This is a genomic window from Allokutzneria oryzae (assembly GCF_042429765.1).
Lineage (GTDB): Bacteria > Actinomycetota > Actinomycetes > Mycobacteriales > Pseudonocardiaceae > Allokutzneria > Allokutzneria oryzae.
The window spans coordinates 114,414-226,518 of sequence record NZ_JBHLZU010000002.1 but is presented as its reverse complement, the minus strand read 5'-3'; the positions used below and the strand labels follow the sequence as shown (position 1 = coordinate 226,518).

Annotated in this window: 111 protein-coding genes (2 of these 111 only partly in view); 45 read left to right on the top strand and 66 right to left on the bottom strand. The window is 70.8% G+C overall.

Annotated elements, in window-relative coordinates; genetic code table 11:
• Both ACFFQA_RS01455 and ACFFQA_RS01450 read left to right on the top strand, forming a co-directional pair.
• Positions 1-407 carry the end of an aldehyde dehydrogenase (NADP(+)) gene (locus ACFFQA_RS01455; RefSeq protein ID WP_377849671.1) on the top strand. 1,087 nt of this gene lie to the left of the window's left edge, so only the last 407 of its 1,494 coding nucleotides appear in the window; the start codon falls outside the window, past its left edge; its stop codon occupies positions 405-407.
• A gap of 117 nt (positions 408-524) precedes the next feature.
• On the top strand, positions 525-1,718 hold the full coding sequence (locus ACFFQA_RS01450; RefSeq protein ID WP_377849670.1) for an RtcB family protein: 1,194 nt from the start codon (positions 525-527) through the stop codon (positions 1,716-1,718).
• 48 nt (positions 1,719-1,766) lie between these two features.
• Here the strand turns inward: ACFFQA_RS01450 and ACFFQA_RS01445 are convergent, their stop codons facing one another.
• From ACFFQA_RS01445 to ACFFQA_RS01425, 5 genes are all read right to left on the bottom strand, one after another.
• Positions 1,767-1,994 (bottom strand): hypothetical protein, encoded by a 228-nt coding sequence (locus ACFFQA_RS01445; protein ID WP_377849669.1) that lies wholly within the window; start codon positions 1,992-1,994, stop codon positions 1,767-1,769.
• Between the two features lie 317 nt (positions 1,995-2,311).
• A complete protein-coding gene (locus ACFFQA_RS01440) occupies positions 2,312-2,713 on the bottom strand; it encodes a hypothetical protein (RefSeq protein ID WP_377849668.1) in 402 nt (133 codons plus the stop codon).
• Positions 2,714-2,834: 121 nt separating this feature from the next.
• Positions 2,835-4,154, bottom strand: coding sequence for a hypothetical protein (locus ACFFQA_RS01435; protein WP_377849667.1), 1,320 nt, complete (start codon positions 4,152-4,154; stop codon positions 2,835-2,837).
• An 86-nt stretch (positions 4,155-4,240) separates the two neighbouring features.
• On the bottom strand, positions 4,241-4,564 hold the full coding sequence (locus ACFFQA_RS01430; protein WP_377849666.1) for a hypothetical protein: 324 nt from the start codon (positions 4,562-4,564) through the stop codon (positions 4,241-4,243).
• 115 nt (positions 4,565-4,679) lie between these two features.
• Entirely contained in the window at positions 4,680-5,237 is a 558-nt protein-coding gene (locus ACFFQA_RS01425; protein WP_377849665.1) for a YceI family protein, read from the bottom strand.
• Between the two features lie 87 nt (positions 5,238-5,324).
• Between ACFFQA_RS01425 and ACFFQA_RS01420 the strand changes: the two genes are divergently transcribed.
• Together ACFFQA_RS01420 and ACFFQA_RS01415 are read left to right on the top strand one after the other, a co-directional pair.
• Positions 5,325-5,807, top strand: coding sequence for a MarR family winged helix-turn-helix transcriptional regulator (locus ACFFQA_RS01420; protein ID WP_377849664.1), 483 nt, complete (start codon positions 5,325-5,327; stop codon positions 5,805-5,807).
• Positions 5,808-5,999: 192 nt separating this feature from the next.
• Positions 6,000-6,500 carry a DUF4232 domain-containing protein gene (locus ACFFQA_RS01415; RefSeq protein ID WP_377849663.1) on the top strand — a complete coding sequence of 167 codons (501 nt, stop codon included), beginning with the start codon at positions 6,000-6,002 and terminating at the stop codon, positions 6,498-6,500.
• 13 nt (positions 6,501-6,513) lie between these two features.
• Here the strand turns inward: ACFFQA_RS01415 and ACFFQA_RS01410 are convergent, their stop codons facing one another.
• From ACFFQA_RS01410 to ACFFQA_RS01355, 12 genes are all read right to left on the bottom strand, one after another.
• Complete coding sequence (locus tag ACFFQA_RS01410) at positions 6,514-9,180, bottom strand: bifunctional acetate--CoA ligase family protein/GNAT family N-acetyltransferase (RefSeq protein ID WP_377849662.1); 2,667 nt, start codon at positions 9,178-9,180, stop codon at positions 6,514-6,516.
• A gap of 17 nt (positions 9,181-9,197) precedes the next feature.
• Positions 9,198-10,373 (bottom strand): acetoin utilization protein AcuC, encoded by a 1,176-nt coding sequence (locus ACFFQA_RS01405; RefSeq protein ID WP_377849660.1) that lies wholly within the window; start codon positions 10,371-10,373, stop codon positions 9,198-9,200.
• Between the two features lie 9 nt (positions 10,374-10,382).
• A complete protein-coding gene (locus ACFFQA_RS01400; RefSeq protein WP_377849659.1) occupies positions 10,383-12,206 on the bottom strand; it encodes a glycoside hydrolase family 97 protein in 1,824 nt (607 codons plus the stop codon).
• An 85-nt stretch (positions 12,207-12,291) separates the two neighbouring features.
• Positions 12,292-12,864 carry a hypothetical protein gene (locus tag ACFFQA_RS01395; RefSeq protein ID WP_377849658.1) on the bottom strand — a complete coding sequence of 191 codons (573 nt, stop codon included), beginning with the start codon at positions 12,862-12,864 and terminating at the stop codon, positions 12,292-12,294.
• The gene (locus ACFFQA_RS01390; RefSeq protein ID WP_377849657.1) at positions 12,819-14,333 is read right to left on the bottom strand and encodes an amino acid ABC transporter ATP-binding/permease protein; all 1,515 of its coding nucleotides are present in this window, start codon (positions 14,331-14,333) and stop codon (positions 12,819-12,821) included. Before ACFFQA_RS01390 ends, ACFFQA_RS01395 begins: the two co-directional genes overlap by 46 nt.
• The gene (cydD, locus tag ACFFQA_RS01385) at positions 14,330-15,868 is read right to left on the bottom strand and encodes a thiol reductant ABC exporter subunit CydD (RefSeq protein WP_377849656.1); all 1,539 of its coding nucleotides are present in this window, start codon (positions 15,866-15,868) and stop codon (positions 14,330-14,332) included. The genes ACFFQA_RS01390 and cydD overlap by 4 nt, the downstream gene beginning before the upstream one ends.
• Positions 15,865-16,641 (bottom strand): cytochrome d ubiquinol oxidase subunit II, encoded by a 777-nt coding sequence (locus ACFFQA_RS01380; protein ID WP_377849655.1) that lies wholly within the window; start codon positions 16,639-16,641, stop codon positions 15,865-15,867. Before ACFFQA_RS01380 ends, cydD begins: the two co-directional genes overlap by 4 nt.
• Positions 16,642-16,654: 13 nt before the next feature.
• A complete protein-coding gene (locus tag ACFFQA_RS01375) occupies positions 16,655-17,923 on the bottom strand; it encodes a cytochrome ubiquinol oxidase subunit I (protein ID WP_377849654.1) in 1,269 nt (422 codons plus the stop codon).
• 110 nt (positions 17,924-18,033) lie between these two features.
• Entirely contained in the window at positions 18,034-18,699 is a 666-nt protein-coding gene (locus tag ACFFQA_RS01370) for a response regulator (protein WP_377849653.1), read from the bottom strand.
• Positions 18,696-19,874, bottom strand: coding sequence for a sensor histidine kinase (locus ACFFQA_RS01365; protein WP_377849652.1), 1,179 nt, complete (start codon positions 19,872-19,874; stop codon positions 18,696-18,698). The genes ACFFQA_RS01370 and ACFFQA_RS01365 overlap by 4 nt, the downstream gene beginning before the upstream one ends.
• A gap of 22 nt (positions 19,875-19,896) precedes the next feature.
• Entirely contained in the window at positions 19,897-21,192 is a 1,296-nt protein-coding gene (locus ACFFQA_RS01360) for an APC family permease (RefSeq protein WP_377849651.1), read from the bottom strand.
• A complete protein-coding gene (locus ACFFQA_RS01355; protein ID WP_377849650.1) occupies positions 21,189-22,037 on the bottom strand; it encodes a sulfurtransferase in 849 nt (282 codons plus the stop codon). Before ACFFQA_RS01355 ends, ACFFQA_RS01360 begins: the two co-directional genes overlap by 4 nt.
• Before the next feature lie 98 nt (positions 22,038-22,135).
• Here ACFFQA_RS01355 and ACFFQA_RS01350 point away from each other — a divergent pair, with 98 nt between their 5' ends.
• From ACFFQA_RS01350 to galE, 3 genes are read left to right on the top strand one after another with little or no spacing between them, the layout of a single operon-like run.
• Positions 22,136-22,828: an iron-dependent transcriptional repressor DtxR gene (locus ACFFQA_RS01350; protein ID WP_377849649.1), complete on the top strand. Its 693-nt coding sequence runs from the start codon at positions 22,136-22,138 to the stop codon at positions 22,826-22,828.
• Entirely contained in the window at positions 22,825-24,042 is a 1,218-nt protein-coding gene (galK, locus tag ACFFQA_RS01345; RefSeq protein WP_377849648.1) for a galactokinase, read from the top strand. Before ACFFQA_RS01350 ends, galK begins: the two co-directional genes overlap by 4 nt.
• Positions 24,043-24,066: 24 nt before the next feature.
• Positions 24,067-25,017, top strand: a complete 951-nt coding sequence (gene galE / locus ACFFQA_RS01340) for a UDP-glucose 4-epimerase GalE (RefSeq protein WP_377849647.1) — start codon at positions 24,067-24,069, stop codon at positions 25,015-25,017.
• Between the two features lie 62 nt (positions 25,018-25,079).
• Here galE and ACFFQA_RS01335 read toward each other — a convergent pair whose 3' ends face one another.
• The 3 genes from ACFFQA_RS01335 to ACFFQA_RS01325 all read right to left on the bottom strand — a co-directional run bounded on the left by ACFFQA_RS01335 (position 25,080) and on the right by ACFFQA_RS01325 (position 31,686).
• Entirely contained in the window at positions 25,080-26,156 is a 1,077-nt protein-coding gene (locus ACFFQA_RS01335) for a DUF4192 domain-containing protein (protein WP_377849646.1), read from the bottom strand.
• A 134-nt stretch (positions 26,157-26,290) separates the two neighbouring features.
• Positions 26,291-29,677, bottom strand: a complete 3,387-nt coding sequence (locus ACFFQA_RS01330; protein ID WP_377849645.1) for a phosphodiester glycosidase family protein — start codon at positions 29,675-29,677, stop codon at positions 26,291-26,293.
• Positions 29,678-29,826: 149 nt separating this feature from the next.
• Positions 29,827-31,686 (bottom strand): Xaa-Pro dipeptidyl-peptidase, encoded by a 1,860-nt coding sequence (locus tag ACFFQA_RS01325; RefSeq protein WP_377849644.1) that lies wholly within the window; start codon positions 31,684-31,686, stop codon positions 29,827-29,829.
• A gap of 248 nt (positions 31,687-31,934) precedes the next feature.
• On the opposite strand from ACFFQA_RS01325, the gene add reads away from it, so the two are divergent.
• Positions 31,935-32,945 carry an adenosine deaminase gene (add, locus tag ACFFQA_RS01320; protein ID WP_377849643.1) on the top strand — a complete coding sequence of 337 codons (1,011 nt, stop codon included), beginning with the start codon at positions 31,935-31,937 and terminating at the stop codon, positions 32,943-32,945.
• Positions 32,946-33,227: 282 nt separating this feature from the next.
• On the top strand, positions 33,228-33,743 hold the full coding sequence (locus tag ACFFQA_RS01315; protein WP_377849642.1) for an RICIN domain-containing protein: 516 nt from the start codon (positions 33,228-33,230) through the stop codon (positions 33,741-33,743).
• 122 nt (positions 33,744-33,865) lie between these two features.
• On the opposite strand, the gene ACFFQA_RS01310 is transcribed toward ACFFQA_RS01315, so the two are convergent.
• From ACFFQA_RS01310 to ACFFQA_RS01300, 3 genes are all read right to left on the bottom strand, one after another.
• Positions 33,866-34,435, bottom strand: coding sequence for a class I SAM-dependent methyltransferase (locus ACFFQA_RS01310; RefSeq protein WP_377849641.1), 570 nt, complete (start codon positions 34,433-34,435; stop codon positions 33,866-33,868).
• Positions 34,436-34,510: 75 nt separating this feature from the next.
• Positions 34,511-35,443, bottom strand: a complete 933-nt coding sequence (locus ACFFQA_RS01305; RefSeq protein WP_377849640.1) for a nucleoside hydrolase — start codon at positions 35,441-35,443, stop codon at positions 34,511-34,513.
• A 9-nt stretch (positions 35,444-35,452) separates the two neighbouring features.
• A complete protein-coding gene (locus tag ACFFQA_RS01300) occupies positions 35,453-36,124 on the bottom strand; it encodes an alpha/beta fold hydrolase (RefSeq protein WP_377849639.1) in 672 nt (223 codons plus the stop codon).
• 83 nt (positions 36,125-36,207) lie between these two features.
• On the opposite strand from ACFFQA_RS01300, the gene ACFFQA_RS01295 reads away from it, so the two are divergent.
• Positions 36,208-37,170: a helix-turn-helix transcriptional regulator gene (locus ACFFQA_RS01295; RefSeq protein ID WP_377849638.1), complete on the top strand. Its 963-nt coding sequence runs from the start codon at positions 36,208-36,210 to the stop codon at positions 37,168-37,170.
• Here the strand turns inward: ACFFQA_RS01295 and ACFFQA_RS01290 are convergent.
• Together ACFFQA_RS01290 and ACFFQA_RS01285 are read right to left on the bottom strand one after the other, a co-directional pair.
• Positions 37,167-38,357 carry a GNAT family N-acetyltransferase gene (locus tag ACFFQA_RS01290; RefSeq protein WP_377849637.1) on the bottom strand — a complete coding sequence of 397 codons (1,191 nt, stop codon included), beginning with the start codon at positions 38,355-38,357 and terminating at the stop codon, positions 37,167-37,169. The two genes, ACFFQA_RS01295 and ACFFQA_RS01290, sit on opposite strands and share 4 nt — an antisense overlap.
• A 24-nt stretch (positions 38,358-38,381) precedes the next feature.
• Complete coding sequence (locus ACFFQA_RS01285) at positions 38,382-39,116, bottom strand: methyltransferase domain-containing protein (RefSeq protein ID WP_377849636.1); 735 nt, start codon at positions 39,114-39,116, stop codon at positions 38,382-38,384.
• Between the two features lie 27 nt (positions 39,117-39,143).
• Between ACFFQA_RS01285 and ACFFQA_RS01280 the strand changes: the two genes are divergently transcribed.
• Positions 39,144-39,545: a MerR family transcriptional regulator gene (locus tag ACFFQA_RS01280; protein ID WP_377849635.1), complete on the top strand. Its 402-nt coding sequence runs from the start codon at positions 39,144-39,146 to the stop codon at positions 39,543-39,545.
• Here the strand turns inward: ACFFQA_RS01280 and ACFFQA_RS01275 are convergent.
• On the bottom strand, positions 39,487-40,767 hold the full coding sequence (locus ACFFQA_RS01275) for an MFS transporter (RefSeq protein WP_377850200.1): 1,281 nt from the start codon (positions 40,765-40,767) through the stop codon (positions 39,487-39,489). The two genes, ACFFQA_RS01280 and ACFFQA_RS01275, sit on opposite strands and share 59 nt — an antisense overlap.
• Positions 40,768-40,855: 88 nt before the next feature.
• Between ACFFQA_RS01275 and ACFFQA_RS01270 the strand changes: the two genes are divergently transcribed.
• A complete protein-coding gene (locus ACFFQA_RS01270; RefSeq protein WP_377849634.1) occupies positions 40,856-41,824 on the top strand; it encodes a GlxA family transcriptional regulator in 969 nt (322 codons plus the stop codon).
• A gap of 63 nt (positions 41,825-41,887) precedes the next feature.
• A complete protein-coding gene (locus ACFFQA_RS01265; protein ID WP_377849633.1) occupies positions 41,888-43,132 on the top strand; it encodes an alpha/beta fold hydrolase in 1,245 nt (414 codons plus the stop codon).
• A gap of 294 nt (positions 43,133-43,426) precedes the next feature.
• On the opposite strand, the gene ACFFQA_RS01260 is transcribed toward ACFFQA_RS01265, so the two are convergent.
• A complete protein-coding gene (locus ACFFQA_RS01260) occupies positions 43,427-43,951 on the bottom strand; it encodes a carboxymuconolactone decarboxylase family protein (protein WP_377850199.1) in 525 nt (174 codons plus the stop codon).
• A gap of 66 nt (positions 43,952-44,017) precedes the next feature.
• On the opposite strand from ACFFQA_RS01260, the gene ACFFQA_RS01255 reads away from it, so the two are divergent.
• The gene (locus ACFFQA_RS01255; RefSeq protein ID WP_377849632.1) at positions 44,018-44,482 is read left to right on the top strand and encodes a MarR family winged helix-turn-helix transcriptional regulator; all 465 of its coding nucleotides are present in this window, start codon (positions 44,018-44,020) and stop codon (positions 44,480-44,482) included.
• On the opposite strand, the gene ACFFQA_RS01250 is transcribed toward ACFFQA_RS01255, so the two are convergent.
• Complete coding sequence (locus tag ACFFQA_RS01250; protein WP_377849631.1) at positions 44,446-45,387, bottom strand: TIGR03619 family F420-dependent LLM class oxidoreductase; 942 nt, start codon at positions 45,385-45,387, stop codon at positions 44,446-44,448. The two genes, ACFFQA_RS01255 and ACFFQA_RS01250, sit on opposite strands and share 37 nt — an antisense overlap.
• 84 nt (positions 45,388-45,471) lie before the next feature.
• Between ACFFQA_RS01250 and ACFFQA_RS01245 the strand changes: the two genes are divergently transcribed.
• Complete coding sequence (locus tag ACFFQA_RS01245) at positions 45,472-46,365, top strand: serine hydrolase (RefSeq protein ID WP_377849630.1); 894 nt, start codon at positions 45,472-45,474, stop codon at positions 46,363-46,365.
• Positions 46,366-46,374: 9 nt separating this feature from the next.
• Here ACFFQA_RS01245 and ACFFQA_RS01240 read toward each other — a convergent pair whose 3' ends face one another.
• The 5 genes from ACFFQA_RS01240 to ACFFQA_RS01220 form a co-directional block, all read right to left on the bottom strand.
• A complete protein-coding gene (locus ACFFQA_RS01240) occupies positions 46,375-46,980 on the bottom strand; it encodes a hypothetical protein (RefSeq protein ID WP_377849629.1) in 606 nt (201 codons plus the stop codon).
• Entirely contained in the window at positions 46,943-47,374 is a 432-nt protein-coding gene (locus tag ACFFQA_RS01235; RefSeq protein WP_377849628.1) for a CBS domain-containing protein, read from the bottom strand. Before ACFFQA_RS01235 ends, ACFFQA_RS01240 begins: the two co-directional genes overlap by 38 nt.
• A 157-nt stretch (positions 47,375-47,531) precedes the next feature.
• Entirely contained in the window at positions 47,532-48,104 is a 573-nt protein-coding gene (locus tag ACFFQA_RS01230) for a hypothetical protein (RefSeq protein ID WP_377849627.1), read from the bottom strand.
• A 77-nt stretch (positions 48,105-48,181) separates the two neighbouring features.
• Positions 48,182-48,775: a maleylpyruvate isomerase family mycothiol-dependent enzyme gene (locus ACFFQA_RS01225; RefSeq protein ID WP_377849626.1), complete on the bottom strand. Its 594-nt coding sequence runs from the start codon at positions 48,773-48,775 to the stop codon at positions 48,182-48,184.
• Positions 48,766-49,407: a pyridoxine/pyridoxamine 5'-phosphate oxidase gene (locus tag ACFFQA_RS01220; RefSeq protein WP_377849625.1), complete on the bottom strand. Its 642-nt coding sequence runs from the start codon at positions 49,405-49,407 to the stop codon at positions 48,766-48,768. Before ACFFQA_RS01220 ends, ACFFQA_RS01225 begins: the two co-directional genes overlap by 10 nt.
• A gap of 82 nt (positions 49,408-49,489) precedes the next feature.
• Between ACFFQA_RS01220 and ACFFQA_RS01215 the strand changes: the two genes are divergently transcribed.
• A complete protein-coding gene (locus ACFFQA_RS01215) occupies positions 49,490-50,041 on the top strand; it encodes a CGNR zinc finger domain-containing protein (protein WP_377849624.1) in 552 nt (183 codons plus the stop codon).
• A gap of 12 nt (positions 50,042-50,053) precedes the next feature.
• On the opposite strand, the gene ACFFQA_RS01210 is transcribed toward ACFFQA_RS01215, so the two are convergent.
• Together ACFFQA_RS01210 and ACFFQA_RS01205 are read right to left on the bottom strand one after the other, a co-directional pair.
• Positions 50,054-50,557, bottom strand: coding sequence for a DUF2165 domain-containing protein (locus tag ACFFQA_RS01210; RefSeq protein WP_377849623.1), 504 nt, complete (start codon positions 50,555-50,557; stop codon positions 50,054-50,056).
• Between the two features lie 38 nt (positions 50,558-50,595).
• Positions 50,596-51,741, bottom strand: coding sequence for a DUF6923 family protein (locus tag ACFFQA_RS01205; protein ID WP_377849622.1), 1,146 nt, complete (start codon positions 51,739-51,741; stop codon positions 50,596-50,598).
• Positions 51,742-51,979: 238 nt separating this feature from the next.
• On the opposite strand from ACFFQA_RS01205, the gene ACFFQA_RS01200 reads away from it, so the two are divergent.
• Positions 51,980-52,687 (top strand): bestrophin-like domain, encoded by a 708-nt coding sequence (locus ACFFQA_RS01200; protein ID WP_377849621.1) that lies wholly within the window; start codon positions 51,980-51,982, stop codon positions 52,685-52,687.
• On the opposite strand, the gene ACFFQA_RS01195 is transcribed toward ACFFQA_RS01200, so the two are convergent.
• Together ACFFQA_RS01195 and ACFFQA_RS01190 are read right to left on the bottom strand one after the other, a co-directional pair.
• Positions 52,607-53,215 carry an ADP-ribosylglycohydrolase family protein gene (locus ACFFQA_RS01195; RefSeq protein WP_377849620.1) on the bottom strand — a complete coding sequence of 203 codons (609 nt, stop codon included), beginning with the start codon at positions 53,213-53,215 and terminating at the stop codon, positions 52,607-52,609. The genes ACFFQA_RS01200 and ACFFQA_RS01195 overlap by 81 nt on opposite strands.
• A gap of 87 nt (positions 53,216-53,302) precedes the next feature.
• Positions 53,303-53,932, bottom strand: a complete 630-nt coding sequence (locus ACFFQA_RS01190; RefSeq protein ID WP_377849619.1) for a TetR/AcrR family transcriptional regulator — start codon at positions 53,930-53,932, stop codon at positions 53,303-53,305.
• Positions 53,933-53,994: 62 nt separating this feature from the next.
• On the opposite strand from ACFFQA_RS01190, the gene ACFFQA_RS01185 reads away from it, so the two are divergent.
• Positions 53,995-54,816 (top strand): CPBP family glutamic-type intramembrane protease, encoded by an 822-nt coding sequence (locus ACFFQA_RS01185; RefSeq protein ID WP_377849618.1) that lies wholly within the window; start codon positions 53,995-53,997, stop codon positions 54,814-54,816.
• On the opposite strand, the gene ACFFQA_RS01180 is transcribed toward ACFFQA_RS01185, so the two are convergent.
• Positions 54,774-55,202: a MarR family winged helix-turn-helix transcriptional regulator gene (locus tag ACFFQA_RS01180; RefSeq protein ID WP_377849617.1), complete on the bottom strand. Its 429-nt coding sequence runs from the start codon at positions 55,200-55,202 to the stop codon at positions 54,774-54,776. The two genes, ACFFQA_RS01185 and ACFFQA_RS01180, sit on opposite strands and share 43 nt — an antisense overlap.
• Before the next feature lie 52 nt (positions 55,203-55,254).
• On the opposite strand from ACFFQA_RS01180, the gene ACFFQA_RS01175 reads away from it, so the two are divergent.
• Complete coding sequence (locus ACFFQA_RS01175) at positions 55,255-55,935, top strand: alpha/beta fold hydrolase (protein ID WP_377849616.1); 681 nt, start codon at positions 55,255-55,257, stop codon at positions 55,933-55,935.
• Between the two features lie 44 nt (positions 55,936-55,979).
• On the opposite strand, the gene ACFFQA_RS01170 is transcribed toward ACFFQA_RS01175, so the two are convergent.
• From ACFFQA_RS01170 to ACFFQA_RS01160, 3 genes are all read right to left on the bottom strand, one after another.
• Positions 55,980-58,802 (bottom strand): vitamin B12-dependent ribonucleotide reductase, encoded by a 2,823-nt coding sequence (locus ACFFQA_RS01170; protein WP_377850198.1) that lies wholly within the window; start codon positions 58,800-58,802, stop codon positions 55,980-55,982.
• 224 nt (positions 58,803-59,026) lie between these two features.
• On the bottom strand, positions 59,027-59,500 hold the full coding sequence (gene nrdR / locus ACFFQA_RS01165) for a transcriptional regulator NrdR (protein ID WP_377850197.1): 474 nt from the start codon (positions 59,498-59,500) through the stop codon (positions 59,027-59,029).
• A gap of 414 nt (positions 59,501-59,914) precedes the next feature.
• Positions 59,915-60,391, bottom strand: a complete 477-nt coding sequence (locus ACFFQA_RS01160; RefSeq protein WP_377849615.1) for a LysM peptidoglycan-binding domain-containing protein — start codon at positions 60,389-60,391, stop codon at positions 59,915-59,917.
• Positions 60,392-60,719: 328 nt separating this feature from the next.
• Between ACFFQA_RS01160 and lexA the strand changes: the two genes are divergently transcribed.
• From lexA to ACFFQA_RS01130, 6 genes are all read left to right on the top strand, one after another.
• Positions 60,720-61,394 carry a transcriptional repressor LexA gene (gene lexA / locus ACFFQA_RS01155; RefSeq protein WP_377850196.1) on the top strand — a complete coding sequence of 225 codons (675 nt, stop codon included), beginning with the start codon at positions 60,720-60,722 and terminating at the stop codon, positions 61,392-61,394.
• Between the two features lie 216 nt (positions 61,395-61,610).
• Positions 61,611-62,903: a KamA family radical SAM protein gene (locus ACFFQA_RS01150; RefSeq protein WP_377849614.1), complete on the top strand. Its 1,293-nt coding sequence runs from the start codon at positions 61,611-61,613 to the stop codon at positions 62,901-62,903.
• 167 nt (positions 62,904-63,070) lie between these two features.
• Complete coding sequence (locus tag ACFFQA_RS01145; protein WP_377849613.1) at positions 63,071-64,261, top strand: hypothetical protein; 1,191 nt, start codon at positions 63,071-63,073, stop codon at positions 64,259-64,261.
• An 11-nt stretch (positions 64,262-64,272) separates the two neighbouring features.
• A complete protein-coding gene (locus tag ACFFQA_RS01140; protein WP_377849612.1) occupies positions 64,273-64,689 on the top strand; it encodes a hypothetical protein in 417 nt (138 codons plus the stop codon).
• Positions 64,686-65,222 carry a DUF3558 family protein gene (locus ACFFQA_RS01135; protein ID WP_377849611.1) on the top strand — a complete coding sequence of 179 codons (537 nt, stop codon included), beginning with the start codon at positions 64,686-64,688 and terminating at the stop codon, positions 65,220-65,222. The genes ACFFQA_RS01140 and ACFFQA_RS01135 overlap by 4 nt, the downstream gene beginning before the upstream one ends.
• A complete protein-coding gene (locus tag ACFFQA_RS01130; RefSeq protein ID WP_377849610.1) occupies positions 65,219-65,974 on the top strand; it encodes an ESX secretion-associated protein EspG in 756 nt (251 codons plus the stop codon). Before ACFFQA_RS01135 ends, ACFFQA_RS01130 begins: the two co-directional genes overlap by 4 nt.
• Here ACFFQA_RS01130 and ACFFQA_RS01125 read toward each other — a convergent pair.
• From ACFFQA_RS01125 to ACFFQA_RS01115, 3 genes are all read right to left on the bottom strand, one after another.
• Entirely contained in the window at positions 65,971-66,984 is a 1,014-nt protein-coding gene (locus tag ACFFQA_RS01125) for a hypothetical protein (protein WP_377850195.1), read from the bottom strand. The genes ACFFQA_RS01130 and ACFFQA_RS01125 overlap by 4 nt on opposite strands.
• 80 nt (positions 66,985-67,064) lie before the next feature.
• Positions 67,065-68,483: a GTPase HflX gene (gene hflX / locus ACFFQA_RS01120; protein WP_377849609.1), complete on the bottom strand. Its 1,419-nt coding sequence runs from the start codon at positions 68,481-68,483 to the stop codon at positions 67,065-67,067.
• Positions 68,484-68,542: 59 nt separating this feature from the next.
• Positions 68,543-69,049: an ArsR/SmtB family transcription factor gene (locus ACFFQA_RS01115; RefSeq protein ID WP_377849608.1), complete on the bottom strand. Its 507-nt coding sequence runs from the start codon at positions 69,047-69,049 to the stop codon at positions 68,543-68,545.
• A 62-nt stretch (positions 69,050-69,111) separates the two neighbouring features.
• On the opposite strand from ACFFQA_RS01115, the gene ACFFQA_RS01110 reads away from it, so the two are divergent.
• Together ACFFQA_RS01110 and ACFFQA_RS01105 are read left to right on the top strand one after the other, a co-directional pair.
• On the top strand, positions 69,112-70,353 hold the full coding sequence (locus ACFFQA_RS01110) for an MFS transporter (protein WP_377849607.1): 1,242 nt from the start codon (positions 69,112-69,114) through the stop codon (positions 70,351-70,353).
• Positions 70,350-71,246, top strand: a complete 897-nt coding sequence (locus tag ACFFQA_RS01105) for an SMP-30/gluconolactonase/LRE family protein (RefSeq protein WP_377849606.1) — start codon at positions 70,350-70,352, stop codon at positions 71,244-71,246. The genes ACFFQA_RS01110 and ACFFQA_RS01105 overlap by 4 nt, the downstream gene beginning before the upstream one ends.
• An 8-nt stretch (positions 71,247-71,254) precedes the next feature.
• Here ACFFQA_RS01105 and dapF read toward each other — a convergent pair whose 3' ends face one another.
• From dapF to ACFFQA_RS01090, 3 genes are read right to left on the bottom strand one after another with little or no spacing between them, the layout of a single operon-like run.
• On the bottom strand, positions 71,255-72,148 hold the full coding sequence (dapF, locus tag ACFFQA_RS01100) for a diaminopimelate epimerase (RefSeq protein ID WP_377849605.1): 894 nt from the start codon (positions 72,146-72,148) through the stop codon (positions 71,255-71,257).
• 14 nt (positions 72,149-72,162) lie between these two features.
• The gene (miaA, locus tag ACFFQA_RS01095; protein ID WP_377849604.1) at positions 72,163-73,047 is read right to left on the bottom strand and encodes a tRNA (adenosine(37)-N6)-dimethylallyltransferase MiaA; all 885 of its coding nucleotides are present in this window, start codon (positions 73,045-73,047) and stop codon (positions 72,163-72,165) included.
• Positions 73,044-73,775 carry a class III extradiol ring-cleavage dioxygenase family protein gene (locus tag ACFFQA_RS01090; RefSeq protein ID WP_377849603.1) on the bottom strand — a complete coding sequence of 244 codons (732 nt, stop codon included), beginning with the start codon at positions 73,773-73,775 and terminating at the stop codon, positions 73,044-73,046. The genes miaA and ACFFQA_RS01090 overlap by 4 nt, the downstream gene beginning before the upstream one ends.
• 233 nt (positions 73,776-74,008) lie before the next feature.
• On the opposite strand from ACFFQA_RS01090, the gene ACFFQA_RS01085 reads away from it, so the two are divergent.
• The 3 genes from ACFFQA_RS01085 to ACFFQA_RS01075 all read left to right on the top strand — a co-directional run bounded on the left by ACFFQA_RS01085 (position 74,009) and on the right by ACFFQA_RS01075 (position 76,762).
• A complete protein-coding gene (locus tag ACFFQA_RS01085) occupies positions 74,009-75,382 on the top strand; it encodes a DUF349 domain-containing protein (RefSeq protein ID WP_377849602.1) in 1,374 nt (457 codons plus the stop codon).
• Between the two features lie 287 nt (positions 75,383-75,669).
• Entirely contained in the window at positions 75,670-75,744 is a 75-nt protein-coding gene (locus ACFFQA_RS01080; protein WP_377850194.1) for a putative leader peptide, read from the top strand.
• Between the two features lie 58 nt (positions 75,745-75,802).
• Complete coding sequence (locus tag ACFFQA_RS01075; protein WP_377849601.1) at positions 75,803-76,762, top strand: hypothetical protein; 960 nt, start codon at positions 75,803-75,805, stop codon at positions 76,760-76,762.
• Positions 76,763-76,792: 30 nt separating this feature from the next.
• Here ACFFQA_RS01075 and ACFFQA_RS01070 read toward each other — a convergent pair whose 3' ends face one another.
• Positions 76,793-77,290 carry an Rv2732c family membrane protein gene (locus ACFFQA_RS01070; RefSeq protein ID WP_377849600.1) on the bottom strand — a complete coding sequence of 166 codons (498 nt, stop codon included), beginning with the start codon at positions 77,288-77,290 and terminating at the stop codon, positions 76,793-76,795.
• Complete coding sequence (gene miaB / locus ACFFQA_RS01065) at positions 77,290-78,777, bottom strand: tRNA (N6-isopentenyl adenosine(37)-C2)-methylthiotransferase MiaB (protein ID WP_377850193.1); 1,488 nt, start codon at positions 78,775-78,777, stop codon at positions 77,290-77,292. The genes ACFFQA_RS01070 and miaB overlap by 1 nt, the downstream gene beginning before the upstream one ends.
• A 205-nt stretch (positions 78,778-78,982) precedes the next feature.
• Here miaB and ACFFQA_RS01060 point away from each other — a divergent pair, with 205 nt between their 5' ends.
• Positions 78,983-79,297, top strand: a complete 315-nt coding sequence (locus ACFFQA_RS01060) for an antibiotic biosynthesis monooxygenase (protein ID WP_377850192.1) — start codon at positions 78,983-78,985, stop codon at positions 79,295-79,297.
• Between the two features lie 103 nt (positions 79,298-79,400).
• Positions 79,401-80,339 (top strand): TAXI family TRAP transporter solute-binding subunit, encoded by a 939-nt coding sequence (locus tag ACFFQA_RS01055; protein WP_377849599.1) that lies wholly within the window; start codon positions 79,401-79,403, stop codon positions 80,337-80,339.
• A 108-nt stretch (positions 80,340-80,447) separates the two neighbouring features.
• On the opposite strand, the gene ACFFQA_RS01050 is transcribed toward ACFFQA_RS01055, so the two are convergent.
• Positions 80,448-81,839, bottom strand: a complete 1,392-nt coding sequence (locus tag ACFFQA_RS01050) for a sensor histidine kinase (protein WP_377849597.1) — start codon at positions 81,837-81,839, stop codon at positions 80,448-80,450.
• Positions 81,840-81,941: 102 nt separating this feature from the next.
• A complete protein-coding gene (locus ACFFQA_RS01045; protein WP_377849596.1) occupies positions 81,942-82,610 on the bottom strand; it encodes a response regulator transcription factor in 669 nt (222 codons plus the stop codon).
• Positions 82,611-82,778: 168 nt separating this feature from the next.
• Between ACFFQA_RS01045 and ACFFQA_RS01040 the strand changes: the two genes are divergently transcribed.
• The 5 genes from ACFFQA_RS01040 (at position 82,779) to ACFFQA_RS01020 (ending at position 87,077) form a co-directional block, all read left to right on the top strand.
• Positions 82,779-83,507 (top strand): amino acid ABC transporter ATP-binding protein, encoded by a 729-nt coding sequence (locus ACFFQA_RS01040; RefSeq protein WP_377850191.1) that lies wholly within the window; start codon positions 82,779-82,781, stop codon positions 83,505-83,507.
• A 67-nt stretch (positions 83,508-83,574) separates the two neighbouring features.
• Positions 83,575-84,420 carry a glutamate ABC transporter substrate-binding protein gene (locus tag ACFFQA_RS01035; RefSeq protein WP_377849595.1) on the top strand — a complete coding sequence of 282 codons (846 nt, stop codon included), beginning with the start codon at positions 83,575-83,577 and terminating at the stop codon, positions 84,418-84,420.
• Positions 84,421-84,503: 83 nt separating this feature from the next.
• The gene (locus tag ACFFQA_RS01030) at positions 84,504-85,187 is read left to right on the top strand and encodes an amino acid ABC transporter permease (protein ID WP_377849594.1); all 684 of its coding nucleotides are present in this window, start codon (positions 84,504-84,506) and stop codon (positions 85,185-85,187) included.
• Positions 85,184-86,098: an amino acid ABC transporter permease gene (locus tag ACFFQA_RS01025; RefSeq protein ID WP_377849593.1), complete on the top strand. Its 915-nt coding sequence runs from the start codon at positions 85,184-85,186 to the stop codon at positions 86,096-86,098. The genes ACFFQA_RS01030 and ACFFQA_RS01025 overlap by 4 nt, the downstream gene beginning before the upstream one ends.
• 79 nt (positions 86,099-86,177) lie before the next feature.
• Positions 86,178-87,077 (top strand): transporter substrate-binding domain-containing protein, encoded by a 900-nt coding sequence (locus tag ACFFQA_RS01020; protein ID WP_377849592.1) that lies wholly within the window; start codon positions 86,178-86,180, stop codon positions 87,075-87,077.
• Between the two features lie 466 nt (positions 87,078-87,543).
• Here ACFFQA_RS01020 and ACFFQA_RS01015 read toward each other — a convergent pair whose 3' ends face one another.
• The 4 genes from ACFFQA_RS01015 to ACFFQA_RS01000 form a co-directional block, all read right to left on the bottom strand.
• Positions 87,544-88,284 carry a succinate dehydrogenase/fumarate reductase iron-sulfur subunit gene (locus tag ACFFQA_RS01015; protein ID WP_377849591.1) on the bottom strand — a complete coding sequence of 247 codons (741 nt, stop codon included), beginning with the start codon at positions 88,282-88,284 and terminating at the stop codon, positions 87,544-87,546.
• Complete coding sequence (locus tag ACFFQA_RS01010; protein WP_377849590.1) at positions 88,281-90,176, bottom strand: fumarate reductase/succinate dehydrogenase flavoprotein subunit; 1,896 nt, start codon at positions 90,174-90,176, stop codon at positions 88,281-88,283. The genes ACFFQA_RS01015 and ACFFQA_RS01010 overlap by 4 nt, the downstream gene beginning before the upstream one ends.
• A 20-nt stretch (positions 90,177-90,196) precedes the next feature.
• Entirely contained in the window at positions 90,197-90,997 is an 801-nt protein-coding gene (gene sdhC, locus ACFFQA_RS01005) for a succinate dehydrogenase subunit SdhC (RefSeq protein ID WP_377849589.1), read from the bottom strand.
• A 68-nt stretch (positions 90,998-91,065) separates the two neighbouring features.
• Entirely contained in the window at positions 91,066-91,347 is a 282-nt protein-coding gene (locus ACFFQA_RS01000; protein WP_377849588.1) for an Rv0250c family protein, read from the bottom strand.
• A gap of 323 nt (positions 91,348-91,670) precedes the next feature.
• Here ACFFQA_RS01000 and edd point away from each other — a divergent pair, with 323 nt between their 5' ends.
• Both edd and eda read left to right on the top strand, forming a co-directional pair.
• Positions 91,671-93,533, top strand: a complete 1,863-nt coding sequence (gene edd, locus ACFFQA_RS00995; protein WP_377849587.1) for a phosphogluconate dehydratase — start codon at positions 91,671-91,673, stop codon at positions 93,531-93,533.
• Between the two features lie 2 nt (positions 93,534-93,535).
• A complete protein-coding gene (gene eda, locus ACFFQA_RS00990) occupies positions 93,536-94,168 on the top strand; it encodes a bifunctional 4-hydroxy-2-oxoglutarate aldolase/2-dehydro-3-deoxy-phosphogluconate aldolase (RefSeq protein ID WP_377850190.1) in 633 nt (210 codons plus the stop codon).
• 219 nt (positions 94,169-94,387) lie between these two features.
• Here eda and ACFFQA_RS00985 read toward each other — a convergent pair whose 3' ends face one another.
• The 4 genes from ACFFQA_RS00985 to ACFFQA_RS00970 form a co-directional block, all read right to left on the bottom strand.
• On the bottom strand, positions 94,388-95,059 hold the full coding sequence (locus ACFFQA_RS00985; protein ID WP_377849586.1) for an HAD family hydrolase: 672 nt from the start codon (positions 95,057-95,059) through the stop codon (positions 94,388-94,390).
• Between the two features lie 254 nt (positions 95,060-95,313).
• On the bottom strand, positions 95,314-95,910 hold the full coding sequence (locus tag ACFFQA_RS00980) for a regulatory protein RecX (protein WP_377849585.1): 597 nt from the start codon (positions 95,908-95,910) through the stop codon (positions 95,314-95,316).
• A 137-nt stretch (positions 95,911-96,047) separates the two neighbouring features.
• On the bottom strand, positions 96,048-97,094 hold the full coding sequence (gene recA / locus ACFFQA_RS00975; protein WP_377849583.1) for a recombinase RecA: 1,047 nt from the start codon (positions 97,092-97,094) through the stop codon (positions 96,048-96,050).
• 236 nt (positions 97,095-97,330) lie between these two features.
• The gene (locus ACFFQA_RS00970) at positions 97,331-97,525 is read right to left on the bottom strand and encodes a DUF3046 domain-containing protein (protein WP_377849582.1); all 195 of its coding nucleotides are present in this window, start codon (positions 97,523-97,525) and stop codon (positions 97,331-97,333) included.
• Positions 97,526-97,548: 23 nt separating this feature from the next.
• On the opposite strand from ACFFQA_RS00970, the gene ACFFQA_RS00965 reads away from it, so the two are divergent.
• Positions 97,549-97,671 (top strand): hypothetical protein, encoded by a 123-nt coding sequence (locus ACFFQA_RS00965; protein ID WP_377849581.1) that lies wholly within the window; start codon positions 97,549-97,551, stop codon positions 97,669-97,671.
• A 25-nt stretch (positions 97,672-97,696) separates the two neighbouring features.
• On the opposite strand, the gene ACFFQA_RS00960 is transcribed toward ACFFQA_RS00965, so the two are convergent.
• The 3 genes from ACFFQA_RS00960 to ACFFQA_RS00950 are packed head-to-tail and all read right to left on the bottom strand — an operon-like array spanning position 97,697 to position 101,977.
• Complete coding sequence (locus tag ACFFQA_RS00960) at positions 97,697-98,953, bottom strand: MFS transporter (protein ID WP_377849580.1); 1,257 nt, start codon at positions 98,951-98,953, stop codon at positions 97,697-97,699.
• A complete protein-coding gene (locus ACFFQA_RS00955) occupies positions 98,950-100,107 on the bottom strand; it encodes an acyl-CoA dehydrogenase family protein (RefSeq protein ID WP_377849579.1) in 1,158 nt (385 codons plus the stop codon). Before ACFFQA_RS00955 ends, ACFFQA_RS00960 begins: the two co-directional genes overlap by 4 nt.
• Before the next feature lie 43 nt (positions 100,108-100,150).
• The gene (locus ACFFQA_RS00950) at positions 100,151-101,977 is read right to left on the bottom strand and encodes an Hsp70 family protein (RefSeq protein ID WP_377849578.1); all 1,827 of its coding nucleotides are present in this window, start codon (positions 101,975-101,977) and stop codon (positions 100,151-100,153) included.
• Between the two features lie 153 nt (positions 101,978-102,130).
• On the opposite strand from ACFFQA_RS00950, the gene ACFFQA_RS00945 reads away from it, so the two are divergent.
• Genes ACFFQA_RS00945 through ACFFQA_RS00935 form a run of 3 tightly spaced genes read left to right on the top strand, consistent with a single transcriptional unit; the run spans position 102,131 to position 107,931 of the window.
• Positions 102,131-102,646 carry a GNAT family N-acetyltransferase gene (locus ACFFQA_RS00945; RefSeq protein WP_377849577.1) on the top strand — a complete coding sequence of 172 codons (516 nt, stop codon included), beginning with the start codon at positions 102,131-102,133 and terminating at the stop codon, positions 102,644-102,646.
• Entirely contained in the window at positions 102,646-103,230 is a 585-nt protein-coding gene (locus ACFFQA_RS00940; protein ID WP_377849576.1) for a class I SAM-dependent methyltransferase, read from the top strand. Before ACFFQA_RS00945 ends, ACFFQA_RS00940 begins: the two co-directional genes overlap by 1 nt.
• Before the next feature lie 39 nt (positions 103,231-103,269).
• The gene (locus ACFFQA_RS00935; RefSeq protein ID WP_377849575.1) at positions 103,270-107,931 is read left to right on the top strand and encodes an ATP-dependent helicase; all 4,662 of its coding nucleotides are present in this window, start codon (positions 103,270-103,272) and stop codon (positions 107,929-107,931) included.
• Between the two features lie 14 nt (positions 107,932-107,945).
• Here ACFFQA_RS00935 and ACFFQA_RS00930 read toward each other — a convergent pair whose 3' ends face one another.
• From ACFFQA_RS00930 to ACFFQA_RS00920, 3 genes are all read right to left on the bottom strand, one after another.
• Positions 107,946-108,992 (bottom strand): 1-aminocyclopropane-1-carboxylate deaminase, encoded by a 1,047-nt coding sequence (locus ACFFQA_RS00930; protein ID WP_377849574.1) that lies wholly within the window; start codon positions 108,990-108,992, stop codon positions 107,946-107,948.
• A gap of 230 nt (positions 108,993-109,222) precedes the next feature.
• Complete coding sequence (locus ACFFQA_RS00925; protein WP_377849573.1) at positions 109,223-109,999, bottom strand: maleylpyruvate isomerase N-terminal domain-containing protein; 777 nt, start codon at positions 109,997-109,999, stop codon at positions 109,223-109,225.
• Positions 109,996-110,562 (bottom strand): SAV_6107 family HEPN domain-containing protein, encoded by a 567-nt coding sequence (locus tag ACFFQA_RS00920; protein WP_377849572.1) that lies wholly within the window; start codon positions 110,560-110,562, stop codon positions 109,996-109,998. The genes ACFFQA_RS00925 and ACFFQA_RS00920 overlap by 4 nt, the downstream gene beginning before the upstream one ends.
• Positions 110,563-110,719: 157 nt before the next feature.
• Between ACFFQA_RS00920 and ACFFQA_RS00915 the strand changes: the two genes are divergently transcribed.
• The gene (locus tag ACFFQA_RS00915) at positions 110,720-111,208 is read left to right on the top strand and encodes a YbaK/EbsC family protein (protein WP_377849571.1); all 489 of its coding nucleotides are present in this window, start codon (positions 110,720-110,722) and stop codon (positions 111,206-111,208) included.
• Positions 111,205-111,804, top strand: coding sequence for a GNAT family N-acetyltransferase (locus tag ACFFQA_RS00910; RefSeq protein WP_377849570.1), 600 nt, complete (start codon positions 111,205-111,207; stop codon positions 111,802-111,804). Before ACFFQA_RS00915 ends, ACFFQA_RS00910 begins: the two co-directional genes overlap by 4 nt.
• Here ACFFQA_RS00910 and ACFFQA_RS00905 read toward each other — a convergent pair.
• On the bottom strand, positions 111,801-112,105 hold the final stretch of the coding sequence (locus tag ACFFQA_RS00905; RefSeq protein ID WP_377849569.1) for a PI-PLC domain-containing protein. The gene runs 586 nt beyond the window's last position; 305 of the gene's 891 nt are visible here — the last part of the coding sequence; the start codon falls outside the window, past its right edge — the gene reads right to left on this strand; the stop codon is at positions 111,801-111,803. The genes ACFFQA_RS00910 and ACFFQA_RS00905 overlap by 4 nt on opposite strands.

Below are 112,105 nucleotides of genomic sequence, written 5' to 3'. Positions count from 1 at the left end.
AGGAGTGCTTCGGCCCGTCCGGGATCGTCGTCACGTACACGGATCCGGCTCAGCTCCTCGAAGTCCTGCGGGAGCTCGAAGGCAGCCTCACCGCGACCGTGCACGCCGACCCCGACGAGCACGAGCTGGCGGGCGAGGTGCTCAACGAGATCCGCCGCTTCGCGGGACGCCTGGTCTTCAACGCCTGGCCGACCGGCGTCGCGGTGAGCTGGGCGATGCACCACGGCGGCCCCTGGCCCGCCACCACGGCGCCCTTGCACACCTCCGTCGGCGCGACCGGGATCCGCCGCTGGCTGGCCCCCGTCACCTACCAGTCCTGGCCGGACGCCCTCCTCCCCCCGGAGCTCCAGGACGCCAACCCGCTCGACATCCCCCGCCGCCACGACGGCACCCTCATCACCCCCTGACCCAACTCGGCCATTCGCGGGCTTATGGACCTCTCCGGAGCTCCGAACACGTCCATAAGCCCGCGAATGGCGCTAAATGCGGTGCGGGGTGGGGTGTGGGGAAGTACGTTGTGGCGCATGGCGATCACGACGATTCCCGGTCAGCAGGCGGACATCCGTCTCTGGACCCGCGCGGAGGACGTCGAACCCATCGCCATGTGCCAGCTGCACAACATCGCGGCTCTGCCCTGGGTGGTCAAGCACGTCGCGGTGATGCCGGACGTGCACTACGGCAAGGGCGCAACGGTGGGTTCGGTCATCGCGATGCGCGACGCGGTCTCGCCCGCGGCGGTCGGGGTGGACATCGGCTGCGGCATGTCCGCGGTCCGCACCTCGCTGCGCGCGGAAGACCTGCCCGACGACCTGCGACGGTTGCGCACCGGCATCGAGAAGGCCGTGCCGGTCGGCTTCGGCATGCACCGCGGCGACGTCGCGTTCCGCGCCGGCGACGCCGACAGCGACAAGGCGGGCTGGGACAGCTTCTGGGCGCGCTTCGCCGACCTCACCAAGGTGGTGCAGGACAAGGCGGAACGCGCGCGGATGCAGATGGGCAGCCTTGGCGGCGGCAACCACTTCATCGAGGTGTGCCTTGACGAAGAGGGCGCCGTGTGGCTGATGCTGCACTCCGGCTCGCGCGGTATCGGCAACGTGCTCGCGCAGCACCACATGGAAGTCGCACGTGGACTGACGCACAACCAGGACCTGCCCGACCCGGACCTGGCGGTGTTCCTCGCGCACACGCCGCAGATGCGGGCGTACCGGCACGACCTGTACTGGGCGCAGGAGTACGCGCGCCGCAACAGGGCGGTCATGATGCGGCTCGTCTACGACGTGGTGCGCAAGCAGTTCCCCCGGGTGAAGTTCGACGAGGCGATCAGCTGCCACCACAACTACGTCGCCGAGGAGACGCATTTCGGCGAGGAGGTCCTGCTGACCCGCAAGGGCGCCATCCGCGCGGGGCACGGCGACATGGGCATCATCCCGGGCTCGATGGGGACGGGGTCCTACATCGTGCGCGGGCGCGGCAACCCGGAGTCGTTCTGCTCGGCCTCGCACGGCGCGGGGCGCAGGATGTCGCGGAACGCGGCGCGCAAGCGCTTCACCGCCGACGACCTCGCGCGCCAGACCGCCGGCGTGGAGTGTCGAAAGGACTCCGGAGTGGTCGACGAGATTCCCGGCGCGTACAAGGACATCAACGAGGTGATCGCGAACCAGCAGGACCTCGTGGAGGTCGTCGCGAAGCTGCGTCAGGTGGTCTGCGTCAAGGGCTGACCCACACGGCAAGAGCGCCCCGAAGCGGCTTCGGGGCGCTCTTGGTGGTCACGCTTCGAGGTGCGGGCCGTTGACGACCTCGACCACCCGGTCCTGCTCGGCGCTGCGTGGCTGCCACCAGCCGGAGCAGCCGTTGATGCAGGGATGGCGCATCTCGCGGAGCTCGTAGCTGCCGGAGACCGGAACGGGCTGGGTCCAGACGATGTCACCGGTTCCCTCGCACAGACGGCAGGCGTCCGTGCTCTGGAGCTCACCCGGGGATCTCGCCAAGTCCACCGCATCTCCCACATGTCGCGTAGTCATCCTCGGGGATGACACCCGCGCCCAGACAAGCAGGGCACGTCCGCATCCTGGGACCGTCGTTCATGGTGTCACTCCCTTGTCACGGATGCCAGGCGGGCACGTCAACCGGCGTCACCCGGTCGGTGGCCGGCCCAGCTGGGCCGAAAAGACGTACCCCATGCACATAGCGCACCCGGCCGGGTGGCGCGCACAACGACGCGGGCTGAGACGGGCAATCACCTGATCACCGGGGCCACGCCAGGCGAAAGGCGGCACCCCGGCCGGGGCACCGCCTTCGCGGCGAGATCACCTCACCGGGTGATCCTGCGCAGTCCCACGATCTGGAGCGTCGCGAACACGTCGACCACGACGGCCTGGGCGATGATCCACAGGACCCCCCAGCCGGTCAGCGGGAACCAGCCCGCGAAGGCGACGGCCAGGCTGTCCACCACCCACACCAGGTTCACCAGCGCGACACCCCACGCGGCCTTCGTGCTGATCTCCTTGCGGGTTCCGGTGAACCACACCGCGATTCCGAACAGCAGCAAGAAAATCCCAACGGGAACCAGCAAGCCGGCCGGCAGTCCGAGCAGCGGGCCGACGATTCCGGCGCCGACCAGATAAGCGACTCCGTTCGCCCCCGTGACCACCGCGTCGAGCTTCAGGGCGAGCCGGAGGAAAGCGTCCTTGCGGGTGTTGGCGATCGTGGTCATGTATCCGTCCTCCTGGCTGTGCCGCTCGTCGGGAGCGGTTCGTTCGACTGAGGCCAAGTTAGGTCGGAAACCACTGCCAACAGCAGACACGACACTGCCATCCACTGCCAGTTTCAGCAGCTCAACTGCGGATTTCCTGGCGCAGCCCCGCGGCGACCAGCTTGGCGGCCGCGTTCTGCCAGTTGTAGAGCGTCCGCTCGGGAACCGTGCGCGAGAACCACTGCAGAGCGCGTTTCGAGGTCTCGTCGAGCTTGTCGTTGCGGTCGCGGCGGCTGTAGGGCCGCAATCCGAGGACATACGGGAAATAGAGCGCGTTGTAGTAGCGCCACTCGTCGCTGGTGCCGAACTCCCCGTCGCGTGGTTTGAGCTGAAGAATCCCGTTCAGCAACAGCTGCTTCAGCTCGTTGGCGCGTTCCAGCGGCTGATCGGGCAGATTCTTCTCGGCGAGGCTGTCGGTGATTCTCGGCAGCATCGTGAGCGGGCTGCTCACCAACCGCCCGAGGTCGCCGTAGTTGCCGAGCGCGCGGCGGGTGAGCTTCGCGAACTCGGCGTCGTCGAGCGCGGCGAGCTCGGGGTTCTCCGCGCGGCGCGGCAGGGCGTCGCCGATCTCGCGCAGTTCGGCCCTGGCGTGCCGCAGCTCGGGGGCGTCGGCGAAGGCCACCCGATCGAGCAACCCCTGAATGGGGTTGGCCAGCACCTGGACGCTGATCGCGGCGGCCACACTGCCCAGCAGCAGCGCGGTCAACGGCAGCGTCGGCCCGGTGGACAACGCCATCGCCAGCCCGACCTGCCCGCCGAAGACCAGCGCGACGAGCATCGCGGTGAGCACCGAACGGCCCATGTCGGCGCGCAGGGTCTGCCCCTCGTCGAAGGCGTCGAACACCGCGATCGCCAGGCCGAGCAGGACGAGGTCCCCTCCCATGGCCGTGACGACGAGCCAGGACGGCAGGAACGACAGCGGCAGGGTGACCAGCACGGCGGCGAGCCCCAGGAACAGGGTCACGACGATCAGCGTCGTCCGAACGGGGGCCGGCCGCAGCCGCGCGCGGTGCCCGGCGAGCAGCACCAGGCTGATCACCAGCGGCAGCAGCACGTCCACGGCGCGGAGCAGCCTCGCCCAGTCGCTGTCCACCACGACGGGCGCGAGCACCAGCAGCCCGAGCGGCACGAGTGCCGTCCGCCACCACTTCGCGTACTTCTCCGGCAGCAGCGCGACGACGGCTCCGCTCCACGCGATCGGTGGCACGCAGACGAGCACGCCCTGGACCTGGCGCAGCACGTCGTCGGAGGCGGCGACGGGGACGAGCGCCTCGACGGCGAGCGCCGCCGCGTAGGCCACCAGGCCGACACCCGCTCGCACCAACGCGGGCTTCCCCGGATCACGGGAGATCAAGTACAGCCCGAGCCACCAGGCCACTCCGAACGCGACAACGCTCACCACGCCCACAGCCTGCCATTCGCGGGCTTATGGACGTGTCCGGAACTCCGGAGCGGTCCATAAGCCCGCGAATGGCGGGAGAGCGCGGGTCAGCCGGGGTCTTGGAGGCCCAGCTCGATCGAGTCGACCTCGGCCGAGATCGTCGCGTCCACCAGGCTGTCCAGCAGCGCTTCGCAGTCGCGGTCCTCGCGGCCGAAGTTGGGCACCAGCTCGGACCAGATCTCTTCGCTGTTCCAGAACACCGAGGACACCTCGTCCACGGTGGTCAGGTAGCACAGCCTCCGGTCGGACTCCGGGAGGTGGGCGAAGTACTCGGCGAACTCCGCGACGGCTTCTGGCTCCGCCAGCTCGACGGGACCGGTGCCGAGGACGCATTCCTGAAGGCGGGCGAGGAAGTCGACTTTGAAGGCCATCGGTAATCACCCCAACCGGTTCGAAGCAAGGGCGAGTGGTCAACCGTGTACTCCAGAGTAGAACAGAGAACGCCCCGTGCTCCACGGCACGGGGCGTCAATGTGGGCAAACGTGATCAGCTGCCCTGCAGCACGGCCTGGATCTCCAGGAAGATCTGCACCTTGTCACCGACCACGACGCCGCCGCCGTCCATCGGCATGGCGATGTCGATGCCGAAGTCGTTGCGGCTGATGGTCGCGGTCGCGGAGAACCCGGCGCGGGTGCCGCCGTAGGCGTCCGGGCCGAACCCGTTGAGCTCCAGGGCGAGCGGGACCTCGCGGGTCACGCCGTGCAGCGTCAGCTCGCCGGAGAGCACGAAGCTCTCCCCGTCGGCGCGCAGGCCGGTGGAGCGGTAGGTCATCTCCGGGAAGGTCTCGACGTCGAAGAAGTCCTTCGAGCGGATGTGCGCGTCGCGCTGCTCGTTGTTGGTGTTGATCGACGTCAGGTCGATCGAGGCGGTGACGCGCGACTCCAGCGGGTTCTCCCCGGTGACCAGCTCGCCGGAGAAGGAGGTGAACCGGCCGCGCACCTTGCTCACCATCATGTGCCGAACGCTGAACTCGACGCTGGAGTGCACCGGGTCAATGGCCCAGGTGCCAGCGACGTAACCGGGGATCTGGATTGCGGTGCTCATGGCGTCGTCCTCACGTAGTTGAACTCTCAACCAGGAGAGTAGCCCACTTTGATTGAGAGTTCAACTAGAGAAGGTAGGATGGACCGCATGAGCGACACGCGGTGGCTGGAAGCCGACGAACAGGGCACGTGGCGAGCACTGGTCTCCGTGATGGGCAGGCTCAACGAGCAGCTCGACCGGCAGCTCCAGCGCGACGCCGGGATCCCGCTGACCTACTACGAGATCCTGGTCCGGCTCTCCGAGGCGCCGCGCCGCGAGCTGCGGATGAGCGAGCTCGCCGAACAGTCGGAGTACTCGCGCAGCAGGCTCTCGCACGCGGTGTCGAAGCTGGAGAAGCTCGGCTGGGTGCGGCGCAAGTCCTGCCCGACGGACAAGCGCGGTCAGCTCGCCGAGCTGACCGACGAGGGCATGGCGAGCCTGACCTCCGCCGCCCCTGGTCACGTCTCCGAGGTCCGCAAGCTCGTCTTCGACCCGCTCACCGCGGCCGAGGTGGCGCAGCTGGGGGCGCTCTGCGGCAAGCTCAGGGACTCCTGGGACAATTCGTCCTGCGCTGAAACGGCCACTCCGTAGAGAAAAGGTTAATAAACCCTGCGTGACCACCACGTGGCGCACAGGGGCGCTGCTCCATGCCGGTGAGCTAGCCCACTGGCAGCAACTTCTCCGCCGTTCCGGTCGTCTTGATCACGTGGGCCGCTTCGGCCCGCCCGATGCCCGAGTCCTCGGAAAACGGGCGTCGAACACCGGATTTGAGGAGTCTGCTCCATGAACGCGAGCCTTCGTCGCGGCTTCGCATCCGCCGCCGTGGTCGCCACCATGAGCACAGCGGCGCTGGCCATGGCCGGGGCGGCCCAGGCCAACCCGATCGTGGCGGCCCCCTGCGGCGCGAACGACGTCAACGTGACCGTGCGTTACAACGATTCCGGTATGGGCCATTCGTACTGGCGGGTTGTGTTCACCTCGGCCGGCGGCACCTGCGTGCTGCGCGGCGTCCCCACCGACCTGGTGTTCGCCGACGACAGCGGCCGGGCCCTGCCGATCCAGCAGATCACCGGCTCGCCGGTCAACGCCGAGGCCGTGACCGTGGCCCCCGGCCGGCCCGCCTCGTCGCTCATCCGCACCCGGCTGGAGGGCGAGCGCCAGCCCGTCGCGTGGCTGTCGTTCACCCTGCCGTCGGAGGCCAGGGGCGCCCGGGTGACCACCGAGTGGCCCGCCCCGATCGCCGGACCGATCAGCGTCACCGAGGTGCGCCCCGGCGTCGAGTGAGTCGCGCGTGCCCTCAGCGCAGGCGACGCGGACCCGTGTCGCCGCGCGAGGGCGGGGCGCCCAGGGTGGTCTTGGCGCTGCTGACGAACGCGCCCTCGGCCGAGGCCAGCACCGGCTCCAGCGCCAGCGAGCGCACCTCCGGCAGGTCCTCGGCCAGGGTGGCGACGCGCAACACCAAGTCCTGCAACGCTTTCAGGTCGGCGGGCTCCGCACCCCGGTAGCCGGTGAGCAGCGGAGCGGCCTTCGGCGCGAGCACGATGTCGGCCACGTCCACGTCGGTGAGCGGGACGGCGCGGTAGGCCCGGTCGCCGAGCAGGTCGCTGACCACTCCCGACACCCCGAAGGACACCAGGGTGCCGAAGGACGGGTCGTCCTGGAGCCCGATGACGCACGAAACCCCGCGCGGCGCCATGCGCTGCACGTACACCTCGTCCACTCCGGACAGTTCGTGCAGTGCGGAGTACCCGCCGCGGACCGAGGCCGGACCGTCGAGGTCGAGCCGGACGCCGACGAGGTCGGTGCGGTGCCGCATCCGCTCGCTGGTGGTCTTCAGCACCACCGGGTAGCCCAGCTCCTCGGCGGCGGTGACGGCCGAGTGCATGTCCGAGACAACCTTGTAGGGCACGACGGAAATGCCGTAGCAGTACAGCAACCGCAGTGTCTCCGCGTCGGTGAGCACCCGCTGCTGGGCGGCGCCGAGCCACTCCTCCACCAGCAGCCGAGCCTGGTCGGCGGCGATGCCCTCCGGGCGGACGACACTGCCCTGCGGCGCGTTGCGCCAGCGCTGGTAGCGGGCCGCGCGGGCGAGCGCGAGCGCGGCGCGCTCCGGGCTCGGGTAGGACGGGATCGACCCGCGCCCCGCGACACCGTCCGGGCCGGTCACCGCCAGCTCCGCCGGGACGCCCTCCACCGCGAGGAACGTTGACACGACCGGCTTGGCGACGCCTGCGACCGCCTCGCGCAGCGCCCTGGCGTACGCGGTTCCCGGGATGGCGACCGGCGGGACGAAGACCGCGACGAGAGCGTCCACATCGGAGCGTCGCACGGCTTCGCTGACCGCCTCGGCGAACGCCTCCGGTTCGGCGGCGGGGCCGACGTCCACCGGGTCGCACGCGAGGTGCAGTCCGTTGGCGAGCGCGGCATCGGCGGCGAGCATGCCCAGGGCCGAGGAGTTGCCGACCACCGCGACCCTCGGGCCGGGCGGAAGCGGCTGGTACTCCAGCAGGAGCGCGGTGTCGAACAGCTGCGCGAGGGACTCGACCCGGATCACGCCCGCCTGCTCGAACAGCGCCTGAACGCTGGTGTCGTCCACGCTGACCGAGGTCGCGGCGAGCCCCGGCCGGACGGCGTGCCTGCCGGACTTCACCGCGACGATCGGCTTGGTGCGGCCGAGCCTGCGCGCCAGGCGGGCGAACTTGCGGGGGTTGCCGAAGGACTCCAGGTAGAGCAGCACCACGTCGGTGGACGGGTCGGTCTCCCAGTACTGGAGCACGTCGTTGCCGGACAGGTCGGCGCGGTTGCCCGCCGAGACGAAGGTGGACAGGCCGAGGCCGCGCTCGGTCGCCGCGGCCAGGATCGCGATGCCGAGCGCGCCGGACTGGCAGAAGAACCCGGTGCGGCCCCTGCTGGGCGGGGCGGGCGCCAGGGTGGCGTTCATCCGGACCGCCGGATCGGTGTTGATCACGCCGAGCGCGTTCGGGCCGACCACCCGCATGCCGTGCGCGCGGGCCTCCGCCGAGAGCCGGCGCTGCAGCTCCGCGCCGTCCGGACCGGTCTCGGCGAAGCCGGAGCTGACGATCACCAGCGCCTTGACACCCTTGGCGAGGCAGTCGTCGAGCACGTCCTCGACCCCGGAGGAGGGCACCGCGACCACCGCGAGGTCCACCTCGTCGGGGATGTCGAGCACCGAGGCGTAGGCGCGGACGCCGCTGACCGAGCGGTGCTCGGCGTTGACCGGGTAGACCGGCCCGGCGAAGTCCGCGTAGAGCAGGTTGCGCAGCGCGGCGTGGCCGACCTTGGCGTGGTCGGTGGACGCGCCGATCACCGCGATCGAGCGCGGGTGCAGCAGGTTGTGCACGCTGCGCGCCTCGGCGGCCTGCTCGCGGGCGCGGGCGACCTCCACCGACCGCTCGGTCGGGTCGATGGCGAACTCCAGGTGCAGCACCCCGTCCTCCATCGCCCTGGAGATCGAGTACCCGGCGTCGCGGAACACCCGCACCATCTGCCCGTTCTCGGCGAGCACCTCGGCGACGAAGCCGTGCAGGCCGGTCTCCCTCGCCGCGGCGGCGAGGTGTTCGAGCAGGATCGAGCCGAGGCCGCGGCCCTGGTGGGCGTCCTCGACCACGAAAGCCACCTCGGCCACGTCCCGGGAGCCGAGCCGGTCGAAGCGGCCGACCGCGACGATGTCGTCCCCGAGCTGGGCGACGAGCGCGACCCGGTCGCGGTGGTCGACGGTGGTGAAGCGTTCGAGGTCGCGCGGTGGGATGCGCGGGTACGGGCCGAAGTAGCGCAGGTAGCGGGTGCGCTCGCTCATCCGGCCGTGGAAGGCCAGCAGTTTCTCGGCGTCGTCGGGCACGATCGGCCGCAGGTGCACGGTGCCGCCGTCGGAGAGCACGACGTCGGCTTCCCAGTGGCGGGGATAGTCGTAGGGGTCGGTCGGCGCGGTGACCACGTCGTCCATTGTGGACTTCCTCCGAGTCAGTCGCGCGGGTCGTCGGGATCGAGCCCGATCAGCGGGAAGACCGCGCGCCGGGTGGACAGGATCGCGTTGTCCAGCTGGGTCTCCGCGGTGCCGTCCCAGGGGTCGAACGCGGTGTCACCGCCGTCGGAGAGCGAGGTGGGCAGCGTGGTGTGCGGCGCGATGCGGGCGGTGTGCGCCATCCACCCCGCCGGAACGGTGGTGTCCGGGTCCAGGTCGCGGTCGAGCACCGTCGCGAGCAGGTGGGTCCACGACCTCGGCACCACCCGGAACAGCGAGTACCCGCCGCCGCCGAGCGCGAGCCACTTGCCCCCCGCGTAGGTCTCCGCCAGGTCCCGGAGCCGCTTGTAGATGGCCCGGTGCCCGTCGACGGTGAGCGAGAGGTCGGCGAGCGGGTCCTCGCGGTGGGTGTCCGCGCCGCACTGGGTGACCAGGATCTGCGGCCGGAACGCGGCCAGGGTCGCGGGCACCACGGCGGAGAAGGCGCGCAGCCAGCCCGCGTCCTTCGTCCCGGGCGGCAGGGCGAGGTTGACCGAGGTGCCTTCCGCCCCACCGGTGCCGAGCTCGCGGGGGTAGCCGGTGCCCGGCCACAGCGTCATGGGGTGCTGGTGCACGGAGATCGTGAGCACCCGGGGATCGCCGTAGAAGGACGCCTGCACGCCGTCGCCGTGGTGCACGTCCACGTCGAGGTAGGCGATCCGGTCGAAGCCGTTGGCCAGCAACCAGGCGATGGCGACGGAGCAGTCGTTGTAGACGCAGAACCCGGCGGCGTGCGAGGCCATGGCGTGGTGCAGGCCGCCGCCGATGTTGATCGCGCGGTCGGCTGCCCCGGAGGCGATGCGCTCGGCCGCCGCCAGCGAACCGCCCACGACCAGCGCGGACGCCTCGTGCATGCGGTCGAACACCGGGTTGTCGGCAGTGCCGAGGCCGTGGCCGACGTCCCACCCCGAGTACGGCGCGGCCTGCACCGCGGCGAGGTAGCTGGGGTCGTGGACCCGTTCGATGTCCTCGTCGGCGGCCTGCTGCGGGGTGACCGGCTCGACCCCGTCCAGCACGCCCAGCTCGGTGGCCAGGCGCATGGTGAGGTCGAGCCGGACCGGGTTCAGGGGATGGTCGCCGCCGAGGTCGTACCCGAGGAAGCTCTCGTCCCACACCACCGCAGCGCGCTCACCCATACGGGCAAACTACCCCCGGGTAAGGCGGACCGCGAAGCCTCCGCCGCGCCCCACCGGCTGGACCAGGGTGTCGCCCGCCGTGACTGACCGCGTCACCGAGGTGATCCGGCGGTCGGCGGTGTCGGAGTAGATCTCCGCCCGCCAGGTCCCCGGACCGAGGAAGCGCAACGGCACCTCCAGCGTCCGGGCCTGCTCGGCGGTGATCGCGCCGACGAACCACTCGTCACCGTTGCGCCGGGCCAGCACCGCGTGGTCGCCGGGGTCACCGGACACCAGCTCGGTGCGGTCCCACACCGTGGGCACGCTTCGCAGGAACCGTTGCGCCAGTGGGTGGTTCGCGTAGGTGGCGATCCGGTCGGCGAAGTGCTGGACCCCGGACTCGAAGACCACCGACAGCGCGAGCTCCGCGGCGTCGGTGTTCTCGCGCACCGCGCTGAAGGTGACCGGGGTGAAGTCCATCGATCCGGCCAGGTTCCTGGTGAACGGCAGGGTCGCGTAGTGCGCGAGCGGGAACGGCTTGCGGTCCGGCTTCGGCTTGATCCCCTCCGCTCCGCGCACCCCCTCCATGGTCATCACGTGCGGCCAGGTGCGCTCGATGCCGCGCGGGACGGTCGAGCCGTGGAAGTTGACCATCAGCTTGTTCCGCGCGGTCGCCGCCAGGATCGCGTCGTAGAACCGCATCCGCTCCTGGCCGTCGGAGTCCATGAAGTCGATCTTGAGGCCGACCGCGCCCCACTCGCGCCACTGCGGCAGCTTGGCCTCGCGCTCCTCCTCGGTGTCCACGTCGGTCCAGCGCACCCACAGCTGCACGCCGACCCCGCGCGCCTTGGCGTGGGCGATGAGCTCCTGGACCTGGCCCGGTTGCCAGGTGGCCCAGCCGGAGTCGACCAGGATGTACTCCCAGCCCTGGTCAGCCGCGTAGTCGGCGTACCGCTTCTGCACCGCGAGGTCTCCGGTGCCGTCGCCCCACCACGACCACGCCGACACCCCTGGCTTGATCCACGAGGTGTCGGCGATCCGGGACGGCTCGGCGAGGTCGGTACCGAGGTCGCTGGCCACCACGGTCGGCAGGTCACCGATGGTCAGGGTGCGCCAGGGACTGGCGAACGGAGCTGTCGTGACCGATCCGCCCGCGTCCGGCAGCGTGACCTTGAACTTCCGGTCGTCCCCGAGGCTCAGCCGAGTCGCGCCGTAGGCACCGCTCATGTTCGACTCGGAGACCAGCAGCCAGGTGTCCGCGACCTTGAACAGCGACGGGTAGCCGTACTCGCCGGTCTGCGCCGTGCCGACGGTCGAGTGCCGGTGGATGGACTCGTAGTCGCTGCGACTGTTGTAGGGCAACAGGATCGCCCGCGCGGCGGCGGGCACGGCGTACTCCGACGCCTCACCGGTGACGGTGATCGGTCCAGCCCCGGGCAGCACGTAGCGGTACCCCAGGCCGTCGGCGGAGACCCGGACAACCAGGTCGAGACGCTGACCGGACGCGGTGAAGCGAAGCGTCGTCTCGACGGCGTCGGACTCGTGCCTGCGCTGGCGACCGGTTACAGTCTCATAGCGCTCTTTGACCCGATGTCTTTCTTTTCCGACGAGGGACAGGCCACGGGTCAGGTCCGCGGTGGCGGTCCGGACCCCGAGCGCGGACGGCTGGAGAACGACGGTGCGCCCCCGGCTGACCGACAGCGAAAGACCGCCGTCGCCCAGGGTGATCGTCGCGGTCGGCCCGCGACCATCTGGCGAGGTGAGCCGCCATGTCGTCGGGGCGGCTACCGCCGGGGCCGCGAGCACTCCACCGGCTAGGGCCATGGTTGCCAACAGGGTCAGGACGCGCCTCATGAGCTCTCCAGGATGAGCGTGAGCGCGGCGGTCCACACGAGTCAACAGCAGTGACCCAGACCGGACAATCCTCCGATGTATGGAATCAGTTCGGCGCTGCGGCCGAGGAAAGCCGTCGTCCCTGCGCCGCCTTGCGCAGCTGACGCGTCCAGACGGGATATCCGACCGCGACCATGAGCGACAGCAACGGCTGCGGATGCCCGAACACACCGAATCCGACAGCGAAGTCGACCACTGGGACGATGAGCGAGACCACGAACATCCACCCCGGCCCGGTCGGCATCTTGCCGGGCGCGGTCCACGGTGTCCGTTTCCACGGCTTCGCCACCGACAACCACGCCTGGAACGCGATGGCGGCGCTCATCATCGCGGTGGCGAAGACGTTGATCCCCGCCACGGTGGGTACGAGCACGAACACGCCGAGCGCGAGCTGGATGACGGTGATCACGAACTTGACCAGGACCCACCAGTGCCGGAAGTAGCCCCACTGCGTCAGCGCGGACAACATGAAGCCGGTGAAAGCGGAGGCGTTGGCCAGGTGCGCCAGAACCTGCTTGTCCAGCACCACGCTCATCGCGTTCGCACTCGCCAGCAGCGCCGGGTCCCGCGTGTTCAGCCCGAAGACGAACAGGGCGAAGAGGGCGACCGCTTGTCCCATCCATCCGACTGACGTGATGACGTGCAGCCAGACCAGGAGATGCCGGGCTCGCTTCTGCACTGTGGTTCCCCCTCGTAGACGATGCGCCCGCCGTCCAGTTCGACAACGCGGTCAAACCGGTCGAGCCGGGTGTCGTGAGTGACGACGACCGTGGTCCGGCCGGTCCTCGCCGCGAACACGGCGTCGAGCACGGCGTCGGCGAGTTCTCCGTCGAGCCTCTCAGTCGGCTCGTCCAGCAACAGCACCGGCGGATCGGCGAGCAGCGCGCGGGCGAGCAGCAAGCGTTGCTCCTGCCCGCCGGAGAGACCGTGACCGCCTTCTCCCACAACGGTTTCAAGCCCATCGGGGAGTTCGCCGACCACATCGAGCAGCGCGGCTTGACGCAGTGCCTCGCGGATCTGCTCCTCTGTCGCGTCCGGCTTCGCCAGCACCAGGTTGGCGCGTACCGAGGCGCGGAAGAGGTGCGCGTCGTGGGTGAGCGCTCGCGCTTCCGGCTGCTGTTCGGCAAGCGCGGCAAGCAATGTGGTCTTGCCAGCTCCACTGGCGCCGATGACCGCAGTGGTCCCCGGCGTGAGCGTGAAGCCGACGTTCTGTCGCTTGTGGACAGTTGTGTCGAACAGCGCCGTGACACGTTGTGCCGCAGGGCGAAGTTCGACCCATCGTTGGGCCGCGTCCGCCAAGGGCATGAGGAGTTCGAATGCGGCGAGAGTGGCGAAAGCAAGCACAGCGGCGGTGATCTCGTTGGGTGCCAGAGACAATGCGACAGTGACGGTCAGCCCTTGTAGGAGCACGCCAGCCGCGAGCGCGAAGCTGCTGATTCGGGAAGAGCGTCGCTCCAGGCAGTGCACCGCGTCAGCGGAGAGGTCTGCGTGTTCGAGTGCGGCTTCGGTAGCTCCGGCCGCTGCTAGCTCACGTGCTCCGTCGACCAGGTCCAGCGTGTGTTCCGTCAGCGCAGCATGCGCCGCGAGTTTTCCCGTGCGGCGTGCGGCTAGTGCGGCCGCTGCGGGAACTACCGTTGCGGTGAGTACGATCCCGGTCGCGACGACAAATCCGGCATCAGGTTGCACGAGCACGCACGCCGTGATTGAGACGACGCTGGAGACGAGTGCGATCACCGTGGGGAACTGCACGCGCAACAGCATGTCCTGGACGCTGTCGACATCGGCGACCATCCGCTTGAGCGCGTCCGCGTCACGATATTTTGGTTGGTGCACAAGGGTTTCGTAGACACGAACCCGGAGGTCCGCGACGGCGCGGAGCGCGACGTTGTGGCCGGTCAACCGCTCGGCGTAACGGAACACACCACGGAAGATCGCGAAGCCTCGCACGGCGACGATGGCCAGCCCCAGCGCGGAGATCGGGGGCTGCTCGGCGGCGCGTGTGATCAACCACGCGGCGGCGACCACCAGTCCCACACCGCAGATCTCTCCGGCGACTCCGCTGGCGACAGCTCCGATGACGGCCTTCATGCGCGCCCCTGGTGGAGGTGGAGTGTGCGGTCGGCGAGGGCACGGAGTGCGGGGCGGTGGGCGACGATGAGGGAGGTGCGGCCGACGAGGAGGCTCTCGGCGGCCGTCACGATCGCCGACTCGCTTCGTGGGTCAAGCCTCGCCGTGGGCTCGTCCAGCAGCACAAGTGGCGCGTCGCGGAGGTAAGCCCTGGCGAGCGCCAACCGTTGCCGCTGTCCGGAGGACAGGCCCGTGCCGCGCTCACCCAGAACCGTGTCGTAGCCGTCTCGGAGCTCCGCGATGAACTCCTCGGCACCGGCGGCGTGCGCCGCCGCCCGGAGCGCGTCGTCCGAGGCGTCCGGCAGACCGAGGCGGAGGTTGTCGGCGATGCTCATGGCGAACAGGTGCGGGCTCTGCGGTACCCATGCGAGTTCGCGGCGCCAGTGGTGGAGATCCACATCGGCGAGATCGACGCCGTTCACCAGGATCCGGCCGCTGTCCGGGGTGACGAAGCCCAGCAGCAGGTGCAGCAACGTGGACTTCCCGGCTCCGCTCGGTCCGGTCACGGCGACCCGCTCACCGGGCTCGACTACCAGGGACACCCGGTGCAGCGCGGGACGGGAGCGGCCGGGGTAGGTCACCGTGACGTCGTCCAGGCGGATCTCGCCCAGAACCGTGGTTGTCTTCCCACGACGCGGTCGCGGCTCGGCCAGGACGCGTTCGGCCCGCGCGAGCACCGCCAGCCCCTCGGCTCCGGCGTGGAAGCGGGTTCCCAAGGCACGCAAGGGAAGGAATGCTTCGGGGGTCAACACCAGCACGACCAGCGCGGCCTCCAGGCTCATGCCGCCATCGAGCAGGCGGAGGCCGATCGGAACCGCGACGAGCGCGACGGCCAGAGAGCACACAAGCTCCAGGACGAGGCCAGAGAGGAATGCCACCCGCAGTGCGCCCATGGTCACCTGGCGGTGCGCGTCCGCCATTGTTCGGATGACGCCTGCCTGGTGCTCGGTGCGGTTGAACGCACGCAGCGTCGGCAACCCGACCACGACGTCACGGAAATGGCCGCCGAGGCGGTTCAGCATCTCCCACTGGCGTTCGGTGACATCACGCGTTCGCAGCCCGATGAGCGCGCCGAACACCGGGACGAGCGGCAGCGTGACCAGCACGATCACCATCGAGGTCAGGTCCGCGAAGCCCAGTCGCAGCAACACGATCGGCGGAATGACCACCGCAGCCGTGAGCTGTGGGACGTAGCCGCCGTAGTACGGGTCGAGCGCGTCCAAGCCCTTGGTGAGCAGCGTCGCGAACTCGCCACCGGAGGGACGGGACTCGGCGCGGCGGAGCAGCTCGACGCGCAGGTCGGCCTTCCGCTTCGCCGCTCCTCGCTGGTTGTGCAGTGAATATGCCCAGCTCACCACGGCGCGAGCGGCTACCGTCACGGCCAACCAGGGCAGCACCAGCGGGTCGAGGTGGGCGATCGCCCGCGCCAGCAGCTCAGCCTGGACGACAATCAGGATGCCTTGTGCGGCAACGAGGACGATCCGGGCGGGGTTCACAGGTACAGCGGCCTTTCGACCCGGTGGCGGAACAACCGCCACAACCAGACCTGCGCGAGCACCAGCAACGGTGTGATCACCAACAGCACCGGGACGAGGAGCTCCAGCGTGGCGGGGTCAGCCGCTGAGCGGACCAGGGGCAGGCGGAACCCGGCTGCCAGGCACAGCAACGCCATCACGGCTCCGGTCAACGCGAAGGTGCGGAGTTCACCGGACGGCCCGGACAGGCGTAGCGCGCGCTCCCGCAACGTCCCGGACAGCCGCAGTGCTGCGAAGGCCAGGCCGTGCACGCCGAAGAGCAGCGTGATGGCAAGCCCGATGAGCAGTGCGCCCGGCTCGGTGACGACGTGGTCGGTCGTGCCGGAGAGCAGGCAGCTGAGCGCCCAGCCCCACGCGAGGGCCACCGCCCAGCTGCCCAGGGCGATCGCGGTGTCGCAGAGCCCTTGCCACACGGGCCTTTCGATGTGGTGGCGCAGCCACAGCCCGGCGTCGCGGACCACCCACCCGAGCAGCAGTCCCACGATCGCGGGGAACAGGCCGGTGAGCAGCTCGCCCTCCAGGTCGGGGAAGGCGCCGACCAGCACTCCGGCGGTGGCGACGAGCCAGACCTCGTTGCCGAGGAACACCGGGGCGATCCCGGTGATCACGAGTCGGCGCTCCGCCCTGTCGCGGCCGAGGAAGGGCAACAGCATGCCGACGCCGATGTCCGCCCCGCCGAGCACGAAGTAGCCGATGGCGAAGAACGCGAGCAGGCCAACCGCAACGATCTCCATGGTGCTGCTCTCCTCAGTAGGTCGCGGCGGGCAGGGGCGCCTGCCGGTGCTCGTCGGCGGCCCGGCCGAGCGCGACCGCGTCCGGGCCGCGCTTCGCCTGACGCGCCAACAGGACCGAGTTGACGACGATCAACAGTCCGAAGAGGACGGTGAACGCGATGAGCGAGGCCCGCATCTCCCCCACCGAGACCGGCGACACCGCGTCGGAGGTGCGCAATAGCCCGTAGACCACCCACGGCTGACGTCCGACCTCGCGGTACACCCACCCGGCGATCATCGCGACGAAGGGCAACGGGATCGCGACCACCAATGCCATGTGCCACAACCGGAACCGCAGCACGACGCGCTTCGACAACGCCATCAGCGCGCTGAACCCGCCGAGGTTGAACAGCAGGACGAAGACGATCAGCATCACCAGTCCACCCGCCTGCGCCCAGCCCGCCGGTGGCAGGTAGTCGCCGGGCCCGAACCTTTCGACCAGCCCGGCTTCCACCTTCGCCAACTCCTCGGCGTTGGAGCCCAGCAGCTTCGGCTTCATCGGCTGGGTGGTGGCCAGCTCCGACAGCTGGATGCCGCCCGTGGCGGCGGAGGCCAGCAGCGCGGGTGCGGCGGTGAACACGCCGATCCGCAGCGAGCTGGCGAAGAGCTCGGTGTCGCCGGTGCGGCGCAGCAGGTGGTAGGCGCTGACCCCGGCGAGGAAGAAGCCCGCGGTCACCAGTGCTCCGGTCAGCACGTGCCAGAACGCCATGATCGTGTTCGGGTTGGTCAGCACCGCGGACACGTCGGTCAGCCGCAGCGAGTCGCCGACGACCTCGTAGCCGACCGGGTTCTGCAGGAACCCGTTGGACACCAGGATCCAGTAGGCCGAGGCGTAGGCGGTGAGCGTGACGACCCAGATCGCGGCCAGGTGCGCCCACCTGTTGAGCCGCCCCCAGCCAAAGATCCACAGGCCGAGGAACGTCGACTCGATGAAGAACGCCACCAGCGTCTCCATCGCCAGCGACGCCCCGAAGACGTTGCCTGCGAAATGGGTCAGGCCGCTCCAGCTCAAGCCGAACTGGAACTCCATCACCAACCCGGTGACGATGCCCATCGCGTAGTTGGTGACGTAGAGCTGCCCCCAGAACCGGGTCATCCGCGTGCTCGTCGGCGAGGGGCGCAGCGTCGCCCGGGTCTGCAGGACGGCCACCACGGTCGCGAGCCCGAGCGTCAACGCGACGAACAGGAAGTGCGCGCCCGCGGTCAGCGCGAACTGAAGGCGAGCCAGGTCCAGTGTCTCCACGCGGTAGAGCGTGCTCGGCGGAGGTGCCCGCGGTCGTCCCGCGCGAGCGGACACCCGTGCTACCCCACCGGTTGTCCCCTAGTGGTGTCCCCGTACTACCGGGGTTGTCCTCAGCCCAGCCAACCCGGAGTGATCATGCCCGACTCGTAGGCGAGCACCACCAGCTGCGCGCGGTCCCGCACGGCGAGCTTGGTCATGATCCGGCTGACGTGGGTCTTGGCGGTCGCCGGGCTCAGCACCAGGCGCGCGGCGATCTCGTCGTTGGACAGCCCCGCCGCGACCAGGGCCATGACCTCGCGCTCGCGGTCGGTGAGGGCCGCCAGCCTGGGGCTCGGGGCGGGCCGGGCGACCCGCGAGGCGAACTCGGCGATCAGCCTGCGGGTGACCGCGGGCGCGAGCAGCGCGTCGCCGCGCGCCACCACCCGGACGCCGTGGATCAGCTCCATCGGCTCGGTGTCCTTGACCAGGAACCCGCTCGCGCCGGAGCGCAGCGCGCCGTAGACGTAGTCGTCCATGTCGAAGGTGGTCAGGATGATCACCTTGGTACCGGCCAGCTTTCCGTCTCCCACGATGCGGCTGGTCGCCTCAAGTCCGTCGAGCTCCGGCATCCGGATGTCCATCAGCACCACGTCCGGCGCGAGCTCACGGGTCATCCGCACCGCGGCGGCCCCGTCGGGCGCCTCGCCGACCACGGTGATGTCGGGCTCGCCGTCGAGGATGGAGCGGAACCCGGCGCGCACGAGGGTCTGGTCGTCGGCCAGCAGCACCCGGATCACGTGCTCTCCCCCAGCACGGTGTCCGTGACAGGCAGGGTTGCGGTGACCAGGAACCCGCCGTCAGTCCCCTGCCGCGCGCCGAACTCGCCACCGAGCAGCCGGACCCGCTCTTCCATGCCGTGAATGCCGTTGCCCGGTGTCACCGGTCCCCCTGTGCCGTCGTCCTCGATCTCCACCCGCACCACGTCGTCGTCGTAGTGCACGCGCACTGTCGCCGTGCTCGCTTTCGCGTGCCGCGTCACGTTGGTCAGAGCCTCCTGCACGATTCGGTAGGCCGCGAGGTCCACCTGCTGCGGCACCGGTCGCTCGGCGCCGACGACCTCGGTGCGCACCTCAAGCCCTCCGCTGGCCTCGGCGCGTTCGACCAGGTCGCGCAGTCGCGCCAGGCTCGGCACCGGCGCGGTCGGCGCTTGCTCGTCCACCTGGCGCAGCACGCCGAGGGTCGTGCGCAGCTCGCGCAACGCCTCCTTGCTGGCCTGCTTGATCACCTTCAGGGCCTCCCGCGACTGCGCCGGGTCACCACCGTGCAGCGCGGCGCTGGCCTGGACGTGGATCATCGACAGGTTGTGGCCGAGCGCGTCGTGCAGCTCCCGCGCGATGCGCAGCCGCTCCTCACCCGCCCGCCGCCGCGCCTCTTCCTCCTTGCCCCGTTCCGCCTCGACCGCGCGCTGCTCGGTCGCCTCCAGGAACGCCTGGCGGTTGCGCTTCACCCCGCCGACCGCGATCACCGCGACCAGCCAGCCGACCATCATGAACAACGCGATGTCGTCGACGTGCCGGACCGAGGTCCTCAGCTCGCCGTAGCCGACCGCGATCACCGTGACCACGGCGACGATCACCGCGACGGCCAGGTGTCCCTCGGCCGCCGCCGTGTAGAGCGCGACGACGAAGGTGAGCAGGATCGGGCTGCCAGGCTCGGTGAACGGGTAGTACACCGCGCACGTCAGGAAGGTCACCAGCACGACCGCGACCGGATGACGGCGGCGGAACCACACCGCGGTGCACGCGATCACGATCATCACCCAGCCGAGGAACCCTGCACTCACGACGTCCTTGCTGAGGATGATGCCGAGCACCTTACCGCCCACGACGCACAGAGCGACGCCAGCGGTGACGGCGATGTCGGCGGCACGCCCCCGGAGCGGCCACGCGGAGCCGGAACGGGACTCGGCCATGACCGGCAGCATAGAGCCCGGTTCAGAGCCCCAGCAGGACGTCGAACTGGCTGATCGACAGGACCAGGATCGCGGCCAGCAGCAGCGTGCCCAGCACGGGCGCGACCCGCTGCGACCACCAACGCTCGCGCGGTCGCCCGGCGAAGAACACCGTGATCGCCAGCGAGGTGACCGTCAGCAGCAGGATCACCCCGAGCGAACCCACGTTGGTGAGCCAGGTGAACAGCGTGCTGACCGGGTCCATGCCGGTGAGCGCGAACCCGCCGACCACCACCAGCGCCAGCCCGCTCTGGGTCAGCGAACCGACGTGGGGCGAACCGTGCTCGGGGTGCGTCCTGCCCAGCGCGCGTGGCAGGGTTCCCTTGCGCCCCAAGGCGAGGAAGTACCGAGCGACCACGTTGTGGAAGGACAGCAACGCGGCGAACAGGCTCGTGACGTAGAAGACGCGGGTCAGATCGACGAACCAGCCACCGACACCGCGCTCGGCGAGCACGAAGAACAGCTCCGGCCCGTGTTCGGCGGAAGCGCCGAGCACACCGTCCACGCCGGCCCCGGCGGCGAAGGCCCACGCGGTGGCCGCGTAGCCGATGCCGATGAAGCCGACCGAGACGTAGGTGGCCCGCGCGACGGTGCGCCGGGGGTCGCGGCACTCCTCTCCGTAGATCGCCGCCGACTCGAAGCCGACGAAGCTGCCCATCATGAAGCACAGCGCCGCGCCCGCCGCCCCGGTCGCGACCGAAGCCGGGCTCCACACCTGCGCGGCGGGCTCGCCGCCACCGAGCTCGGCGACGTCGAAGACGATCACCGCGACCGTCTCCACGAGCAACAGCGCCGCGAGCACGCGAGCGTTGAGGTCCACCCGCAGGTAGCCGAGCACCGCGACCAGCGCCATCGCGCCCAGGGCGCACACCCACCACGGCACGCTCCAGCCGGAGCTGGTGGACAGCAGCCCGGACGCCGCGACTCCGAACAGGCCGTAGAGGCTGACCTGCATGGAGTTGTAGGCGATCAGCGCGACGGTCGCCGCCGCCGTTCCCGCCCGTTCACCGAAGCCCTCGGTGACGTAAGCGGAGAAGGCGCCCGCGTCGACGATGTGCCTGCTCATCGCCGCGTACCCGGCGGAGAACACCGCGAGCACGGCGGCGAGCACCAGGTAGAGCACCGGCAGGCCGAGCACGCCGGTGGCCGCGTACACCTGCGGTACCCCGCCCGCCGCCACGGTGAGCGGGGCGGACGCGGCTACCACGAAGAACACCAGGTCCGCGACGCCGAGGGGACGCCGGTTCTCCTTGTGGGACAAGGGAACCGGCGTGCTCACGGATTCGGACCGGTGGCGACCGGGCGGTCCGGGTCGGTGCACCAGTGCGACCAGGACCCCGCGTACAGCGCGGCCGGGCGCTCCTGGCTGGTGAGCCGGGCCACCTCCAGCGCGAGCACCACCGAAGAGGCGGTCACGCCGGAGCCGCAGTACGCGCCGATCGGCTCGCTCGGACGCACGCCGAGCTCGGCGAACCGCTGCGCCAGCTCGCTGGAGGACAACCACCGGCCGTCGTCGCCGAGGTGCCGGGAGAACGGCGCGTTGCGGGCGCCCGGCACGTGTCCGGCCGCGGGGTCGATCGGCTCGACCTCGCCCCGGTAGCGCTCCGGCGCGCGGGCGTCGAGCAGCGTGCCCGCCGAGGCGAGCTCGGCGGCCTGCTCGGCGTCGAGCACCGGCATGCCGCCCGGCCGCACCTCGAAGTCACCCGGCTCCGGGGCGGGCACCTCGGTGGTGACCGGGCGCCCCTCCTCCACCCATGCGGCGAACCCGCCGTCGAGCACGCTGACCCGCTCGTGTCCCGCCCAGCGCAGCAACCACCACGCGCGCGCCGCGACCGAGCCGTCGCCCGCGTCGTAGGCGACCACCTGCCGGTCGGCGGTGACCCCCGCCGCGCGCAGCACGGCCTGGAGTGCCTCGGGCTCCGGCAAGGGGTGCCGTCCCCCCGCTCCCGGTTCGGCGGCCAGCTCGCGGTCCAGGTCGACGAAGACAGCGCCGGGCAGGTGCCCCCGGTCGTAGTCTTCACGTCCTGGTGGGCCTGTCAGGCGCCAGCGGACATCGAGTACAACGGGACCTGGGCCGGCGGAGCACGCCTCGGCGAGCAGGGCCGGTGTGATCAAGGGCGACACGCGCCCATACTGCACGCCCGGCTCACTCGGGTGCAGCAACCGCCCACGTTCGATGTCAGCCACTAGGACTAACATCGGACGGGACGAAGGGGAGCGGTGTGAACGACCTCATCGACACGACGGAGATGTATCTCCGCACCATCTACGAACTCGAAGAGGAGGGCGTGGTCCCACTGCGCGCCCGAATCGCCGAACGGCTGGAGCAGAGCGGCCCGACCGTGAGCCAGACGGTCGCCAGGATGGAGCGCGACGGCCTGCTCGTGGTGGCCGGGGACCGGCACCTCGAACTGACCGAGTCCGGCCGGACTCGGGCGATCTCGGTGATGCGCAAGCACCGCCTCGCCGAGCGGCTGCTGGTCGACGTGATCGGCCTGGAGTGGGAGCACGTGCACGCCGAGGCGTGCCGCTGGGAGCACGTGATGAGCGAGGCGGTCGAGCGCAAGCTGGTCAAGCTGCTCGGCAACCCCACGACCTCGCCGTACGGCAACCCGATCCCCGGGCTGGACAAGCTCGGGGTCGGTGAGCCCGCGCCCCCGGTCGAGCGCGACCTGCGCAGGCTGACCGATGTGGCCAAGCAGGGCGGCGGCCGGGTGGAGATCTGCCGCATCGCCGAGCACGTGCAGCCCGACCCCGACCTGATGGCCGACCTCAAGGACGCGGGCGTGGTGCCGGGCAAGGACGTCGAGGTGGCCGCGGCCGGCGCCAACAAGCCGGTGACGGTCCGCGGCGAGCACGGTTCGGCCGAGCTGACCATGGACATCGCGCACGCGGTGCTGGTCCGCGTCCGGTGAGTCAGGCCCGCCGCGCCGCCGAGTCCTTCACCGCCGAGCTCGGCCGCGCGCCGCTGGGCGTGTGGTCGGCCCCCGGCCGGGTGAACCTGATCGGTGAGCACACCGACTACAACGACGGTTTCGTGCTGCCGTTCGCGCTGCCGCACCGGATCGCGGTCGCCGCGGCGCCGCGGCCGGACGGGCTGCTCGCGGTCACCACGATCTCCGACAACGGCAAGGCCCAGCGGGCGGAGCCGGTCGCGGTGGCGGACCTGGAGCCCGGGTCGGTGACCGGCTGGCCGGCCTACCCCAGTGGGGTGGCGTGGGCGCTGCGCCGCCAGGGCTTGGACATCGGCGGGGCGGACCTGGTCATCGCGGGCGACGTGCCGGCGGGTGCCGGACTGTCCTCCTCGCACGCGCTGGAGTGCGCGGTGGCGCTGGCGCTGCTCGGTCTCGCCGGGCACGAGCTGGACGCCGACGGCGCGCCCACCCGGGCGGAGATCGCCAAGTGGGTGCAGCACTCGGAGAACGACTTCGTCGGCGCGCCCACCGGGCTGCTCGACCAGACGGCCTCGCTGTGCTGCACCCGGGGCAACGTGCTGTTCCTCGACGTGCGCTCGGGCGAGTCGGAGCAGGTGCCCTTCGACGCGGCCGCCAAGGACCTGGCGGTCCTGGTGATCGACACCCGGGCGAACCACTCGCTGGCGGACTCCGCCTACGGCGACCGGCGGCGCGGCTGTGAGCGCGCGGCCGAGCTGCTGGGCGTGCCGGCGCTGCGCGACGTGACCGTGGACGACCTGCCCTCGGCGCTGCGGCGGCTGCCGGAGGAGCTGGGGCCGCTCGCGCGGCACGTGGTCACGGAGAACGCCAGGGTGCTGGAGACCGTCGCCCTGCTGCGCGCGGGCAAGATGGCCGAGATCGGCCCGCTGCTCACCGGCTCGCACGAGAGCCTGCGCGATGACTACCGGGTCTCCTGCGCGGAGCTGGACGTCGCGGTCGACGCGGCGCTGGCGGCCGGGGCGCTCGGCGCGCGCATGGTCGGCGGCGGGTTCGGTGGCTCGGCCATCGCGCTGGTGCCGACCGAGATCCTGCGGGACGTGCGGCAGGCCGTCACCGCGGCCTTCGCCGAGCGCTCGTTCACCCAGCCCCGGCTGTTCGTGGCGGTGCCCGCCGCCGGCGCGGGCCGGGACCACGCAGGCGAGCACGAGACAGACCAGAACGACAAGAACGCATGACCCCTTGAGGAAGGTAGGAACCAGGTGAAGCTGCTCGTCACGGGCGGGGCCGGATACGTCGGCAGCGTCAACGCTGCCCGGCTGCTGGAGGCCGGGCACGAGGTGGTCGTGCTCGACGACCTCTCGACCGGGCACGCCGACGCGGTTCCGCACGGCGCGCGCTTCGTGGAGGGTGACGCGGGCGACGCGGGCTCGCTGCTGGCCGAGGGCTTCGACGGGGTGCTGCACTTCGCGGCCAAGTCGCTGGTCGGGGAGTCCATGGAGAACCCGGCCAAGTACTGGCACGGCAACGTGGGCACCGCGCTGAACCTGCTCGACGCCATGCGCGACAACGGGACCCCGCGCCTGGTGTTCTCCTCCACCGCCGCCACCTACGGCGAGCCGGAGGAGGTGCCGATCAAGGAGTCGGCGCCGACCTGGCCGACCAACACCTACGGCGCCTCGAAGCTGGCGATCGACCTCGCGATCACCTCCTACGCCGCCGCGCACGGGCTGGCCGCGGTGAGCCTGCGGTACTTCAACGTCGCGGGCGCCTACATGAACTACGGCGAGCGGCACACGGTCGAGACGCACCTGATCCCGATCGTGCTCCAGGTCGCGCTCGGCCAGCGGGAGCAGGTCCAGATGTACGGCGACGACTGGCCGACCGAGGACGGCACCTGCATCCGCGACTACGTGCACGTCGTCGACCTCGCCGACGCCCACCAGCTGGCGTTGCAGCACGCCGAGCCGGGCACGCACCGGATCTACAACCTGGGCAGCGGCAGCGGTTTCTCGGTGAAGCAGGTCATCGACACCTGCCGCCAGGTGACCGGCCACGCCATCCCCGCCACTGTGGCACCTCGCCGCGCCGGTGACCCGGCCGTGCTGGTCGCCTCCAGCGAGCGGGCGCAGGAGGAGCTGGGCTGGAAGCCGCAGCGCACCGACCTGGCCAGCATCGTCAGCGACGCGTGGGAGTTCGCCCGCAAGCACTGAGGCTGTACCGGCGACAACTCCGTCGTGGTCCGCCGGTCGCGGCAACTGCCCGTGACCGGCGGTCATGACCGATCTTCCAGCCGGCGGGCCTCCGCCGCGCCGTCCAGGGCGAGCACCGTGAGCTCCTCGGGCGGCATGCCCGCGTCCAGGGCCACGCGCAGCATCCGGCTGAGGCGGTGCGCCCCGTCGGCGTCCTCCGCCACCTCCAGCGCCATGCTCGCCAGCGCACCGTCGCCGCGCTGGTAGGCGGTGAATGCCAGCAGGGTCGCGGGTTCCGCCCGCTCCGGGCCGGGCACGCCCTTGGTCAGCCGCAGCCACAGGTTCTCCGCGGCTTCGGCCTGCGTTCCGAGCACCATCGCCAGGCACGCGTCCCTGACCCTGTGGTCGGCGAGCGCCATAGCGAACCTGGCGATGTCCTCGTCGGCGAGGTCGAGCCTCCGCTCGGCGACGGCGGTAACCGCCTCGCGCAGCGCTCGCACCGCGTCAGCCGGGCTGTCGAAGCCCGGCGGGCTCACCCCGCCCGAACCGTCGAGCAGCGCGTCGATGAGGGCGGTGCGTGTCGCCAGCGCGTCCGGCGGGTCGGGGTCGAGCACGGCGCGCATCTGGTCCCGGCTCGCGAAGGTGACGTTGCCCAGGAGCGCGGCCGCCGCGGCGAAAGGGTTGTCCGCCGGATCCGGCAGTGTCCCGCCGCAGTCGGGTTCGTCGTAGCACCGCCACGCCGATCCGTCCTCAATGGACTCCGTCCAGACCGCGTGCCTGACCTGGACCCGCCCCGTCGCGAACACCTCGTCCAGGGCCGCGATCAGCCCGGAGTGCGGCGGTTCCGCGGGCCAGGGTGGCGGGCTGCCCTGGCACACCACCACCGTGATCACCTCTGTGGCGTCGTGCGCGATCACGGGCTGAAGTAGTTGGGCCGCAACGGTGTGCTGGTGCCGCACGGGCGGCAGGTCCACGCGCAGGGCCAGGCCGACGTGGATCCCGCCGTCGCGTTCGGCGAGACAGATCAGGACCAGGGAGTCGGTGGGGTGGAAGCCGAGCAGATGGGGGACCCCGGCGACGAGGTCCGCGACGTCACGGAGCCGGAGCGTTCCGCGGGTACCGGTCGGTTCCGTGCTCGAAGGCTGGGCGCTGGAAGGCATGCCCCCACCTTCACCGGGAGCCCGGCGGCGCGGGGTGGGCCGGGGCGGATCTGTGGACAACGGGGGCCGATGTGGAGAACTCGGCCCGCGAGGTACTGGTGCGGGCCGAGCTCGTCGGTGATGTGGTGTAGGGCCTAGCCGATCTGCACCGTGGCGGTGGCCTTCGTGCCGTTGACCGCGAGGCCGAGCTCGATCGTGCCTGCTCGAAGCGCTGTGAGCGTGCCGGTCGCCGGGTCGTACGCGGCGATGTGCGCCGCCGTGGCCCCCTGCGCGGGGCCGATGTGCAGGTTGGCTGAACCGAACCAGTCGGCGCTCACCGGGTAGCCGAGGGGAATCTTGCGCTGGCCTTGGAAGAGATTCCCCCCAGCGGTCGCGGTGGCACCGACCGTGAGCCGGGCCGGGGCGGCCAGCTCCAGCCGGTCCACGTGCGCCCTGATCTCCGCCCGCACGGGTTCCCGCTGGTCAGCGGGGTCGATGCGGACCAAGGTCCAGCCGGTGAAGCCACCGTCGGCCGGAGCGGCGGCCGGGGCCTTGCCGGAGTTGCCGTTGATCAGGAACGGCACGCCGTCGGTGCGGCCAGCGTGGAACAGCCCCGCGTGCGATGCGACGGACACGGCCGTTTTCCCGCTCCGCGCACGGAAGTCCGCGAGCCAGCTGGTCAGCAGCGGTCCCTCCAACGGGTCGGTCAGCTCCGAGGAGCCACCGGGCAGTGGATCGTCGACGGGGTGGTGCATCGCGACGAGCACGCCCCGCACCGCCGGATCGGTCGCGGCCGAGTCCAGGGCCTGGCGCAGCAGCTTGATCTGCTCGAACCCACCCGCGCGCAACGTGCCCAGCGAGGAGTCGAGCAGCACCATCCGCACGCCGCCCTGGTCGACGACGCGGAAGGTGTCGCCGAAGGCCTTGCGGAACTCCGCCGTGGTGCCGGGACCGTAGGTCTCGTGGTTGCCGGGCAGGTAGTACCAGGGCACCCCCTTGCCCACGAGCTCGTCGTCGATCACCTTGCGCGCCAGCGCGAAGTCGGCCGCGGTACCCCGGTCGACGAGGTCACCGTTGATCAGCACGACGTCGGGCTTGGCGGCGAGCGCCTCGCGGAAGGTCCGGCGTGCCTGGGCGACCAGCGGGCCTTCGGGGTTGTCCGCGGTGAACTGCGCGTCACTGACCACGGCGACCCGCAGCGCACCGGGCTTGGCGGGCAGGTCCCCGTCGGTCACCACGGCGCGGTCCTGACGCGGGGTGTCTGCGGGTACGGAGATCTGTGGCGCGACCGAGGCGGTGAGGTCGTCCAGCACGATCCGGCCCTCGTACTGCCTGCTGCCGTCGGTCTCCACCACGTAGAGCCGCTGGACGCGCAGTTCGCCCGTGAGCGCGGCGGGCACCTCGGTGTCCACGTAGCGCCAGCCGGTCCAGTCGATCTTCTTGGACAGGTCGAGCACGGTCGCGGTGCCGGTGGTGTCGAGCAGGCTCAACCGCAGCCACGTGCCCTTGCCGTCGCCGTTGACCCACGCGCCCACGCGCTGCGTTCCGGCGGGCAGGACGATCGGGGTACGGGCGTTGACGTAGGCGGCGCGGGTCACGGTCGCACCGGTGAGCCGGTAGTCCAGCGCCAGCGCGTTGCCCGCTCGCCCTTCCACAGTGGACAGTGATGCGCCGACCACGGCGGGGAAGACGCTCGCGGTCCACGGCTCAGCGGAGTCCATAGTGGACACGTTCGCGGTCTGGGTTCCGATGGTGACACCGAAGTGCGTCACCAGGTTGCCGACCTTCGCGGTGATCACGGTGCCACCGGTCACGGCCGCCGCGGACACGGCGAACCCGTCACCGTCCGGACTGACGTGCACGAGGCGCTGGTCGTAGCTGAGCTGCACATCGCGCGGTTCGATCCACGTGGTGAAGCCGTCCGCGTCCTGCCCCAGCACCCGGAAGTGCCCGTTCGCACCGATGCCGGACAGCGCGACCCGCTCGGTGTCGGTGTCCAGCCGCACTGGCGCACCGAGCACGGTCAGACCCAGCTCACCGCTGGCGCGGCCGGACGACGCGCTCAGCTTCGCCGCTCCCGGCTTCGCCGCGCGGAACACGCTCAGGCCCGAGGACGCGTCCAGCTTTCCCGCGTTGGACGGGCTGACCCGCCAGCGAGGCGTGGCGTTGACCGGACCGCCGTTCTCGTCGTGGCCCCACGCTCCGACCGTCCTGCTGAGCCCGGCGAGCACGCGGTTCGCCTGGTCGTCCCTGGTTCCCGGTTCCACGCGGAAGCCCGTGAGCCGTCCGCTGCCGCCGGAGCTGGTCAGGCCGAGGCCGTTGGGCACGGTGCGCTGGCCGCCGTCGGACGGCGAGTTCTGCACGGAAACCGCGCTCTGCCCAGGCAGGCGTGCGACAAGCGTCGAAGAACCGCCACCGTCGAGGTTGAGCGCGTCATCGGCGCCGAGGGACTTCATGTACTCGCCGAGCTCGCGATACGTCATGCCGCGACTGGAGATCTGCCTACCGTCGATGGTGACCAGCCACATCTTGCGGCCGTCCGCCGAAAAGCCGACAGCGGTGCGTGGATGGATCGCGGTGTCAGTCTGCGGCAGCACTACGCCGTCACGGAGCAGTGGAAGGTTGCCACCCACGGCCACCTTCAGTGGGTCGCCCTGGTGCTTGGGCTGATAGCGGACATCGACCTTGTCGCCGACACGCAACGCGTCCAGCGCTGTGGCTCCCGCGTCGATTCCCAGCAACACCACGGTGTTTCCCGCGATCGGCCCGGACCCGGTGCTCGAACGGAGCGCGCTGACAACGCCATCACGGACTTCGACCTCGCGGACCTGGTTCGCGCCAACCGTCGCCCAGGAACGCGGCTGTGTGCCCCACAGCGAGGTGTAGATGCCTACGCCGTTCTTGGCGACGTCCGGGGAGTTGAAGTTGGTGGCAGTGATCGACGAGCCGCCCGGCAACGTGACACTGGCCTGGAGGAAGACCTCCAGCATCCGACCGACACCGTTGCCGTCGATGCCGACGGCGTGGTTCCAGCCGCTGGCGGGCGCGTGACGCAGTGCGCCGTTGTCGATGCCTACTCCCCTGGGTGCTCCGGTCTCGTTGATGTCGAAGAAGTCGCCGTTGACGCCCGCGACGGCCCCGGCGCGGGCCGCCTGCTCGGTGAGGACCGTGCGTGCCGCGACCGGCCCCGGGCTGAGGTACTGCGTCTTCAACGTGGGCTGGGACAGGTCGGCGGTGAGGACGTCGCCCTGGATCCAGCCGGTGGGGCGGATGCTGCGGAACTCGCTCAGGGACAGACCCGGCGCGATCGGCCGGTCCGCCTTGCTGATCAACAGGTCCTGCTCGTCCGCGGCGGCAACGCGCGCGGCGGGCTGCGGGAGCAGTTGCACCGGCCCGTCCACGGACGACGAGGCGGGGCGGCCCTCCACCGGCTCGGGCCCGAGCGCGGCGGGCTGGGCGGCGACGCCCACCCCGGTACCGCCCAGCGTCAGGCCGAGCACGGCGAGGAACGCGGAGACAGCGGCCGTGCCGCGAGTGCGCACAACGTCCTCCAGCGACTAGGTGAATAACTCACCGGAAGCACACTGTATCCAGGTGAACTTTGACTATCCTCCAGAGGAAGGACTGATTGCCGCTGGACGGCCGAAGGGCCCCTTCCCGACGCGGGAAGGGGCCCTTCTGCGGGGATGGGTCAGCGGCCGAACGCCGCCACGAACGCCTGCTTGCCACCAAGGGTGGGCAGGACCATCCGGGTCTGGTTGAGGGTGACCGCGAGGCCCGCGCCGGGCTTGGGCCGCAGCGTGTAGTCGTAGTCGCTGGAGAGCAGGGTCAGGCCGAGCTTGTGCCCCGCGGGCAGCAGGTAGTCCATCGGCTGCATCTCCACGCCAACGGAGTACTGCTCACCCGGCTTGATCGGCTCGGTGCGGTCCGGCCGCGTCCGGTTCTGCGGGTCGGTCCAGCCACGGGTGATCACCTTGGCGGTGCCGTCCGGGGCGCGGTCGACCAGCACGGCGGTCACGTTCGCCGCCGGGCGGTCGAAGGCGACCTTGAGCTCCGCCTTGACCGTGCCACTGATGCGCAGCGGCTGCTTGGCGGCCGGGGTGGCGTAGGACAGCCGGTTGCCGGAGCTGGGCAACGCGAGCAACTGCTCGACCTTCTTGCTGGCGTCGTCGGCCAGCTTCTCCACGACAGCGCTGCCGGGGACCGGCGAGCCCGCTTCGAGGCCACCGGTGGACGAACCGCCCGGCCACGGGTAGACCGACACGTCCCTGCTGCCCGGAACGGGCCACTCCGCCTCGGTGACCCAGCTCTTGTCCTCGCGCTGGATGGTGGCGCGCGGCTCGGCCTCGACGTTGTTCTGCTGGCCGAACAGGTAGCGGGTGTACCAGCGGTTGAGCGTCTTCAGCCACTCGTCGCGACGCAGTCCCAACGGGTCGGTGTGACCCGACTGGTGCCACCAGATCTTGTGGGGCACCTTGTTCGCCTTCAAGGTGTCGTACCACTGCGCCGCGTGCTTGGTCTTGACGTTCCAGTCACGCAGACCGTGCACGACAAGGGTCGCGGCGCGCACCTTCTTGGCGTCGTTGAGGTAGTTGCGCTCGTCCCAGAACGGGCTGTAGTCACCGGTGATCCGGTCCTGCTGCCTGGCGATCTCTTCAATGATCGGCTTGCAGATCTCACGGTTGGAGCGGCTGTAGACGTACTCGGCGAGCACGTCAGCGTCCTCACCCTGGTAACCGCCGGGAGCGACAACAGCACCGTCAGCACGGTAGTAGTCGTACCAACTGGAAATCGCGGCGATGGGCACGATTGCTTCCAGCCCCTGAACGCCGGTCGATGCGACCGCGTTGGGCAGCGTGCCGTTGTAGGACACGCCCATCATCGCGGTCTTACCGGTAGCCCACGAAGCAACGGACGGCTTGTTGTTGGTATCGCGTGCCGTAGTGCGGCCGTTGAGCCAGTCCACCACCGAACGCGCGCCGATGGTCTCGTTGCGGCCACCAGTGGTCGGGCAGCCCGTCGACTCACCGGTGCCGAGGGACTCGGCGTAGACCACGGCGTAACCGCGCTCCAGCAGGAATCTCTCGTAGCTGGACGGTCCGATCGCGCCGGGGTTCGGACCTGCAGGACCGATCGCCGCGGTGATGCGCGCGTCCTGATTCGGGTCGGTTCCGGGCGAGTCACGACGCGCGTCCTGACGCTTCGAACCGTCCGGCACGTACAGCTCGACGTCCACGTTGTGGTTCGGCACGTTGTTGCCGCCCGCGTAGTACGGGCTCGGGAGGTAGACCACGGGCACCTTGAGGCCCTGCGTGGTCGCCTGCTGGCGAACCACGTCCGCGCGCACCTCGTCGTCCTTGCCGTCCCGGTCGCTGTCGATCGGAACCCGGATGAACACCTTCTCCCGCACGACGTCCGCGGCGTTGTAGACCGGTTGCGCCTCACCGTCGACGAAGACCGGCTGCTGCGGCGGTGCGGCGGCCAGCGCGTGCGCACTGGTCAGCGGCAGCACCACCATCGCGGCCAGCAGGACTGTCCGTGCACGCCTCATCGGCTTCTCCCCCTGGGGAAAGTTTGGGTACCTGCGCACCTTCGCCGGGGCGGGCTTCGAGGTCAATACTCCAAATGTCCTTCTGCATCCACACCGACCCGTGAAAGACTGCGGGCGTGAACGTGTTCCTGGCGGGCTTGGTGGCCCATCCGCTGTATGGAGCCGATCACGCGCGGACTGACCTCGCGTGGTGACACGGGCGTAGTGCGCCCGTACCCACATCCCCTTTCTGGAAGGTCTGTTTCCGCATGCCCAACGACATCGCGGCGTTCGTCGCCGCCCTGCCCAAGACCGAGCTGCACGTCCACCTCGTCGGTGCCGCGTCCGTACCGACGGTGCTGGAACTGGCCCGCCGCCACCCGGACGGCGGCGTGCCCACCGATGAGACGCTGCTCCAGGACTTCTACGTCTTCCGGGACTTCGCGCACTTCCTCGACGTGATCCTCGCGGTGAGCGCGTTGGTGCGCACGGGTGAGGACATCGTGACCCTGGTGACCGGCCTCGCCCGCGACCTCGCGCGCTGCACGGTCCGCTACGCCGAGGTCACCGTGACCCCGCACCTGCACCTGTTGGCCGGGATCGAGCCGGACGAGCTCGCCGAGGCGCTGGAGACCGGTCGCGCGCGGGCGCTCGCCGAACACGGTGTGCTGCTCGCGTGGATCTTCGACATCCCCGGCGAGAAGGGACGGCAGGCCGGGAGCACCACCGTGCGGTGGGCGCTGCGGCACCGTCCCGAAGGGACTGTCGCGTTCGGACTCGGCGGGCCGGAGATCGGTGTCGGGCGGGCGCAGTTCGCGCCGATGTTCACCCTCGCCAGGGAGGCCGGGCTGCACAGCGTGCCGCACGCCGGGGAGACGACGGGTCCGGCGACGGTCTGGTCCGCCGTGCACGACCTGGGCGCGGAGCGGATCGGCCACGGCATCTCCGCCGTGCACGACCCCCGGCTGATGGAGCACTTGGCGGAGCGCGGGATCGCGCTGGAGGTCTGCCCCACGTCGAACCTGCGCACCCGGGCGGTGACCACGATCGGCGAGCACCCGCTGCCGCGCTTGGTCCAGGCCGGGGTGCCCGTCACGCTCAACACCGACGACCCCGGGATGTTCGACACCGACCTGAACCGTGAGTACCTGTTGTGCCACAAGGAGTTCGGCTTCACGCGCGGAGAGCTCGCCGAGCTCGCCCGCAACGGGGTCCGCGCGTCGTTCTGCCCCGAGGACGTGCGGGCGCGGTTGCTCGCGGAGATCGACGCGACGCTCTGACGCTGTCGAGCGGCGCCACAATTGCGTTGACAACCACAATTCGGTTCACCAGGACATGCAACAAAAATACCCGATAAAGAGCACCCGTCCAGCGGGCGACTGAATGGTACGCGGAGCTGGGTAAAACCTTCACTCCGTTAGTCGATGCTGCCGTTCTTAAGCTCGGCTACGGTCTACAGCCTGCCGGGGATGTTTCCCCCGAAAACGTCTCCGGCAGGTGAACCAGCGACACGAATCACTGTGCCAAGAGGACCTGGGACTCCGGGTAGCGAAAGGGTTCAGATGCGCGCACGTGTGATCGCCCTGGCAACAGCAGCCGCGGCGACAGTGATCGGGCACGCCCCGCTCACCAGCGCGAACGCCGCACCGCGGCCGCCGGTAGTCATTCAGAACGTCCTGTACAACCAGGCCCTCTCCACCGAAGGCGAGGAAACGACCGCAGGCAGTCGAGTCGTGATCAGCGAAACCCACAGCCGGTCGAGCCAGCAGTGGGAGATCATTCTCCACACCGACGGGTTCATTTCCCTCAAGGGAGTCGCGAGCGGCCATTGCGTCGATGCCGAGGAGGGCGAGAAGAGCGAGTTCGGCGACGGCCTCGTCGTGCGCCCGTGCGACGAGACCATCGCGCAACGGTGGATCAGGCAAGGGGGAGCCGTCGGAGGCGCTTACATCTTCCGCAACGCCAAGTTCCAGGGAATGTGCCTGGCGGGCCCCCAGGCCGCGACCCGGGCCGCGCTGCAGTTCTGCATGCCCGGGAACCCGCTCCAGCAGTGGCGCGCCCCGATCACGAAGGGATGACGCGCCGAGGTGAGGCGCCCGAGACCGGGCGGCCCTCACCGCACATGAGCCGTGGGTGGGCTCCAGAGAACAAGACTCCGGCCAGGCGGAGCCCACCCACGCCCGTGCCCGCGGCCTCGCCGCTAGCGCGGACGACGGCAGACGTAGGTGATCGCGGGCGGCAGGTTCGCCCACACCACCCGGGTCAGCAGGACCTCGTCGAAGGTGGCTTCCAGCAGCCGCCGGAAGCGGCGGGCGTTGTCCATGCCCAGCGCGTGCACGTAGGCGAAGGTGGTGAACACGCCGTGCGGGTGCAGCGCCTCCGCGACGTGGCCGAGGATCTCGCGCTGGCCGTCAACGCCGATCAGCGCCCACGGCAGGCCGCTGACCACCGCGTCCACCGCGTCGATGCCCCGGTCGGCGAGCAGCTTGCCGAGCTCGGTGGCATTGGCGTTGAGGACCTCCATGCGCGGGTAGTTCTCGCGCAGGTGGCCGGCCAGCTCCTCGTCGAGCTCGACTCCGAGGTAGCGGCCACGCGCGCCGAGGCGGGCGGTGATGCCGTCGCTGACCGCGCCGCTGCCCGCGCCCAGCTCGACGACGACCGGGTCCCCGGAACCGGGGATCACCGAGGCCAGCCGGGCGGCCAGCGCGGGGGAACTGGGCCACACACCACCGATCAGGCTGGGGCGGCGCAGGACGGCCTGGAGGAACACGCGTGAAGCGTTGCGGGAGCTCGACACCCCTCCTAGCCTGCCCTGTCACCGCCCGCGTTTGCCAACCACCCTCCGCTAGGCGGCGCTGACCAGCATGTCTTCGATGATCCTCGCCATGTCCGGCGTGCCGGTCACCAACGTCAGGTACGCGTGGTCGCGGGTCGCCGGGGAGACCCACTCGTTCGCCCCGCCCGCGCCGATCCGGTTCGAGCCGCCACGCACCTCGGTGAAGTGCTCGCCGCCGTGCACGGCGTAGTACAGGGGCAGCACGTCCCACAGCTCACCGTCCACACCGGCACCGAAGCCGATGCGAAAGGTCTCCGTGACCGGCCCCGCTCCGGCGATCCGCTTGCCGAAGGACACCGACAGCTCGCCACCGCTGAACACCACCGGCGTCGGCCAGTCGTGCACCACGCGAGTGGTCGCGGCCGGGTCGAGCGCGAAGTTGAACTCCGGTTCCGTCGTGCTGCGCGGATACTGACCGCCCATCACAACCAGGCGGGAGACCTTTCTCCGAACGAGATTCGCGTCAGCGTCCAGCAGGTTGCGCAGGTTGGTCGTGGAGCCCAGTGACACGACCACGACGCTGCGGTCCGGCTGTGCGGCAAGCAGCTCGCGGTAGAGCGCGGTCGCGTCCGGAGCCGCGCTGCCACCTCGAAGGTCGTGCGGGAACTTCTTCCCCAGCTCCGGCGCGTAGTTGTGCGCGAACTGCTCACACGTGGAGCCGTCGGTCGGCTTGAGAGCGCCGATCGGGATGTCGGGGTGCTTGTAGTGGGTGTTGACCACGTCCACCGCGGCAGCACCCGCTTCACCCCTGGTGTCGACCATGACACCGAGCAGCTTCGCCTCTCCCCTGCTGTGCATGAGGTTGGCCATCGCGAGCGCGGGAACATCGTCCACCGCGGCGCAGATGTCGGTGTCGATGATCAGGGGCACCGGGGCGGGACGGGTGGCCGGGACAACCACGAGCGTCACGGCCACCGCTACCGCACTGAGAATGGAGAGCACGCGCAGAGACTAGAGCGCGGCCAGGACGTCAGCGAGCTGCTTGGTGGCGGTGTACATCGGCCAGTGCCCCGTGTCGATGTCAACGCGCTTCCACGCGGGAGCGACGAACTGCTGGAAGCGCGGCATGCCCGTCGCGACAAGGCCGCGGAAGTCATCACACGCGATCACGATCCGCTCGTAGGTGGGCTCCTGCCCGGTGAGCCGCAACGGCTGCGCGTACGTGCCGTAGGGGTGGGCGACTGCCTTGGCGCTCAACAGCTCCCACGTGTCCCTGTCGATGTTCGCGTCCTGGCGGAGCACTTCGTAGGACGGGAACGCGAAGCGGTTGTCGACCGCCTGGATCGGGCCGGAGAAGTCCAGCAGCGACTCGCCGTTCTCGAAGGGGGCGGAGTCGAGGTAGACCAGCTTCGCCAGGCGCTCGCCGACGCGGTCGGCGACGCCGGTGACCACCATGCCCGCGTAGCTGTGGCCGACCAGGATCACGTAGCGGTTCTCACCGATCACGTCGACCACGTCGGCGATGTGGGTGTCCAGGTTGATCGCGCTCGCGTCGCCTTCGCCGTCCAGGCCGGTGAGGGTGACCGCGTGCACCTCGTGCCCTTCGGCGCGCAGCAGGTCAGCGACGTCCTTGAAGGCCCATCCGCCGAGCCAGGCACCGGGAACCAGAACGTAGGTGGCCATGTCGTTGACTCCTTGCTCGATGTCGTTGGGACGACCGTAGGGTTGAATCCGGGCAGAACACGTCCGGATTAAGGTTGTGACCCGTGCCACACCCCACGACGCGGCTGCTGGCGATGCTGGAGCTCCTCCAGGCGAACCACCGCCTTCCCGGCAAGGACCTCGCGGAACGGTTGGGCGTGGACGAGCGCACCGTGCGCCGCTACGCCAGCAGACTCGCCGAGTTCGGCGTGCCGGTGGAGGCCGAGCGCGGTCGTTACGGCGGCTACCGGCTGCGGCCCGGCTACAAGCTCCCGCCATTGATGCTCACCGACGACGAGGCCGTCGCCGTGACTCTGGGACTGGTCGCGAGCAAGAGAATCGGTCTGGCCACGACGGAACCAGCAGTCAACAGCGCCCTCGCGAAGATTCAACGCGTCCTCCCGCCAGCACTGCGCGACCGCACACAAGCGGTGCAGGAAGCGTTGGGGTTCACGCTCCTCCCCCGCGAGAGCAAGGCGCCAGCCACGGACACCGTGCTGCTCCTTGGCGAGGCCGTACGCCGTAGGACACGCGTGCGCCTCCGCTATCGCTCGTGGCAAGACGAGGAGTCCGAACGCGAACTCGACCCCTACGGCCTGGTCTTCCACTCAGGGCGTTGGTACGTCACGGGACACGATTACCGGCGCGGCGACCTTCGCACGTTCCGGCTCGACCGTGTGCGGTCGGTTTCGTTGCAGGACAACACCTTTGAAGCACCTGCTGACTTCGACGCGGTCGCACACGTGACACGCTCACTGGCGCGTGTCCCGTACACGTGGGAGGTGGAAGTGGTCGTAGAAGGACCGCTCGACGCGGTACGCCGCCGCATCCCGCCTACGACAGGAACCGTGGCCGAAGTGGACGGTGTGGTGCTTCTCCGCACGCGTGCGGAGAAGCTGGACGGGATGGCGCGGATGCTCGCAGGATTCGAATGGCCGTTCGTGGTGCGCAAGCCCACCGAACTCCGCGCGGCCCTACTCGACTTCACACGCCACCTCGCCGCCCAGGCCACCCGGGACGAGAGCTAGAAAGGGTCGAGAAGGCCGGGACGGGGCCCGGCGAAGGCCGCGTCCAGCAACGCGTCCGTACGGGCGTCGCCGCCATAGAGCAGGTCCGCCCTGCGCAGCGCCGCCGTACTCGCTCCGCCCGCGTAGAGCACCGCCAAGCCCCTGCTGCCGATGACCACCTCACCGCTCCCGCCCGGCTCCAACGTCGCCTCGCCCGCAGCGACCACCAGGCGGTGGGGGCCCGCGTTCCACGGGCACACGTCGTCCACAACCTCCAGGTCCACCGTCGCACGCAGCTCCGGCCAGCCACGGGCCGCGATCGCCGCACGCGCGTCCACAAGGCGGAGCATCCACGCGTCCGTCGACGCGCGCTCCAAGTGCACGGGCAGTCCCCACACCAGCTCGTCAGGCACCGCGAGGCGCAGCTCCGTGGTCGGGGCGACCGTCCCCCAACTGCCGAACTGCGAGACCAGCGTCTTCAGTGCGCGCTCCGTCAGCGTGATCAGGTCGGTCACCACGAGCTTCGCGCCGACGCCGTAGTTGTCCGTGCGCTGCCAGCTCGCGTAGCCCTCCGCACCGTCCGGCCCCTCCACCAACGTCATGCGGTACTCGTCGAGCACTTCGGCCGCCGTCGCGGTGAACAGTGGCCCGCTGCGCTCCATCAGGCCGTTTCCCGCGCGAGCGTAGGCGCGGTAGAGGTCCATGACCGTCGGGAAGTCCTCGACCGTCACCGGCCGCACGGTCACTCCGGGTTCGGGGCGGACGGACTGCAACGCCGTGGTGGCGACGCGCTCGTCCACGATCGCGCCCACGTGCTCCCAGCCGAGCTTGCGGTAGAGACCCGGCACGCTGGGCATCAACGTGCTGATCACGGCACCGCGCTCACGGGCGGCGCCGAGCGTGTGTTTGAGCAGCTTCTGCGCGAGACCCCGGCCACGGTGCTCCGGGGCCACCGCGACGCCCGCGATGCCGCTGGTGGGGACGAGGCGGCCACCGAACCACTGGCCCTGCTCGCGGTCAGCCGCGTCGGCGAGGAGAACACCGCGCTCGTCGAACACGCCCCACCAGTTCATCCCGTGCTGGTCGCTGATCCTGGGCAAGGTCGCCTTGACCTGGGAAAACGGTTGGGTTCGACCGAACGCCACCCGGTTGAGCTCGTAGCGGGCGGACACGTCTTCGTCGGCAAGCGGCCGGATCCTCAGCTCCACCCGCTCATTCTTGCCGAGAGAAGCTCAGGAACGCCTGCCGATTACCAGGAACATCGGCACCACCGCGAGAAAGCGGCCCCGCGCTCCCCGGTCGGCCTGGTCGTCCAGCCAGTCCGCGGCCTGAGCCGATGTGACCGCGCCCGCGGCGACCCCGACCTCGGCGATCTTCGTGAGCAGCGGGGCCAGCGTGGCGTGGTCGGTGTGCACCGCTGTCTCCACCTCGACACAGACATCGGTGAATCCGTTGTCCAACAACAGGTTTCGGTAGGTGCGACCGCCCCAACGGGTCGAGTGCCGCTCGGTGTGGGCCCGCAGCAGCGCCGCGGTCACCGCATCGTTGGCCGAGTCCAGCGTCCACATGCCGTACTCCTGGCCGATGAGCAGGATCCGCCCGTGCGGCACGAGCACCCGTCGAGCTTCGGCCAGCGCCTCCTGCGGCTCCGCCAGCAGGTGGAACAGCCGCTGAGCGCGGTAACAGTCCACAGAGGACGATTCGACCGGGAGGTTCTCGGCAGGGCCCCGTCGGAACTCACATCCCGGGAACCACGTGCGGGCCAAGGACAACAGCTCCTCGCTGGCGTCGACGCCGACCACCTTCACGCCGTTCTCGGCGAGCTCGCCCACCGCGTGGCCGGTTCCGCAGCCAACGTCGAGCACCACCTCACCGGGCCGCGCGGCGAGCAACTCGTGCGAGCGGGCCCGCAGCGCCCTGGCCTGCGGCAAGCGCTCGGTCCGGTCCCAGAACGGTGGTTGCGTCATGCGGCCAGTCTGCAAGTTAATGTCAACGTGAAGTCAAGCCAGATGGAGATCGGCGAGCTGGCGGGGCGCTTCGGTCTCGGGACCCACGTGTTGCGGCACTGGGAGGCACAGGGCCTGCTCACCCCGGCCAGGCGCGTCAGCGGCAGGCGGCGCTACGGCGAGGAACACCTCGTGCGGGTCGCGATGATCCTGCGCGCCAAGGACGCCGGGTTCAGCCTGGAGCGCATCCGTTCGGTGCTGACCGAGGTGGACAGCACCGAACGGAGAACCCTGCTGGAGCACCATCAGGCCGAGCTGGTGGCGAAGATGGAGCGGCTGCGGGAGTCGTTGCGCATGGTCGAGCACGCGCTGGCGTGCGACCACGCGGACATCATCCAGTGCCCGCGGCTGCGGGCGATGGTGCTGGAGTCGATCCCGCCCGCACCTTGATGATCAGCATCGACAGCGCCGCCGCGACCACGCTCAGCCCCGCCGCGACGTACCAGGCCAGGGTGTACTCGCCGAGGGAGTCGCGGACCGCGCCCGCCGCCGTGGCCGCGATGGCCGCGCCGACCTGGTGCGAGGCGAAGACCCAGCCGAAGACCACCGCGCCGTCCGCGCCGAAGTGCTCCCGGCACAGCGCGACCGTCGGCGGCACGGTCGCCACCCAGTCCAGGCCGTAGAAGATGATGAACACCAGCATGCTCGGGTGCGCGGTCGCGTCGAACAGGCTCGGCAGGATCGCCAGCGACACCCCGCGCAGTCCGTAGTAGACGGCGAGCAGGACACGCGAGTCCACGCGGTCGGTCAGCCAGCCGGAGAACACCGTGCCCGCGATGTCGAAGATCCCGACCAGCGCGAGCAGTCCGGCCGCCGCCGTCTGCGGCATGCCGTGGTCGTGCGCGGCGGGAATGAAGTGCGTTCCCACCAAGCCGTTCGTGGTCATCCCGCAGATCGCGAAACCACCCGCCAGGTACCAGAACGTCTTGGTGCGCGCGGCGGAGAACAACGCGCTCACCGCGCGCCGGGCGGCTCCACCGGACGGCGCGGGCGGCAGCTCCGGCTCCCCGTCGGCGCCGTAGGCGGTCAGGCCGAGCTCAGCGGGGTGATCGCGCAGCAGCCACAGAACCAGCGGCACCACAGCGAGGGCGGCGAAGGCGACCGTCAGCGAGGCGACGCGCCAACTCCCGTCCTCCACGAGCAGCGCGAGAACCGGGAGGAACACCAACTGTCCGGCCGCGCCACCGGCGGTGAGCACACCGGTCACGATGCCGCGATGCCGGACGAACCAGCGGTTGGTCACGGTCGCCACGAACGCCAGCGCCATCGATCCCGTGCCGAGGCCGACGAAGACGCCCCAGAACAGGATGAGCTGCCAGCTCTGGGTCATGAACACCGTCAGCCCGCTGCCCGTGGCGACCAGCAGCAGCGCCCACGCCACCACTCGCCGGATGCCGAAGCGGTCCATCAGCGCGGCGGCGAAGGGCGAGGTCAGGCCGTAGAGCAGCAGGTTGATCGAGACGGCGAGCGAGATCGTTCCGAGCGGCCAGCCGAACTCCTGGTGCAGCGGGTTGAGCAGCACGCCGGGCGTCGCCCGGAACCCGGCCGCCCCGACGAGCGCGACGAAGGCGACTGCCGCGACGACCCACGCGCGGTGCGGGCGCCGGGTCATGAGGGGTTTCTGCGTCACGGACCCAGCTTTGACCAGCGGCTTCGCTCCGGCGAGTGGCCTGATGGCCATCGTGTGTCAGGATCGGGCCATGACCGAACCGCATCGCATCGCCGTTCTCGCGCTGGAGGGCTCCGTCGGCTTCGACCTCGGCGTTCCCGCGCAGGTCTTCGGCGCCGCCCGCGACGAGCGGGGCGAGCGGCTCTACGAGGTGCGGATCTGCACCCCCGACGGCGGGCCGATCCGCTGCGCCGCCGGGTTCCAGGTGCAGCCGGAGCACGGGCCCGAGGCGCTGGAGTGGGCGCAGACGGTGATCACCATCGGGATGCACGAGGGCAGCCCGGTCAAGGACGGCGTGCTCGACGAGCCGGTGGCCGAGGCGCTGCGCCGGGCGGCCGGGCACGCTCGGATGATGTCGATCTGCACAGGTGCGTTCGTGCTCGCCGCGGCCGGGCTGCTCGACGGCAGGCCCGCGACGACGCACTGGGGCTGGGCGCGGCGCTTCGGCAGGCTGTTCCCCGACGTGCTGCTCGACCCGGACGTGCTCTTCGTCGACGACGGCGACGTGCTGACCTCGGCGGGGGTCGGCGCGGGGCCGGACCTGTGCCTGCACGTGATCCGCAGGGACCACGGCAGCGCGGTGGCCAACCGCGCCGCGCGCCGGTGCGTGATCGCGCCGTGGCGCGACGGCGGCCAGTCGCAGTTCATCGAGCGCCCGCTGCCCGCGCTGACCGAGACCAGCACGGCGGCCACCCGGGAGTGGGCGCTGCGGCGGCTGGCAGAGCCGCTGACGCTGCGCGAGCTCGCCGGGCACGCGCGGATGAGCGTGCGCACCTTCACCCGGCGCTTCCGCGACGAGACCGGCCTGAGCCCCGGGCAGTGGCTGGTGCACCAGCGGGTCGAGCACGTGCGGCGGCTGCTGGAGGACACCGACCTGCCGGTGGACCAGATCGCGACCCAGGCGGGTTTCGGCACGGCGGCTTCGCTGCGGCAGCACCTTCGTGCCAGGCTCGGGGTCGCGCCCAGCGCGTACCGCAGGACCTTCCGTCCGGCGGGCTGAGAGTGACGGAACCCGGCGGCCGTCCCGCTCGTTCACCGGGAAGAGGGGTCGCGAGGGGGATGAATGTCCACTGTGGACAAAAACGGTGCGGACGATGACAAACGGGACCGGCGCAGCGAGAAGGTGATCGCCGAGTTCCGCCAGCGCCCGTCGGTGCGGCGGCTGAGCAGGCCGATGATCGAGGGCGGCTCGAAGCGCTTCGAGCTGACCTACGTGCGCGAGGGCAGCCGGGGCGCCACGCCGCTGGTGATCCTGCCCGGCGGCCCCGGTATCGCCTCCGTGCTGCCCTACCACCGGCACCGGATGCTGGCCGCGCGCCGCGAGTTCGACGTGGTCATGGTGGAGCACCGGGGAATCGGGCTGTCCCGGCAGGACGAGTACGGCCACGACCTGCCCTTCGGCGCGCTCACCGTGGACGCCGCCGCCGACGACATCGCGGCGGTGCTGGACGACTGCGGCATCAGCCGCGCGACAGTGCTGGGCAGCTCCTACGGCGCGTACCTGGCGCAGACCTTCGGCGCCAAGCACCCGGAGCGCGTGGCCGGGATGGTCCTGGATTCCACCTACTCCACCGTTTCGGACTTCACGGTCGCGCGCGACGAGGTCCGCCGGGTGCTGTGGGAGGGCCGCGACCCGGCGACGGCACGCATCGCCGCGAAGCTGCGCGACCTGGTGGACAACGGCGTCATCCCGGCCGAGCAGACCGGATCGGTGGTCCCGGTCTTCTACGAGCTGGGCGGGCCGGACATGGTCGACCGGCTGCTGGACGCGGTGGCGGCGGGCCGCTGGGGGCCGTGGCGGTGGATCCACCGCGTCGCCGACGAGGAGCTGGGCCGGACCAACCGGTACGTGCTGGAGACCGACCTGGTCTCGGCGATGACCTTCCGCGAGCTCTACGACCTCGAACCGGACGGCCTGCCGCTGGACCCGGCCGTGGCCTGCACCAGGCACGCCGAGGACTACCCGCCCTTCGAGGGCGAGCCGCGTTGCCTGCTGACCGCGCTGGAGTCCTTCGACTGGCCGACCGCCGTGCTCACCGCCGAACGCGACCTGCGGTGCGTGCGCCCCGTGGCGGAGCGGACGGTGCGCCTGCTGCCCGACGGTGTGCTGGTTCCGTTCCGGGACATGCCGCACAGCGTCCTCGACAACCATCCCGTCGCCGCGTTGAACGCCGCGCGCGGTGTGGCGACGGGGCAGCACCACCGGCTGCCCGCCATGGCGCCGAAGCTGGCGGCGCTGCCGAGCAAGTCCGCGCGCCCCTTGCTCGGCTGGGGCCTGCGGACGTGGCTGACGGTGGCACGTCCCTAGCTGGCGACAGTCGACCGTGCCGTTGCGCGCTGCCGGATAGCTGCGGTCAGCGCGAGGATGCGTTGAGCGATGCCTCTGGCATGACGTAGGTCATCGACAAGCCACACCCCAGCCGGAGGCTCCCCACGTCAACCTGCCCCCCATTTCGCGTTTTGTAGCCTTAATGCGAAATGGGAGCGCTCTTTTGCGCATCAAGGTGACAAAACGCGAACACCCTGACCACGCCAGCCAGCCCACGGGGGCACGGGGGCGGCGCGCCACCTCGGGGCATCGGGACGACTTGCGGGACTGGCGCTAGGCGAAGGCCGCGAGCTGCTCGTCCAAGGGCGCCCGCGTCAGCCGGTTGGCCAGCGTGGACATCGTGTAGGTACCGATGCCCAGCACGACCTCAAGCGCGTTCTGCCTGGTGTAGCCGTGCGCGAGGAACGCCGAAACCGTTGCGTTGTCAACGTTTCCCGATGTCGCGAGGACGTCGAGGGTGAACTGCCGGACCGCTTCGAGGCGCTCCCGCGGCAGCGGCCGCTGCTCGCGCAGCGCCGCGACGAGCTCCGGGTGCTCGACGAGCTTCGCCGAGTGCATGGCGACGCAGACGTGACAGCCGTTGCGCACCGCGACCGTCATGATCACCGTTTCGCGGGCCAGCGGGTCCAGGGTCGTGGTCTCGAACATCCCGCTCAGCCGGAGGAACCCGTCCAGCAGGTGCGGCGACTCGGCGAGGCGGGCCACCGGCGCGGGCAGGTAACCCAGGCGGGCGACGGTCGCCTCCATGGCGCGACGGGACCCGCTCGGCGCGGACTCGACGGTGTGGTCGGTGAACAGGCTCATCCGGCTTCCCCCGGTAAACTCGACAACGTGGTTGACGAAAAGGTAAACCAGGTTGTCGAGTTGCGCAAGCCCCCGGGCTTCGAGCTGCCGCTGCTGCTGTTCGCGGGCTTCCGCTCGATCATCGACCGGCTGCACGAGGAACTGGCCGCCCAGGGCCATCCCGACGTGCGCCCCGCCCACGGCTTCGCGATGCAGGCGATCGGCACGGGCGGCGCCACCGCGAGCGAGCTCGGCAGGCGGCTCAACGTCTCCAAGCAGGCCGCCGGCAAGACGGTGGACCGCCTGGTGGCACTGGGCTACGCCGAGCGCGCCGACGACTCCGCCGACGGCCGCCGCAAGCTCGTCCGGCTCACCCCGCGCGGTGTGGACGCGCTCGCCACGTCGGCCGCGATCTTCGACGAGCTGCGCGCCCGGTGGGCGGAGTCCCTTGGCGCGCAACGACTCGACGAGCTGGAGTCGGCGCTGCGCGCGATGGCGCCCGCCGAGGGCTACCGGCTGGACGCGGCGAGCTGGTTCGGCTCCTGAGACGGCGCGAGCTCGGTGAGCGCCAGCTCCGCACGGCGCATCGACTCCTCGGGATCGGCGTCGGGGGAACCGATCTCCGGGTCGAAGTTGAGGTCGACGAACACCTCGGTCACGCCCTGGTCAGCGAGCACCGCCAAGTCGCCCCGGATCTCGTCGAAGGAGCCGGTCAGCGGCCGCCGGTCCCGGGCTCCGGCGGCGCGCACGCGGACCGGCCCGCGGCAGACGAAGCGCAGCCGCACCGCGTCCCGCCCTGCCTCGGCCGCGGCGGCCCTGATGAGCGCGATCGAGTCGCCGATCGTGCTCAGGTCCGCGCTACTGCTGCTGATCCAGCCGTCCGCGATCCGCCCGGCACGCCGCAGCGCGGGCTCGGCCTTCGCGCCGAGCAGGATCGGCGGATGCGGCCGCTGCACCGGCTTCGGCTCCATCCGGGTGCGCGGGACGCGGTAGAACTCGCCTTCGTGCTCGACCTCGTCGTCTGTCCACAATGTACGGAGAGCGGCGACGAACTCCTCGGCCCTGCGCCCTCGGCCACGCGGGTCCACGCCCACCGCCGCGAACTCCTCGGCCGACCACCCGATGCCGAGCCCGACGTCGAGGCGGCCCTCCGAGACGATGTCCAGCGTCGCGAGCTGCTTGGCCAGCAGAACCGGCGAGAAGAACGGCAGGTTGAGCACGGCGACGCCGAGCCTGATCCGCCGCGTCACCCCGGCGAGGTAGGACAGCGTGACGACCGGGTCGTGCACCGACCGGTACGGCTCACCCCACGACGCGTCCAGCGGCGCGAGCAACCGCTGGAAGGTCCACAGCGAGTGGTAACCGAGCTCCTCCGCACGGCGAGCGACACGCACGAGGTTGGGGCGCGTCGCCCAGGAGCCGGACACCGGAGCCGCGAAACCGATCCTCATGCCGCCACGTTAACCCGGCTGAGGGATTGCTGAAGAACACGGCACGGAGGCCACCACCGGGTGAACGCAGCCGTTTGACCAGGCATGAAGCAGGTGTTGCGGGCCGCTGGGCTGCTGGGCGCCCTTGCCGTCGTCGCCGTGGTGACCACGGGTGTGCCCGCCGCACCCGTGCTGGCCCACGCCGTCATCGCGCCGCAGACAGCGCCCCGGACGGCGCCGGTTCCCACCACGGTCACCGAGCCGCCACCTCCGGCGCCTCGGCTCGCGACCGAGGTCGAGCAGGCGGTGCGCGAGGTCGTCGACGGCGCCGAGCTCGGCCTGGTCGTCTTCGACCGCGGCACCGGGGCCGTGCTCACCGAGCTCAACCCCGACCAGCGGTTCCACTCCGCGTCGGTGGTGAAGCTGCTGATCGCGCTGGACGTGCTGGACGACGCGGGCGAGGACCTGGACCAGCGCACCCACGACCGGCTGCACGACATGATCGCGGCCAGCGACGACGGCATCGCCAGCGCGTTCTGGGTCGCCCAGGGCGGCCCCGAGCTGGTGACCAGGGTCGCCGAGCGGCTGGGGCTGCGGGACACCCAGCCACCGGCCGACCCAGGCCAGTGGGGCGACACGCTGCTCACCGCCCAGGACGTCGTCGCCGTCTACCGGCACGTGCTGGACGACGCCGACGCCCGCGACCGCGAGCTGCTGCTGACCGCGCTCGCCGGGGCCGACCGCATCGCGGCCGACGGCTTCGACCAGTACTTCGGCATCCCGGACGCGTTGTCCGGCGCGCACTGGGCGGTCAAGCAGGGCTGGATGCGCTCGCGCTCCGAGGTCGCACTGCACACGACCGGCCTCGTCGGCGCCGACCAGCGCTACGTGATCGCGCTGCTGACGTCGCTGCCCGCCGCGACGAGCTGGACGAGGGCCGCCGACGCCGTCACGGCCGGGGTCGGCGCGCTGACGGCCGCGTTGCCCAAGGCGCTGTGACCCGAGGGATCAGCCGTGGAAGTCCTCCCACCGCCGCACCGCATCGGAGAACTCCCGCCCGGCCTCCGCGGAGTCCGCCGCGAAGAAGGCGGTCTCCAGGGCATCGCGCACCCACGGCGCGGACAACCGCTCGTCCGGCACCGCGGCGGCGAGCTTGGTCGCGTCGGGATTCTCCTTCCACACCACCAAGAACGGCTCGATGTCGTCGTAGATCACCGCCAGCTCGTCGAGCAGCGGCACGTCGAGGCGCTCCCGCCAGAGCTCGGACAGGAACCCGTCGACGGCCGCGCGCTCGTCGGCCGGCCACTGCGACCAGTTCGCGTGGCGCAGCTTCCCACCGAGGCCGTCGAGGTCGCCGAGCTCCAGCAGCCTCGGCAGGAAGTGCCGGAAGTCGTCCTCGTCGCCCCAGGTGGTCATTGCCTTGGCGGCAAAGCGTTTCAGCTGCGCGGAGGTGAGCACGCGCAGCGGGGCGGCCCGCAGCGTCGCGTGGTCCTCCGGCCCGACGCAGTGCGGACATCCCTCGACCACGGCGCGCAGCGGGTACCTGCCGAACACCTGGTACAGGCGTTCGACCGCCTCAGCCCTGGGCGATGTAGGCCTGGAGCCGTTCGCCATGTTCCTCCAACTGCGAGATCCGGCTCTTCACCACGTCACCGATGCTCACGATGCCGACCAGCGCGCCGTCCCGCAGCACGGGCACGTGTCTGATCCGGCGTTCGGTCATCTGCACCGTGAGGGTGTCGACCGAGTCTTCCGGCGCACAGGTGTACACGGTGCTCGTCATGATCGCCGAGACCGGTCCGGACAGCACGTCCGCCCCGTGCTCGTGCAGGCGGCGCACGACGTCACGCTCCGAGACGATCCCGGCGAGCCCGCCGTTGCCGTCGACGACGACCAGCGCGCCGACGTTGTGTTCCGCCAGAGCGCCGAGCAGCGCGCTCACCGTGCTGTGCTCTTCGATGGTCGCCACGGCCGAACCCTTGCCGCGCAACACGTCCGCGATCCTCATGGGTGTCTCCGTCCCTACCGGCCCGGTGCACTGACCTCCTGCACGCTAGCGACGGTCCGTGCGCCGCGATAGACCGATCAGCCGGGTTCACCCGCTTCGACCGGTTGCGCCACCTGGGCGGCCCCAGCCGCGGCGAGCACGTGGGAGCCACGCGCCGTCAGCGGGTTCCGCCCCTGGTCGGCCGGTCCGCGATCTCGTCGTTGAGCCTGCGGAACTTCCGGTAGTCGCTGGAGCTGACGAACATCGGCGGCACCCGCAGCAGGAACCACGCGAGCACCAGGTCGGCCTGCCCGTAGGTGGTCCACTCCCCGCCGAAGCGGGTGAACAGCAGCATCCGCCAGCGGACCCGCTCCCGGAACAGGTCGACCTCGGCCTCGGTGAAGCCCCAGTACCGCAGGTTGTCCTCGACCCGGTCCTTGACCTCGTCGTAGTCGCGGTCGAGGAACGGTTCGAGCAGGTGCCCCCACACGTCCGGCCGGTGCACCAGCGTCACGCCCGCCGCCCACAGCTCCCGCGCCAGCACCTCGCTCTGCTCGGCGGCGAGGAAGACGGTCCTGGCGTCCCGCAGCCGCAGCTCCGGCGGGGTCGCGAACGGGTCGGCGTCGCGGATGTCGGACCAGGCGACGAAGTCACCGACGTAGCTCGCCTCGGCGCTACCGGTCCGCCACCGCAGCCGAATGCCGTCCGGCTCGAAGAGCACCGGACCGGAGACGGGAAGATAGGCGAACACGAAGGCCAGTATTACCACTCGCGGCGAGCGCTAAGCGTGATTTCGGTCCGGCTCGGCCATCCCGGCACCCATCCGGCTCATGGCCACGGTGCCAGCTCCACCGGGCACGGAGCCCGTCCGGCCAGCCACACGGCGCGCTCGCGCGGGGACCCGCTCAGCACCGCCCCTTCGGGCAGTCTGCCCGCGAGGAACTCCAGCAGGTGCGCGCAGAGCTCCTGCGGCCAGTCCCGCGGGCGGTACCCCAGGTCCAGATCCGAGGTGTGGATCTCCAGCTCCCGCCAGTACGCGAGCACGGTCCCCGCGAGGTCGCCGTCCCGGTAGCGCACCGGCCGCCGCCAGTCGGCGGAGCCGACGGTGCTCCACACCCGCTCCAGTTCCCGCGTCGCCCCGGCCAGCCCGCGCACCACCTCGCCGGCGGGCCTGGCCGCACCCGCCTCGATCGCGGCGGCACGTCCGGGCGCACCGCCGTCGTAGACCTCGATGCTCCGACCGGCCAGGGCGTACTCCGCTTGGCGGGTGAACGCGGCGGCCAGGTTGGCGATGTGCACGAGCACGTGCAGGCGCGACCACGAGGGCAACACCGACGGCTGCGCGAGATCCGCTCCGTCCACAAGGGAAAGCAGCCGCTTGTGTCCACTGTGGATATTCGCGATGAGGTCGTTCACGGCCACAGCAGCTCCTTCTCCCACTCGCCACCTTCGAGCCGGTAGCGCAACCTGACGTGGCGCCGACCGGGGTCTCCCTGCCAGAACTCGACCTCGTCGGCGTGCAGCGTGTACAGCGTCCAGCCCTCGGCGACGAGGTCCGGCTCGGCGTCGATCCGCTCGCGCGCCGCGTCGACCGCGAGATCGACCTCGCGCGGATCGGCCAGCACCTGGCTCTGCCTGCCGACCAGGGCGACCGCTCGCGCGCCAGGGCTTCTCGCCAGGAAGTCACGAGCGCTGCGCTCCGGTCCCGCCGCGCTCACCGCGCCGCGCACGCGCACCTGACGGCCCAGCGCGGACCAGTAGAAGGTGAGGGCGCCCCAAGGGTTCGCGGCGAGCTCCCGCCCCTTGCGCCCGTTGCCGCCGGAGGCGAACTGCCAGCCGTCACCGGTGATGTCCTTGAGGATCAGCACCCGTCCGGACGGCCGCCCCGATTCATCCACAGTGGACAAAGTCGCCGCGTGCGGCTCACCGCCGCCGGCCTCGATCGCATCGGCGAGCCAGTCGGCGAACAGCGCGACCGGCTCAGAGGGCGCGGTCACAGGGTCGAAGGACGGCAGCGGTCCGGCGAGGGACGGCAACCCGCTGAGCAGACGCACACCAGCTCCCTAATGAGACTTAAGCCAACAACCATTAGGCAAGCTACACGGTTGCAGCACCGAAAGCCATTAGGATTCGCCCGTGGCACTCGCACTGGACTTCGTCAGCACCATCCGGCACGACGGGCACGGCGGCGTCGCCGACGACCTGTCCACCCCGGATGACCTGCGCGCATGGGCGGCGACCCACCTCGGCCTCGACCTCCGGCCGGACGCGGACGCACTGGACCAGGTCGTGGAGCTCCGCCGCGCGGTCCGCTCACTGTTCGCGCGGGCGGTCCACCCCGGACCACCGAGCAAGGCCGACGTCAGCCGGCTGCTCACCCCCCAGGAGGCGGTGGCGCGGGTGAACGCGGCGGCACGCCCCCGGCTGGCTCAGCTCTCCTGGCCCACGGACAGTGACCCCGTCCTCATCGAGCACCCCGACCCGGCCGACCCGGTCACGGACATGATGGCGAAGCTCGCGCAGGCGGCGATCGAGTTCCTGACCGGGCCGGAACGCGAGCGCCTGCAAGCGTGTCCGGCACCGCGGTGCGTGCGGTACTTCGTCAAGCAGCACCCGCGCCAGGCGTGGTGCAAACCCTCGTGCGGCAACCGCGCCCGCGTCAGCAGGTACTACCAGTCCCACCGCTGACGGAGCGCGGTCTCAGGTACGCGACGTACTCGGCTCCCGCAGCGCGAGCACCAGACCGAACGAGGCGATCACGACGTTGCGGAACGCGGCCTCCATGCCGTTCCACGTCGAGGACTGCCACATCTGGAACCACTCGCCACCGATGGCGATGAAGCCGCCGCCGAACAGCAGCACCGCCATCACCCACCCCAGCACTGACAACCGCCGCGCAGTCTCCGCCCGCCCCGGCCGCAGCCACGCCACGAACGCGGAGACCAGCACCACGGCCGTCACCGCCTCCCACGCGATGATCAGAACGTAGGCGATGGTGGCCAGCGTGGGATCGGTGATCGCTCGCCACAGGACGTCGGGGTCCTTGAACGTGGTGTCCATCGCGAGCACGTGCACCACGAACTGCTCGTTGGTGCCGTAGTCGGTCACGTTGCCGAAGACGATCAACACGAAGTACAGCGCGGTGACGCCGGTCAGCGCCGCCAGCGCGACCCGCGCGGTCCCCAGCCTGGCGAGAACGGTCATGCCCTTGTCCCCCTTGGCTTCCGGAGAGCAGCAGCTGCTCAAGCCTTGCGGTTACGGTACGCGGCGGCGGCCGCACCGGTGCCCATCATCACCAGAACGACGGTCGCCACCGCCCACTTCCGGGTGGGGGTGATGGACGTGGGCTCGGCTTCCTCCTTCTTCAGGTTGGACACCGCGAGCGGCTTGGACTTCGGCTTGGGCGTCGGGGACGGTGGCGTTGTCGGTGCGGGCGTGGTCGGAGTGGGCTCCACAGGCGGGCTCGTCGTCACCGTCGGCGGAACCGGAGTGGTCGTGCGGCTCGGCGCGGGCGGCGGCGGAGTCGGCCGAGGCGTCGGTCGCGGAGGCGGGGGCGGAGGTGGCGGCGGACTCTGCGGCGCGACCAGGCAACCCGCACCGTCGGTGGTCACCAGCGCTGGCCCCCGCGCGACCTCTTGCGTGGCACCGGATCCGTCGAGCGCGATGCGGAACACCTTGCTCTGCCCGTGCCAGTTGTTGTTGAGCGCGTACATGTTCCGCGCGGAGTCGATGACCACGGCGCCGTAGGTCGATGTGCCCGGCAGTGCCGGGCTCGTGGGGAGCTGGGTGACCGCACCGGTGGAAGGGTTGATGCGAACCAGGATTCCGTTCAGCGGCCCGCTGGAGGACACACCGTAGAGCTGCCCGTCCGCGTCGTCGACCGCGAAGTCGTCCACTCCTTCGACCGGCCAGCTCGGCCGCATCCGCACCGAGGCGAGCACACCCAGGAACGTCGGGCTGGACGGGTTGATGTCCACCGTGTACAGCGTGGAGTCATCACGCAGGTAGAGCCGGTTCCCGGTGGCCGCGCCCGCGTACGCGTCGAGGAAACCGCTGTACGGCAAGCGAACCGGCCCGGTGGTGCGCACGGGACCGAGGTCGGCGACCTGGCCTTGGTCGTCGATGGTCACCACGTGCGCGACGTGGCGGAAGGGCCCGCTCCGGCCACGGGAGGCGATGCCGTAGGTCAGCCCCCGCGCCCGCGAGAAGCCGATCGCGTTGACGGCGAAGTCCAGCTGCCGCTGGGAAACCGGCTCCCAGGACGGGGACTGGACGCGCAGCAGGGTGGAGAGGCCGCCGTGGCCGGTGGTGCGCACCTGGTACGCGGTGCAGGGTGCCGCCGCCTCGGCGACGCCGGAGTCCGGCAGCGGGACTGCCGCGACCAGCACCAGTGCGGCGCCGCAGACAACAACGATTCGACCTCGCCACCGTAATGGAGCAACGGAATACGACATTCGAGCACCACTTCCGGTATCGCACCGTGTTTTCACCCGGCGCTGACGCCTTCTTCCCCATCGACTCAGCGACTGTACGACCCCAGTCCGCCGTGATGTAATTCTGCACCAGAAAGGGGCCGAATTGAGTATCTACACCATTGGGTTACTTTGGGTCCTGGGGGCGTCGGCAGTGGCGGCCACCGTCGCGGTCGTCCTGCAGAAGAAGTTCGGCTGGGACGACGAGCGCAACAACTCCTCGGCGGGCAGCGTCTTCGGCGTGGTCGGCGGCCTGCACGCGGTGCTGGTGGCGTTCGTGCTGATCTCGCTGTTCGACGCCGCTGCCGCCGCCAGGACCACCTCCTACGAGGAGGCCAACAGCCTCGTCGCGGTGCACTGGGCAGGCAGCACGCTGCCGGAGCCGACGAAGGACCAGGTCAGGGAGCTGACCAGGGCCTACGCCGCCGCCGTGATCAACGAGGAGTGGCCCCGGATGCGCGAGGGCGAGCCGGTCGTCGGCACCGGCTGGCAGACCCTGGACCAGCTGCGCACGGTCATCGCGGAGGCCAAGGCGGACGGCGACTGGCAGGAGAGCCGCCAGGCCGAGGCCGCCAACCAGCTGTGGCAGGTCTACCAGTCCCGGCAGGCACGACTGGACGCCGCGGGCAAGGGAGTTAACTCGGTCGTGTGGTTCGCGCTGATCGTCGGCGGCATTATGTCGGTCTTGTTCCCTTATCTTTTCGGCGGCCCGAACCTCATACCACACGTGATTATCGTAGTGACCCTGACCGCCACCATCACCCTGTTGCTGTTCGCGATCTCACAGATGGAGAATCCGTACAGCGGCGGAGCCCAGATCAATCCGGACGCATTCCGATCCGCCGCCGAACGACTTCTCTAGGAAATAGCCCCGGTTGCCAGCGCGGAAGTGATTCCCTCCCGCCTCGACGCACGCGGTGATCGCGGCCGCATAGTCGTCGATGCGGGTCGCGGCCACCCACAGGGTGAAGGGAACAGTGTCCTGCGCGGTCACCCTGGCCCCGTTACCGAGTTGGTACGCCGCCTCCGCCGTAGCGCAACCGAGCAACCCGGCGGCTTTGGCAATTCCCTGTCCCACTTGGCTTTCAGCCATCTGGCCCAGGACAGCGCCGAGCAGGTCGCGCGCGGTGATCCCGGGACCGGCGGCGAGGGCGACCGCGACGGCTCCGGCGATCCCTTCCGGGTGCGGGTGGGCGATCTCGGCGGACAGCTCCGCCTCGCGCGCGACGCGCGCCGGGTCACCGACGAAGTACGCGCCGAGCGGAGCGACCCGCATGGCCGCCCCGTTCCCGCAGGACCCCTGGCCGTCGAAGGCCGACGCGGCGGCCGCGGTAGGGCTCGCAGCGCTCCGCGAACGCGATCGCCGGTCGATCCTGTTGTACAGAGCCATGTTCTCGAAGCTCGGCGCCGAGCACGTCGCCGGCGGAGAGCCCGTCAAGAGCGTCGGTAGTGCCTCTCCCGCTGTCGGAGGTCGAGGTCATCGCGGCGGATCATGCCACGTCCCGCGGTGTTCCGGCAGCAACAACGAGTCGATGTGGGCCACGACGACCGCGCGCACGCGTTCCGGCGTCATCCGCTCCGAGTCGGTCGCGACCTGCACTGACAGCCCGTCGAAGAGCGCGTGCAACCGGTCCGTCTCCACATCGAGATCGATCTGCGCGGGGGCCATCCCGGCGTCGCGCAGTCCCCCGACCAGCTCAGCGAACAGCTCCGAGGTCTCACGCGCTGTCGTGGCGTTGAAAGCCCGCGCCTCGGCGTCGACCAGCACGCGGGACAGAAACGCCACCCACAGCTCCGTGGCGATCCGCGCATCCGAGTACAACGGCAGCAACCGCTCCAGCATCGCGAACGCCCGCGCCCTCGGGTCTTTCGGCACCCCCGCTTCGTCCCGCAGCCGCTCGTCGGCCCCGTCCACGGTCATCCGCATGGCGAAGGTGAGCAGTTCGTCCTGGGTGGCGAAGTAGTACTGGACCGAACTGGGCGACCAGCCGGCCTCCTTGGCGACCGCGCGCACCGACGCGGCGCCCAGTCCGTCCCGGCGGACCACCCGCCAGACCGCTGTGGCCAGCTCCCGCCTGCGCTGGTCGTGGTCGACGATCTTCGGCACACCCCCACTCTAGCCATCCCGGATTTTTTCCGTACAGTCGTACGAAATCAAGGAGGGGCAGTATGCATCCGTACATCCGAGCACTCCTGGGCACCACGGTCTTCGCGATCGCCCTCGGCGTGGCGGGCGGCAGCGGCGCGAACAAGCTGGTCGCCGCCCTGCTGTGCGGCGGCATCGCGGTCCCGCTGATCATCGTGCTGTGCGGGCGGGTAGACCGCCGCCCGCTGTCCGATCTGGACCTCCGCTGGTCGGCGCGCGCCTTCAGCCTCGGCTTCCTCGTCACCGCGAGCTCGGCGACGGTCACGATCGGCAGCGCGACCGCGCTCGGCTGGCTGCGCTGGGGGCCGCTGGACCTGCCGGCGCTCCTGGGTTTCCTCGGCGCCAACGCCGTGATCGCCTTCGCACTGGAGGCCCTGCCCGAGGAGCTGGCGTTCCGCGGCTACGTCTTCCAGAACCTGCGCGAGCGCCACAAGCAGCGCTGGGCGATGGCCTTCACCACCGCGATGTTCATGGCGGCACCCGGTCTGTCCACAGTGGTCACAGCAGGTGTTGCCGCCTTACTGGGCAAGGAATCGCCCCCGCCGTCGATCGCCCCGGTCGGCGAGGAGCCCATCTCGTACCTGCTCCTGCTCGGACTCTTCGGCTACACCCTGCTCGTCGCGAGGACCACGACCGGTTCGCTGTGGACCAACATCGCCCTGCACCTGACGTTCTTGTCCGCGAACAGGATCGTCCTCGGCCGCGCGACCGGCGCACCCGTCGAGATCGTCGCTCCCGAGGCACTGCTCGCCGTCCCGGCCTACTTGCTGATCACCGTCGCGACCTTCAAGGTCATCGCGCGCTACCGCTCGTCGACCACCTCAGTCGCCAGCCTGCGCAAGTAGTCCGCGAACCGCTTGCGGTCGGCCGGTTCCCAGTGCGCGACCAGGCTGTCGAACCGTTCCTGCTGCCATCGGTGCGAGGCGTCCAGCAGCTCGGTCCCCGCGTCCGTGAGCCGCACCGTCACCCGCCGCGCGTCGACCGGCGACGCTTCACGCACCACGTACCCGGCAGCCACCGCCTCGGTGATCATCCGGCTCGCCACCGACCGGTCCACCCCGAGCTGATGCGCGATGCCCGCGGTGTCCCCGGAGAGGCTGACCGCCTCCACCACCTGCACGTGCTGGACGTGCGCCCTCTCGTCGGTGCGCCCGGCCACCTCCGCCGCCCACCTTCGCGACCAGAACCGCACCAGCCGGAACAGCTCCGGCCCGCCCCGTTTCGTTGCCACGTGCACATCCTGCCACTTGTCCCGTGCAAAGCACACAGATAACGTGTGCGATATGCACACATATGTTCTCGTCAACGCGCGCTGGCACGGCGCTTGGTGCTGGGACCGCGTCGCCGCCGCACTCCGCCACGCCGGGCACACCGTGCACACCCCCGACCGCGCCACCGTCGAAGAGATCCGCGACCTCGTCGTGGCCCAGCCCGAACCCGTGGTCCTGGTCGGCCACAGCTCTTCCGGCATGCAGATCTCCGCCGTCGCCGAGCTGGCCCCGCAACACGTGCGCACGCTCGTCTACATCGCCGCGTTCTTGCTTCCCAACGACGTTGTCCCACCCGACGTCATGCGCGATGACACCGAGTCCGTCCTGCGCGATCACCTCGTGCTGACCAACGGCGAACTCACCGTGTCCGAACCCGAGAAGGTGCTCTTCGAGGACTGCCCTCCCGCCGTCGCCGCGTGGGCATCAGCTCAGCTCGTCCCCGAACCCGCCATCCCCCTCGGCGGCCCGGAAGTCCTTCTCACCGACCAGAACTTCGGCCGCATCCCCCGCGTGTACGTCGAATGCCTCAACGACCGCGCGCTCGGCATCACCACCCAGCGCCGCATGCACACCGCCCTGCCCTGCGCACAGGTCCACACCCTGCCGAGCGGCCATTCCCCGTTCCTGTCCATGCCCGACCGCCTCGCCGCCTGCCTGCTGGACGTCGAGCGCCCGATCCTGCGGGCAGACTGACGGGGTGCCTGCCTCGTCGGCAGACACCCCGTCAGAGTCCTGAGTCAGCTGCAGCCGGACGTCGAGCCGCAGCCCTCGCAGACGTAGCAGGACCCGGCGGGCCGCATCTTGGTGCCGCAGGTGAAGCACAGCGGCGCGTCGGCGGCCTTGCCCTGGCGCAGCTCCAGCATCTCCATGGAGCTGCCGACCTTGGTCGCGGGCTCCGGCTTGGCGGCCTGCTCCACGGCGGGCGCGGGCTGCGGGGTCGAGTCGACCGTGGTCTGCAGGCTGGTCAGGTCCACGTCCGGGCCGTAGCCCTGCTCCACCTGGGCGGTGCGCTCGTCGGCGGAGAAGATGCCCAGCTCCGCGCGCTTGTCCAGCGGCAGGTGGTCCAGGGCGAGGCGGCGGAACAGGTAGTCCAGCACGCTGGTGGCGATCCGCACGTCCGGGTCGTCGGTCATGCCGGCGGGCTCGAAGCGCTGGTTCATGAACTTCGAGACGTAGAACTCCAGCGGGATGCCGTACTGCAGGCCCACCGAGATCGACATCGAGAACGCGTCCATCACACCGGCCAGGGTCGAGCCCTGCTTGCCGAGCTTGACGAAGATCTCGCCGAGGCCGTCGTCGGGGAAGGAGCCCGCGGTCAGGTAGCCCTCGGCGCCGCCGACGGTGAAGGACACCGTCTGGCTCGGGCGCTTCTTCGGCAGGCGCTTGCGGACCGGGCGGTACTCCACGACCGTCTCGACCTGGTTGTCCGAGGCGCCGCGGGCGGACTTGCCCGCCGACAGCGGCTGGCCGACCTTGCAGTTGTCGCGGTAGATCGCCAGCGCCTTGAGGCCGAGCTTCCAGCCCTCGAAGTAGATCCGCTCGACCTCCTCGACCGTCGCCGACTCCGGCATGTTGACGGTCTTGGAGATCGCGCCGGAGATGAACGGCTGCACCGCGGCCATCATCCGCACGTGGCCGATCGGGGCGATCGAGCGGTCGCCCATCGCGCAGTCGAAGACCTCGTAGTGCTCCTGCCTCAGGCTCGGCGCGTCCACCACGTGGCCGTGCTCGGCGATGTACTCCACGATCGCCTCGACCTGCTCGGCCTGGTAGCCGAGGGCCGTCAGCGCGCGCGGCACGGTCTGGTTGACGATCTGCATGGAGCCGCCGCCGACCAGCTTCTTGAACTTGACCAGCGCCAGGTCGGGCTCGATGCCGGTGGTGTCGCAGTCCATCATCAGGCCGATGGTGCCGGTGGGCGCGAGCACGCTGGCCTGCGCGTTGCGCCAGCCGTTGCGGGCGCCGAGCTCCAGGCAGTCCTGCCAGGCGATGGTGGCCAGCTTGTGGACCGCCGCGTCGTTCTTGTGCAGCGTGCGCACCAGGTCGTTGGCCGCGGCGTGCTGCCGCATGACCCGGCGGTGCGGCTCGGCGTTGCGGGCGTAGCCCTCGTACGGGCCGACCACACCGGCCAGCTCGGCGGAGCGCTTGTAGGCGGTGCCGGTCATCAGCGAGGTGATCGTCGCCGCGAGCGATCGGCCGCCGTCGGAGTCGTAGGCGTGGCCGGTGGCCATCAGCAGCGCGCCGAGGTTGGCGTAGCCGATGCCCAGCTGGCGGAACTTGCGCGTGGTGTCGGCGATCGGCTCGGTCGGGAAGTCCGCGAAGCAGATCGAGATGTCCATCGCGGTGATGACCAGCTCGACGGCCTTGGCGAAGGTCTCCCCGTCGAAGGTGCCGTCGGAGCGCAGGAACTTCATCAGGTTCAGCGACGCGAGGTTGCAGCTGGAGTTGTCCAGGTGCATGTACTCGCTGCACGGGTTCGACGCGGTGATCCGGCCCGACTCGGGGCAGGTGTGCCACGCGTTGATCGTGTCGTCGTACTGGATGCCCGGGTCGGCGCACTCCCACGCGGCCTTGGCCAGCTTGCGGAACAGGCCCTTGGCGTCGGTGGTGGAGACGACCTCGCCGTCGGTGCGCGAGCGCAGCCCGAAGGAGCCGCCGTCCTCCACCGCGCGCATGAACTCGTCGGAGACGCGGATGGAGTTGTTGGCGTTCTGGTACTGGACGCTGGTGATGTCCTTGCCACCGAGGTCCATGTCGAAGCCGCCGTCCCGGAGGATGCGGATCTTCTCCTCCTCGCGGGCCTTGGTCTCGATGAACTCCTCCACGTCGGGGTGGTCCACGTCGAGGATGACCATCTTGGCCGCGCGGCGGGTGGCGCCACCGGACTTGATGGTGCCAGCGGAGGCGTCGGCGCCGCGCATGAACGACACCGGGCCGGAGGCGCTGCCGCCGGAGGAGAGCAGCTCGTGGGAGGAGCGGATGCGGGAGAGGTTGACGCCGGCGCCGGAGCCGCCCTTGAAGATCAGACCCTCTTCCTTGTACCAGTTGAGGATCGACTCCATGGTGTCGTCGACGGCCAGGATGAAGCAGGCGGAGACCTGCTGCGGGGAGGGCGTGCCGACGTTGAACCAGACCGGGGAGTTGAAGCTGAAGACCTGGTGGAGCAGCATCCAGGTGAGCTCGTGCTCGAAGACCTCGGCGTCGGCGGCGCTGGCGAAGTAGCCGTGCTCGACACCCGCCTTGACGTAGGTCAGCACCACGCGGTCGATCAGCTGGCGCAGGCTGTGCTCGCGCTTGTCCGAGCCCACGGCGCCGCGGAAGTACTTGCTGGTCACGATGTTGACCGCGTTGACAGACCAGGTGTCGGGGAACTCGACACCCCGCTGCTCGAAGTTCACCGTGCCGTCGCGCCAGTTGGTCATCACCACGTCGCGGCGTTCCCAGCTGACCGAGTCGTAGGGGTGCACGCCCTCGGTGGTGTAGACGCGCTGCACGCGCAGCCCGCCACCGGTGCCCCCTGACGCCGCTGTTGCCTCGCCAGCGCCGACGGTCTCCGTCATGACCTTCCCTCTCTCCTGCTGCTCCACCTGTGCCCGCGCGACCTCGTCCGGGCTCCCCGTCCGGTCCGGTCCCGCGTGCTGCTTGCCGGACGCCTTCCTCGGCGTCGTGACGACACCGGCCCCGGTGTCGTCCTTCTGCTTGCCGCCGCGCCGCTTCCTTGCGGCGGGGGCAGCGGTAGCGGTGCCTCGGCGCCGCCGCGGGCCGTCGTTGTCTGACACCGCGCTCATCCGCTGGTCGCCTCCGCTTCGTCGGAGCCTGCCTGGCGCAGGTCCGCGATCTCCTTCTCGAAGTCCTCCACCGAGCTGAAGGACCGGTACACGCTGGCGAAGCGCAGGTAGGCGACCTCGTCCAGCTCACGGAGGGGGCCGAGGATCGCCAGCCCCACCTCATGACTCGGCACCTCGGCCGCACCGGTGGAGCGGATCGCCTCCTCCACCCGCTGGGCCAGCTGCTGGAACGCGTCCTCGTCGACCGGCCGCCCCTGGCAGGCCCTGCGCACGCCGCGCACGACCTTGTCCCTGCTGAACGGCTCGGTGACGCCGGAGCGCTTGACCACGGCGAGGATGGCCTCCTCGACCGTGGTGAACCTGCGGCTGCACTCCGTGCAGGACCTCCTGCGCCGGATGACCTGCCCCTCGTCGACCTCGCGAGAGTCGACGACCCGGGAGTCGGAGTGCCGGCAGAACGGGCAACGCACCCCGCTCACCCCTTCCCACATGCCGCTGGATCGGTGGCTCCCCGGGGACGGCGCGGGTTGGGGTCGTGCCGAACGGAGCGTGCGGGAATCGGCACGCTGTGAAACCCGTGTGAACCCAACCTGTGGACAACCAAAGCCGGAGCAACCACTAGATGTTGGGGTAGAACCTATGCATCGCGGGACGGAGATGCAACTCGCCTGGCCAGGGCGCGGGCGTGGAAGTCCCCCGAAATGAGTGTTCCTTACGCCCGGCAGGAGGAGGCTAGGGCGTGGCGGCGTGTGCCGACGACCAGGCCCTGTTCACCCGGGTCGCCCCGATGGCGCGGGTTCCCGTTTCGCACTCATGGCGCGGAAGACGAGCGCCGCCAAACCCCGCCAAGAGTACGTAACGGGGTTACCGGGACCGCGGTCAGCTCACGGCTGGGGCGGCTTCCTGCCGTCCGGCACGCGCAGCGGCTGACCGGCGTGCACGACGTGGTCCGGCAGCTCGTTGAGCTCGACGATGCGGTTCACCACCGCACCGGAGGGCGAGTCGGGCGCGACCCTGCGGGCGAGCTGCCACAGCGACTCGCCGGGATCGACCTCCACGATCGAGACCGCCTCGGGCAGCGCCGGGCCGTCGTCCACCCCGCGCAGCTGCGCGAGCAGGCCGAGCGCGACCACGGCGAGCGCGGTGAGCACCAGCGCGCCGAGCACGTCGAGCGCCCGCGCGGTCGCGCTCCGGCGGCGGACGCGGCAGGCTACGGCGGAGTGGGCCGGGGTCGGCACGATCACCGTGCCGCGCCCGGGATGCCTGCGGAGCGGACGCTTGTGGAGCTCGACGACCACCCGGCGAGCGCCCTGCTCGCGCCCGGTGCGGGCTTCCGTCTCGGTGCGCGCCAGCGTCGTCATGACGCCTCCTCGTCCTACCGTTCGGCTGAGGTCGTACAGTAAGATCGAACAGACGTTCGATCGAACTGCTGTGCGAATGTCTACCACCCCGGATCGGCGAAATCGAGCCGAACTCGCCGGGTGACCCGAAGGCGTGGCGTTCGAACACCTGTTTGATCTCCGGCGCGGCTACGACTAGCGTTCACGTGGTGACGCCACGGCGAGTGCACACCAGCGATCAGGGAGGGCGAGGACGGTGACACGCGAGGGATCCGGCACCCGCGCCGGCTCGGACGGCGCGACCGGCGAACTTGTCGGGACGGCCGGACAGCAGCAGGCCGAGGTCCGCGTGTTCCCCGACCGCGGTGACCAGCTCGCGGACGGTGAGCCCGCCGACGACACCGCGCTCACCCCGCGCCAGCGCCGGGTGCTGGAGGTGATCCGGGACTGGGTGGAGCGCTTCGGCTACCCGCCGAGCGTCCGCGAGATCGGCGAGGCCGTCGGCCTGACCTCCACCTCCTCCGTCGCCCACCAGCTGCGCGCCCTGGAGCGCAAGGGCCACCTGCGCCGCGACCCGAACCGCCCGAGGGCCTACGGCGTCCGCTCCCCCGAGCCGGACGACCGGGCCGAGCAGGCCGCCGACCGGCCGAGCCCCGCGTACGTGCCCGTGGTCGGCCGGATCGCCGCCGGTGGCCCGATCCTGGCCGAGCAGGCCGTCGAGGACGTCTTCCCGCTGCCCAAGGAGCTGGTCGGCGAGGGCTCGCTGTTCCTGCTGAAGGTCGTCGGCGACTCGATGGTCGACGCCGCGATCACCAACGGCGACTGGGTGGTCGTGCGCCAGCAGCCCACGGCGGAGAACGGCGACGTGGTCGCGGCCATGATCGACGGCGAGGCCACGGTGAAGACCTTCAAGCGCCGCGACGACCACGTCTGGCTGCTGCCGCACAACCCCGCCTACGAACCGATCCTCGGCGACGAGGCGGCGATCCTGGGCCGGGTGGTGGCTGTACTGCGCCGCCTGTAGCGCGGCCCCCGCACGCACCCGCCCCGGGGACTCCCTCCCAGCTCCGGGGCGGGTACAACCCTGTTCGGTGGTTTGCCGTCGCGTCAACCCATCGGGAGGGTGGCGGATCGTCACCGAGGGCGGCGGGCACCCCGGCGCCGGCCCCGTTCGGCCCTCGCGCGAGCCCTGCGAACGGCGGTAGTCCCTTCAACCCGGACGCACGTACATTCGGGGACGATGATCACCCAACCAGAGCAACGTATGACGTCCACTCCGGGGTCGAAGCTCGCCGACCTGCCCCAGGTGAGCCGGCTCGCGCCCGAGCTGCGCCGCGACATCGCGGTGGTCAGCGCGGTGTTGCCGTTCAAGGTGAACAACTACGTCCTGGACGAGCTGATCGACTGGTCGGCGGCACCGGACGACCCGATCTTCCGGCTCACCTTCCCGCACCGGGACATGCTGCCGGACTCGATGTACCAGCACGTCGCCGCGATGTTGGACGCCGGGGCGAACCGGGCGGAGCTGCGGGCGGCCGTCGCGCCGCTGCGCAAGGACCTCAACCCGCACCCCGGGGACCAGATGGAGAAGAACGTCCCCGGCGATGAGGAGGGCCAGCTCTCCGGGGTCCAGCACAAGTACCGGGAGACCGCGCTGGTCTTCCCCGCCAACGGCCAGACCTGCCACTCCTACTGCGGGTACTGCTTCCGCTGGGCGCAGTTCGTCGGGATCTCCGAGCTCAAGCAGCAGGTCGACCGGCCGGAGCGGGTGTTCGGCTACTTACGCGGCCACCACGAGATCTCCGACGTGCTGCTCACCGGCGGCGACCCGATGATCATGAAGACCGAGCTGCTGGCGCGCTACGTGGAACCGTTGCTGGAGCCGGGCTTCGAGCACGTGCGCAATGTCCGCTTCGGCACCAAAGCACTGTCCTACTGGCCGTACCGCTTCACCACCGACCCCGACGCCGACGACCTGCTGCGACTGTTCGAACGGCTTGTCGCGCAGGGGAAGCACGTCGCCGTCATGGCGCATTTCTCGCATCCGCAGGAGCTGCGGACCGACGCGGTGAAGCAGGCCGTCCGCCGCATCAAGGACACCGGGGCCGTGATCCGCGCGCAGGCGCCGATCGTCAAGCACGTCAACGACAACGCGGACGCGTGGGCGCGGATGTGGCGGGAGCTGGTGCGGCTCGGCGTCGTGCCGTACTACATGTTCGTCGAGCGCGACACCGGCGCGCGGGACTACTTCGCCCTTCCACTGCACCAGGTCGTGGACATCTACCGGGAGGCGATCAGCCAGGTCTCCGGCCTGGAACGGACCGCGCGCGGGCCGGTCATGTCGGCATCACCGGGCAAGGTGGTGCTCGACGGGGTCACCGAGGTCGGCGGTGAGAAGGTGTTCGTCTGCCGCTTCCTCCAGGCCCGCGACCCGAACAGGGTGAACCGGCCGTTCTTCGCCGCCTACGACGAACAGGCGCTGTGGTTCGACGACCTCAAGCCCGCGTTCGGCAGGCCGGACTTCTTGGAGTAGGCCCTACGGCGGGCAGGCACCGGACACCAGCGCGGTGTCCGGTGTCTGCCCAAGAGTTCCGCCGCACGCCGTTGCCACCACCGCAACAACCCCTCGATTCACCCACGACGTGGCGTTTTGCCCGGTTAACATCGCCGTGGTGCTTGCGGGGGCGGCAGGGGGAATCGATGGTGGGCGACCGGCACTTCTCAAGTGCGGACAACTACGCCGGGATGTCACTGGATCAGCTCCGAGACCTCCTGGGCAGTGTTCCGGACGGCGCTGGGGCGCATCTCGCGAGGGATTTCCAGGAGCGGGGCAAGGTCGCCGTCCAGTTGGCCGACCGCATGAACCAGCTCGCGGCCAGGCTCGCGGGCCGTTGGCAGGCGCCGTCGGTGGACAAGGCGAAGAAGGCGGGAGACGGCCTCCGCGGCTACGGCGACACCCAGCAGCAGGCGGCACAGCGAGTCAGCACTGTGCTGGAACCCGCGGCGACCAAGGCGAACAGCGTTTCGGAGATGGTCAAGTCGCTCACCGTCGCCGGCCGGGAGTTCCCCAAGAACACCACCACTTTCGGCCCGCAGGACCTGGTCCTGGTCAGCACCGACCACGCCCGTTACGAGCAGCAGAAGGAAGCGAAACGCCAGGAAGCCATCGAGCTGGGCACCCAGCTCGACAAGCAGGCGGCGGAGATGGACAGCGCGACGCCACCGTTTCCCACAGTCCCCACTGCGTTCTTCGACCCGGGTGGCGAGCCCGGGGGCCCTCCATCCCCGCCACCGCCCGATCCCGGTGGTGGGGGCGGAGGCGGCGGATGGAGCGGTGGGAGGGGTGGATCAAAGCCGCGGGACCTCGACCTGTCGACCGTCCCGGCGCCGCCTCCACACCCCACACCGGTGCCGCACACCCTTCCCGACCCCGATCCACATCCGAGGGGTGACCTCGAACTGGTGGGTTCGGACGACATCGGCACCGGACGCCCGCTCCAGCCACCCAACACCTCCCCGGACGGGGATGGTCGTCCCGGAGGGTTCAGCGGCGTCGGAGCCGGCGGTGCCGGGTTCGGTGGCATGGCCCTCGGACCGGGCAACTCCGCCTACGACTCGTCCTCCAGAAGCACGCCGTCACCCGGTGCCGGTGGCCGACAAGGGGGTTCGGGCCCGGTACCTGGCGGAACGGGGGCCGGGATTCCCCGCACCACCACGGCCGCCCCGCGCGGCGCGGGAGGCGGCTTCCTCCAACCCGCGCTCGGGGGCACGGGCCAGCGCGCGGAGGACGAGGAGCACCAGCGGAAGTACCCGGTCACCGACGACCTGGTCGGCGACCTCCCCCTGGTGGCTCCGCCGGTGATCGGCGAGTACTCCGACGACGACCGGTGAGAGGGGAACCGATGGCCACCTGGGACGACAAGCCCACTCCGGAGGACTCGCCCTACCGGGAGGTGCGGGACTCCCTGGACCGCATGAACGCCCAGCTGGGGCTGGGAATCACCTACGACAAGGTCACCGCCGACTGGGTCACCAAAGAACTCGACGACATGATCAACATCGCCGAAGAAGAAGTCACGAAGGCACGCATATTCTACGACGACACACATCAAATTAACCTAGGGAAATCGAAGGCGGGACAAGCGATCCGCGCGAAGATCATCGCGCGAGCGTCAGACCAGCAAGGCGGTGCCCTACGCTTCTGGATCGACTACCACAGGGCCCTTGTCGTCTACCGCGACAAAGTGGCCGCCATGGCGCGGGAATGGGAACGCGCCGACCGGAACAGCGCCGACAACCTCCCAGGAAGCCCCGGATGACCCACCGCCTTCACCTCACCGCCGCACTCATCGCGGTCACCCTCACCACCGCCTGCACCTCCGGCGTCACCGGAGAACCATCGCCCGTCGCGCAGACACCTCCGCCCGCGACCGCATCCACCGGCCCCATCACCGCCGCCGACGTCTGCAAGCTCATGACACCCGCGGATTTCCCTTACCAAGGTAACCAAACCAAGCCAGCCGAACTCGACGAAGAGCCCTTTCCCAACTGCGGATACCAAATCAAGCCGTCACCAGAAATCGGCTCAAGGCTCACCGCCGGACTCACCTTCCTACCCAACCGAAAGCTCGAATCCTTCGACTTCGAAAACCGCCGAGAAGTCACGGTAGCCGGAAAGCGAGCAGCCCTAGGTCAGGGAACCCTCGCAGGAAGGTCCGGCGAGTGCGAACTGTTCTTCGAGTCACCGCCTGGAAAGTGGAGGATCACCGTGGTGGACAGTTCGGCCCCGGGGCGGGACGGGTGCGCCACCGCGAAGCACATCGGTGAGCGCGTCGCCCCGCGAGTGCCATGAGGGTTCCAGCTGTCGTTTACGAGGTCTGCTGGGAGCGGCTCGGGCTCGGTGTGATGCCCTACCCGCTCGTGGTTCTGCAGCACGGCGTGGACGACCAGGAGCGCGCCCACGCGAAGGCTTGGGCGAGCGACTGGCTGGCGCAGCACGGACTCGGTGACGCCGTGCGGGTCGGTGAGGCACTGAGTTCGGCCCTGCACGCCATCGCGCACGCGGGCAGTGAGCTCGCCGTTCTCTACGCCGACCACTCCGGGCAGACCCGGATCGGGAGCTTCGCGCACGGGCACGCGTGCCTGCGGGTGGTGTGGCATGGCGACACGATCGACCTGACCTGGATGGACCGCGACGAGCACGTGCGCGGTGTGGTCGCGGCGCTTCCGTCGTGCCGGCCCGGCAAGGGGCAGTCAGGGCAGGTGCCCGCGGCAGCGCTGGAGCGGGCGGGAGCCGCGTGGGCGGACAGTGGGGCGATCAGCGCAGCCGAGGACCGGCTCGTGGCCTCGGGGGCTGAGCGGGCTCAAGCGCGGAGGTTCCTGACCACGTACTCCAGCACCACCGCACTGGGACAGGCGACGGCGTTGCGGCCGCACCCCCAGAAGGACGTCAGGGCCATCGCGCGATCACCGGTGACCTTCGTGGACACCCCGGACGGCCGGTACTCGATCACCGAGCGCTCGAACTGGCTGACGCTCTCACCCATCGATCAGCACCTGATGCTCACCCGACTCACCGAGCTGCTGTCAGGACCGTTCAGCTAGCTCTTCGCCTTGCGGCGGCTGAAGAAGAACACCACGCCGGCGGCGAGGAGACCGGCCACGGCCAGCGCGCCCAGTGAGGACGTCCCGTTCTCGGTGGGCGGCTGCGCCTGGCCGCTCCCCTCCGTGCTGGTCGGCGGCGGGGTGTCAGTGCGCTCACCGCCTCCCTGGGAGCGCGCCAGGTCCACCGCGCCCGCGATCGCGCGGATCGGGGAGTTCTTGCCCTCCGAGCCGGACAGCAGGGAGCCGTCGGTGTCGAAGGCGATGGCCTCGCCCTGCTCCTCGTTGGGCAGCGGCACGCGCACTGGCTGGCGGGCGAGCGCGGCGGCGATGTCGCCGTCCGGGGCCGAGAACAGGTACGCCTCGGTGTAGGTGCGCAACGCGACCACGGTGCCGTCCGCGTTCACAGCGCCGCCGGTGACGAGCACCGAGCCGATGCCGGCCCCGACCGGCCCGCCGGGCGTGCTGGTCGAGCGCAGCGACACCGAGCCGACCTTCTCCAACGGGGTCGGGCCGGGCGCGGAGAGCTTGCCGGACGGCCGGTAGACCTTGGCGTCGCCGAAGGGCTCCTTGGACACCAGGTAGGGCACGCCGGACCGGTCCAGCAGCAGCGCCTCGACGTCGTGCGGGCCGTCCGGGTAGGTCAACCGGTAGAGGGTGGACCTGCCGTTGGGGGTGAGCGCGTGCAGCGCGACGGTCTCCCGCTGCTTGCGGTTGTCCCCGGTGTCGGCGAGCCACAACGTGCCGTCCTTGCCGAGCGCGAGGTCCTCCACGTCGAAGGGGTCCGTGGCGTTGGTGATGGTGCGCTGGACCGCGCAGCTCTTGTTCAGCACGTAGATCGTCAGCCTGGTGCCGCCGTCGTTCATGGCGTACCAGTTCTTGGCGTCGGCGGCGAGGCCGGACAGCTCGGTGATCCGCTTGTCAGCGATGCGGCAGCGCTCCACCGGCTCGGGCGGAGCCGCCGCGGCGGGCACCACCGAGAGCGTCAGCAGCGCAGCCGTCACACCGAACAGAGCACGCAGCCGACCCACGCGGTTACCCACTTCCCCACCGTTGACCCACGTCTGAGTAGACGCATGGAACCGGATCGGGTTCAGTGCCGCACGACGAACTCGTCCAGCGCGCCGGCCAGCGGCGGCAGCACGCGGGCGCGCAGCTCGGTGCCGTCGTCGGTGTGCCGCTCGTCGAGCACGACGCCCTCCGCGTGCACCCTGGCGACCACCTCGCCGCGGGCGTACGGCACGAAGACTTCCAGCTCCACGTCGGTGCGGGGCAGCTCCTCCGCGATGACTTCGCGCAGCCGCTGGACGCCCTCGCCGCTGTGCGCGGAGACGAACACCGCGCCGGGGAACAGGTGCCGCAGGCGGGTGAGGGTGACCTCGTCCGCCGCGTCGATCTTGTTCACCACCAGCAGCTCCGGCGGCATCGGCGTCTCGCGCTCGGCGATGATCTCGTTGAACACCTCGCGCACCGCGGAGACCTGGCGCTCCGGCAGCGGGTCCGAGGCGTCCACCACGTGCACCAGCAGGTCGGAGTCGGCGACCTCCTCCAGCGTCGAGCGGAACGCCTCGACCAGCTGGTGCGGCAGGTGCCGGACGAAGCCGACGGTGTCGGTGAGCGTGAACGTGCGCCCGTCCGGCGTCTCACTGCGCCGGGTCGTCGGGTCGAGGGTGGCGAACAGCGCGTCCTCGACCAGCGCGCCCGCGCCGGTGATCGCGTTGAGCAGACTGGACTTGCCCGCGTTGGTGTACCCGGCGATGGCCACGCTCGGCACGGCGTTGGCCTTGCGCATGCCGCGCATGGTCTCGCGGACCGTGCCCATGGCGCGCAGCTCCTTGCGCAGCTTGGCCATCCGCTTGTTGATCCGCCGCCGATCGGTCTCCAGCTTGGTCTCACCGGGACCGCGGGTGCCGATGCCACCACCGGTGCGGCTCATCGCCTGACCCCAGCCGCGCAGCCGGGGCATCATGTAGGACAGCTGGGCGAGCTCGACCTGCGCCTTGCCCTCCCTGGACCGGGCGTGCTGGGCGAAGATGTCCAGGATCAGCGCGGTCCGGTCGATGACCTTGACCTTGAGCTTGTCCTCCAGCTGGCGCAGCTGGCCGGGCGAGAGCTCACCGTCGCAGATCACCGTGTCGCAGCCGGTGGACAGGACGACCTCGCGCAGCTCGGCCACCTTGCCGGAGCCGATGTAGGTGGCGGTGTCCGGCCGGTCGCGGCGCTGCACGAGGCCGTCGAGGACCTCCGAGCCCGCGGTCTCGGCCAGTCGGGCCAGCTCGGTCATGGAGGCCTCGGCCTCCTGCGCGTCGCTGCCGGTCCACACGCCGACCAGCACCACCCGCTCCAGCCGGAGCTGCCGGTACTCGACCTCGGTGATGTCCTCTAGTTCAGTGGACAGCCCGGCGATCCGGCGCAGCGCGGCGCGGTCGGCCAGTTCCATCTCGCCCGTGGAGACGAACGGGTCGTCGAAGTCCCGGTCATCGGCGTCGGGCAGGCTCATGTGCTCACTCATACGTGCTCCAGTGTCCCACGGTCCGCATCTGGTTTCCCCCGTCCCGGGCGACGAACCGCTCACGGAGCCGGGTAGCGGGCGAAGAACAGCCCGACGCCGCGGCCGTCGGGCTCCCTCGGGCGGGCGGCGAACTCGTCGATGAGGTCCTGCAGCCGGGACTCGAACTCCGCGTGTTGCGCGGGTCCCAGCCGCAGCGACAGCCGGGTGAAGCGCATGTGCTCGACGCCGGTCTCGGCGATCTCGGCGAGGAACGCCTCCAGCACCGGCTGGTTGACGGTGCCGCCGTACCGGTCCATCTCCAATGCCCAGGACAGCCCGGTGCCGCGGTAGGGGATCTCCCGCGCGCCCCTGGCACCGCGGCGGGCGGGCAGCGCTTCGAGGAAACCCGCGTCCACGAGCTTGCGCACGTGGTGCAGCGTCGTCGCGGGATCGCGGTCCAGCCGCTCGGCGATCTCCCGGTTGGTCAACGGCTCGGCGACGGTCAGCCGGATGATCCGGATGCGGACCGCCGAGGCCAGCGCGGCCGCCTCGCGCTCGGTCGCCGTTCGCCGCTTGGACGTGCTCACCGGAACAGCCTAGAGCCCGGAGTGATTGACCGTTTCCAATCACTTCTGCGACGCTGGCGGCCATGGCCAGTTCCCTGCGCGGGCACCGCGACTTCCGGCAGCTGTGGATCGGCGACACCGTGGCCCAGTTCGGCACCGCGGTCGGGGGCACCGCGCTGCCCCTGCTCGCGGTGACGGCACTGGCCGTCGGCCCGCTGGAGCTGGGGCTGCTCACCGCGGCGAAGTCCGTGGCGTTCCTGCTGATCGGCCTGCCAGCGGGCGTCTGGGTGGACCGGATGCGCCGCCGCCCGCTGATGCTCACCGCCGACCTCGGCCGGGCCGCGCTGCTGGCCACGGTGCCGATCGCGTGGTGGGCGGGCGCGCTCACGCTGACCCACCTGCTGGTGGTCGCGCTGCTGGTCGGGACGCTGACGGTGTTCTTCGACGTGGCCTACCAGGCGTACCTGCCCGGCTTGGTCGGGCGGGAGCACCTGGTCGAGGGCAACGCCAAGCTCCAGGCGAGCATGTCGGTCGCGGAGGTCAGCGGTCCCGCGCTCAGCGGCTGGCTGGTGCAGGCCGTCGGCGGCGCGAACACGATGCTCACCACGGCGGGCGGCTACCTGGCGTCGGCGGTCTTCCTGCGCCGCGTCGACGCGGAGGAGCCAACGCCGGTCACCACGGAGCGGCGGCTGCTCCCGGAGATCGCGGAGGGCCTGCGGTTCGTGCTCGGCAACCCGCTGCTGCGCGCGATCGTGAGCTGCACGTCCACCTGGAACCTGTTCAGCTCGGCCAGCATGGCGGTGCTGCTGCTGTTCCTCACCCGGGACCTCGGCCTCTCCCCCGGCCTCTCGGGCGTGGTGCTCGCGTGCTTCGGGATCGGCGGGGTCTGCGGCGCGGTGACCGCGCGGTGGTGGGGAACGCGGTTCGGCCAGGCGCGCACGATCTGGCTGGCGATGCTGGTGACCCAGCCGCTGGCGCTGCTCGCGCCGCTGGCCGCACCGGGATGGGGCGCGACCCTGGTCATGGTGGCGTGGTTCGCGCTGGGCTACGGCGGGATCGTCTACAACATCGCCCAGGTCAGCTTCCGCCAGGCGATCTGCCCGGACCGGTTGCTCGGCCGGATGAACGCGTCGGTGCGCTTCGTGGTGTTCGGCACGCAGCCGCTCGGGGCGCTGGCCGGCGGCGCGATCGGTGAGCTGATCGGAGTACGCGCGACGCTGTGGATCACCTCGGCCGGGATGGCACTGGCCGTTCTGTGGGTGCTCGCGTCACCGTTGCGGCGGCTGCGCGACCTACCCACAACGGCACTAGCGTCGAAGGCATGAGCGCGGAGTTGCTTGACGCACAAGTGTTTCTCGAAGAGCTCCACTTCGGTGAAGACCCCCGGCTCGGCCCGGACGGGGCGCTGTACCTCTCCGACTTCTACGACCACCGCGTGCTGCGCGTGGACATGCTGACCGGCGAACGCGAGGTGGTCTGCCACGTGCCACGGCAGCCTTCAGGGCTGGGCTGGCTTCCGGACGGGCGGATGCTCGTTGTGTCCATGGTGGACAGATCGGTGCTGCGCCTGGAGCCCGACGGCGAGCTCGTCCGGCACGCGGACCTCTCCGGCGTGGCGACCTTCCACGCCAACGACATGCTGGTCGACGCGGCCGGGCGCGCCTACGTCGGCAACTTCGGCTTCGACCTGCACGGTTTCATCGACTCCCACGGCGAGCACGCCCTGTTCGCCCCCGGCACGGAGATCCCGACCGCGGACGTGGCCCTGGTCGAGCCGGACGGCTCGGTGCGGGTGGTGGCGCCGGGGATGCGCTTCCCCAACGGCACGGCGCTGCTGCCGGACGGCCGGATGGTGATCGCGGAGACCCTGGGACTGCGCCTGGTGGTCTTCGACGTGGCCGAGGACGGCTCCCTGGCCAACCCCGAGGTCTTCGCCGACCTGAGCGGCGCGGGCGCGGCCCCGGACGGCATCTGCGCCGACGCGGCGGGCGGGGTGTGGGTGGCCGCGGGGGTCCAGGCGTGCGCGCTGCGGGTGACCGAAGGCGGCCGGATCACCCACCGGGTGGCGACGACGCAGAACACCTACGCGGTGGCCCTGGCCGGCCCGAACCGGGACACCCTGGTCTGCTGCACGGCCCCGACGTCACATCCCGCCGTGGTCGCCGCCGGCCGCCACGGCAGGCTGGAGACCGCCCCGGCGCCGCACCCCGCGCTCTGAGCAGCGGGTCAGGGAGACAGCCACCACGCGTCGGAGAGCGTGCCCTCGCCCACCAGGACCGCCGGTCCGGTGAGGGTGCTGGTCTGGTCCCCGACCGAGACGTGGACCTGACCGCCGGGGATGTTCACCACGAGCTCACCGCCGTCGAGACCGGCTCGGTGCAGCACCGCCGCCACCGCCGCCACCGTGCCCGTTCCGCAGGAGCGGGTCTCACCGACTCCGCGTTCGTGGACGCGCATGTGAATCGCGGAGGCGGACAGCGCTGTTCCGGTGCTCGACCCCGCAAGCGGGTCTTCGGTGACGCTGCTCGACCCCGCAAGCGGGTCTTCGGTGACGAACTCGACGTTCACCCCGTGCGGGAACATCACCGGATCGTGGCCGGGCGGCACCGTGAGGTCGAGCTCGGCGAGGTCCACGTCCGTCACGCACACCAGGTGCGGGTTGCCCACGTCCACCGCGATGCCCGCGAAGGCCCGGCCGCCGACCGTCGCGGTGGACTCGCCGAAGACCCGCGCCGGGCCCATCTCGACCGTCACCGAGCCGTCGTCGTTGACCACGACCGCGCGGTCCCCGGCTCGCGTGCCGACCAGGAAACCGCCCGGCTGAGCCAGGTTCGCGTGCACCAGGTAGTTGGCGAAGACCCGCACGCCGTTGCCGCACATCTCCGCGATCGAGCCGTCGGCGTTGCGGTAGTCCATGAACCACTCCGCCTCGATGCCCTCCGGCGCGTCCGCGACGTGCTCGCTGCGCACCACCCGCAGCACCCCGTCCGCGCCGAGGCCGCGGCTGCGGTCGCACAGCGCGCGCACCCGCTCGTCGGTCAGCTCCAGCTTGCCCTCTGCGTCGGCCAGCACGACGAAGTCGTTCTGCGTCCCGTGCCCCTTGGCGAACTCAACACCCACCCTGTCCAGGGTAGTTACCGCTTGAGCTCCGCGAGCACCGAGGCGGTCAAGTCCGGCCGTGCCGCGTCGAACCAGGTGATCCGCTTGTCCCGCCGGAACCACGAGCGCTGCCGCCGGACGAACCGCCTGGTCGCCTGCGCGGTCACGGCGGCGGCGTCGTCCACGTCCTCCAGGATCTGCTGGTAGCCCAAGGCGCGCGAGGCCGTGCGGCCCTCGCGCAGGCCGACCGCCTCCAGCCGCCGCACCTCCTCGACCAGGCCCGCGTCGAACATGCGGGTGACCCGCTGGTCGATGCGCCGGTCCAGCTCCCCGGTCTCCCGGTCCAGGCCCACCAGCGCGGCGTCGTAGCGCGGAGCCCCGGGGCGCGGCATGGTCGCCGAGAACGGGCGGCCGGTCAGCTCGATGACCTCCAGCGCGCGCACGATGCGGCGGCCGTTGGTGGGCAGGACCGCCGCGGCGGCGGCCGGGTCCAGCCGGGAAAGCCGCTGGTGGAGCACGTGCAGGCCGACCTCGGCCGCCTCGGCTTCCAAGCGGGCGCGCACCCGCGGGTCGGTGCCGGGGAACTCCAGGTCGTCCAGCACCGCCTGGACGTACAGGCCGGAACCGCCGACCAGGATCGGCACCCGGCCCGCAGCGAGCACCGCCTCCACATCCGCGCGGGCGTGCCGCTGGTAAGCGGCCACCGACGCGGTCTCGGTGACGTCGAGGACGTCGAGCTGGTGGTGCGGGACGCCGCCGCGCTCGTCCTCGGTGAGCTTGGCGGTGCCGATGTCCATGCCGCGGTAGAGCTGCATCGCGTCGGCGTTGACCACCTCCCCGCCCAGCCGGCGCGCCAGCTCAACGCCGAGGTCGGACTTGCCGGTCCCGGTGGGCCCGATCACGGCGACCAGCCGGTTCACGCGCCCGGCTCCCAGCGGGCCACGTGGTAGCCGACGCCGTAGGGGGCGCCGGAGTAGTCGACCTCGCCGCGCCAGGACACCCCGGAGCTCTGCGCGACGCTGGCGAGGACCTGCCACGCCGAGCGGCCGCGCGCGCCGAGCTCGGCGGCCAGCTCCGGGTCGATGTCCATCAGCGCGTCCGCGTCCGCGTCGGCCAGCGCCACCCGGACGGCCTCGTCGAAGTCCCCCGCGCGCGGGTCCGGCTTCCCCGGGGCGCGCTCACCGTGCCGGGGCGAGGAGTCGCCCAGCACCAGCAGCGCGACCGGCTCGGGCCCGGCGAGCGCGTCGACCAGCTCGTGGCCGACCAGCCAGCACTGGTCCGGGTCCAGTTCCGGGGTCACCAGTCGCACCCGCACCTCGTCCGCGCCCGCGTGCTCGCGCAGCCACCCGGCGATCAGCGCGGGCAGCGGCAGCAGCGGGTCGGTCCGGCCGACGCCGTCGGGCATCTCGGAGAGGCTGACCGGGACGTCCACCCCGTAGCCGGAGAAGCTGCCCCTGGTCGCGGGCTCGATCACCCGTGAGCCCACCTCGTCCACCGCGACCGCCGACCACCTCGGTGTCGCCTCGGCCAGCCAGCGGGCCGCCTCCAGACAGGCTCTGCGGACGGGCTCGGTCTCCTCGGTGGCCCCCGACACCAGTTGCGGCACGAGCAACGGCGGGTGGGGCAGCACGGCGGCTCGAACGATCACGTTCCGGCAGGCTAGTGCCACCTCACGCGTTCGGCCGAACGCACCCGGTTGGGCGGTGCAAGGTCATGGGTAGGTCACAACCCGGCCTCGAAGTTCCGAGGAGCGCCCTGACCTGTTTCAATCCCCCTTCAGGGATCGTGGCCGCAGCGGCCTCGATGCCCGATTGCCAGGCCCCGCCGCCACGCGGGGCGCCCGCACGAGGTGCGGGCGGTGAAGGCTAGGAGGAGCCGGCGATGACGGACCAGGAGACGACCCAGGCCGACGGGCAGCAGGGTCGGGCCACTCCGGACACCACGGCCCAGGGCACCACGACCCCGGAGGCGGCCGCCGCCACGGCGGCACCGGGGAGCACGGCAACGGGCGCCGCCGCACCGGTGGTGCCGACCGCTTCGGAGCACCCGGAGCGCTGGGGCAGGGTGGACGAGGACGGCACGGTCTACGTGCGCACCGCCGACGGCGAACGGTCGGTCGGGTCGTGGCAGGCGGGCGAGCCCGCCGAGGGTCTCGCGCACTTCGCGCGCAAGTTCGACGACATGCTCACCGAGCTCGGGCTGCTTGAAGCGCGGCTGAGCTCCGGGGCGGGTGACCCGAAGCAGGCACTTGGCAGCGCCAAGCACCTCAAGGACTCCCTGGCCGACGCGGCCGTCGTCGGTGACCTCACCGGGCTCGCCAAGCGGGTGGACCACGTGATCGGCCGCGCCGAGCTGGCCATGGAGGCGGGCAAGGCGGCCAAGGAGCAGGCCCGCGCCGAGGCCGTCGCGCGCAAGCAGGCGCTGGTCGACGAGGCGGAGGCGCTGGCCAACGACTCCACCCAGTGGAAGGCCGCCGGTGACCGGCTGCGCACCATGCTGGAGGAGTGGAAGGCGGTGCGCGGCGTCGACCGCAAGACCGACGAGCAGCTGTGGCGGCGCTTCGCCAAGGCGCGGGACGCGTTCAACCGCAGGCGCGGCTCGCACTTCGCCGAGCTGGACCGGCAGCGCTCCACCGCGAAGGCGCGCAAGCAGGAGATCGTCGAGCTCGCCGAGTCGCTGGCCGGCTCCACCGAGTGGGGCGAGACCGCCAACCGCTACAAGGAGCTGATGGCGGACTGGAAGGCGGCGGGCCGCGCGCCCAAGGACGCCGACGACGCGCTGTGGAAGCGGTTCCGGGCGGCGCAGGACCAGTTCTTCTCGCACCGCTCCGAGGCGTTCAGCGAGCGGGACGCGGAGTTCGCGGCCAACGCCAAGCTCAAGGAGGAGCTGCTGGCCGAGGCCGACGCGATCGACCCGTCGACCGGCCTGGAGGCGGCCCGCGGCCAGCTCTACAAGATCCAGGAGCGGTGGGACCAGATCGGCAAGGTCCCGCGCGAGCGGGTGCGCGAGCTGGAGGGCAAGCTGCGCGCGATCGAGGAGCGGGTGCGCTCGGCGGCCGACGCCCAGTGGCGGCGCACCGACCCGGAGGCCGAGGCCAGGGTCGCGCAGTTCCGCGAGCGCGTCGAGCAGTTCGAGGCACAGGCGGCCAAGGCCCGCGCCGCGGGCGACAAGCGCCGCGCCGAGCAGGCGGAGTCCCAGGCGGCCCAGTGGCGCGAGTGGCTGGCGGCCGCGGAGAGCTCGGTGGCCAACCGCTGACGCCGACGACGTGACCGAGACCCCCGGCAGTCCACATCGGACAGTCGGGGGTCTCGTCTTCTTCGCCGGTGCCCGTCAGATGCCGTGCCCGACTCCTCGACAGGGGGGCTCCCCGCGCGGGGAAGACGCGCCGGCCACTCCGGCAGCGTCCGCACGAGGCGCATTCGGCTCGGCGTCAACGATCGCCAACGCGCCTGTCACCCGAAAAAGTTGCCTTATATGTAACTCTTTGTCCACCTAGTGGGAGTTCTTGACACACGAAAACATCAGGTCCTAGCGTCGAAAGCATGGATCGAGGGGCATTTCTGACCACCAGGGGTCACATCGACCTCGTTCGCGTGGCGTCTTCCCTCTGTCGCTGATCCCGCACAGTCGCCCGTTCTCGCTTTCCGGCCTTCGACGACACGTGGGACCGAAACCATGACGCTGACCGCTGGTCATCCGCACACCAACCTCCCGGCCGAGACCGAACTCGCCGAGCTGCTGCGCACGGGGCCGTTCCCGGCGGCGCTGCGCGCGGCGATCCAGGCCAGCGGCCTGAGCCTGGACCGGGTGCAGTACCGGCTGCGGTCCAGGGGCGCCTCGGTCAGCGTGGCGACGCTGAGCAACTGGCAGTCCGGCCGCCGCCAGCCCGAGGGGGACGCGTCCTTCGCGGTGCTGGCCAACCTGGAGGGCGTGCTCGGCCTGCCCGCGTCGTCGCTGCGCGCGCTGGTCGGCCCGCCGCGCCCGCGGGGCCGCTACGCGCCGAGCACGATCAGCGCTCCCGCCATGGAGGCGATGTGGTCGGCCAAGGACCGCCTCACCAGCCTGCTGTCCACAGTGGACACCAGTTCGGACGCGCTGCTCACCAGGCTCAGCCAGCACGACCTGGTCGAGGTGGACGCGAACGGTGCCCAGCGTGGTGTCCGGGTGCGCCAGGTGCTGCGCGCCGACGCGGACGGGGTGGACCGGTGGGTGGTCGTCTACTCACCGGGGCACCCCAGGGGCGCGGCGGCCGAGCTGGTGCCGCTGCGGCACTGCGGTCTCGGTCGCGGCGCCGTTGACGACTCCGGCCTGATGGTGGCCGAGCTGCTCTTCGACGTCCCGCTCGCCCGCGGTGAGACGATCATGATGGAGTTCGAGCTGGTCAACCCGCCGGGCGTGGTGGCGCGCACCAGCGACGTGTTCAGCCGCAAGTTCCGCAGGCCGGTCCGCGACTACCTCTCGGAGGTCCAGTTCGACCCGGCCGCGCTCCCCCGCCGCTGCGCCCAGATCAGCGCGCCGCTGGAACAGCCGACGCAGTTCCGCCGCAAGGCCCTCACGGTCAGCCCGGCCGGAGCCGCGCACGCGGTCGCGCTCGACTTCGGGCCGGGCACCTTCGGCATCCACTGGGACATGTGACCCCCGGGTGCCCTGAGGGCACGGGGGGTGTCAGGGGCGGGTGCTGGCGACCCGCAGCCACATGATCGCCAGCGCGATCGCGGCGAACTCGGCGATGACCAGGCCGAAGCTCGGTCCCGGACCCGGCAGCCTCGGCTGGCCGGGCACCGGGACGCGGCCGGTCTGCTGCGTCCAGATCGAGAGCATGCCCAGCACCGCCGCGACGCAGCTGCCCAGCGCGCACACCCACGACAGCGCCCAGTTGCGCAGCGCCAGTGCGAGCGCGGAGCCCACCACGCCGACTCCCAGCAGCGCGCCCGCGAACAGCACCGGCAGCACTCCGACGCCGGCGCCGCCGAAGAGCACCTGCCAGCCCGCGGTGTCGCCGATCCACGGCAGGACCGCGGTCACCAGCAGCACCAGCACCGCGACCGCGATCCGGACCCCGCGCAGGCCGGGGTCGATGCGCCGGGAGACGCGGCGTTCGACCTGGCTCAGCTCCGCGCGGAACTCGTCGAACTCGTCCTTCTGCCTGTCCTCGTCGGTCATCACGCGCCACACCCGCCCTGGGTCACCGCGGCCAGCGGCGGCGGGGCGCCGAAGCCCGGCAGGCCGAGGCTGACACCGGAGGTCTTGGGCCGGATCCCGGCCTCCCAGTGGTCGCCAGCCCTGGTGCGGCGGTGCGAGAGCAGGTCGCCGTCGGCGTTGAGGTGGTGCGGGGCGCCGTAGGTCACCACGGTCTCCACCACGTCGCCCGGCCGGATCTCGCGGTCGACGGCGGGGCCGGTCGGGGTGAAGTGCACCAGGCGGCCGTCCCGCGCGCGCCCGCTCATCCGGCGGGTCTCGGTGTCCTTGCGCCCCTCGCCCTCGGAGACCAGGACCTCCAGCCTGCGACCGACGAGCTCCTTGTTGAGGTCCCACGAGACCTGCTCCTGGACCTCGATCAGGCGCATGTAGCGCTCCTGCACGACGTCCTTGGGCAGCTGCTCGTCCATCTCGGCCGCGGGCGTTCCCGGGCGCTTGGAGTACTGGAAGGTGAAGGCGCTGGAGAACCTGGCCGCGCGCACCACGTCCAGGGTGCCCTGGAAGTCCTCCTCGGTCTCGCCGGGGAAGCCCACGATGATGTCGGTGGTGATGGCCGCGTCCGGCATCGCGGCGCGCACCTTGTCGATGATCGAGAGGAAGCGCTCGCTGCGGTAGGACCGGCGCATCGCCTTGAGCACCCGGTCGGAACCGGACTGCAGCGGCATGTGCAGCTGGTGGCAGACGTTGGGCGTCTCGGCCATCGCCGCGATCACATCGTCGGTGAAGTCCTTGGGGTGCGGGGAGGTGAAGCGCACGCGCTCCAGGCCCTCGATACCGCCGCAGGCGCGCAGCAGCTTGCCGAAGGCGAAGCGGTCGCCGAACTCCACGCCGTAGGAGTTGACGTTCTGGCCGAGCAGCGTCACCTCCAGCACGCCCTCGGCGACCAGGGCCTCGACCTCGGCGAGGATCTCGCCGGGGCGGCGGTCCTTCTCCTTGCCGCGCAACGACGGCACGATGCAGAAGGTGCAGGTGTTGTTGCAGCCCACCGAGATCGACACCCAGCCGGAGTGCGCGGAGTCGCGGCGCGCGGGCAGCGCGGAGGGGAAGACCTCCAGCGACTCCAGGATCTCCACCTCGGCCGCGGCGTTGTGCCTGGCGCGGTCCAGCAGCGCGGGCAGCGAGCCGATGTTGTGGGTGCCGAAGACGACGTCGACCCAGGGCGCGCGCTTGACGATCTCGCCGCGGTCCTTCTGCGCGAGGCAGCCGCCGACGGCGATCTGCATGCCGGGGCGCTCCGCCTTGACCGGGCGCAGGTGGCCCAGGTTGCCGTAGAGGCGGTTGTCGGCGTTCTCCCGCACCGCGCAGGTGTTGAACACGACGACGTCCGCGACGTCCTGTTCGCCCGCGCGAACGTAGCCCGCGTCCTCCATCAGCCCCGACAGGCGCTCGGAGTCGTGGACGTTCATCTGACAACCGTAGGTGCGGACCTGGTAGGTCCTCGGACCCTGCAACGTGCTCACGTGGTCACCATATCCCCTGGTCAGTGGCCATCCTCACCACAGTCGCCACAAGACCATCGCCGCTGTCCACTGGCTGGATCACTCCGTGTTGCGAGGCTGTGCCCTCTGAGCATGGTAGGCATCGCCCCCGCGTCGGTTCACACGCACTACCGGCGCGTGGACGAGGGTGACGAGTTCTAGGGTCGGCGCCGTGGAGATGGCGATCGAGTTGGCCCGGTTCACGGTGAAGGACGGCGCAGAGCAGAAGCTCGTCACGGAACGACCTGCGATGGTCCAGGCGTTGCGGAGACGGTTTTCCGGGTGCCTCGCGGCGTATCTGACCAAGGAGGACGACGGGAGCTGGCTGGACATCGTTCTGTGGCGCAGCAGGGAGGAAGCCGAGCAGGCCGCCCGGGAGGTCGACTCAGTGCCTGAGTGCGCGGCCTGGTTCGGTCATATCGCCGCCAGCGGCGGTCTGCGGCACGTCGAGGTCGTGGACGCCTGGAACGAAGCGCACGACTCGTCACGCTAGCTCTCCGCGCAGATCTGGTGACCGCGTGTCACACCTTGGTTCCTTTCCCGGCTCTCCGGTTCACCCTCCCCCGAGCGGGGCGCCGTGCTGGCACCATGTGCGGGTGCTTCGGAGGACAACGCTCACGGCCCTCGTTCTGGTGGTGGCGAGCCTGCTCAGCGGCTGCCAGACGAGCTTCGGTGACCTGCGGCTCAAGGTGGCGGCGGGCGGACGCGGCGGCGTCTACTACGGGTTGAGCACAGTGCTCTCCGGCGTGTGGGGCCGCCAGATGGCGATCAGGCCGCCCGAGGTGCTCGCCACCGAGGGGTCGGTGGACAACATGCGGATGCTGCGCGACGGGCGGGCGCAGATCGCCTTCTCCGCCGCCGACGTCGCCATCGACGAGCAGGCGCGGGACCAGGGCGGCGCCGACCTGCGCGCGCTGACCCGGATGCACGACGACTACTTCCAGATCGCGGTGCGCGCCGACTCGCCCATACGCAAGCTCTCCGACCTGCGCGGCAAGCGGGTCTCGATCGGCGCGATGAACTCCGGCGTCCAGGTCATCGCGCAGCGCCTGCTCGGCACGGCGAACATGCGGGTGGAGAAGGACATCTCCGCCGTGCCGCTCGGCGTCACCGACTCGGCCAACGCGCTGCGGGAGGGCAAGATCGACGCGTTCTTCTGGTCCGGCGGCGTGCCGACGGACACCGTGAGCGCGTTGTCGAAGGCCGTCCGGCTGCGCATGATCGACCTGTCCGACCTGCTGCCGGAGCTGCGCAAGCGCTACCCGGGCTATGGCACGGCCACGCTGCCCGCGTCCACTTACGACCTCGCGTCGGGACCGGTGATCACGTTGGTGGTGCGCAACTACCTCGTGGTGACCGCCTCGATGCGCGATGACGTGGCCGAGGCGCTGGTGCGCGGGATCTACTCGTCGCTGCCGGACCTGGTCGGCTCGAACTCCGCGGCCCGCACCATCGACACCCGCGCGGCGGTGGAGACGGAGCCGCTGCCGCTGCATCCCGGCGCGGTCGCCTACTACCGCTCGGTGAAGCTCTGACAGTTCTGGCAGTGCGGAGGGACCCGACGGGCATCGGGCCCCTCCGCTGCGGGGCCTTCACGAGAGGCGCCGCGGCCACCACGGTAGGCGAGAAAGCTCAATACTCACTCAACGCCCGTCCGGCGCGACCGGCAACGTCACCACAACGCGCAAGCCGCCGCCCTTGGGCAGCTCCAGCCGGACGACGCCGTCGACCCGCGCGACGATGCGCACCACGATCGCCAGCCCCAGCCCGGAGCCGGGCACGTTCTGGTGGGCCGCGCTGCGCCAGAACCGGTCGGTCGCGCGCTCCAGCTCCTGCGGCCGCAGGCCGGGCCCGTGGTCGCGCACGCTCAGCTCGATCTTGTCGCCGAGCCGGTGCATGTCCACCTCGACGACGGTGCCGTCGCCGGTGAACTTCAAAGCGTTGTCCAGCAACGCGTCCAGCACGCCCTCAAGGCCGCGCGGGGTGAGCATCGCGACCAGGTCCGGCTCCCCCGCGTGCACCAGGTCGACGGAGCGGGAGTCGGCCACCGCGCGCCACGCCTCGATCCGTTCCGCGACGACGGGGTCGAGCTCGATCGGCACCGGGTCCAGCGAGCTGGCCTCGGCCCTGGCCATCGCCAGCAGCTCGTCGAGCATCCGGTTGAGCCGGTCGGTCTCCTCGATCGCGGCCTCCTGGTGCACCACGGCCTCGTCGTCGACGTGGCCCTCCAGGTTGCCCAGGCGAAGCCGCAGCGCGGTCAGCGGGTTGCGCAGCTGGTGCGAGGCGTCGGCGACGAAGGCCCGTTGCGCCGCGAGGACGTCGCCGACCGTGGTGGCCATCTGGTCGAAGGAGCGGGTCAGCCTGCGCAGCTCCGGCGGGCCGCTGTTGCCGCCGACCGGCTCCACCGGCCGCCCGCCGACGATCGCGGTGACCATCGCGCCGGTCGCCTGGTCCAGCCGCAGCACCGGCCGCAGGATCCAGCGCACCAGTGGCAACGCGAACAGGATGCCCGCGCCCAGCGCGAGGAGGCTGCCCAGCAGCAGCGCGCCCCACCAGACCACCACCCGCCCCCGCGCGGCAGCCGTCGGCGAGATGATCAGCGCCGCGCCGCGCACCTCGCCGTCGACGAGCACCGGCGAGGCGAGCACGAGCGGCTCGTCGTGCCACGGCAGCATCAGGTCCCCGGGCTCGGAGTGCCGTCCGGCGAGCGCGAGCCCGACGCGGTCGATCGCCACCCGGTCGGTCAGCTCCAGGCCGGGCCGCGACCGCGCGACCACGGTGCCGTCCCGGTCGGTGATGGCCACCGCGATCCGGTAGACCTCGTCGTAGCGGCGCAGCTCGCGCTCGATCACCGCGGGCTGGTCGTCGATCAGCGGCCGCTGCGCGAGCGAGGCGAACCGGGTGACGTCGGTCAGCCGGTCCAGGAACAGCCGCTGCTGCTCGGCACCGGCCACGGTGGTGGCCAGCGGCACCCCGAGACCGGCGAGCACCAGCACGAGCAGCAACAGCACCGTCGTCAGCAACCGGGAACGCACCCGACCACCCTTTCAGCGGCATCCGCTGCCGCGAAACCCTTACCCGAAACCCGAAGCGCCGTGCACAACCCGCCCGCGCCCCCGAAGATCCACTCGATCGGGTTAACCGGCGGGCGTGGCCGCGGCGAGCCGGTAGCCCACCCCGCGCACCGTCTCGATGAGGTCCGGTCTGCCGAGCTTGGTGCGCAGCGTGGCCACGTGCACGTCCAGTGTGCGGTTCACCCCGGACCAGGTGCGGCCCCACACCTCGGAGATGATCCGCTCCCTCGTGCACACCGAGCCGCGCGCGGCGACCAGCAGCGCCAGCATCTGGAACTCCTTGCGGGACAACGCGATCGCCTCCCCCGCGACCCGAACCTCGTGCCGGTTGAGGTGCACCTCGACGTCGCCGAGCTTGACCACGTCGTCGGTCCCGGCGTGCCCCCGGCGGCGGCGCACCGCCTGCACCCTGGCCATCAGCTCACCGACGTCGTAGGGCTTGACGAGGTAGTCGTCGGCCCCGGCGTGCAGGCCGAGGATCCGGTCGTCGACCTCCCCGCGCGCGGAGACCACGATGATCGCCACGTCGCTGGCCGCCCGGATCGCGCGGCACAGCGCCACGCCGTCCACATCGGGCAGTCCGAGGTCCAGTAAGACCACGTCCACTTCGGACAGGCTCTCCAGGACTCCCTTTCCTCCCGGCAATCGCGATACCGTCATCCCACGCCTGGTGAGCGCCGGTTCCAGCGCCTCCGCGACGCGGTCGTCGTCCTCGACGAGCAGTACCCGCACGGGTGGTACCTCCCTTGAGCCGGTGCGACTCATCCGTGACAGAGTTGAGACCCTAAGTCTTGCTCAACCAATCTGGACTGGTGTGGGCGACCACACCTAGGTTTCCGCCAACTGAACCACCCTTGTCTACGAGGAGCACCGATGACCGCAGCTGCCCACACTCCGCCGATGATCCGCATGGCGGGCGTGGACAAGTTCTTCGGTCCGCTGCACGTACTCAAGGACATCAACATCGAGGTGCCCAAGGGCCAGGTGGTGGTGGTACTCGGTCCGTCGGGCTCTGGCAAGTCCACGCTGTGCCGGACCATCAACCGCCTCGAACCGATCGACACCGGCGACATCGAGGTCGACGGCAAGCGGCTGCCCGACGAGGGCAAGGCGCTCGCCGCGCTGCGCGCCGACGTCGGCATGGTCTTCCAGCAGTTCAACCTCTTCGCGCACAAGAGCATCATCGAGAACGTGATGCTGGCGCCGATGAAGGTGCGCGGCGTGAAGGAGGCCGAGGCGCGCAAGCTCGCCCAGCAGCTGCTGGAGCGGGTCGGCATCGCCAACCAGGCCGACAAGTACCCGGCCCAGCTCTCCGGCGGCCAGCAGCAGCGGGTGGCCATCGCCCGCGCGCTGGCGATGAAGCCGAAGGTGATGCTCTTCGACGAGCCCACCTCGGCGCTGGACCCGGAGATGGTCAACGAGGTCCTCGACGTGATGACCACGCTGGCCAAGGAGGGCATGACCATGCTCGTGGTCACCCACGAGATGGGCTTCGCCCGCAAGGCCGCCGACCGCGTGGTGTTCATGGCCGACGGCGAGATCGTCGAGGACACCACCCCCGAGCAGTTCTTCACCGCCCCCAGCTCCGACCGAGCCAAGGACTTTCTCGGCAAGATCCTGCCGCACTGACCATCCTGTTACCACGCGGGACGCGGGCGGCGTCCGAGAAGTCAGCCAAGTCGAAAGAAGGAAGCACATGCGTTTCAGCAAGGGACTGCGGGTCGGCGCGGCGGTGGCCGCGCTCGCCGTGCTGGCGGCCTGTGGTGGCGGCAACGGCGGCAGCGGCAGCGGGGGCGGCAACGGCCTGGTGGACCGGGCCAAGAGCGGCAAGCTCGTCGTCGGCATCAAGTTCGACCAGCCCGGCATGGGCCTGAAGACGCCGACCGGCTACACGGGCTTCGACGTGGACGTCGCCAAGTACATCGCCAAGGAGCTCGGCGTCGAGGAGTCGGGCATCACCTGGAAGGAAGCGCCCTCCGCGCAGCGGGAGAACCTGCTGGAGAAGGGGGACGTCGACATGATCACGGCCACCTACTCCATCACCGAGGACCGCAAGAAGAAGGTGAACTTCGCCGGGCCGTACCTGACCCCGGGCCAGGACCTGCTGGTGCGCGCCAACGACACCAGCATCACCGGGCCGGAGTCCCTCAACGGCAAGAAGCTGTGCTCGGTCAAGGGCTCCACCTCGGCCAAGGCGGTCAAGGACAAGTTCGCCCAGCAGGCGCAGCTGCAGGAGTACGGCGGCTACTCGGAGTGCCTGAGCGGCCTGGAGAGCGGCGCCATCGACGCCGTCTCCACCGACGACTCCATCCTCGCCGGCTACGCCGCGGCCAACCCCGGCAAGTTCAAGCTGGTCGGCAAGCCCTTCACCAAGGAGCTGATCGGCGTCGGCCTGGCCAAGAGCGACACCGCGGGCCGGGACGCGGTGAACAAGGCGCTGGAGAAGATGATGACCTCCGGTGCCTGGAAGACCGCGCTGGAGAAGAACCTCGACAAGTCGGGCTACAAGATCCCCGAGCCGCCGCAGATCACCGAGAAGTGACGCGGTAGAGGATCGAGTCGCGGCGCGCCGGACGACCTTGTCCGGCGCGCCGCCCCGGTTGCGGACCTAGGAGAACTCACACCGTGGACCTGTTGAGCGAGTACGACGTGCTCGGCGCGTTCTGGGTCACCGTGCAACTCACCTTCTACTCGGCGGTGGGCGCACTGATCTGGGGCACCATCCTTGCGGGCATGCGGGTCAGCCCCGTGCCGCTGATGCGCGGCATCGGCACCGTGTACGTGAACGTGGTGCGCAACACCCCGCTCACCCTGATCATCATGGGCACCTCGCTCGGCCTGTACTCGACGTTGGGCGTCGTGCTCACCACGAAGTCCGACAAGGACCTGACGTTCCTGGCCACCAACAACTTCTGGCTGGCCGTGCTCGGGTTCGTCGCCTACACCGGCACCTTCGTCTGCGAGTCGCTGCGCTCGGGCATCAACACGGTCCCGGTCGGCCAGGCCGAGGCGGCGCGGGCGCTGGGCCTGAAGTTCACCCAGACCCTGGGCATCGTGGTGCTGCCGCAGGCCTTCCGCGCGGTGATCGCCCCGCTGGCCAGCGTGCTGATCGCGCTGACCAAGAACACCACGGTGGCCAGCGCCATCGGGGTGGCCGAGGCGGCGGCCCTGATGGCGAGCATGATCGAGTTCAACTCGCAGTACCTGTTCGTGATCTTCGGGATCATCGCGCTCGGCTTCGTGATCCTGACCCTGCCCACCGGCCTGTTGCTCGGCATGGTGGCCAAGAAGGTGGCGGTGAAGCGGTGAGCGCGCCCTCGGTCCTCTACGACGCCCCCGGCCCGAAGGCCAAGGCGCGCAACGTCGTCTACACGGTGGTGTTCGGCATCGCGCTGGCCGCCGTGGTGTGGCTGGTCGTCTCAGCGCTGGCGGACAAGGGCCAGTTCGACGGCGCGAAGTGGTCGCCGTTCCTCCTGGGCAGCACCTGGACGCAGTACCTGGTCCCCGGCCTGGGCAACACGCTGCTCGCCGCCGGGCTCGCGATCGTGATCGCGCTGCCGATCGGCTTCGTCTTCGGCATCGCCCGGCTCTCCGAGCACGCCTGGATCCGGGTCCCGGCCGGTGCGCTGGTGGAGTTCTTCCGCGCACTGCCGGTGCTGATCCTGATGATCTTCGCCAACGAGTTCTTCTCCCGGTTCATGGACGTGGACCGGGACGTGCGCCCGCTGGCCGCGGTGGTCACCGGCCTGGTGCTCTACAACGCCTCGGTGCTCGCCGAGGTGGTGCGGGCGGGCATCCTGTCGCTGCCGAAGGGCCAGACCGAGGCCTCGCTCGCGCTGGGCATGCGCAAGGGCCAGACGATGCGGATCATCCTGCTGCCGCAGGCGATCACCGCGATGCTCCCGGCGATCGTCAGCCAGCTCGTGGTGATCCTCAAGGACAGCGCGCTCGGCGGCGCACTCGTCGGGTTCGCGGAGCTGTTCGCCCAGTACCGCTACATCTCCAACAACTACAACAACCTCATCCCGACGCTGATCGTCATCGGGACCATCTACATCGTGATCAACACGCTGCTCACCACCTTCGCCTCCTGGCTGGAGAAGCGCCTGTCGCGCAGGGGCCGTCCGACGGTCGGCGGGGGCATGGTCGAGGAGCAGGCGCCGGGTATGGAGGTCACCGGTATGCGCACCGGCGGAAACACGGGAGGTGGCACCCTCTAGGGTGCTCTGGACCCGGTACGACCCGCGAGGGGGAGAAATGCCCATGCATCGTCGGTCCGCAGTGGCTGCGGCGGTCGTGATGGGGGTTCTCCCCCTCGCGGCGTGTGGTGGTGGTTCGGCCGAGACGCCACCACCCACCGAGGCTCCGAGGACCTCGGTCACCGACGACGGCTCCGGCTCGCCGACGATCGACAAGATCAGACAGAACGGCCGCCTGCTGATGGGCACCACCGACAGCCTGCCCGGGGTGTCGCTGCAGGACCAGGGCACCGGCAAGTACTCCGGCTTCGACACCCAGATCTCGGTGGCCATCGCCAAGGCGTTCGGCCTCAAGGACGCCGACCCGGTGCGCTACCGCTCGGCGAGCCCGGAGACCCGGCTGAACTCGCTGCGCAGCGGCGACGTCGACCTGGTGGTCGGCGCGATCAAGACCAACCAGCCGCAGCCGCAGATCGCCTTCGTCGGCCCCTACCTGAAGGTCGCCCAGGACCTGCTGGTCCGCTCGGACAGCGGCATCACCACCTCAGCGCAGCTGGCCGACAAGCCGGTCTGCGTGGTGGCCGAGACCGGCGCCGCGCAGAAGCTGAAGGCGGCGCGGGTCACCCAGAACGTGGTCGAGGAGAACCTGGGCACCCGCTGCGTCGAGGCGCTCCAGGCGGGCAAGGTCTCGGCGTTCTCCGCCGACGACGCGGTGCTGCGCGGCTACGCGGGCACCTCCAACGGCGCGCTGAAGGTCCTGGGCGTCAAGCTGACCGACGAGGGCTACTACATCGGTGTCCCGTCGCGGGACAAGGAGCTGCGCCGCCAGCTGGAAGCGATGCTGAAGAAGGCCTTCGAGGACGGCTCCTGGGCGAAGATGTACGGCGCGGTCTACGGCACCTCGGAACCCGCCCCGACCCCGCCGGTCCTGAGCCCGGCACCGGTGACCACCACGCCGTCAACGCCCGCCCAGACGACCACCACCGCGCCCCCGCGCTAGGTTCTCCACGTTTTGTAGGCTTAACGCGATTTGGGAGCGCTCTCTTTCCCGTTATGCGTACAAAACGCTGGTTTTCCACCTCGTCACTACACCGCCGCGGTCGGGTCACTGAGCACACCGGCACCACGAACTTCGCCGCCGCCACCCCATGCTCCGGCCAGGAGCCAGCGCGGTGTGACTTCGCGTTTTGTCACCTTGTTGTCCGATGAGAGCGCTCTTTTTCGCAACAAGGTGACAAAACGCGAGAAACAGCGGGCGAGGGTGGCTTTCGCACGCGCCGGGGTCCCCCCCACTTCAAGCGTGGTGGAGAAGGGCGCGGGAGGACAAGTGCTGGGCGGGCGTGGGTGGATGTCGTGTCACGCCCGCGTCGGCGCGACCGCGAGACGGTGTGGTCACGAGAAGGCAACGGGCGTGAGTGGCCACTGCGGCATTCGGCGTGGTCGGCGCGAATGCCGCAGTGGGTTCGTCACTTCTTGCGGCGGAACAGGCGTTGGAGCGGGTCGTAGCGGCGGTCGGCCACCCGTTCCTTCAGCGGGATCAGGGCGTTGTCGGTGATCTGGATGTTCTCCGGGCAGACGTCCGTGCAGCACTTGGTGATGTTGCAGAAACCGAGGCCGTGGTCCGCTTGTGCCGTCTCCACGCGGTCCTCGGTGTCCAGGGGGTGCATCTCCAGCTCCGAGATGCGCATGAGGAACCTGGGGCCGGAGTAGGCCTGCTTGTTCTCCTCGTGGTCACGGACCACGTGGCAGACGTTCTGGCACAGGAAGCACTCGATGCACTTGCGGAACTCCTGCGAGCGCTCCACGTCCACCTGCTGCATGCGGTACTCACCCGGTTTGAGGTCCTCCGGCGGTTTGAAGGACGGGACCTCCCGCGCCTTGATGTAGTTGTAGGACACGTCCGTCACCAGGTCGCGGATCACCGGGAACGTCCTCAGCGGCGTCACCGTGATCGTCTCGTCCTCGGCGAAGGTGGACATGCGGGTCATGCACAGCAGGCGCGGGCGGCCGTTGATCTCCGCCGAGCACGAGCCGCACTTGCCCGCCTTGCAGTTCCACCGCACCGCGAGGTCCGGCGCCTGGGTCGCCTGGAGCCGGTGGATGATGTCGAGCACGACCTCGCCCTCGTTGACCTCCACGACGAAGTCGCCGAGGTCCCCGCCTTCGGCGTCGCCGCGCCAGATGCGGAAGTTCGCCTTGTAGCTCATGGAAGCTCCCGGTGTCCGGACAGTTCCTCGTCGGTGTAGTACTTCTGCAGCTCGCCGCGCTCGAAGAGGTCGAGCAGGTCCGGCCGCATCGGCGGCTGCGGCAGGCTGGTCACGCTGACGCCGTCGCCGTCCGCCTCGCACCGCAGCAACTGCTTGCGCCACAACGGCTCCATGCCCGGGTAGTCGTCGCGGGTGTGGCCGCCGCGGCTCTCGGTGCGCAGCAGCGCGGCCTTCGCGACGCACTCGCTGACCAGGATCATGTTGCGCAGGTCGATCGCCAGGTGCCAGCCGGGGTTGAACTGGCGGTGCCCCTCGACAGCGGCGTTGCGGGCGCGGACCTTCAGCTGCGCCAGCTTCTCCAGCGCCTGCTCGATCTCGCCGCCCTTGCGGATGATGCCGACGAGGTCGTTCATCGACTGCTGGAGCTCGGTGTGCACCGTGTACGGGTTCTCGACCTCGCCGCCGTCGGCCGCGTTGAACGGAGCCTGCGCCCACTGCGCCGCACTGTCCACATCGGACTTCCGGATCTCCGGCCGCCTGCCGAGCCCGTCCACATAGGACGCGGCGCCGAGGCCCGCCCTGCGCCCGAACACCAGCAGGTCCGACAGCGAGTTGCCACCGAGCCGGTTCGAGCCGTGCATGCCGCCAGCGACCTCACCGGCGGCGAACAGCCCTGGCACGCTCGACTGCGCCGTGTCCGGGTCCACCTCGACGCCACCCATGACGTAGTGGCAGGTGGGGCCGACCTCCATCGGCTCCGCCGTGATGTCGACGTCGGCCAGCTCCTTGAACTGGTGGTGCATCGACGGCAGCCTGCGGCGGATCTCCTCGGCGGGCAGCCGGGTCGAGACGTCGAGGAAGACACCGCCGTGCGGGGTGCCACGCCCCGCCTTGACCTCGGAGTTGATCGCGCGGGCGACCTCGTCGCGGGGCAGCAGCTCCGGCGGGCGCCGGTTGTTGTCCGGGTCGGTGTACCAGCGGTCGGCCTCGGCCTCGTTGTCGGCGTACTTGTCCTTGAACACCTCGGGGATGTAGTCGAACATGAACCGGCGGCCCTCGGAGTTGCGCAGCACGCCACCGTCACCGCGAACCGACTCGGTGACCAGGATGCCCTTCACGCTGGGCGGCCAGACCATGCCGGTCGGGTGGAACTGGACGAACTCCATGTTGATCAGGCTGGCCCCCGCGCGCAGGGCGAGCGCGTGGCCGTCGCCGGTGTACTCCCAGGAGTTCGAGGTCACCTTGAAGGACTTGCCGATCCCGCCCGTTGACAGCACCACGGCGGGCGCCTCGAAGAGCACGAACCTGCCCGTCTCGCGCCAGTAGCCGAACGCGCCCGCGATCGCGTCGCCGTCCTTGAGCAGCTCGGTGACGGTGCACTCGGCGAAGACCCGCAGGCGCGCCTCGTGGTCGCCGGTGTCGCGGAAGTCCTGCTGCTGCAAGGAGACGATCTGCTGCTGGAGGCTGCGGATCAGTTCGAGCCCGGTGCGGTCGCCGACGTGCGCGAGCCTGGGGTACTCGTGCCCGCCGAAGTTGCGCTGGCTGATCCTGCCGTCCTTGGTGCGGTCGAACAGCGCGCCGTAGGTCTCCAGCTCCCACACGCGGTCCGGGGCCTCACGCGCGTGCAGCTCGGCCATGCGCCAGTTGTTGAGGAACTTCCCGCCGCGCATCGTGTCGCGGAAGTGGACCTGCCAGGTGTCCCGGGAGTTCACGTTGCCCATCGCCGCGGCGATGCCGCCCTCGGCCATCACGGTGTGCGCCTTGCCGAACAGCGACTTGCACACGACCGCGACGCGCTTGCCCTGTTCCCGCGCCTCGATCGCCGCCCGCAGCCCGGCTCCACCGGCACCGATCACCACGACGTCGTAGGCGTGGCGCTCGATCTCAGTCATAGAAGCAAAACCCTCGCTCTTCAGTTGAACAACCGCAGGTCCGTGAGCACACCGCTGGCCACGAGCGCCACGTAGAGGTCGGCGAGCCCGACGGAGATCAACGAGGCCCAGGCGAGCTGCATGTGCTTGCCGTTGAGCTTGGAGACCAGCGTCCAGAGCCGGTACCGGACCGGGTGGCGGGAGAAGTGGGTCAGCTTGCCGCCGACGATGTGCCTGCACGAGTGGCAGGACAGGGTGTACGACCAGATCAGCGCGACGTTGATCACCAGGATCACCGTGCCGAGCCCGATGCCGAAGCCCCCGTCGGTGCCCTTGAAGGCGATCACCGCGTCGTAGGTGAGCACGCTCGCGACCGGGATCGCCGCGTAGAAGAAGTACCGGTGCAGGTTCTGCATCACCAGCGGGAACCGTCGCTCACCGGTGTACTTCGCGTGCGGTTCTGCCACCGCGCACGCGGGCGGGGACAGCCAGAACGAGCGGTAGTAGGCCTTGCGGTAGTAGTAGCAGGTGAACCGGAACCCGAGCACGAACGGCAGCACGAACAGCGGTGGCGTGATCAGGAAACCCAGGTCCGGGAACCACCTGCCGAAGTGCGCGGCTCCCTCGACGCAGACCTCGGACAGGCACGGCGAGTAGAACGGCGCGAGGTAGTTGTACTGCGGTACCCAGTAGTTCGCGTTGGAGAAGGTGCGGACCAGACCGTAGACGACGAACGCCGTCAGGCCCATGAAGGTCAACAACGGCGACAGCCACCACCGGTCGGTGCGAAGCGTGCGCGCCTCGATGCGCGCCCGGCCGGTGGGGCCGGTTGAAGCGGTCATAGTGTCCTCGGTTTGGCGCGGTCGGAACCAGCCCTACGGACGGCCGGTTCCGACCGCGGACCGAACACTCACCGGCCGTGCGGGCGATAACCTCCGACGCCTTCGTCGTCCGCGCCGTCCCACAGCTGTGGGTCGTACGGCGTGTCCGGCACGACGACCATCTCGGCCTGTCGTGGCATGGGGGCGAGCCGCCCGCCGGCGAGCTCGGCGGCGTCGATCTCAAGCCGCTCGATGTCGTTCGCGATGCGTCGCACGGCGGGGGTGTCGCCGTACCGCCCACGGAGAGCGGACAGCGTCTGGCGCAGCTCGTCGATGGTGCGTTGAAGGGCGGTCAGTTCCGTGTTCGGCATGCCGAACACCTCCGTCGGCGCATCGTGGTGGTGGCCAGACTCTGCACCCGCCCACCCCCGTGTGACAAGGGACACACGCCGTGAACCCCCATTGATCGCAACGGTGATGAGGATCACGCTCAAGGGGGCTCGTCGTCGCGTCAAGAGAGTGACCTGCGGCACAGCGTTTTCGCAACCGGGATGTCAACCTTCTGGATCGTTTTTGTAGTTACGTCCGTGTGACCGATAGAGTGTGAGGTCTGTCGCACCCGAGTGGCGCCATCGTCGTCGTCAACCGGCCGAAGTCCCGTTTTCGAGTCCGTGACAACGACGAGGAGAGCACCGTGACGGCACCCCTGAACCGGGTGATCGCCGAAGTGACCGAACGCATCGTCGCTCGCAGCGAGCCCACCCGCTCCGCGTACCTGCGCAAGATCGCCGCCGCGGCCTCCGAGGGCCCCGCCCGCGGCGCGCTGGGCTGTAGCAACTTCGCCCACGGCTACGCGGGCTGCGTCGGCGAGGACAAGCAGGCCCTGCGTGAGCTGCGCGGCGCCAACGTCGCGATCGTCTCGTCGTACAACGACATGCTCTCCGCGCACCAGCCGCTGGCCGAGTACCCGGACTGGCTGAAGGACTCGATCCGCGCCGCGGGCGGGGTCGCCCAGTTCGCCGGTGGCGTGCCCGCGATGTGCGACGGCATCACCCAGGGCCGGGCCGGCATGGAGATGTCGCTGTTCAGCCGCGAGGTGGTCGCGATGGCCACCGGCGTCGCGCTGGCGCACGACATGTTCGACGCCGCGCTGCTGCTCGGCGTCTGCGACAAGATCGTGCCCGGCCTGATGATCGCCGCGCTGTCCTTCGGGCACCTGCCGACGATGCTGGTCCCGGCAGGGCCGATGGCATCGGGCCTGCCCAACAACGAGAAGAGCCGCATCCGCCAGCTCTTCGCCGAGGGCCGCGCTGACCGCAAGAACCTGCTGGACGCCGAGTCCGCCTCCTACCACTCCCCAGGAACCTGCACGTTCTACGGGACGGCGAACTCCAACCAGCTGGTCATGGAGGTCATGGGCATGCACCTGCCCGGCTCCAGCTTCGTCGCGCCGAACACCGACCTGCGCCGCGCGCTGACCGAGCACGCCGGGCGCAGGGTGCTGGAGATGACCCGCGACGGCGGCGAGTTCACACCGGTCGGTGAGCTCGTCGACGAGCGGGTCGTGGTCAACGGCGTGGTCGCGCTGCTGGCGACGGGCGGCTCCACCAACCACACCATGCACCTGGTCGCGATCGCCGCGGCCGCCGGGATCAAGCTCACCTGGGACGACTTCTCCGACCTCTCGTCGGTGGTCCCGCTGCTGACCCGCGTCTACCCCAACGGCTCGGCCGACATCAACCACTTCCACGCGGCGGGCGGCGTGCCGTTCCTGGTCGGCCAGCTTCTCGACGCCGGGCTGGTGCACCGCGACGTCAGGACCGTCGCCGGGTTCGGCCTGGACCGCTACCGCCAGCAGCCGGAGCTGACCGACGGTGAGCTGCGCTGGGTCGACGCGCCGGCGGCCAGCGGCGACGAGTCCGTGCTCCGCCCGCACACCAAGCCCTTCGCGGCCGACGGCGGCCTGCGCGTGCTGCACGGCAACCTGGGCAACGCGGTGATCAAGGTGTCGGCGGTGAAGCCCGAGCACCGCGTCGTGCTCGCGCCCGCCCGCGTGTTCACCGACCAGGCGCAGTTCAGCGCCGCGTTCCGAGCCGGGGAGTTCACCGGCGACATGGTCGTGGTGCTGCGCAACCAGGGCCCGCGCGCCAACGGCATGCCGGAGCTGCACGGGCTGACCCCGTCGCTGGGTGTGTTGCAGGACAAGGGGTTCAAGGTCGCCCTGGTGACCGACGGCCGGATGTCGGGCGCCTCCGGCAAGATCCCCGCGGCCATCCAGGTGACGCCGGAGGCGGCGGCGGGCGGCCTGCTCGCCAAGGTGCGCGACGGCGACATGGTCCGGCTGGACGCCGAGAACGGCGTGCTGGAGGTGCTCGTCGGCGACGCAGAGCTGGCCTCCAGGGAGGTCGTGGACGGACCGCCGAGCGACGACGAGTGGGTCGGCACCGGGCGTGAGCTGTTCACCGCGCTGCGGCGCGCCGTCGGCCCGGCCGACCAGGGCGCGGTCGCCTTCGGCACGATGGACCAGGACGAGAAGCGAGTGGAGGTTCCCCGGTGACGGTGTCGAAGGTACTGGGAGCGCACGACCTGCTTGAGATCTCCCCCGTGGTACCGGTGGTGGTCGTCGACGACGAGGCGCACGCGGTACCGCTGGCGAAGGCGTTGCTGCGCGGCGGGATCGGCATCATCGAGGTCACCCTGCGCACCCCGGCGGCGCTGCCCGCGATCGAGCGGATCGCCGAGGAGGTCCCGGAGATCGTGCTCGGCGCGGGCACGGTGACGGCCCCGGAGCACGCGGCGAAGTCCGCGGCGGCGGGTGCGCGCTTCCTGGTCACCCCGGGCACCACGGACACGCTGCTGGCCGCGGCCAGGGACACCGGCCTGCCGCTGCTGCCAGGCGCGGCCACCGTCTCGGAGGCGATGCGCCTTGCCGAGCAGGGCGTTGAGGCGCTGAAGTTCTTCCCCGCCGAGCCCAGTGGCGGCGCGGGCTTCCTGAAGGCCCTCGGCGGGCCGCTGCCGCACCTGCGGTTCTGCCCGACCGGCGGCATCACCCCGGAGAGCGCGCCGAAGTACCTGGCGCTGCCGAACGTGGGCTGTGTCGGCGGCTCCTGGCTGACGCCGAAGGAGGCGGTGCTCGCGGGTGACTGGGGCGCGATCGAGGCTCTGGCCCGCGAAGCCGCCGGGCTGCGCTGACGGACCGCATCGCCCCGCGCGCGGTGACCTTCAAGCCGGAGCCACCCGCGCGGGGCGCGGGGAGCCACCGTCCGGTAGCGGCCTCGAAAACCGGGGCCGTGGCGGGGCCGCGGTAGCAGCCGCCAGGGCTCCGGGAAGACGTTGCGGTGGCAGGGGCTGAGGCTGATGTGTCCAGCCTCAGCCGTCCCACCCAAGTCCCGTGATGAAGGCCGCCGGCTGTCAGGCGGGGCGAACCAGGTGCAGCGCCTCGGGAATCGAGTCCGCGACGGGCACTCCGGTGGCCTCAAGGGAGGCGCGGTTCATCACGCCGGTGGTGACGAGCACGCACCGCGTGCCGACCTGTGCGGCGGCGAACGCGTCGTCGACCACGTCCCCGATGAGCACGACGTCGGCGGGGTCGAGCCGCTGCGCCTCGACGTGGTGCGCCAGGTGGTCGGCCTTGGAGTCGCCGCCGACCTCGGTGCGCAGGCCGTCGACGCGCTGGAAGAGGTCGACGAGCCCGAACTCGGTGATCAGCGGGACGAGCTGGGCGTGGAACCACATGGACAGCAGAGACTGGGTGCGCCCGGCGTCCCGCCACTCGTGCAGCAGGTCGGGAACACCGTCGGCGAGCCCGCACGTGTGCAGCAGCTGGTCATAGCGCTCGTGGTACAGCCGGTCGATGCGAGCCCAGTCGTCTAGGCTGAGCGGCCGTTCGAGCACGCGCTCGTAGCACTGGAGCAGCGGGCGGCTGAACAGGCCGCGCCACTCGTCCAGGGTGAGCGCTTGGCGGCCGAACCCAGCGCAGACATCGTTCACGGCGGCGAGCACCGCGTCGTTGTCGTTGAGCAGCGTGCCGTTCCAGTCCCACACGATGTGCTTGGCGCCCAGCGCCGTCCCAAGGCTCGTCACTGGTCAAACCCTAGGCAACCCGGCTGGCACCCCCAACGCGATTTCCCCCACGCCCTGAGGTCGTGGTGACCGCCGTGCGACCTCGCCTGCGCGGTTCGCTGTTCCCCGAGTTCCTCGACGCCAACAAGCCTCGCATCGTCGACATGGAGGAGACGCGGCGCTGCGAACGGACCGGGATCCACGACGCGGGACCCTCGGGAAAGCCGTCACCGGGGCACTGCGACGCTGGCGAGGTGGGACTGCTCGCCCCGCCCCTACTCGTCGAGCAGGGTGGTCTCCTCGCCCGCCGCGCGGAGCTCCTCGCGCACCACGCGGTAGGCCATGCCCTCGGAGTAGCCCTTGCGCGCCAGCATGCCGACCAGGCGGCGGACGCGGGCCAGCTCGTCTACGCGCATCACCGAGGGGATCTTGCGGCGGACCAGGGCGCGGGCGCGCTCCTCCTCCGCCTCGCTGTCCACAGTAGACGCCGCATCGGCCGCCGTCTCGGAGTCGACGCCCTTGCGGCGCAGCTCCGCGACCAGGGCGCGCTTGGCCATGCCCTGGTGGGTGTGCCGCGAACGCACCCACAGCTCGGCGAAGGCGGCGTCGTCGACCAGCTTGAGGTCGCTGTAGCGGTCGAGCACCGCCGCGATCACGTCCTCCGGGATCTCCTTGCGCCGCAACGCCTGTTCGAGCTCGACGCGGGTGCGGGGGCGCACCGTGAGCAGCCGCAGGCAGATCTCGCGGGCCTGCTCGACCGGATCGCGCGGGGCCTGCTCGCGGGGCGCCCGCTCACGCGCCTCGGTGTCGCCGCGACGGCGGGAGCGGCCGGAACCGCCCGCGCGGGAGGACCGACCTTCTGGCCGAGTCATGGGGGATCACCCTGTTCTCGACGGGACCTGACGGGATCCGGCAGGACCTGCCGGGTCGCGGTGGGAGCGGGGACCGCCCCTCCGGCCGGGATGCCTGCGCGCCCCGGCCGGGAGAGGACGTGGTCACCGCCCGCGGCTCAGAACTCGACCGGCGCGGGCGCCGCTTCCTCGCCCTCCGCGACGGCCGGGCCGATGTTGAGCTTCTCCTTGATGCGCTTCTCGATCTCGTTGGCGACGTCGGGGTTCTCCCGCATGAACTTGCGGGCGTTCTCCTTGCCCTGCCCGAGCTGGTCGCCCTCGTAGGTGTACCAGGCGCCGGACTTGCGGATGATCCCCTGGTCGACACCCATGTCGATCAGGGAGCCCTCGCGGCTGATGCCCTGGCCGTAGAGGATGTCGAACTCCGCCTGCTTGAACGGCGGGGCCATCTTGTTCTTCACGATCTTGACCCTGGTGCGGTTGCCGACGGCGTCGGTGCCCTCCTTCAGGGTCTCGATGCGGCGCACGTCCAGGCGCACCGAGGCGTAGAACTTCAGCGCCTTGCCACCCGTGGTGGTCTCGGGGCTGCCGAACATCACGCCGATCTTCTCGCGGAGCTGGTTGATGAAGATCGCCGTGGTGCCGGAGTTGTTCAGCGCGCTGGTCATCTTCCGCAGCGCCTGGCTCATCAGCCGGGCCTGCAGGCCGACGTGGCTGTCACCCATCTCGCCCTCGATCTCCGCGCGCGGCACCAGGGCCGCGACGGAGTCGATGACCAGGATGTCCAGCGCGCCGGAGCGCACCAGCATGTCGGCGATCTCCAGCGCCTGCTCACCGGTGTCCGGCTGGGACACCAGCAGGGCGTCGGTGTCCACGCCGAGCGCCTTGGCGTACTCGGGGTCCAGCGCGTGCTCCGCGTCGATGAACGCGGCGATGCCGCCCGCGCGCTGGGCGTTGGCCACCGCGTGCAGGGCGACGGTGGTCTTACCGGAGGACTCCGGACCGTAGACCTCGATGACGCGGCCCTTGGGCAGGCCGCCGATGCCCAACGCCACGTCCAGTGCGATGGAGCCGGTGGGGATCACCGCGACCGGTGGCCGGGTGTCCTCACCCAGGCGCATCACCGATCCCTTGCCGAACTGCTTGTCGATCTGGGCCAGGGCAAGCTCGAGAGCCTTGTCCCGGTCGGGTGCTACCGCTGCCATGGGCTTCCTGCCTTGCTTCACTGCCTCGCCTTTAGCCGTCAGATGGGGCCCTGAGCCGGGTCGGGGACGACGCTACGGCGTAGGTCTGACAGTCCGGGCGACGAGGTCGGGATCTGTGGATAGCTGGTGCCGATGTGGACAACACCATAGCCGAACAGGTGTTCGAGTCCAGCGGTGACACACCAGCGGGTTACGCTGGCGCGCCCCACGGGCGGAAGCGAGGAGAAAACCGCAGTTCAGCGGCGTTCCGGTGGCACGTCGAAGGCCTCGCAGACGGCGCGCCAGATCGCCTTGGGGTCCATTCCGGCCTCCATGGCCTGGTCCACGGTGCGCCCGCCGAGGGCGGAGAACACGTGCGTGCTGGCCATCAGCTCGGCGCGGACCTCGCCGAACTCGTCGCTCATCCGGCTGCGGAAAACGGTGATACGCATCGCGGCCAGGCTACGCTCGGGGTGTGTTCTCCGACGGCGACCCCACCGGTCTCTCCTCCCCCATCGGCCAGCTGATCATCGCGTGCGGCCTGGTCGGCGTGATCGTTGCCGGGCTGATCTGGTTCCGGCAGAACCGCAACCGCTGACCGGCCACCCGGTCAGCGCCGCTGGTCAGCGCCGCAGCGACCGCAGCAGGCAGAGGACGAGGAACGGCAGCGCGACGAAGCCGACGACCAGGCCGAGCACGCGGTAGGACCACACCGTCACCACCACCCCCGCGGTGATCCCGCCGAGCGCGCCGCCGAGGTTCATCGCCAGGTCGGACACGCCCTGCAGGGCGGGCCGGTCGGCCAGCGGCACCGACTCGGTGAGCAGCGCCGAACCCGACACCATCCCGGCTGACCAGCCGAAACCGAGCAGCACCAGCCCCACGGCCAACTGCGGCGCGTCGTGCGAGGCCGCCGTGCCCGCCACCCCGGCCGCCGCGACCACCAGGGCCGCCGCCGTCGCCAGGACCGGCACCCTGCCCCAGCGGTCGGCCATCCAGCCGAACACCGGGCTTGCCGCGTACATGCCCGCGATGTGCAGGCTGATCACCACCCCGACCAGGGTGAGCGAGGCCCCGCCGTGGTCCATGTGCACCGGGGTCATGGTCATCAGGCCGACCATCGCGGTGTGGCACAGCACGATGCCGCCGAGCGCCAACCAGCCCATCGGGTGAAGGTTGGCCAGCCTGCCGGGCCAGCGCAGCCGGACCGCGCCGCCGTGTGCGGGACAGGACGGCCCCGGCTCGGGCTCCAGCCCGGAGCGCGCCAGCACCAGCGGGTCGGGGCGCAGGCCGAACCACACCCAGGCCGCCGCCGCGCCGAAGCCCAGCACCGACAACAGGAACGGGCCGGACCGCTCGGCCAGCCCGACCGCCCCGGCCAGCCGCTGCGCGGGTTCTGCGAGGTTGGGCCCGGCCACCGCGCCGACCGTGGTCGCCCACACCACCAGCGACAGCGAGCGGGCCCTGCGGTCCGGGGCGGCGAGGTCAGTGGCGGCGTAGCGGGCCGCGAGGTTGGCGGTGCTGCCCCCGCCCACCAGCACGAGCGCGGCCAGCAGCAGCGGCCACGTGCCGAGCGCGATGGCGGTCGCGGCCACCGCCGCGCCGACCGCGGCCAGGCCGTAGCCCATGATCAACGCGGGTCTGCGGCCCCTGCGCTCGGCGAGCCGGGCGGCGGGCAACGACAGCAGCGCGGCGCCCACCACCACGCTGGTCTGCGCCATCCCGCCGACCACATCGGAGCCGGACAGCGCGGAGGCGGCGAGCGAGCTGACCGTGACACCGGTGGCCACGCCGATCCCACCGAGCACCTGGCTGGCGGTGAGCGTGCCGAGCACCCGGCGCTGCACCGCGGCCAGCGGCCGGTCCAGCACTCCCGTCACTGCGTGTCTTCCAGGCGCAACGACCGTCCGATGATCTCCTTCATGATCTCGTTGGTGCCCGCGTAGATGGCCTGCACCCGACCGTCGAGGAAGAGCTTGGAGATCGGGTACTCGCTCATGTAGCCGTAGCCGCCGTGCAGCTGCAGGCAGCGGTCGGCGACCTTCCTGGCCAGCTCGGAGGTCCACAGCTTGGCCATGGCCGCGTCGGTCGCGGACAGCCCGCCCGCGTTGAGGTCGCGGATGCAGCGGTCGGTGAAGACCTGGGTGACCCAGTACTCGGTCTCCATCTCGGCGAGCTCGAAGCGGGTGTTCTGGAACGAGCCGACGCTGCGCCCGAACGCCTTGCGCCCGCGCACGTACTCCTTGGTCAGGTCCAGTGCGGCGCTGACCGTGGCGATCGAGCCGACGGCGACGGAGAGCCGCTCCTGCGGCAGCATCGCCATCAGGTGGTAGAAGCCGCGGTTCTCCTCACCGACGAGGTTCTCGGCGGGCACCCGCACGTCCTCGAAGAACAGCTCAGCGGTGTCCTGGGCCTTCAGGCCGATCTTGTCCAGGTTGCGGCCGCGGGAGAACCCGGCCATCCCGCGCTCCACGGCGAGCAGGCTCAGCCCCTTGCTGCCCGGCGCCTCCGGGTCGGTCTTGACCACCACCAGCACCAGGTCGGCGTTGATGCCGTTGGTGATGAAGATCTTCGAGCCGTTGAGCACGTAGTCCGAGCCGTCGCGGCGCGCGTAGGTGCGGATGCCCTGCAGGTCCGAGCCCGCGCCCGGCTCGCTCATGGCGACGGCGGTGATCAGCTCGCCGGAGCAGAACCCGGGCAGCCACCTGCGCTTCTGCTCGTCGTCGGCCAGGTCTCGCAGGTACGGGCCGACGACGTCGGTGTGCAGGCCGAACCCGAGGCCGGTCGCGCCCGCGCGGACGATCTCCTCGTTGACCACGGTGTTGAACCGGAAGTCGGGTTGGCCACCGCCGCCGTGCTCCTCCGGCATGTCGAAGCCGAGCATGCCGAGCTCACCGGCCGCCGCCCAGATCTCCCTGGGGACGATGCCGTCGGACTCCCACCGCTCGTGCCGGGGCAGCACCTCGTCGGCGAGGAAACGGCGCACCATCTCCCGGAACGCGTCATGGTCGGCTTCGAAGAGATCACGCTGCATCAGCCGATCGTGACACGCGGGAATCTCCTCGGGATAGCTCCGGTCAGGTCCCCGGCTGGACTCGCTTCTCGAAGTAGTCGGCGAGGTCGTTGGCCTTGAGCGTGGTGCCGGAGCCGCCGATCACCGTCATCATCCCGAACACCGGGCGGTCCTTGACGGTGAAGACGAGGTAGCCGACGCCGTCGATGGTGGTCGCCTGGTAGTGGCCGTTGAGCCCGTTGCCGCCCCAGTCCGCCTCGACCTGCTCGGACTTGGACTGGCCGATCAGGGTGCTGGCGATGTCCTGGCCGACCGTGCTCGCCGGGGGGTGGGCGTAGGAGACGGAGAGGTCGGGCGAGCCGGGCAGCTGGCAGGTCACCTTCGCGCCCTGGACCTTGCCGAGCGTGTCCTGCGCGAGGCTGCCCACCCCCTGCTCGCACTTGACGGTGTCGGCGAGGGAGCCTGCGAGCTGGCGGGTGCACTCGGTGAAGCCCTTGGGGTCGGCCTCGCCCTGCTCCTGGCAGTCACTGGCGCTGGGCAGGCCGGAGCCGTTGAGCAGGACCACGCCGAGCACCACCGCGAGCGCGACCACCACGGCCGCGGCCACGCCGATGAGCAGCGGCTTGGAGCTCTTCGGCTTCGGCTTCGGCTGCCCCTGGGCCGGGAAGCCGCCGTACTGCGGCGCGGGCTGGTGCTGCACCTGCTGCGGGCCGGTGGTCGGGTAGGCCGGGCCGGTGGTGACGGTGGTGGGGTACGGCGCGGTGACCCCGCCCTGGTAGAGCTCCTGCGGCGGCGGGAGCTGTCCGGTGCGGGCGCTGGTGCCGTCCTGGGGCACGTGGTGCGCGCCGAGCGCGACCGCGGTCTCCGGCTGGTCCAGGCTGGTCGGGACCACGCGCAGCCGCTCGGAGATCAGCTTGGCCACCAGCGGGATGCGGCTGGAGCCGCCGACGAGGTAGATGCCCGCGAGCGACTCCGGGCTCAGCCCCGCCGAGGCGATGGTGTCGGCGAGCAGCTCGGTGCTGCGCAGCAGGCTGGGGCGGATCAGCGCCTCCAGCTCGGCACGGGTGACCAGCACGTCGTCGAAGGGCTCCGGCATCGGCACCTCGGTCTGCGGGTGCCGGGAGAGCGCCTCCTTGGCGGACTTCACGTCCTCCAGCAGGGTGCGGCGGGCGCGCCGGTCGCCGGTGGACTCCGGGCGCAGCACGCGCTGCCACTTCTCCGGGTCGCGGTAGGAGACCTCGCGGCCGACGTGCACCAGCAGCGCGTGGTCGACGTCGAGGCCGCCGAGGTCGGGCAGGCCGTTCTCGGCGAGCACAACGAAGCCGTTCGGGGTGGCCCCGACCACGGCGACGTCGAAGGTGCCCGCGCCGAGGTCGTAGACGGCGAGCGCCTGGCCTGGGGCGAGCGAGCGGTCCGGGAAGGAGGCGAAGTGGGCGGCGGCGGCGACCGGCTCGGGAACCAGGGTCAGCTGCGGGCCGAACCCGGCGAGCCGGGCGGCGGAGAGCAGCACGTTGCGCCGGATCGCGCCCCACTGCGCGGGATGGGTCAGCCGGACCTCGTCCGGCATCGAGCCGCCGAGCTGGCGCTTGGTCTCGTCGGCGACGCGCTGGAGCACCGCGGCCATCGCGTCGGTCACCGTGATCACGGTGTTGCCCAGCAGCAGCGTGGTGTCGTCCACCCGGCGCTTGGGGTTCGGCTCGAAGCGAGCCGGGTCGAGGCGGGCGCGCCGCTCGGCGTCCCTTCCGACGACCAGTCCGCCGTCCTCGCTGGCGAAGACCGCCGAGGGCATCGTCGCCGAGCCGTCGACCTCGACCACGCGTGGTGGCCTGCCGTGTGCTGACAACACGGCAACGGTGTTGGACGTACCCAGGTCCACCGACAGGACGCGCACTGCTCTCCCCTTGTCGTCACGGGACGCGGAGCGTCCGGAATGGACGCCGGGGTGTGATGCTGCCATGTCGGCGTTCGGCCACGTGGCGGGGTTGCCCAGATTGGGCGGTAATCCGTTCGGCGGAGGGCGTGATCATGGCTACGGTCGGCCGTCATGCGCCCCTTGAGCACCGAACGTCTCGATCTGGTTCCACTTCGTGTGGAGCACGCGGAGGAGATGACGGGCGTGCTGGCCGACCCCGCGCTGCACGAGTTCACCGGCGGTGAACCCGCGACGGCCGAACAGCTGCGCCTGCGGTACGAGCGGCAGGTGGCCGGTTCTCCCGATCCGGCCGTGACCTGGCTGAACCTCGTGATCAGGTTGCGCGGGGAAGACCGGCTGACCGGCTACGTGCAGGCCACCGTCGCCGAAGGCCGCGCGGAGATCGCGTGGGTTGTCGGCACACCGTGGCAGGGACGTGGGATCGCTTCGGAGTCCGCGCGCGCGTTGGCGGACTGGCTGCGCTCAACAGGCGTCAGGGAGATCGTCGCGCACGTTCACCCCGCGCATGCCGCGTCCGCTTCTGTGGCCGAGGCGGCCGGCCTGACGCGGACCGACACCGTGGTCGACGGCGAACTGCGTTGGCGGTGGGTGACAACCGCAGAGGGAACAGACGCGTCCTATAGGTGATGCCTTTCAACCACAATGACTTCTACCACCGGACCCTGTTGCGGCACGTGCCTTCGCACTGCGCGGACGCACTCGATGTCGGCTGCGGCGGCGGCAGCTTCGCCAGACGACTCGCGCGACACGCGGGATGGGTCGACGCGGTGGACACCTCCGCCGAAATGATCGACCTGGCCCGCACGCGGTCGATGGGCGCCGGGAACATCGAGTTCCGCGTCTGCGACCTGATGGGCATCGACGCGGCGCGCTACGACTTCGTCTCCTGCATCGCGACCGTGCACCACCTGCCGTCGTTCCCCGATGCGTTGGAGCGGCTGCGGGACTCGCTGCGCCCCGGCGGAGTGCTGGCGGTCCTGGGGCTCTACCGCGAGCAGACCGTGTCGGACTGGGCGATCAGCCTCTCGGCGGCTCCGGTGAACCTGCTGTTCAACGCCGTGACCAGGAAGCAGGCCGAGGTCACGCCGCCAGTCGCCGACCACTCGATGACGCTCGCGGACATCCGGACCGACGCGGACCGGGTCCTGCCTGGTCACCGCGTGCGCCGCCACCTCTTCTGGCGCTACTCGATGATCTACCGCAAACCCTAGGGACTGCGGGCTGTCAGACCCCTGGTTCAGGATGAGCGCGTGTCCACTGACCAGGTGCTCGACAGGTTCTCCCCGCCGACCAGGGAATGGTTCCGCGGGGCGTTCGCCGCGCCGACGGACGCCCAGGCCGGCGCGTGGAACGCGGTCGCCGACGGGGAGCACGCCCTGGTCGTCGCGCCGACCGGCTCCGGCAAGACCCTGGCGGCGTTCCTCTGGGCGCTGGACCAGCTCGCCCGTTCCGAACCACCCGCCGAGCCCCGGCACCGGTGCCGGGTCCTCTACGTCTCCCCGCTCAAGGCGCTCGCGGTGGACGTGGAGCGCAACCTGCGCGCGCCGCTAACCGGGATCAGGCAGGCGGCGCACCGGCTCGGGCTCGCCGAGCCGGGGATCTCGGTGGGCATGCGCACCGGCGACACCCCGGCCGACGAGCGCAGGGCCTTCGCCCGCAGGCCGCCCGACGTGCTGGTGACCACGCCGGAGTCGCTGTTCCTGCTGCTGACCTCGGCGGCGCGGGAGTCGCTCGCCGGGGTGCGCACGGTGATCGTCGACGAGGTGCACGCGGTCGCCGGGACCAAGCGCGGCGCGCACCTGGCGCTGTCGCTGGAGCGGCTGGACGCCCTGCTGGAGCGCCCGGCGCAGCGGATCGGCCTGTCCGCGACCGTGCGGCCGGTCGAGGAGGTCACCTCCTTCCTCGCGGGCGGGCGCCCGGTCCGGGTGGTGCGGCCGGAGAACCGCAAGGCGGTGGAGGTCCGGGTCGAGGTCCCGGTCGAGGACATGTCCACGTTGGACCGACCGGCGGACCCGCCGCCGGAGGACGAGGTGATCAGCGGCTCGGCGGCGGGCGCGGCCAGGCGGCCGTCGATCTGGCCCGCCGTGGAGGAACGGATTCTCGACCTGGTGCGGCGGCACCGCTCCACGATCGTCTTCGCCAACTCGCGGCGGCTGGCGGAGCGACTGACCTCCCGGCTCAACGAGCTGGCGAGCGAACCCCAGGCCCTGGAACGCTTCCCGGCCGATGCGGTCGGCGGCTCGGGCATCACCACGGGCGCGACGACGGTCGTCGCCAAGGCGCACCACGGTTCCATGGCGCGCGAACAGCGGACGCTGGTCGAGGAGGAGCTGAAGGCGGGCAGGCTGCCGTGCGTCGTGGCGACCTCGTCGCTGGAGCTCGGCATCGACATGGGCGCGGTGGACCTGGTGATCCAGGTGGAGGCCCCGCCGACGGTCGCGTCGGGGCTGCAACGCGTCGGCCGCGCCGGTCACCAGGTGGGCGCGGTGTCCAGGGGCGTGGTGTTCCCGAAGTTCCGCGGCGACCTGCTGTCCTGCGCGGTGGTGGCCGAGCGGATGGCCTCGGGTTCGATCGAGGCGCTGCGCTATCCCCGCAACCCCCTCGACGTGCTGGCGCAGCACGTGGTCGCGATGACCGCGATGGAGCCGTGGACGGTCGACGAGCTGGCCGCCGTGGTGCGAGGAGCGGCTCCGTTCGCGTCGCTGCCGGACTCGGCGCTGCACGCGGTGCTCGACATGCTCGCGGGGCGCTACCCCAGCGAGGAGTTCGGCGAGCTGCGCGCGCGGATCACCTGGGACCGCGTCACCGGAGTGCTCAAGGGACGACCGAGCGCGCAGCGGCTCGCGGTGACCTCGGGCGGCACGATCCCCGACCGCGGCCTGTTCACCGTGACCACGCCCGGTGAGGACGGCAAGGGCGGCTCGCGGGTGGGCGAGCTCGACGAGGAGATGGTCTACGAGTCGCGCGTCGGCGACGTGATCCTGCTGGGCACCTCCTCCTGGCAGGTCCAGGACATCACACACGACCGCGTGATCGTCACGCCCGCGCCGGGCCAGCCAGCGCGGCTGCCGTTCTGGAAGGGTGACGCGCTGGGCCGCCCGCTGGAGCTGGGCCGCGCGCTGGGCAGGTTCGTCCGCGAACTGTCCACTATGGACACTGAAGCCGCCGGGCGGCGGGCGGCGGAGGCCGGGCTCGACGAGCGGGCGACGCGGAACCTGCTCGACTACCTCGCCGAACAACGCGCGGCCACCCGGCACCTGCCGAACGACAGGACGATCCTGGTCGAGCGCTTCCGCGACGAGCTCGGCGACTGGCGCCTCGTCGTGCACTCCCCGTTCGGCGCGCAGGTCAACGCGCCGTGGGCGCTGGCGATCGGCGCCCACCTGCGCGAGAAGCACGGCTGGGACCCGCAGCTGGCGCACTCCGACGACGGGATCGTGCTGCGGCTGCCCACGGTGGGGCTCGACGACGGCTTCGACGACGCGGGCGCGGACATCCTGCCGACCGCGGAGGACGTGCTGATCAACCCCGAGGAGGTGGAGCAGATCGTGGTCGCCGAGCTGGGCGGCTCCGCCCTGTTCGCCGCCCGCTTCCGCGAGTGCGCCGCCCGCTCGCTGCTGCTGCCGCGCCGCGATCCGCGCCGCCGGTCACCGTTGTGGCAGCAGCGGCAACGCGCATCGCAGCTGCTGTCGGTCGCCGCGAAGTACGAGCGGTTCCCGGTGGTGCTGGAGGCCATGCGGGAGTGCGTCCAGGACGTCTACGACCTGCCCGGCCTGCGCGAGCTGATGGCCGAGGTGCGCTCCCGCAAGGTGCGCGTGGTCGAGGTGGAGACGCCGACCGCGTCGCCCTTCGCCCGCAGCCTGCTCTTCGGCTACGTGGGGATGTTCCTCTACGAGACCGACGCGCCCTTGGCGGAGCGGCGCGCCGCGGCGCTGTCGCTGGACTCGGCGCTGCTGGCGGAGCTGCTCGGCTCCGAGGCGATCCGCGAGCTGCTCGACCCCGACGTGCTGGCCGAGGTGCAGGCCCAGCTCCAGCGGCTGAGCCCGGACCGGCGGGCCCGCGACGCCGAGGACGCCGCGGACCTGCTGCGCGCACTCGGTGAACTGTCCACAGTGGAGGCCGCGGCGCGCGGTGTCCTTGAGGAGTGGCTCAGCGACCTGGAAACCCAGCGGCGGGTCATCCAGGTCCGCATCGCAGGCCAGCAGCGGTGGATCGCGATCGAGGACGCGGGCCGCGTGCGCGACGCGCTCGGCGTCGCCCTGCCGGTCGGCGTCCCGGAGGCGTTCACCGAACCGGTGGCCGACCCGCTCGGCGACCTGCTCTCCCGTTACGCCCGCACCCGTGGCCCGTTCTCGGCGGCCGAGGCCGCGCACCGCTTCGGGCTCGGTGTCGCCGTGGTCACCGGGGTGTTGGAGCGGCTCGCGGGAACCGGACGGCTGGTTCGCGGCGAACTGCGCCCGCTGCCCTCGGCCGACAGCGCACCGGTCACGGCGCTCGATCCCGCAGGCGGACCTTCGGCGGAGTTCTGTGACGCCGAGGTGCTCCGACGCCTGCGGCGCGCGTCGCTGGCGAAGCTGCGCGCGGAGGTGGAGCCGGTCGAACAGGCGGCACTCGGCCGGTTCCTGCCGTCCTGGCACGGCATCGGCGGCAGGGGTCGCGCGACCCGAGGCCAGTTCGCCCCGCGTTCGGCGGCGACCGTCGACGACCTGATGACGGTGGTCGAGCAGCTCGCGGGGGCACCGCTTCCGGCGAGCGCGCTGGAGTCGCTGATCCTGCCCGCGCGACTGCCCGGCTACTCCCCCGCCCTGCTCGACGAGCTGACCGCGACCGGCGAGGTCTCGTGGACCGGCTGCGGCTCCCTCGCGGGCGGAGACGGCTGGATCGCTTTGGCCCCAACGGATCTGGCCGACCTGTTGCTGCCGGAGGCCGAAGCGGAGGCCCCCGACGGCCCGCTGCACCGGGCGCTGCTATCCACTTTGGACGGTGGAGCGCAGTTCTTCCGGCAGCTGACCGATCGCGTGACCGGCGCCCTCGACGACCCCGTCGACGACGCGGCGGTGATCGCCGCGCTGTGGGACCTGGTCTGGTCGGGCCAGGTCACCAACGACACCCTCGCCCCACTGCGCGCACTGGTCTCGGGCAAGGGCGCGGCGCACAAACCCCGGCGCTCCGCCCCGCGCGGTCGTTACGCGCGCCTGCGCACCCCTCGCCCGGCGATGCCGAGCCGAACAGGGCCACCGACCGTGGCGGGCCGCTGGACCCTCGCCCCGGAGCGCGAGACCGACCCCACTCGTCGCGCGCACGCCCGCGCGGAGGCGTTCCTGGAGCGCCACGGCGTGCTGACCAGGGGCGCACTGGACACCGAGCGCGTCACCGGCGGCTTCGCGGGCGTCTACCGGGTGCTCCGGGCCATGGAGGAGTCCGGCCAGGTCGTCCGCGGCTACGTGGTCGACGGTCTCGGTGCCGCCCAGTTCGCGGCGCACGGCGCGGTCGATCGCCTCCGTGCGCTCTCCGCCACGTCGGGCCGCTCGCGCGACTCCGAGCCGACAGCGGTGGTCCTCGCCGCCGCGGACCCGGCCCAGCCCTACGGCGCCGCACTCGACTGGCCCGCGCCGATCGGCGACACCAAGCACCGCCCGGCCCGCAAGGCGGGCGCCCTCGCGGTCCTCGTCGACGGCCAACCGGTGTTCTACGTCGAACGAGGCGGCCGTTCCCTGCTGTCCTTCACCGAAGAGGAACCGGCGCTGCGAGCGGCGGCCGACGTCCTCGCGGGAGCGGTCCACGACGGCTGGCTGGGCCAGCTCGCGGTGCAACGAGCGGACGGCGAAGGTGCCCTCACCTCCCACCTCGCGGCCATCCTCCGCGAGGTGGGCTTCCGGGCCACGCCCAAGGGCCTCCGCCTCCGCGCCTGACGCCTGTCGTTCGACTAGGGGAACAGGGCGCTGTAGGCGTTCAGGGCGGGTTGGCCGCCCAGGTGGGCGTAGAGCACCGTGGAGTCGCGGGGGATCTCACCGGAGCTGACCAGGTCGATCAGGCCCGCCATGGACTTCCCCTCGTAGACCGGGTCGGTGACCATGCCTTCGAGGCGGGCCGCCACGCGCATGGCCGCGAGGGTGCGCTCGTCGGCAACGCCGTAGACGCCCGCGTGGTAGCGGTCGTCGAGCACCACTGGCGGCAGCCCGTCGACACCGAGCAGGGACGCGGTGCCCTCGGCGATGCGGGTGATCTGGTCCTCGGTGGCCTCGGGCGCCGCCGAGGCGTCGATGCCGATGATCCGGCGCGGTGGGCCGTCGAGCGCCGCGAAGCCCGCGACCATCCCGGCCTGCGTGGAGCCGGTGACCGAGCAGACCACGATGGTGTCGAAGAAGACGCCCAGCTCGCGCTCCTGCTCGGCGACCTCGGCCGCCCAGCCCGCGAAGCCCATGCCGCCAAGCCTGTGGTCGGAGGCGCCCGCCGGGATCGGGTACGGCGTGCCGCCGTCGGCGCGCACGTCGGCGAGTGCCGCCTCCCAGCTGGGGCGGACGCCGATGTCGAACTCCGCCTGCACCAGCCGCACGTCGGCGCCCATCATCCGGCTCAGCAGGATGTTGCCGACGCGGTCGTAGACCGGGTCCGGCCACTCCACCCAGCTCTCCTGCACCAGCACGCAGCGCAGCCCCGCGCGGGCCGCCGCGGCGGCGACCTGACGGGTGTGGTTGGACTGCACGCCGCCGATGGAGACGAGGGTGTCGCAGCCCTGGACGAGCGCGTCGGCGAGCAGGTACTCCAGCTTGCGGGTCTTGTTGCCGCCGTAGGCCAGACCGGAGTTGCAGTCCTCGCGCTTCGCCCAGACGCGCGCGCCACCGAGGTGGGCGCTCAGCCGCTCCAGCTCGTGCACCGGGGACGGGCCGAACAACAGCGGATAGCGCGGCAGCCCCGCCAGCCCCTGGCGCAGCGGGCCGGGTCCGGGCTGGTCGGCAGGATCAGACGACATGCTTTCCTCCTCGCGGCGGTTCCGGCCAGCTTGCCCGGTGCGCGCGACAGCGATGGTGGTTGTCCTGGTCAGCCAGCCGAAGCAACGGCGATCGTCGCCGAACGGCTGCCTCACGGAACAGAACCACCCAGGACCCGGTCACGGCAGTCGGCGGAGGTGTGAACCCGATGCGCCGTTCGTTGCGCCGAGCCTTACGAATGGGCGCATCGGGTTCCTCCGCACGGCGAGGGTCAGGCGGTGGCCAGGCGGAGCAGAGCCCAGAGCTGCGCCGAGGCGTGCCGGTCACCGACCAGGCGGACCGTGTGGTCGGGCGCGCGGCCCCACAGCCAGCGGTAGATCGCCGCGGGCTCGCCGGTGATGATCGCGTCCACGTTGGTCAGCCCGGTGGGCGCGGCGCGGAACACCGAGATGCCCTCCGGCTCCACGCGGACGTACCAGGCGTGGTCGGCGGTGCGGACACCGAGCGCGCAGCGGTGCGGACCGGTGATGCCCCTGGTGCGCAGGCGGTGGCCGAGCCACAGCAGCAGCACCTCGTCGACCCCGTCCAGCGCCACGTCCTCCGGCACGTCGAGCACCGTGCCGCCGAGCGCCGCCTGCACGTCGATGCGGTGCATCGTGCTCTCGTGCGCCATCCGCCGCCGCCAGAAGCCGTAGGTCTGGTCCTGCGGCCACCAGCTGGGACAGGGGTCCTCCGGCTCGTGCTCGCCCAGCTTCACCACGAGGTCGACGAGGCTGGCCCGCAGCACGCCGCGCTGGTCGTGCGCGTCGGCGTCCGGATCGCGCTGCTCCGGCACCGGCCACGCGGGCGTGCCGCGCGTGCGCATCCACGCCAGCGCGCCCCGGTAGCCGTCGGTGGCCTGGCGCAGCACCGCGCCGACGGTGAGCCCCGGACGGCCGGGGACCGGGAGGTCCGTCGCGCCCGGGTGCGCCGAGTCGGCGAGCGTCTCGCCCTCGGTCACCAGGACGTCGAGCAGCCTGCCGTGATCGATGAGAGCCGCGCCGCTCACCGCCCCGCCCCGTGCACGATCCGCCTGACCAGTGCCAGGAACTCGCCGGTGCGGCGGACCAGGTCGTCGGCGACGTCGGCGTCGACCAGGCGGCTGGCACCCGCCTGCACCGCGGCCCTGCGCGAGGAGCCCGCGGCGAAGAACGCCGCCCATTCGCGCAGCTCAGGGGCGTTGGTGACGAGCAGCTCCCAGACGCTGGCCGGGCGGGAGCGGGCCCGGTGCGGGCGGCCGCGCATCGCGAGCACGGCGGCCGAGCCGCGGATCGCCGCGAGGTAGGCCACCGTGTAGCGGTCGGCGGGAGAGGTGGAGCCCTCCGCCTCGTGCAGCGTGCGCACGGCGTGCGCGAACAGCGCGACGGCCTGCGGGTTGCGGGGCGCGGGCACCGCCGCGTTGGCGTTGTCGGGACGGCGGGGGGACGGGACCGGGAAGTGCAGAGGGACGGACATCTCGGCCTCCAGGGTGACGTCAGTGATCGACGGGTTGCCGAGGGGAAGCCGGCGGTGCTCGGTGGCGGAGTGCTTCCCCCACCCCGCCACCGAGCGTCGTCCGAGCAGCGTCGGCACCGAGTCCCCGAGGACTCAGGCTTCGAACACCCGTTCGAACATCACCAACGATACCCGTGGGGTCTGACAGTCTCAAGAGAGTCCAGGTCCGGGCCGGTTCAGGACAGTTCCGGGGGCGGGACGGGCCCCGGCGGCGGGGACGTGGTCTGATGAGGCGGTGAGCTCACTGGACCACCCCGGCATCCACAAGGTCGTCACCGCACTCGCCGAGGCCGGGCTCGATTCGGCCGCGGCCGGGGTCCGCGTGCTGACCGACGACGTCCGCACCGCCGCGCAGGCCGCCGCCGCGCTCGGCGTCGAGGTGGGCGCGATCGCCAACAGCCTGGTCTTCACCGCCGACGGCGCCCCGCTGCTGGTGCTGACCTCCGGCGCGCACCGGGCCGACACCGCGCTGCTCGCCGACCTGGTCGGCGTGGACGAGGTCGGCAGGGCCGCCCCGGACTTCGTCCGCGAGCACACCGGGCAGGCCATCGGCGGCGTCGCGCCGGTCGGCCACCCGGCGCCGATCAGGACGGTGGTCGACAGCGCCCTGGCGAACCACCCCCGGGTCTGGGCGGCCGCGGGGCACCCGAAGGCGGTCTTCCCCACCACCTTCGCCGACCTGGTCGCGCTCACCGGCGGCACCCCCGCGGAGGTGGCCAGGTGACGTTGGCCCCCCGCCCGGAACAGCAGCGGCTGATCGAGCTCTCCGCCGCGGACCTGCGCCCGAGGCTGGACGAGGCGCTGGAGCTCTACGTCGCCGCCATGGACTACCCGCCCGACACCGTCCGCCAGCGGGCGCCGATGTGGCTGGCGCACATGATGCGCGAGGGCTGGCGTTGCGTGGTGGCGCTGGACGAGAACGAGGCGCTCGCCGGGATCTCCTACGGCTACCGGGGCGCGGCCGGCCAGTGGTGGCACGAGCAGGTGCGCCGCGGGCTGACCGCGCGGACCGACGCCGAACCGTCCACTGTGGACGAGTGGATGCGGGACTACTTCGAGCTGACCGAGCTGCACGTGCGCCCGGACGCGCAGGCGCGCGGCCTCGGCGAGGCGCTGCTGCGCCGCCTGGTCGGCACGGTGGACTCCGAGCGCGTGCTGCTGTCCACGCCGGAGGGCCCCACGCGCGCGTGGAAGCTCTACCGCAGGCTCGGGTTCCAGGACGTGCTGCGCCACTACCAGTTCACCGGCGACCCCCGACCCTTCGCCGTGCTGGGCCGCGTCCTGCCGATCGAGGCCAACCCCGTCGCCACGACGGACTAGCGGTTGAGGTCGGCGACCACACTGGCCGGGCGGGTACCGGAGGCCGGCTGCTCGTAGAAGTCCACCGCGACGAAGTTCGGCTTGCGCCCGGCGGCCGGGGTGCACGTCTCGCGCACGCGCTTCGCGAGCTTGTCCCCGTTGTCGGAGCGGACCGCGAGATCCACCGGCACGTCCCGGAAGTGGTTCATCACGAACAGCCGCGTGAAGTTCGGCTCGGTCTTGTTCAGCGGAACGTCCGACCACCTGCTGACGCACTCCAGCTTGTCGCCGAGCGGCCCGATGCTCCAGTAGTTCTCGACCG

Excerpts from the sequence above, each read along its gene's own strand:
- ACFFQA_RS01040 (WP_377850191.1), top strand. The coding sequence starts at position 82,779 with ATGATCCGCATGGCGGGCGTGGACAAGTTCTTCGGTCCGCTGCACGTA.
- ACFFQA_RS00970 (WP_377849582.1), bottom strand. The coding sequence starts at position 97,525 with ATGCGTATCACCGTTTTCCGCAGCCGGATGAGCGACGAGTTCGGCGAG.
- sdhC (WP_377849589.1), bottom strand. The coding sequence starts at position 90,997 with ATGACCGCTTCAACCGGCCCCACCGGCCGGGCGCGCATCGAGGCGCGC.
- ACFFQA_RS01335 (WP_377849646.1), bottom strand. The coding sequence starts at position 26,156 with ATGCCTTCCAGCGCCCAGCCTTCGAGCACGGAACCGACCGGTACCCGC.
- add (WP_377849643.1), top strand. The coding sequence starts at position 31,935 with ATGCCCAACGACATCGCGGCGTTCGTCGCCGCCCTGCCCAAGACCGAG.
- ACFFQA_RS01315 (WP_377849642.1), top strand. The coding sequence starts at position 33,228 with ATGCGCGCACGTGTGATCGCCCTGGCAACAGCAGCCGCGGCGACAGTG.
- ACFFQA_RS01075 (WP_377849601.1), top strand. The coding sequence starts at position 75,803 with ATGACGCTGACCGCTGGTCATCCGCACACCAACCTCCCGGCCGAGACC.
- ACFFQA_RS01070 (WP_377849600.1), bottom strand. The coding sequence starts at position 77,290 with ATGACCGACGAGGACAGGCAGAAGGACGAGTTCGACGAGTTCCGCGCG.
- ACFFQA_RS01245 (WP_377849630.1), top strand. The coding sequence starts at position 45,472 with ATGAAGCAGGTGTTGCGGGCCGCTGGGCTGCTGGGCGCCCTTGCCGTC.
- ACFFQA_RS01000 (WP_377849588.1), bottom strand. The coding sequence starts at position 91,347 with ATGCCGAACACGGAACTGACCGCCCTTCAACGCACCATCGACGAGCTG.
- ACFFQA_RS01170 (WP_377850198.1), bottom strand. The coding sequence starts at position 58,802 with ATGACGGAGACCGTCGGCGCTGGCGAGGCAACAGCGGCGTCAGGGGGC.
- ACFFQA_RS01015 (WP_377849591.1), bottom strand. The coding sequence starts at position 88,284 with ATGAGCTACAAGGCGAACTTCCGCATCTGGCGCGGCGACGCCGAAGGC.
- ACFFQA_RS01275 (WP_377850200.1), bottom strand. The coding sequence starts at position 40,767 with ATGACCCGGCGCCCGCACCGCGCGTGGGTCGTCGCGGCAGTCGCCTTC.
- ACFFQA_RS00945 (WP_377849577.1), top strand. The coding sequence starts at position 102,131 with ATGCGCCCCTTGAGCACCGAACGTCTCGATCTGGTTCCACTTCGTGTG.
- ACFFQA_RS01085 (WP_377849602.1), top strand. The coding sequence starts at position 74,009 with ATGACGGACCAGGAGACGACCCAGGCCGACGGGCAGCAGGGTCGGGCC.
- ACFFQA_RS01270 (WP_377849634.1), top strand. The coding sequence starts at position 40,856 with ATGACCGAACCGCATCGCATCGCCGTTCTCGCGCTGGAGGGCTCCGTC.
- ACFFQA_RS01145 (WP_377849613.1), top strand. The coding sequence starts at position 63,071 with ATGGTGGGCGACCGGCACTTCTCAAGTGCGGACAACTACGCCGGGATG.
- ACFFQA_RS01235 (WP_377849628.1), bottom strand. The coding sequence starts at position 47,374 with ATGAGGATCGCGGACGTGTTGCGCGGCAAGGGTTCGGCCGTGGCGACC.
- ACFFQA_RS01150 (WP_377849614.1), top strand. The coding sequence starts at position 61,611 with ATGATCACCCAACCAGAGCAACGTATGACGTCCACTCCGGGGTCGAAG.
- ACFFQA_RS01410 (WP_377849662.1), bottom strand. The coding sequence starts at position 9,180 with ATGGACGACGTGGTCACCGCGCCGACCGACCCCTACGACTATCCCCGC.
- ACFFQA_RS01210 (WP_377849623.1), bottom strand. The coding sequence starts at position 50,557 with ATGACCGTTCTCGCCAGGCTGGGGACCGCGCGGGTCGCGCTGGCGGCG.
- recA (WP_377849583.1), bottom strand. The coding sequence starts at position 97,094 with ATGGCAGCGGTAGCACCCGACCGGGACAAGGCTCTCGAGCTTGCCCTG.
- ACFFQA_RS01415 (WP_377849663.1), top strand. The coding sequence starts at position 6,000 with ATGAACGCGAGCCTTCGTCGCGGCTTCGCATCCGCCGCCGTGGTCGCC.
- ACFFQA_RS01010 (WP_377849590.1), bottom strand. The coding sequence starts at position 90,176 with ATGACTGAGATCGAGCGCCACGCCTACGACGTCGTGGTGATCGGTGCC.
- ACFFQA_RS01390 (WP_377849657.1), bottom strand. The coding sequence starts at position 14,333 with ATGAAGGCCGTCATCGGAGCTGTCGCCAGCGGAGTCGCCGGAGAGATC.
- ACFFQA_RS00940 (WP_377849576.1), top strand. The coding sequence starts at position 102,646 with ATGCCTTTCAACCACAATGACTTCTACCACCGGACCCTGTTGCGGCAC.
- ACFFQA_RS01450 (WP_377849670.1), top strand. The coding sequence starts at position 525 with ATGGCGATCACGACGATTCCCGGTCAGCAGGCGGACATCCGTCTCTGG.
- ACFFQA_RS01110 (WP_377849607.1), top strand. The coding sequence starts at position 69,112 with ATGGCCAGTTCCCTGCGCGGGCACCGCGACTTCCGGCAGCTGTGGATC.
- ACFFQA_RS01420 (WP_377849664.1), top strand. The coding sequence starts at position 5,325 with ATGAGCGACACGCGGTGGCTGGAAGCCGACGAACAGGGCACGTGGCGA.
- ACFFQA_RS01140 (WP_377849612.1), top strand. The coding sequence starts at position 64,273 with ATGGCCACCTGGGACGACAAGCCCACTCCGGAGGACTCGCCCTACCGG.
- ACFFQA_RS00980 (WP_377849585.1), bottom strand. The coding sequence starts at position 95,910 with ATGACTCGGCCAGAAGGTCGGTCCTCCCGCGCGGGCGGTTCCGGCCGC.
- hflX (WP_377849609.1), bottom strand. The coding sequence starts at position 68,483 with ATGAGTGAGCACATGAGCCTGCCCGACGCCGATGACCGGGACTTCGAC.
- ACFFQA_RS01035 (WP_377849595.1), top strand. The coding sequence starts at position 83,575 with ATGCGTTTCAGCAAGGGACTGCGGGTCGGCGCGGCGGTGGCCGCGCTC.
- ACFFQA_RS01250 (WP_377849631.1), bottom strand. The coding sequence starts at position 45,387 with ATGAGGATCGGTTTCGCGGCTCCGGTGTCCGGCTCCTGGGCGACGCGC.
- ACFFQA_RS01365 (WP_377849652.1), bottom strand. The coding sequence starts at position 19,874 with ATGGCCGAGTCCCGTTCCGGCTCCGCGTGGCCGCTCCGGGGGCGTGCC.
- ACFFQA_RS01325 (WP_377849644.1), bottom strand. The coding sequence starts at position 31,686 with ATGAGGCGTGCACGGACAGTCCTGCTGGCCGCGATGGTGGTGCTGCCG.
- ACFFQA_RS00930 (WP_377849574.1), bottom strand. The coding sequence starts at position 108,992 with ATGTCGTCTGATCCTGCCGACCAGCCCGGACCCGGCCCGCTGCGCCAG.
- ACFFQA_RS01130 (WP_377849610.1), top strand. The coding sequence starts at position 65,219 with ATGAGGGTTCCAGCTGTCGTTTACGAGGTCTGCTGGGAGCGGCTCGGG.
- ACFFQA_RS01400 (WP_377849659.1), bottom strand. The coding sequence starts at position 12,206 with ATGAGGCGCGTCCTGACCCTGTTGGCAACCATGGCCCTAGCCGGTGGA.
- ACFFQA_RS01440 (WP_377849668.1), bottom strand. The coding sequence starts at position 2,713 with ATGACCACGATCGCCAACACCCGCAAGGACGCTTTCCTCCGGCTCGCC.
- ACFFQA_RS01060 (WP_377850192.1), top strand. The coding sequence starts at position 78,983 with ATGGCGATCGAGTTGGCCCGGTTCACGGTGAAGGACGGCGCAGAGCAG.
- ACFFQA_RS01405 (WP_377849660.1), bottom strand. The coding sequence starts at position 10,373 with ATGGGTGAGCGCGCTGCGGTGGTGTGGGACGAGAGCTTCCTCGGGTAC.
- ACFFQA_RS01185 (WP_377849618.1), top strand. The coding sequence starts at position 53,995 with ATGCATCCGTACATCCGAGCACTCCTGGGCACCACGGTCTTCGCGATC.
- ACFFQA_RS00955 (WP_377849579.1), bottom strand. The coding sequence starts at position 100,107 with ATGCAGCGTGATCTCTTCGAAGCCGACCATGACGCGTTCCGGGAGATG.
- ACFFQA_RS01380 (WP_377849655.1), bottom strand. The coding sequence starts at position 16,641 with ATGGAGATCGTTGCGGTTGGCCTGCTCGCGTTCTTCGCCATCGGCTAC.
- ACFFQA_RS01160 (WP_377849615.1), bottom strand. The coding sequence starts at position 60,391 with ATGACGACGCTGGCGCGCACCGAGACGGAAGCCCGCACCGGGCGCGAG.
- ACFFQA_RS01285 (WP_377849636.1), bottom strand. The coding sequence starts at position 39,116 with ATGACGCAACCACCGTTCTGGGACCGGACCGAGCGCTTGCCGCAGGCC.
- ACFFQA_RS01175 (WP_377849616.1), top strand. The coding sequence starts at position 55,255 with ATGCACACATATGTTCTCGTCAACGCGCGCTGGCACGGCGCTTGGTGC.
- ACFFQA_RS01300 (WP_377849639.1), bottom strand. The coding sequence starts at position 36,124 with ATGGCCACCTACGTTCTGGTTCCCGGTGCCTGGCTCGGCGGATGGGCC.
- ACFFQA_RS01135 (WP_377849611.1), top strand. The coding sequence starts at position 64,686 with ATGACCCACCGCCTTCACCTCACCGCCGCACTCATCGCGGTCACCCTC.
- ACFFQA_RS01395 (WP_377849658.1), bottom strand. The coding sequence starts at position 12,864 with ATGGGACAAGCGGTCGCCCTCTTCGCCCTGTTCGTCTTCGGGCTGAAC.
- ACFFQA_RS01265 (WP_377849633.1), top strand. The coding sequence starts at position 41,888 with ATGTCCACTGTGGACAAAAACGGTGCGGACGATGACAAACGGGACCGG.
- ACFFQA_RS01105 (WP_377849606.1), top strand. The coding sequence starts at position 70,350 with ATGAGCGCGGAGTTGCTTGACGCACAAGTGTTTCTCGAAGAGCTCCAC.
- ACFFQA_RS01425 (WP_377849665.1), bottom strand. The coding sequence starts at position 5,237 with ATGAGCACCGCAATCCAGATCCCCGGTTACGTCGCTGGCACCTGGGCC.
- ACFFQA_RS01195 (WP_377849620.1), bottom strand. The coding sequence starts at position 53,215 with ATGGCTCTGTACAACAGGATCGACCGGCGATCGCGTTCGCGGAGCGCT.
- ACFFQA_RS01430 (WP_377849666.1), bottom strand. The coding sequence starts at position 4,564 with ATGGCCTTCAAAGTCGACTTCCTCGCCCGCCTTCAGGAATGCGTCCTC.
- ACFFQA_RS01020 (WP_377849592.1), top strand. The coding sequence starts at position 86,178 with ATGGGGGTTCTCCCCCTCGCGGCGTGTGGTGGTGGTTCGGCCGAGACG.
- ACFFQA_RS01240 (WP_377849629.1), bottom strand. The coding sequence starts at position 46,980 with ATGGCGAACGGCTCCAGGCCTACATCGCCCAGGGCTGAGGCGGTCGAA.